The following is a 110,613-nucleotide window of genomic DNA, read 5'->3' on the forward strand; positions in this document are numbered from 1 at the left end:
AACCAAACGTTTGCTTGGTACTGTATCAGGCATGGCTCTCACCCTGGACCTGTCCGGCACGGTCGTGCTCGTGACCGGCGGCTCCCGCGGCATCGGTCGCGGCATCGCCTCCGCCTTCCTGGAGGCGGGCGCCACCGTGGTGACGTGCGGGCGATCGGAAGCCGAGCCGCGCGAGGGCGTACGCCACATCCTCTGCGACGTGCGCGACCCTGAGTCCGTCGAGGCGATGGTCGCGACGATCCTCGCCGAGTACGGCCGCCTCGACGTCCTGGTCAACAACGCCGGCGGCGCACCGTCGACGGATGCAGCCACCGCGTCGCCGCGATTCCACGACAAGATCATCGGCCTCAACCTCAACGCGCCGCTGCTGGTCGCACAGGTCGCCAACCGGGCCATGCGGGCCACCGGCGGCGGCTCGATCATCAACATCACCTCGATCAGCGCACATCGCCCGGCGCCGACGATTGCCGCGTACGCCGCCGCGAAGGCGGGTCTGGAGTCGCTCACCAAGTCGTTGGCGATGGAATGGGGCCCGGCAGTCCGGGTGAACTCGATCGAGGTCGGGTTGTGCCGGACCGAGCAGACCGACGACCACTACGGCTCGGACGAGCGCGTGGCGAGGATCGAAGCGACCATCCCGCTCGGTCGGATGGCTCGGCCGGACGAAGTCGGCAACGTGGCCGTGTTCCTCGCCAGCGACCTGGCTTCGTACGTCAGTGGTGCCAGCGTCGGCTGCCACGGCGGTGGCGAGCCCCCCGTGTTTCTGCACATCTCCTGAACCTGTTCCTGAAACCCCATCACTGAGGAGTACGCCGTTGTCCGGACTGTTGGAAGGCCGCATCGCCATCGTCACCGGCGCAGGCCGCGGCATCGGTCGCGCCCATGCGCTGGAACTCGCCCGGCAGGGCGCCAAGCTCGTCATCAACGATTTCGGCGTGACGAACAACGGCGAGAAGTCGGACTCCCCGGCCCACGACGTCGTCGCCGAGATCGAGGCGATGGGCGGCCAGGCCGTGGTCAACGGCGCCGACGTGGCCGACTTCGAGCAGGCCGGTGCGCTGATCCAGCAGGCCATCGACACCTTCGGCGGGCTGGACATCCTCGTCAACAACGCCGGGTTCGTACGCGACCGGATGCTCGTGAACGCGACTGAGGACGAGTGGGACGCCGTGATCCGGGTCCACCTCAAGGGCCACTTCGCAACGCTGCGGCACGCGGCGGCGTACTGGCGTGCGGAGTCCAAGGAGGGCCGCCAGCGGATCGCCCGGGTGATCAACACGACGTCCGGTGCCGGCCTGCAGGGCTCGATCGGGCAGGTCGCGTACTCGGCCGCCAAGGGCGGCATCGCGACGATGACCCTGGTCGCCGCCGCCGAGCTCGGCCGCGTCGGCGTCACCGTCAACGCCCTCGCGCCGGTCGCGAAGACCCGGATGACCGAAGGCGCGTTCGACACCTCCGAGATGGCACTGCCCGAGGACAACTCACCGATCGTCGCCTGGCTCGCCTCCGAGGCGGCCGGGCATGTGACAGGCCGGGTCTTCGAGAGCGACGGCGGCAAGCTCACCCTTGAGGACGGCTGGCGGCACGTGGCCTCGCGCGACAAGGGCTCCCGTTGGGAGACCGCAGAGCTGGGCCCGATTGTCGATGCCCTGATCGCCGAAGCGCCGGCGCCCGAGCCGGTCTACGGGGCCTGAGATGCCCATGGATCCGGCCCTGCGCGACGCCTTCGCGCTGTTCGTACTCGACGGCGATGTGTTGGTGCCGCAGGACATCGCGCGAAGCCTCTGGAAAGCCGATCAGATGCACGGCGTCGCGACCTGCGGAGCGTTGGGTCGGGCCGCCGAGCGAGCGATCGACGAGTTGGGGCGCGGCGATCTGCAGCCTGCCCGCTTCACGGTCGACCTGTTCCGGGCGCCGAGCATGAATCCGTGTACGACGAGGGTCGAGGTCTTGCGGGAAGGCTCCCGGATCGCGGTGCTGGAGGCGTTCCTCGAGCAGGACGGCGAGGACGTCGCCGCCGCACGGGTGCTGTTCCTCAAGCCTGGTGACAGCCCGAGTGGTGAGGTCTGGACCTCGCCGGAGATCCTGACCCCGCCGCCGCTCGAGATCGCACCGCCGACAGACGACCCGCGCCCACCCCACTTCTGCAGCGACACGGGTTGGTCCCAGGACTTCTCCGCCCACCAGAACGCCGGGCGCAAGCAGATGTGGCAGGTCGCGCTCCCGATCGTGGCGGGGGAGGAGACGTCGCCGTTCGCTGGCCTGGCTGGTGCCGCCGACACCACGAGCATGGTGATGAACTGGGGCTCCCAGGGCGTCGAGCACATCAACACCGACGTCACCCTGTCGATCAGTCGGCTCCCGGTCAGCGCGGAAGTAGGGATGGCGGCGCTCACCTGGCACACCAATGACGGCATCGCCACCGGAACGGCCGCCGTCTACGACCGCGAGGGCGTCTTCGGCACCAGTTCGGTGGTCTCGCTGGCGAACACCCGCCGGTCGGTCGACTTCACCTCTGACGCCGTGTTGGGCCACATCGAGTCCGCCTAGCGCCGAACTGTGAGGTTGCAGGCCCGAACCGTGAGGTTCGTACGCCTGCGCGCTAGTCCTTAGGGGCACATTGACGGCCCGAGGTGTGGACGTACGGGCCGCGCCGCCCTCGTACGCTCGAAGTGAGAGCGCGACTGGAGGGAGCCCAGCATGCGCACACGTCACGCCTTGGGCGCTGCCGCAGCAGTGCTTGCATTAGCGGGTGCCGGAGCGGCCAGCCCGACAGTCGCCAGCGCAGCCACCGCGCTCCCGGGCGTGGTGACGGTGATGTCGTCGACGGTGGACGCGTCGGTGGCGGCCAAGAAACTCAGCCACAAGCCGAAGAGCCACAAGCCGAAGCGAGCCAATCACGGGCGCAGCAAGCATGCGACGACGCACGCGGCTGTCCCACCGAAGACTCGTGCATCGACGAGCACGCCACACGCGTCACACGCCAGTGTGGTGGCCCCACGGAGAGTCGTCGGGAGTACGCCGACCACCACGTCGACCTCGCAGCGGATCGGCCCGAAACCGGTCCCGGACGTCCTTCAGCAGGTGGCCACCGCAGTGCAGGACGCGTTCAGCCTCTTCGGATGGAACCTGCTCGCGCTGATCCCGATCGCCGGCATCGCGATCGCCATCTCGCGTCAGATGAAGTCGCCGCGCGGGCCGGGTTCGAATCGATCCGGATCCCGGGTTTCCGCATCCCGGTGAACGAGAAGGGCCGAGACGGGAACGTGTCCCATCTCGGCCCTGCAAACCTCACGGTTCGGCCCTGCAAACCTCACGGTTCGGCGATCAGCGGATCCCGAACTTCCGCATCAGCTTGAGCGACAGAGTCGTCTGCTTCGCGTACGCGTCGTAGGTCTGGGTGCCCTGCGGCCCCATGACCTGCTTCTTCAGGACGGCGATGTTCTGCGCATCGGTGTACTTCAACAACCCCTGGTCACCGTGACGAGCACCGACGCCGGAGTTCTTCAGGCCACCCGACGGAGTCCCCTTCGAGGCGTACGCCGTGGCGAGGATGTCGTTGATGTTCACGTTGCCCGAGTCGATCCGGCGCGCGACTGACATGGCGTTGTCGACGTCCTGACCCCAGACGGAGGCGTTGAGGCCGTAGTCGGTGTCGTTGGCGAGCGCGATCGCCTCGTCGACGGTCGAGTACCGGTGCAGACCGACGACCGGACCGAACGTCTCGGTCTTGCCGGCGATCATCTCCGCGGTCACGCCCTCGAGGATCGTCGGCTCGTAGAACGCCGGGCCGAGGTCGGGGCGTGCGCGACCGCCGGTGAGCACAACAGCACCCTTGGCAACCGCGTCGTCGACGTGGGAGGCGACCCGATCCTTGTGATCGGGGGAGACCAACGACCCGATCTCCGGGCCGAAGTCGTACGTCGCATCGATCCGCAACGCCTTGGTGGCAGCCACGAACTTGTCGCGGAACTCCTCGTACACCGAGTCATGGATGTAGAGCCGCTCGATGTGCATGCAGATCTGGCCGGTGTTGCCGAAGGCGCCGAACAGGGCACCCTTGACGGCCTCGTCGATGTTGGCGTCCGGCAGGACGACCATCGGGTTCTTGCCGCCGAGCTCCAGGCAGCAACCGATCAGGTGCTGGCCGGCCAGTTCGCCGATGATCCGACCGGTCGCGGTGGATCCGGTGAACATGACGTAGTCGGCGCTCGCGAGGAACGTCGGACCGACGTCCGGGCCCTCGCCGCATACCATCTGGACCAGGCCGCGCGGGATGCCCGCCTGCTCCAGCAACTCGACACCGAAGAGCGGCGAGAGCGCGGTCTTGTTGTCCGGCTTCACCACGACACCGTTGCCGGCGATCAGCGCCGGGATCGTGTCCGAGATGCCGGTCGCGAACGGGAAGTTCCACGGCGCGATGATGCCGACGACACCTTTGGGCCGACGGACCTCGTTGGAGTACGACAGCACCGGGACGGGGCCAGGTCGCTTCTTGTCGCCCAGGACCTTCGGAGCGCGCTTGATGTAGTGCGAGGTGCCCATGGGGACGTCGCACGACTCCTCGAACGCCATCCGGCGGTTCTTGCCGCTCTCCGCCTGGATGATGTCGGTGATCAGCATCTGGTTCTCGAGGACCAGGGCGTGGAACTTCTTCAGCACCGCCAGCCGACGCTTGAGCGGCCACGAACCCCAGATCTTCTGAGCCTCCCGAGAGGCGTCGAAGGCACCTGCGATGTCCGTCGGTGAGGACTGCGGCAGTTCCGCCAGCACCTCGCCGGTGTAGACCTCGGTCAGCTTCCAGGTCCGGCCGTCGGTCCCCGGGACCCGGGCGACGAGTCGGTCCAGGAAGGCGGGGGTCAGGGTCGACGGGCGCTGGCTCATGCGAGCACCAGCTCTGCGGCCTTCTCGCCGATCATGACCGACGGTGCGTTGGTGTTGCCACCGATGATGCTCGGCATGATCGAGGCGTCGGCGACCCGGAGGCCCTCGATGCCGCGTACTCGCAGGTCCGGCCCGACGACCGCACGTTCGTCCACACCCATCCGGCAGGAGCCGACAGCGTGGTAGATCGACGTCGCGCGGTTGGTGACCTCGGATTTCATCTTCTCCGCGTCGAGCGCGACTCCGGGGTGGATCTCCGACTTGACCCGACCGCCGAGGAGCGGGTTCGTCATGATGTCGCGGATCATCGCCACGCCCTCGAGCAGCACCTTGTGGTCGTCCGGCTCGGAGAGGTAGTTGAAGTCGATCAGCGGGGCTGCCGTCGGGTCGGCCGAAGCCAACCGCAGGGTGCCACGGCTCTTCGGGTAGATCAGCGAGCTCATCACCGTCAGCGCCGCACGCTTGTCGACCTCGTGACGGATCGGTGCGTCCTGGTTGGGCGACGGGTACGCCCAGGGGAGCACGTGGAGCTGCAGGTCCGGGACGTTCGTCGCCAAGGACGTACGCACGAAGCCCACCGTCTCGAAGACGGTGTTTTCCAGGAACGATCCACCGCGAGTGACCTCGCGGAGCAGGCCGCGGGCGAAGTACGCCGGGGTGCCGTGGTGCTTCGCGGTCGGCATCTCCCACGTGGTCGGGACGAACATGTGGTCGTGGAGGTTGTCGCCGACCGGCAGGTCCTGCACGACCTGGATGCCGAGCGAGCCGAGGTGGCCGGCCGGGCCGATGCCCGAGAGCATCAAGAGCTGCGGCGAGCCGAACGATCCGGCGCTGAGGATGACCTCCGCGGTGGCGCGTACGACGCTGCGACGACCCTTCTTGTCGATCACCTCGACGCCGACGGCGCGGGTGCCCTCGAGGACGACGCGCGCGACCTGGTGCTCGGTGAGCACGCTCAGCGACGGCAGTTCCTGGTCGTGAAGGTACGCGCGTGAGGTCGAGTAGCGAAGACCACCGATCGCGCTCTGCTGGAAGGTGCTCATACCCTCCTGCTCGGCGCCGTTGTAGTCGTCGAGGACCTTGACGTTGAGGGTGTCAGCGGCGGCCTGCTTGAAGACCTGCGAAGCCTCGGTCGGCTGGGTGTGACGGGTGATCTTGACCGGACCGCCGGCGCCGCGGAAGTCGTTCGCGCCGTCCTCGAAGTCCTCGATCCGCTTGTACGTGGCGTTGACGCTGTCGGCGTCCCAGCCGGTGTTGCCCTCGGCCGCCCAGGAGTCGTAGTTGGCGCGGTTGCCGCGGACCCAGAGCAGCCCGTTGATCGAGCTGGAGCCGCCCAGGACTTTGCCGCGCGGCTGGGGCAGCTCACGATTGCGCGCGTTCTCCTGCGGCACCGTGTGGTAGCCCCAGTCGACCGTCTTCTTGAGCTTGGGCTCGGCGTGCATCGGGCCGATCATTCCCGGCTTGGTCACCAGGAAGTTCTTCTTGTCGTTCTTGCCGGCCTCGATGAGGATGACCGACTTGCCTGCCTGAGCCAGCCGTCCGGCGACCGCACAGCCGGCGCTGCCGCCGCCCACGACCACGTACTCGGCCTCGGTCAGGTTGTCATTGCGCGAGTTCACGTTTGTCCTCAGATCCGTTCGATGATCGTGGCGGTTGCCTGCGCGCCACCGGCGCACATGGAGATGAGCGCGGTGGAGCCGTCCGTACGCTCCAGTTCGTGCAGGGCGGTGGTCAGCAGGCGGGTGCCTGTCGAACCGACCGGGTGGCCGAGCGCGATCGCGCCGCCACTGACGTTGTACTTGTCCTCAGGGACGTTGTGCTGCTGTGCCCATGACATCACGACACCGGCGAAGGCCTCGTTGACCTCGAACACGTCGATGTCGGCGATGCTGCGACCGCTGTCGGCGAGCGCCTTGGCGGTCGCCTGGACCGGTCCGTCGAGGTGGTAGTACGGGTCGGCGCCGACCAGGCAGCTGGTGATGATCCGGGCCCGCGGGGTGAGCCCCAGCGAGCGAGCGAGGTCCTCGTCCATGAGGAGCAGGGCAGAGGCGCCGTCGGAGATCTGCGAGGCGGTGCCGGCGGTGTGCGTACCCCCCTCGAGCACGGGGGCGAGCGAGGCGAGCTTCTCAAGGGACGTCTCGCGAATGCCCTGATCTGAGTCCACCAGACGAGTCTCGCCGGTCGGGTTGCCTTCGTCATCCAGTACGGGCGCTTCGAGGGCGAAGATCTCGCGGCGGAACCGACCCTCGGCCTGAGCCGCGGCGGCACGCTGCTGTGAGCGGAGCCCGAAGGCGTCGACGTCCTCGCGGGTGAAGCCGCGGTCGCGGACGATCCGGTCGGCACCGAGGAACTGGTCCGGGAGGTCGATCGACCAGTCGGCCGGCCTGGGGGAGCCGAGTCCCTTCGGCACGTTGCCGCCCAGCGGCACCCGGCTCATCGACTCGACGCCGCACGCGACGCCGGCCTTGATCGCGCCACCGGCGATCATCGCGTTGATCAGGTGGGTTGCCTGCTGCGCGCTGGAGCACTGGGCGTCGATCACGGTCGAGCCGGTGTGGTTCGGCAGGCCTGCGTGCATCCACGCACGACGCACCATGTTGTTGGACTGCTCGCCGGCCTGCGTGACGCAACCGCCGATCACCTGGTCGATCAGATCGGCGTCGATACCGGAGCGCTTGAGCACCTCGGTCTGGGCGGCGCCGAGCAGGACGGCGGGGTGAATTCCGGACAACCAACCGCGGCGTTTGCCCTGTGGTGTGCGTACTGCTTCAACGATGACGGGGGTGCCCATGGAAAAAAAGTAGAACACGTTCTCATTTTGGGCAAGTATCCCCTTCCGAAACGGCGATCCGCATGGCACCATCAACTAGAACGTGTTACAGATTTCGGAGGCTTCCGTGACCGCAGTACCTACTTTGCCCGTCGGCTTCGACCCGACCGACCCCGAACTCAACGAGGCGGGCGTCCCGCTGAACGAGTTCCTCGAGATGCGACAGGCCGCACCGGTCTTCTGGGTGGAGCAGCCTGAGGAGTCGCGCGCCGGGATGGAGGGCGGCAGCGGCTACTGGGCTCTCTCGAGCCACGCCGACGTCGCCGCGGTCTCCAAGAACGACGCCGAGTTCGTCACCAGTGAGAACACGGCGATCATCCGGTTCGGTCCGGACATGACTCGTGATCAGCTTGAGCTCCAGCGCGTCATGCTGATCAACCAGGACGGCCAGGAGCACCACGCGACTCGGCGCATCATCAGCCGTGGCTTCACGCCGCGGTCGATCATGGACCTCGAGCCGCGTCTGATCGAGCGGGCGCACAAGATCGTCGACGACGCGCTGGCGAACGGCGAGGGTGACTTCGTCGAGCAGGTCGCCTCCGAGCTGCCGCTGCAGGCGATCGCCGAGCTCCTCGGTGTGCCCCAGGAGGACCGTCGCAAGCTCTTCCAGTGGTCGAACGAGATGCTCTCCTACGACGACCCCGAGTTCGACGCCGACCCCGAGGCAGCCTCGATCGAGATTCTCACGTACGCGATGGAACTCGCCGAGAAGCGCAAGGTCGACCCGCAGGACGACATCATGACCAAGCTGGTCACCGCCGGTGAGGACGGCGAGATGCTCAGCGCGGACCAGCTCGGCTACTTCGTCATCATGCTGGCTGTGGCCGGCAACGAGACCACCCGCAACGCCATCACCCACGGCATGAACGCCTTCTTCGACAACCCGGACCAGTGGGAGCTCTTCAAGAAGGAGCGCCCGAAGACCGCGGTCGACGAGATCATCCGTTGGGCCACCCCGGTGACGGTTTTCCAGCGCACTGCGACTCGCGACACACAGGTCGGCGGAGTGCCGGTCCAGAAGGGCCAGCGCGTCGGGCTCTTCTACGCTGCAGCGAACCACGACCCGGCGGTCTTCACGAACCCTGGTGAGTTCAACATCCTGCGCGACCCGAACCCGCACGTCGCGTTCGGTGGCCACGGTGCCCACTACTGCGTCGGCGCCAACCTGGCCCGGATGGAGGTCGAGATCATGTTCAACGTGATCGCCGACCGGATGCCGGAGATCCGCAAGCTCAAGGAGCCGCGTCGCCTGCGCAGCGGTTGGATCAACGGAATCAAGGAACTCCAGGTCGCGTACAAGTGACCTGACGCTCAGGTCGCTTGACTAGAGCCTTGGCAAACGGCGCCACCACGCCCGCCCGAACAGGCGGCGCGGGGTCGGCGCCGTTTGTCGTTGTGTGCGCTGCCACTCGGAGCGGCTCAGCAACCGACCGGCAGCACGCTCACGGGCGACGCACGCCGTGTGAGCGTGGCGACGCCGGTCCCGGTCGCCCTCGGGGAAGAGCAAGGTATTCGGGTTCATTGCCAGGAGTTGGCGATGGCAGATCGGGCAGACGTACGTCTTCGGCTGCCGTGACTGGGCCGGCCTGGTCTCGTACCAACGCGCCTGCCCCGTCATGGGGGCTCCCTACGCCAGCGCCTTCTCGATCTCGGCGCGCAGCTTCTCTGGTGTGGTCGTCGGGCCGTACCGGCCGATGACCTGACCGTCGCGGCCGATCAGGAACTTGGTGAAGTTCCACTTGATCGCGCCGCTGAGCAGGCCGCCCTTCTGCTTCTTCAGCCATTGGAAGATCGGGTGTGCGTCGGCCCCGTTGACGTCGATCTTGGCGAACATCGGGAACGTCACGCCGTAGTTCCTCGTGCAGAACGCGCCGATCGAGTCCTCGTCGCCCGGCTCCTGGTGACCGAACTGGTCGCAGGGGAATCCGAGGACCGCAAGGCCGCGGTCGGCGTACGCCTCGTGAAGAGTCTGCAAGCCCTCGTACTGCCCGGTGAAGGCGCATTTGGAGGCCGTGTTGACGACGAGGACGACCTGGTCGTCGAAGTCGGCGAGGTCGACCGGCTCGCCGGCGAGGGAGGTGGCTTTGAAATCCGAGAGTCCGGTCACCTTGCCAGTCTGACACTGTCCCGGAAACGACAGCGGGCCGGGCGGACTCACGCGTCTGAGATTCGGGCTTGACCTTGACGCTGCGTCAGGGTTCCACGCTTGTCCACATGAGCACACAGCATGCGATTGAGACGAGAGCCCTGCAGCACTCGTACGCGGAGAAGCCCATCCTGAGTGGCCTCGATCTCGTCGTCCCGACAGGATCGGTGTACGCCCTCCTCGGGCCGAACGGCGCCGGCAAGACGACCACGGTCCGCATCCTCGCGACCCTGTTGCGTCCGACCGGCGGCTCGGCGTTCGTCGGGGGCCACGACGTACGCCGCGACCCGGAGTCGGTCCGGCGGCTGATCGGCGTCACCGGTCAGTTCTCCGCGATCGATGATCTGATGACGGGCCGCCAGCAACTCGGTCTTGTCGCCGATCTGGTCCGGGTGGCGAGGGCCGATCGGCGGACCCGGGTCGATGACCTGGTCGACGTCTTCGGGCTGGGCGACGTCGTCGACGCCAAGGCCGCGACGTACTCGGGCGGTCAGAAGCGGAAGCTCGATCTGGCGATGACGCTGATCGCCTCGCCCGCCGTTGTCTTCCTCGACGAACCGACCACTGGCCTGGACCCACGGTCCCGGCGGGACCTGTGGCAGGTCGTACGCCAGCGGGTCTCTGCGGGCACGACGGTGCTTCTCACCACCCAGTACCTCGATGAGGCCGACGCACTCGCCGATCGGGTGGGCGTCCTGGACGGCGGCGTACTCGTCGCCGAAGGCACTCCCGCCGAACTGAAATCGGAGGTCGGCGGATCGCTCGACGACGTCTTCCTCCACCTCACCGACAAGCTCACTGACAGCGAGGACGCACGATGATGGCAAACACTGCGGTCCGCGACACCGCCATCCTGTTCCGACGTCGTTTGCTGCACCTCGCCGCGTACCCGTCGATGACGCTGATGCTGATCGGCATGCCGCTGATCTTCATGTTCCTGTTCGTGTACGTCTTCGGCGGCACGATGGGCGCGGGCATCGCAGGGATGCATCTCTCCGCAGCGACGAGTCGGTCGCAGTACTTGAGGTACATCTTCCCGGCGATCATCGTGATGACCGTTGCGGCGACGGCGCAGGGGACAGCCATCGGGATCTCGATGGACATGACCCGGGGGATCGTCGACCGCCTGCGTACGCTCCCCATCGCTCGGTCAGCCGTGCTCACTGCGCACGCTCTGGGCGCGCTCGTGCAGACCGTGATCAGCACGGTCGTCGTACTCGCGATCGCCCTGGTGCTGGGCTATCGGACCTCAGCCGGGTTGGGGTCGTGGGTCCTGATCGTCCTGGTGACGCTCGCCTTCTCGCTGGCGCTGACGTGGCTCACGATCGGCCTCGGGTTGGCGGCGCGGACGGTCGAGACGGCCAGCAACACCCCGATGTTCCTGACGCTGTTGCCGTTCCTCAGCAGTGGCTTCGTCCCCACTGACTCGATGGGACCGTTCCTGCGGTTCGTCGCGCAGAACCAGCCCTTCACGCCGATCGTCGACTCGCTGCGCGGGCTGCTGGATGGGCACACCCCGTCGACCTCGACGCTGGTGGCCGCCTTCGCCTGGTGTGCGGGGATCTGTCTGCTGAGCTTCCTGTGGTCGACACGCCTGTACGCCCGGCGCAGCGCCACGGTCGCCGCGTGAGTGACAGGCTGAGCTCGTGCTGACCATCTCGCAGGTCGCGAAGTTCGCCGGGGTGACGGTCCGCGCTGTGCGCCACTATCACCAGCGCGGCCTGCTCGCGGAGCCGCCACGGGACGCGTCGGGCTACCGACGGTACGACACCCAGGACGCGATCGATCTGGTGAAGATCCGGACCCTCAGCGAGGCAGGGGTGCCGTTGGCACGCGTACGCGAGTTGATGCATGCGGAGTCGGACGAGTTCGGTGACGCGATGCGGGAGATCGACGAGTCGTTGCGCGTACAGATCAAACGGCTGGAGGAGCACCGACGCCAGGTGCGTCGGTTGGCTGGGGGAGAGGATCTCGGGCTGCCCGATGTCGTCGTGGCGTTCATCGCCCGAATGCGCGAGGCGGGCATCGGCGAGGAGACGATCGCGGTGGAGCGGGATGCCTGGTTGATCGTCGCCGCCCACGAACCGGCACGAGCGGAGGAATGGGTGCGGCGCAAGGGCGCGATGTTCGACGACGACCCGGCGTTCATTGCGGTCTATCGAGCGCTGTCGGAGGCTGCCGGGTGGTCGGTGGATGATCCGCGGCTGCCGGCGCTGGCGGATCAGCTCCTGGGGTATGCGATGCACCAGGACGTCAAGGAGTCGGACGAGATCCTCGACCCGGCACTGTTGAAGATGTTGAACGACCGCACCGCCGAGGCGATCCCGACGTGGAAGGTGCTCAACGACTTGGTGTTGGAGCGGATGGTGGAGGGCGGTCCGGCGGCCGGTATCGGCTGAGATCGTTCTCGCTGGGAGTCGTTTGGCCGCCGGTTCTGTCGGTGGTCGTCTGTAAATTTATGGCAACAAGGAGGAGTTGCCATGGCCGACACGCACCACACCCATCCGGTGTTGGCGTGCGTACGCGGCCTCGACTCCGCCTTGGCAGACATTGCCGATCTGGATCCGCTGTTCATGCCGACGCCCGAGAAGGCGACGGCGCTGATGACCTTGTCGAGGGTGTTGACTGCTGCGGCAGCGCTGCACGCACGGTTGCTGGCCAGTGCCAGCGATGTTGCGTTCGAGCATGGAGCGCGTGATGCGGCGGGGTGGCTTGCTGCTGAGGAGTACGGCGACTACCGGTCGGTCCGCCGTTCTCTCGAGTTCGGTCGTTCGCTGCAGTCCGCCCCGTTGGCGTCCGCGGCTCTGGCCGACGGGCGGCTCGGAATGGACAAGGCGCTGGTCATCATCCGGGCCGTCGACGGGCTCCCCGCAGAAGTCAGTGACGAACTCCGTGACCGGGCGGAGGCGACGTTGGTGGAGCAGGCGGCGGAGTTGTCTCCGAAGGCGTTGGCTCGGGTGGCGCGGCATCTGGAGGCGGTGGTGGATCCGGAGGCTGTTGATGCGGCGGAGGCGAAGGCATTGCTGCGTGAGGAACGGTCGGCGTGGGAGAAGACGAGCCTGCGGATCCTGGATCGGTTCGACGGGACGGCACGGATCACCGGTGTCCTCCCTGCAGCGTCGGCACAGCGGTTGCGGACGTACTTGGAGGCGCATGCTCAACCCCGCAAGCATGACGGGGAACATGCACGGGCCGATCAGCTGGCGGGGCGGGCGTTCTGCGATTTGTTGGAGCGCATCAGTCCGGACGTGTTGCCGAAGCATGGTGGTGACGCGACCACCGTCATGGTGATGGTGCCGCTGGCCGATCTGCGTGCCGAGCTCGGTGGCGCCTCTATCGGCGGGCTGGACTCGGATCAGCGGATCAGCGCGGCGGAGGCACGCCGGTTGGCGTGCACGGCCGAGATCATCCCGGTGGTTTTGGGGTCGAAGTCACAGGTTCTGGACCTCGGTCGTGGTCAGCGTCTCTTCACGCCCGCGCAGCGCAAGGCCTTACGTACCCGACACTCCACGTGCCAGGTCGAAGGCTGTGATGTCCCCTCGACGTGGTGCGATGCCCACCACGAAGACCCGTGGTCCCGCGGGGGCCGCACCGATCTGCGGAACGCACTGTTGGTCTGCGGGCATCACCATCGAAGACTCCACGACGCCCGCTACCTCGCATCGCGGGCCGGCGATCGGATCCACGTGCAGCTGAGGAGGTGACAGGCAGTGCACTGGTCCCGCGCCGGACCCAGCAGAGGGCGGCCCCGGTGTACGGGACCGCCCTCCGAATCAGCGATTCAGTCGCCCTTGACGTTCACGATCTGTCGCAGTGTGTGCCGGATCTCGACCAGGTCGACGGCGTCCGCCATCACCTGATCGATGTCCTTGTACGCCGCCGGGATCTCGTCGATGAACGCGCTGGTGTCGCGGTACTCGATGCCCTGCATTGCCTCACGCAGGTCGTCCTGGGTGAATGCGCGCCGGGCAGCCGACCGGGAGTAGTTCCGGCCGGCACCGTGCGGTGCCGAGTTCAGCGAGAGCGCGTTGCCCAGACCAGAGACCACGTACGACGCCGTGCCCATCGATCCCGGGATCAGACCGGCTCGGCCGACCTCGGCGTTGATCGCGCCCTTGCGGGAGAGCCACACGTCCTTGCCGAAGTGGTGCTCCTGCTCGGTGTAGTTGTGGTGGCAGTTGATCTCCTCCAGCCGATCCACCTCCCCGCCGACCCACTCGGAGAACTGCCGGACCACCCGGTCCATCATCTCCTCGCGGTTGAGCAACGCGTACCGCTGCGCCCATCGCATCTCGCGGATGTACGCCCAGAACTCGTCGGTGCCCTCGACCAGGTACGCCAGGTCGCGGTCCGGCAACTGGATCCACCACTTCGCGCACAGGTCCTGCGCAACCTTGATGTGCTTCTGCGCGATCCGGTTGCCGACGCCACGGGATCCGGAGTGAAGGAACAGCCACACCTGGTCGGTCTCGTCGACGGTCACCTCGATGAAGTGATTGCCGGAACCGAGCGTGCCCAACTGGAGGTCCCACCGCTTCGCGTACGCACCGGGCTCGAACTCCGCCTGCTCGGCGAGTGTCGTCAGCTCGGCCAGGCGCTCCTCGGTGTGGGCGCGGCTGATCTTGTTGTTCGACGCGCCGGCCGAGAGCGGGACGGCCCGCTCGATCGCCTGCCGAAGCGGTCGACGATCAGACGGCAGATCGCGCGCTGCGTACTGCGTACGCACGGCGATCATGCCGCAGCCGATGTCGACTCCGACGGCGGCCGGGATGATCGCGCCGAGTGTCGGGATCACCGAACCAACGGTCGCGCCGAGGCCCAGGTGGGCGTCCGGCATCAAGGCCACGTGCGGGTGGATGAACGGCATCGTCGCCGTCGTCATGGCCTGCTCGCGGGTCTTGTCCTCCAGGATCGACGCCCAGTTCTTGAGCGTCTTCGTGACGTTCTCCATCGTCCTTTCCTCGTGTGTGCGTGGCCGCCTCGTGAGCGGCACCAGATGAGCGGCCCGGGATCGCCGGGCCGTCGACAAGGGTGTCGGAGTACGCGTCGCGGAGGCAACGGGTTTTCCCGGATCGGGCCGCCCGAGGGGCGCCGTTGCGGACGATCAGTCGGTTGAGCGCAGTCGCCGGTCGCCGTACGCGAAGACCCCACTGACGGCCGCCAGCAGCGCAATCACGAGGACGCCGTTGAGCGCAATGCGGCCGTACCCGAGCACATCAACATCGGTGAACGGGTACGGGTACCAGTGCACGGCCGCGCCGCGGATCAGCGTGTACGCGATCCACAGCACCGGAAAGGCCAAGGAGAGCAGCACGGTCCGGCGATCGATCCGCGGTCGCGGACCGAAGAGGAACCAGCCGATGACGATCATGATCGGCACCACGTAATGGACGATCGAGTTCACCAGGATCTCGGTGAAACCGTTCGGCTCGTGGATGTCGGCCAGGATCGCCGAGTAGACGATGCCGGTCACAGCGATTCCGAACAGCGCCGCCAGTCGTACTGCGCGCCAGATCGCTCCGTCGCGATGCGGGTTGAGCGCCAGTGTCAGAGCGGTGAAGCCGCACAGCAGGTTGCTCTGGATCGTGAAGAAGCTGAACACACGGACGATCCGTCCGAAGGCATGGGTGCCTCGGAGCAGCCCGGTGGTCACCTCAGGCGCAGGGCCGTTGGCCCGGATCGCGATGACCATCTGCAGGATGATCGCCACCAGGACCAGTACCGCAATTGAGCCGTGCCACAGACGAGCGACCATGGAGGCACAGTAGCGACACGCGGCTCACCCGCGCCGCAGGCGGAGCGGGCTATCGTGAAACCGTGAACGCCGAGGGCTGGTACGTCGATCCGTTCGGTACGCATGCCGACCGCTGGTTCTCCGACGGCACTCCGACGAAGCTGGTCAGGGACGGGACCGTCACGTCGTACGACGCGCCGCCCTCGACCGAGTACGACGGAACCTTGCAGCCGTCAGCGGACGCCGAGCCGACCGACGGCGCCGACCTCATCCGGGCCGACTCGCCCAACCCCACACCCGACTACGGCCGAGCGGCCATGGAGGTCTGGGACCAGACGGCCGGCCTCATCTGAGGCAGCCGGTCAGCGTGTGATCAGGCCGGGACTTCGGCCCCGACGACCCAGGTCGCGAAGAACTGCGAGCCGCCGCCGTACGCATGACCGAGTGCCTTGCGCGCACCATCGACCTGGTGTTCGCCGGCCATCCCGCGGACCTGCATCGCAGCCTCTGCGAACCGCAGCATGCCGGAGGCACCGATCGGGTTCGAGGACAGGACGCCGCCGGACATGTTGACCGGGATCCGTCCACCGATGGCGGTCTCGCCGGCCTCGGTGAGTTTCCACCCGGTGCCCTGATCGGCGAAGCCGAGGTTCTCCATCCACATCGGCTCGAACCACGAGAACGGGACGTAGATCTCCGCGCAGTCGATCTCGTCGATCGGCGAGGTGATCCCGGCCTGCTTCCACAGGGCTGCGGCGGCCGCCTGACCGGCGAGAGGGTTGACCTGGTCGCGACCCGACGCCGTGGTCGGCTCGGAACGCATCGCAGTCGCGTGGATCCACGCCGGGTTCGAGTACGCCTTCGCGGTGTCCTCGTCAGCGATCACCAGCGCGCAGGCGCCGTCCGAGGACGGGCAGGTCTCGTCGTACCGGATCGGGTCCCACAGCATCTGCGACGCCAGCACCGTCTCGACCGTCGTGCCCTCGTTGTGCAGGTGCGCGTACGGGTTCTTCAGTGCGTTCTGGCGGTCCTTCGCCGCCACCATCGCGCCGATGTGAGTGGGCGCTCCGGAGCGCCGGATGTAGGCGCGTACGTGCGGGGCGAAGTAGCCGCCGGCGCCGGCGTGCACCGGCATGATGAACGGGACCGGCACCGACAGTGCCCACATCGCATTCGACTCGGACTGCTTTTCGAACGCGACCGTCAGGACGCGCTTGTGTACGCCGGCCTGCACCAGCGAGGCAGCCACGATCGCCGTCGAACCGCCGACCGAACCGGCGGTGTGTACGCGCAGGAGCGGCTTGCCGACGGCGCCCAGCGCCTCCGCCATGTACAACTCGGGCATCATCACGCCCTCGAAGAGGTCGGGCGCCTTGCCGACCACGATCGCGTCGATGTCGTCGAAGGTCATGTTGGCGTCAAGAAGCGCCCGGTCGATCGCCTCGCGACACACACCGGCGATCGACAGGTCGTCGCGCTTGGCGCGGTGGTGGGTCTGGCCGATGCCGACCACTGCGGCACGCTGCTTGCTCATCGGTTGGCCTCCATGACGCAGACGAGGTTCTGTTGAAGGGCCGGTCCAGAGGTGGCGTGGCCGAGGGTGCGCTGCGCATCGCCCGACCAGATCTGCTTGGCGGCCTCGCCGATCCGGATCAGGCCGGCGCTGAACATCGGGTTGGCGGTCAGTGCGCCTCCCGAAGGGTTGATGCTGACTGAGTCGTCCAGACCGAGTTCCTTGCGGAGGATCAGTTCCTGGTGACTGAACGGCGCGTGCAGTTCGGCGACGTCGATCGGTGCGCCACCCACGTTGGCCGAGATGGCCGCACGGCGCGCCGAGGGCGACCCCGACAGGTCGCGCGAGCCCAGGTCGGCCTGATCGACCGAGTGCGCGAAACCGCTGATCCAGGCCGGCCGTTCGGCCGTCGTCGGGAGGTGGTCCTTGGCCGCGATGATGATCGCCGCAGCACCGTCCGTGACGGGGGAGCAGTCGTGCTTGTGCAGCGGGTCCGCGTACAGCGGCCGAGCGAGGAGTTCATCGACACCTTCCTTGCCGCTGCGGATCGCGTACGGGTTGTCGGCAGCGTCGGCCAGGGAGCGCTGCGCGACGGCTGCCAGATCCTTTTCGGTCCAGTGGCCGCCCTCAAGTCCGAGGCGCGCCTGGAGTGCGGCGATCGAGACCGTGTCCGGCCACAGCGGCGTCATCGTGTACGGGTCCAGCTGCAGCGCCAACGTGCGGCGCAGGACGCCAGCCGACGACTTGCCGAAGCCGTAGACGAGGGCCGTGTCGACCTCGCCCGTCTGGATCTTGAGCCAAGCCTCGTACAGCGCCCAGGCGGCGTCCATCTCGACATGGGACTCCGCGACGGGCGGGAAGGCGCCGATCGCGTCGACCGCACTGACGAACGAGAACGCCCGGCCGGCGAGGTAGTCGCTGGAGCCGGAGCACCAGAAGCCGATGTCCGACTTCGTCCACCCGGTCTGCTCGAAGAGTTCGGCGAAGATCGGCACCAGCAGTTCGACACAGGTCGGCGACCCCTCGAACTCCTTCATCTGTCGCTGGGCGAAGCCCACGACTGCTACATCACGCATTACAGGTGTCCCTCATAGGTCTCGTACGCCGCGTCGGGTTCACCGTTCGGCTGGAAGTGCAGGATGTTCTCGATGGTGGTGCCCCACTCCTCGCGGGGCTTCCACACGGCCTCCACGCGCATGCCCATCCGGACGTCGTGCGCGTCGATGCCCTGGATCAGGTGCAGGAACGCGATGTCGGCGCCGTCGAGCAGCACGTACGCGGAGACGTACGGCGGCGTGATGCGCTGGCCCAGGAAGGGGACGTTGACGATGCAGAAGGTCGTCACGGTGCCGCTTCCCGCGAGCTCGACCTCATCGGTCGTCGGCACCCCATCGACCGGGCAGGCGCCGCGCGGTGGGACGTAGACCTTGCGACAGACCGGGCAGCGCTGACCGAGGATCCGGCCCTCGGCCATGCCGCGGAAGAACGCGGACTCCTCGGGCGAGGCTGCGTACACGTAGTCCAGCGAGACGGGCGTGATGACGCCGGTGACGCCTTCGGCGGACCCCTCGTCGGCAGAGAACGACTCGCTGTGCTCAGCCGTGTCGGCGGGCTCGAAGCACGCGATGTCGGTGATCGCGCCGACGCGCTCAGCGGCCCACCGGATCCGGACGCGCATACCCGTGTGGATCGCGTCGTTCGACGCGACGTCGACCGCGTGCATGATCGCCGTGTCGGCGCCGTCGAGCTTCACGAGGGCCCAGGCGAACGGGTGGTCCAGGGGCTGGGCCTTGACCGGCTCCGGCACCCAGGTCCAGCTGACGACGGTGCCCTCGGAGGCGACGCCGACGAAGTCGGTGGTCGCTGCGTGGGTGACCGGGTCGAACTCAGGCGGGGGGACCCGCACGACACCGTCGGACGTACGTCCGCCAACGACGTGGCCGTCTCGAAGTCCGGTCAAAAAGTGTCCGATGACTGGTCCTGTGGAGCGCGTGTAATCGAAGGCGACTTCGATCGGCGCTTGCAATGTCCGGGTGCCCATGGCTCAAAAGTGAAACACGTTCTAGTCTTGGGTTCAAGCACTGAGGCGTCGAGTATGAGACGCGGTAATGACGGAGGCAGAACGTGAAGCTTGGCCTGCAACTCGGATACTGGGGCGCCCAGCCGCCGACCGGTGTCGCAGAACTCGTGGCGGCCGCGGAGGACAGCGGCTTCGACGCGATGTTCACCGCGGAGGCGTGGGGTTCTGACGCCTTCACGCCGTTGGCGTGGTGGGGCCGCGACACGAGTCGGATCAAGCTCGGGACGAGCATCGTCCAGATGTCCGGACGCGCGCCGACGAGCATTGCGATGCACGCGCTGACGCTGGACCACCTGACCAATGGCCGACTGATTCTCGGGCTCGGTGTGAGTGGGCCGCAGGTCGTCGAGGGTTGGTACGGCCAGCCGTTCGAGAAGCCGCTGGCCCGTACCCGCGAGGTCGTCGAGATCATCCGCAAGGTGCTGGCCCGCGAGGCGCCGGTCACCAACGACGGACCGCACTTCCCGCTGCCGTACAACGGTGCCAACGCGACGGGACTGGGCAAGCCACTGAAGCCGATCGTGCACCCGCTGCGTGCCGACATCCCGATCTGGCTCGGCGCCGAGGGGCCGAAGAACGTCGCCCAGACCGCCGAGATCGCAGACGGCTGGATCGCCATCTTCTACACGCCGAAGTCGGCATCGATGTACCAGCCGTGGCTCGACGAGGGTTTCGCCCGACCGGGCGCCCGGCGTACGCGGGAGACCTTCGACATCGCCGCGACCTGCCACCTGCAGATCACCACGAGCGAGGACGAGCGGCGTGCGGTCATCGATTACATGAAGCCGTGGGCAGCGCTCTACATGGGTGGCATGGGCGCCAAGGACCAGAACTTCCATAAGAACGTCTTCGAGCGGATGGGGTACGCCGAGCTCGCCGGCACGGTGCAGGAACTGTTCCTCGAGGGCAAGAAGGACGAGGCTGCCGGGCTGATCCCGGACGAGCTGATCACTGATCTGCACATCATCGGGGACGAGGTGTACGTGAAGGACAGGGTTGCGGAGTGGGAGGAATCAGGCGTGACGGAGTTGCTGTTGAGTTGCCGATCGGCCGACGAGGTCCGTCAGATCGCCGGGGTCCTGCTGTGAGCATCGTCCACCTGGGCCACCTGCTGACCTCCGGGCTCGATCGCTGTGCCGATCAGCCCGTCCTCGAACTCGGCGAGGCCGTCCTCACCGGCGCCGAGATGAAGGCCGAAGTCGCGCGTTACGTCGCGGCTCTCGAATCTCTCGGTGTCACCACGGGCAGCGCGGTCGGCGTCCTGTCGGCCAACCGGCCCGAGGTGCTGCTTGTGATCGGTGCCGGTCAGACGCAGGGCTACCGGCGTACGGCACTGCATCCTCTCGGCTCGCTCGACGACCACGCGTACGTCCTCGCGGATGCCGGCGTCACGACGTTGATCGTCGACACGGTTCCGGCGTTCCTGACCCGCGCAGCCGATCTGCTGGAGCGTGTGGAGTCGCTGACCCAGGTGCTGACCTTTGGGCCGGCCGACGTGGGCACCGACCTCGTGGCAACGGCCGCGACTGTGTCGCCCGGCGAGTTGGCCGTGGCCGATCTCGACCCCGACGCCGTGGTCTCGATCACCTACACCGGCGGCACCACCGGGCGCCCGAAGGGTGTCGTCGGAACGGCGTCGTCGATGGCGGCGATGACCCAGGTGCAGCTCGCGGAATGGGAGTGGCCGGCGGCACCGAAGTTCCTGATCGCTACGCCGCTGTCACACGCGGGCGCAGCATTCTTCGCCCCGACGGTGATGAAGGGCGGTTCGCTGTACGTCGTGCCGAAGTTCGACCCGGCCGAGGTGCTCCGCGTCATCGAGGAGCAGAAGATCACGGCCACCATGCTGGTGCCGTCGATGATCTACGCACTGCTCGATCACCCTGACAGTCACACCCGTGATCTCTCGAGCCTGGAGACCGTCTACTACGGGGCCTCATCGATCAGTCCGACCCGGTTGGCGGAGGCCATCGAGCGGTTCGGCCCGATCTTCGCCCAGTACTACGGCCAGTCCGAGTGCCCGATGGTGATCAGCTACCTGGCGAAGGCCGATCACGGCGGTCCGCGTCTCGCGTCGTGCGGTCGCCCCAGTGCCTGGCTGCGGGCGGAGCTGCGCCGCGAGGACGGCTCGGTAGCGGCTGTCGGGGAGCCCGGGGAGATCTGGGTCTCCGGTCAGGTCCTGGCGAACGGCTACTGGCACCTGCCTGAGCAGACGGCGGAGACTTTCGTCGACGGGTGGCTGCGTACGGGCGATGTCGCACGGGCGGACGAGGACGGTTTCTGGTACATCGTCGACCGCACCAAGGACATGATCGTGACCGGCGGGTTCAACGTGTTCCCGCGCGAGATCGAGGACGTGATCGCCACCGATCCGGCCGTGGCCCAGGTCGCGGTGATTGGCGTGCCCGACGAGAAGTGGGGCGAACTCGTCACCGCCGTCGTCGTACCCCGCCCTGGTGCGGCGATCGACGTCGAGGCGATCCAGCACCTGGTCAAGGACAAGAAGGGCTCGGTGCACGTACCCAAGCGGGTCCTCACCGTCGAGGCGATCCCCATGACCGCTCTCGGCAAGCCGGACAAGAAGGCCTTGCGCGCAACGTACGCCTGACAAGGGCTCGAGCAACGACGAAGGGCCGCACCTGACAGGTGCGGCCCTTCGTCGTGCGTTGGTCAGCTGCCGCTGAAGTTGGGCTTGCGGCGCTCGGCGAACGAACGCGGCCCTTCCTTGGCATCGTTGCTTGCGAACACTGCTGCGCCGACGGTGGCATCGTCCTTCCAGCACTCGTTCTCGTGCTTGCCCTCGGAGTCGCGGATTGTCTTCAGCACAGCCTGGACGGCCAGCGGGCCGTTCGCGGCGATCAGGTCGGCGACCTCGAGCGCGGCGGTCAACGCCTCGCCGTCGGGGACGATCCGGCCGATGAGGCCGATCTCCTTGGCCTCGGCAGCCAGGACGTGGCGCCCGGTCAGCAACAGTTCGGCAGCGATCGTGTACGGGATCTGCCGGGGCAGGCGTACGGCCGAACCGCCCAGCGGGTAGAGGCCCCACTTGACCTCGGATACGCCGAACTTGGCCGACTCGCCGGCGATCCGGATGTCAGTCGCCTGCAGGATCTCGGTGCCGCCCGCGATCGCCGGGCCCTCGACGGCAGCGATCAGCGGCTTGGTCAATCGGAAGCCCTTGAGCAGCGACTTGATGATCGACGGATCGAAGGCGCCGGAGGCGAACTTGTCGCCCGGTGCGTCCTTCGACATCGCCTTGAGGTCTGCGCCTGCGCAGAAGTAGCCGCCGGCGCCGGTCAGGATGACGACGCGTACCTCGGGGTCATTGTTGGCCCGTTCCCAGGCTTGCTCCATCAGCCCCAACATCTCGCCCGAGAGGGCGTTGCGGGACTCGGGACGGTTCATCGTGACGATGAGGGTGTGTCCGCGGAGTTCGGTCAGGAGATGCGGCTGGGTCGGCTCGTGCGACTCGCTCGTGGATGACTCGCTCATGGACGCAGTGTAGACACAAACGAGAACGTGTTCTAGTTTTGCCCACATGGCCCGCAACATTGCCGATCTGTTCGAGCACGCCGTTGACGCTGCACCTGACAAGCCTGCAGTGCAGGTCGGAGACCGTGGGGTCACCTTTGCCGAGCTCGAGGCGGAGTCCAACAAACTCGCCCATTTCCTGAGCAGTCGTGGCATCGGCGCCGGCGACCATGTCGGCCTGTACTCCAAGAACTCTGCCGAGCACGTGATCGCGCTGCTCGCGATCTTCAAGGTCCGCGCCGTCGCGATCAACATCAACTACCGCTACGTCGCCGGGGAACTCGAATACATCTTCGACAACGCCGATCTGGTCGGCCTCGTCCACGACGAGGTGTACGCCCCGCTCGTTGCCGAGGTCGCGCCGAAGTTCGCGAAGCTCAAGACGATCGTCGCGGTGCCCAGCCCGGTTGATGAGATCGGTGACGACGAGTTCGCGTTGATCCAGTCGTACGGCGGTGTCCTCCTGGCCGATGCGGCGGAGGGCCAGTCCGACGCCCGGGACTTCGGGCCGCGCAGCGCCGACGACATCCACATCATCTACACCGGCGGCACCACCGGATTCCCCAAGGGCGTCATGTGGCGCCACGAGGACTTCTGGCGCGTGCTGGGTGGCGGCATCGACTTCATGAGCGGCGACTACCTCGAGGAGTACGACCAGTCCGAGAAGGCGAAGCAGCCCGGGCTCGTCACGCTGCCGCTCAGCCCGCTGATGCACGGCGGCGCGCAGGCAGCCCTCCTGATGCACCTGTTCGCCGGCACCGTCACGATCCTGGAACCGCGATTCGACCCGGTGAAGACCTGGGAGATCATCGACAAGTACGGCGTCCACATGATGTTCATGACGGGCGATGCCATGGCTCGCCCGCTGATCGACGCGTACGAGGCGGGCCGCGCGGACGGTACGCCGTTCAGTGGCCAGACGCTCTTCGCGATCGCCTCGAGCGCGGCGATCTTCTCCAAGCCGGTCAAGGAGCGGTGGATGAAGGCATTCCCCAACGCGGTCTTCACCGATTCCGTGGGCTCGACGGAGACCGGTTTCCAGGGGACCGGCCTGCAGGACGCCAGCGCGCTGTCCACCGATGGCCCGGTCATCACCGCGGGTGCGCACACGGCGGTCCTCGATGAGGATGGCCGGCCGATCGACATCCACGACCCGAAGAACATCGGGTGTGTGGGCCTCACCGCACGCAAGGGTCACGTCCCCGTCGGCTACTACGGCGACCCCGAGAAGTCAGCCAAGACGTTCGTGGAGATCGACGGCGAGCGTCACTCCATCCCCGGGGACATGGCGCGGGTCGAGGGTGAAGGTCGCCTCACATTGCTGGGACGCGGCTCCAACTGCATCAACACCGGTGGGGAGAAGGTCTACCCGGAGGAGGTTGAGGCGGCGATCAAGTTCCACCCCGACATCTACGACACCCTCGTCGTCGGACTGCCTGATGAGACCTACGGCCAGACCGTCGCAGCCGTCGTGCAGCCCACGCCCGGCGCGACGATCGAGCTGGAGGAGTTGCGCACCTTCCTGCGTACGCACTTGTCGGGCTACAAGCTGCCGCGCGTCCTCGCGATCGTCGACGAGATTCCGCGCAACGCCGCCGGCAAGGCGCAGTACCCCCGGGCCAAGGAAATCGCTCTGGCCACCATCTCGACAGGAGCTTCTGCCTGATGCACACCGACCTCTGCGAGCGTTTCGGGATCCAGTACCCGATCTTCGCCTTCACTCCGTCCGAGCACGTGGCCGCCGCGGTGTCGCGTGCCGGTGGTCTGGGTGTGCTGGGCTGCGTACGCTTCAACGACCCGGCCGAACTCGACAAGACCCTCGACTGGCTGGACGCGAACACCGACGGCAAGCCGTACGGCGTCGACGTCGTGATGCCGATGAAGGTCCCGACCGAGGGCACCTCGACGGACCTCAAGTCCTACATCCCGGCTGATCACATCAGCTTCGTCGAGCGGACGCTGCAGCAGTTGGGTGTTCCGCCGCTTCCGGAGGGTGAGGGTCGCGAGGGCGTACTCGGCTGGCTGCACTCGGTCGCGCGTTCGCACGTCGACATCGCCCTGTCTCACCGGCCGGTGCTGATCGCGAATGCCCTCGGGTCGCCGCCGGTGGATGTCATCAACCAGGCTCACGAGGCCGGTGTCCTCGTCGCGGCGCTGGCGGGTGCTGCCAAGCACGCGCAGTCGCATGTGACCAACGGCGTCGACATCATCATCGCCCAGGGCTACGAGGCGGGCGGGCACACCGGCGAGATCGCCTCGATGGTGCTCACGCCGGAGATCGTCGACGCCGTCGGGCCGAATGTCCCTGTGCTCGGTGCCGGCGGGATCGGTCGCGGCCGTCAGGTCGCGGCGTCCCTCGCCCTGGGCGCCCAGGGCGTCTGGACCGGGTCGGTCTGGCTGACCACTGCCGAGTACCAGAACCTGAACACGAACAAGGGCATGACCGAGGCGTTCCTGCGTGCGACCAGCGCGGACACGGTGCGTACGAAGGTCTACACTGGCAAGCCAGCGCGGTTGCTCAAGACCAAGTGGACCGAGGCCTGGGCGGCCGAGGACGCACCGTCGCCGCTGCCGATGCCGCTGCAGAACCTGCTCGTGGCCGACGCGCACAACCGGATGAATGCCCACGGTGATCCGGACGTGATCTCGATGCCGGTGGGTCAGATCGTCGGCACGATGAACGAGGTACGACCGGTGGCCGACGTGATGGCTGACCTGGTCGCCGAGTTCGAGGCGACAGTCGATCGCCTGGACAAGATTCGCTGATGACCAGGGGCGTCTGGCGGCGGCTCGGGGTGCTGGTGGCAGCCCTCGGACTGCTGGCAGCGCCCGCTGCTCGGGCAGTGCCCGGCGGTGCGTCGATCGGATCGGCCGGAGTCTGGATGACGGATGCGGCCGGCCGGGTGGTGATCCTGCACGGACTGAATCAGGTCTACAAGGTGGCGCCGTACACGCCGTCCGCTGGCGGATTCAGCGACGACGACGCAGCCTTCCTGGCAGCCAACGGCTTCAACGCGATGCGCCTGGGAGTCATCTGGGCCGCCGTCGAACCTCGCCCAGGCGCGTACGACGACGCCTATCTGGCCTCGCTCTCCCAGACGGTCCAGACCCTCGCCCGCCACGGGATCGTCTCGCTGCTCGACTTCCACCAGGACCTCTACAACGAGGAGTTCCAAGGGGAAGGTGCGCCCGCCTGGGCCACCCAGGACGGCGGGCTGCTGAATCCGCCCCTGGGCTTCCCGGGCAACTACTTCGCCAACCTTGCGGAGAACCACGCCTGGGACGCCTTCTGGGGCAGTGCGCCGGCGCCTGACGGCCGCGGGCTCCAGGACCACTATGTCGGTGCCGTGGCGCACGTGGCGTCGTACTTCCGGGGCGTCCCATCGGTCGCCGGTTACGAGGTCATGAATGAGCCGTGGCCCGGTACGGCCTGGGCGTTGTGTCTGAATCCGCTGCTCGGTTGCCCGCTGTTCGACGCCACCCTGTCGGCCTTCAATGCCAAGGCCGTCAGTGCCGTACGCGCCGCCGACAGCGGACACCTGATCTGGACCGAACCGAATGTGCTGTTCAACCAGGGCATGCCGACCAACGTCACTGCGTTCGGGTCGGGCACTGGGTTCGCGTTCCACGACTACTGCGGAGTCCAGTCGCTCCTCGGCAACAACCTCAGCTGTCCGTTGCAGGATGCGTTGACGTTCCACAACGCCGCGACGTACTCCTCGAGCCGCCGGGTCCCGCCACTGCTGACCGAGTTCGGTGCCACGAACGACCTGTCGAATCTCACCGAGGTCGAGAACTACGCCGACCAGAACCGGATGAGCTGGCTCGAATGGGCCTACACCGGCAACGACAAGACGAGTTCGTCCTCGTCGGGGCAGGCGCTGGTCTATGACCCATCGCAGCCTCCGGTCGGGGCCAACGTGAACGCCGCGAAGCTCCAGGTGCTCGCTCGGCCGTACCCGCAGGCTGTCGCCGGTGTCCCAGGCGCATGGTCGTGGGCCAACGGTGTCTTCGCACTGACGTACTCGACCGCGCGTGCGGACGGCGTGGGTTCCTTCGGTGCCGGGTCCGAGACCGACATCTCGGCACCCGCAGTGGCCTTCCCGCACGGCTACACGGTGAGTGTCGCCGGCGCGCGGGTCACCTCCGCGCCGAACGCGGCCACGCTGCGCCTTGCGCTGCTGCCGGGAGCTTCAACCGTGACGGTGTCCGTACGCGCGAATTAGCATGAGGCGGTGACGCGTCTTCGGGTGCTGGCGGCCCTGCTTGCGAGTGCTGTCTACGCGGTCGTTCCGGCGTCGGCCCGGGCGTCGACCGCGTACGCGCCGGACGGGGTGTTGTTCTACCCGAGCCTGGCCGGGCTGCTGCCGGCGCTGGGCGGGCCGCACTTCTGCTCCGCCACGGTGGTCCATTCAGCCGGTCACGATCTGGTCATCACCGCAGCGCACTGCGTGTTCGGCGCCGGACCGGGGACGGAGTTCGTGCCCGGGTTCCGCGACGGCCGGGCCCCGTACGGCGTGTGGTCGGTGGCGAGCATCCACGTCGACCCGGGCTGGCAGTCAGGGCAGAATCCGACGCGCGATGTCGCAGTGCTGACCATCGCTCCTTTGAACGGCCGCCAGGTCGAGGACGTGGTGGGCGCACGGCCGCTGGGGCTGCCGGTGATCGGCGCGGCGACGACGGTACGCGGCTATCCGATGACGGCCGGCGTGCCGAGCGCGTGCACTAGCCGGCTGACCCTGACCGCAGGCTTTCCGACGGTCGCCTGCCCTGCCGGCGGGATGACCGACGGCGTCAGTGGTGGCGCCTTCGTCCAGAGCGGCCGGGTCGTCGGTGTGATCGGTGGACTGCAGCAGGGTGGCTGCACGGCGACCGTCAACTACTCCTCGCCGTTCGGCGCGTGGACGAGTCGGCTCCTCAACCGCGCGCAGGCGCACGCCGCCGGAGATCTGGCGCTGCCCGGCTTCCTCGCGAATGCCTGTCCATGAGTCGTGTCTCGGCGTGACGGATGCCGGGTCTCGGCGTCAGGCCGGCTCGGCCGCCAGCAGCCGACCGACGGCCAGCGCCGACGCAGTCGTACCTCCAGCGGTGAACTCGAACCGCTTCGCCGCCGTGTAATAGCGGTGTGCGGCTCCGTCGAGATCAATGCCGACGCCGCCGTGGATGTGGACGGTGGAGTGCGCGATCCGGTGGCTGATGTCCGCAGCCCACAGGGCTGCTTCGGCCACCTCGAGCGCAGAGTCGAGGCCCTCGGAGAGCCGCCAGACCGCTTGCCACAGTGTGAGTGAGCCGAACAGCAGGTCGATGTGTCCGTCGGCCAGCCGGTGAGCCACCGACTGGAACGTGGCGATCGGGCGCTCGAACTGCTCGCGCTCCTTGGCGTACGCGGTGGTGAGCGCAAGCGAGCCTTCGGCGATGCCGACCATCTCCGCCGAGGCGGCGATGGTGACGAGTTCAGCGAGCACGCGGGCGGCGTCTGCCGCACCGAGGATCTCGGCGGAGGCACCGGTGAGAGTGACCAGTCCGGCCACGTCGCCATCAGTCGTACGCTGCGCCTCGACCGAGACGCCGGTGGCCCCGGCCTGGACCACGAAGACGGCCGAGCCGTCGGTGGTGGAGGCAGTCACCAGGTACGCGGCCGCGCGAGTGCCAGCGCGTACGACGGTCTTGGTCCCGGTCAGGCTCCACCCGTCAGGTCCGCTCGTCGCGACAGTCGTCGGATGGACCGGCTGCGCGTCCAGGTCCTCCGCGAGTGCCGGGACGATGATCGAGGTGCCGTCTGCGATCCCGGGGAGCCAGCGGCTGCGCTGGTTGTCCGAGCCGTACGCACCGATCGCTGCCGTTGCTGCGTACACAGGGGCCAGCGGGATCGGTGCGACCGTACGCCCGGCTTCGACGAGGACCCGGCAGGCCTCGATCAGGCCGAGTCCGGCGCCGCCGTACTCCTCAGCGATCGGCAGCGAGATCAAGCCGGCGTCCGCGACCGCACGCCACAGGTCGGCGTCGAACCGGTCGCCGCCGGACTCGACGGCACGCTGGCGCTCGACCGTGGTGAGATCGCCGAAGATCTGGGCAGCCAGCGCGGCCGCCTCGTCCTGCTCGGAGGAGAAGGTGAAGTCCATGTCTATTACCTCTTCTGCTCAGCGCTTCGCTGCGGGGAGGCCGAGGCCGACGTACCCGATGATGTCGCGTTGGATCTCGTTGGTGCCGCCGCCGAAGGTCATCACCAGCGAGGAGCGGAAGTAGCGCTCGAGCCGCCCGGCCAGCACGGCACCGGGGGAGTCCGCGGCAACGCCGGCGCTCGGGCCCACGATCTCCATCAGGGACCGGTAGACCTCGACGGCGAGTTCGGAGCCGAACACCTTGGTGGCCGACGCATCAGCCGGGTTGAGGGTGTCGATCTCGGAAGCCAGCTTCCAGTTGACCAGCGTGAGCGCATCGGTACGCGCCTGCGCCCGACCGAGGAGCACCTGGACCCACTGCTGATCGATCACGCGGTCGCCGGTCGACGTCTTGGTCGACTGCGCCCAGTCACGGACGAGCTCAATCGAGTGCACCAGTGCGGCCGAGGAGGTCAGGGCCACTCGCTCGCGGTTGAGCTGATTGGTCATCAGCTTCCAGCCGCCGCCGCGCTCGCCGATGATGTTCTCCGCCGGGACGCGTACGTCCTCGTAGTAGGTCGCGCTGGTGTGCACGCTCGCAACTGTGTGTACCGGGGTGTAGCTGAAGCCGGCGGCCGAGGTCGGCACCAGGATCAGCGACAGTCCGCGGTGGCGCGGCTGGTCGGGTTCGGTGCGGCACGCCATCCAGAGCCAGTCGGCGTACTGGATCAACGAGGTCCACATCTTCTGCCCGTTGATGACCCATTCGCCGGTGCCCTCGTCGAGGACCGCGCGAGTCTTGAGCGAGGCGAGGTCGGTGCCCGATCCGGGCTCGGAGTAGCCGATCGAGAAGTGCAGCTCCCCGGCAAGGATCTTGGGGAGGAAGAAGTCCTTCTGCTCGTCCGACCCGAACTTCATGATCGTCGGGCCGACCGTGTTGAGCGTCAGGTGGGGGACCGGTACGCCGGCGACCCCGGCGACGTCGGTGAAGATCAGCTGATCGATCATCGACCGGTTCTGGCCGCCGTACTCCTCGGGCCAGCCGATGCCGAGCCAGCCGTCGGTGCCGAGCTGACGGATCACGCTCTTGTAGACGCTGGTGTCGCCGAACTCGCCGGTGGAGGCAGCCAGCCCCGCCCGGATCTCCGGCGTCACGAGCGCGGCAAAATACTCGCGAAGCTCGGAACGAAGCCGCTCTTGTTCTGGTGTCAGGGCTACCCGCATGTGATAAAACTAGAACATGTTCTCGTTTTGGTCCATCATTGGGTCAGGAACGAGCGTCGTGACCCAAGGAGTGAGGCATGTCTGAGACCCGTGCACTTGACGCTGGCACCGCGCCGGAGCGATTCGCGCGTGGATGGCACTGTCTCGGCCTCGAGCGGGACTTCGCCGATGGCAAGCCGCACGCGGTCGAGGCCTTCGGCGGCAAGCTCGTCGTCTGGGCCGACTCGAAGGGCGCCATCAACGTGCTCGACGGCTACTGCCGTCACATGGGTGGCGACCTGACCCAGGGCTTCGTCAAGGGTGACGAGGTCGCCTGCCCGTTCCATGACTGGCGATGGGGCGGCGACGGTCGCTGCAAGCAGATCCCGTACGCCCGTCGCGTCCCGCTCCGCGCGCGTACGCACCGCTACGACGTCGCGATCCGCAACGGTCAGGTGCTCATCTGGCACGACCCGGAGAACTCGGCCGCCGACCACGAGATCCTGCCGCCGGAACTGCCCGACGTGATGACCGACAAGTACACGGAATGGTCGTGGCACACGAAGGAGATCAACGGCTCGCACTGTCGTGAGTTGATCGACAACGTCGCCGACATGGCGCACTTCTATTACGTGCACTTCGCGTTCCCGACCAGCTTCCGCAACGTCTTCGAGGGCCACACCGCGACCCAGTTCATGGAGTCGCAGGGCCGCCCGGACCACCAGGACGGTGCGTACGGCGACGAGAACTCGTTCCTGAAGTCGGTGGCCACGTACTACGGACCGTCGTACATGATCAACTGGCTCGAGGTCGACTACAAGGGCTTCGTCACCGAGGTGATCCTGGTGAACTGCCACCTTCCCACGGGCCCCGACAGCTTCACACTGCAGTACGCGATCACCGTCAAGAAGCCCGAAGGCCTCGATGAGAAGACGGTCAACTACATCGCCGAGGCGTACACGAACTCCTTCGGCAGCGGCTTCCTCCAGGACGTGGCGATCTGGGAGAACAAGGTGCCGGTCCAGAACCCGCTGCTGTGCGAGGACGACGGCCCGGTCTACCAGTTGCGTCGTTGGTACGAGCAGTTCTACGTCGACGCCGCTGACGTCCAGCCGGAGATGAGCGAGCGGTTCGAGTTCGAGGTCGACACCACCAAGGCCAACGAGTTCTGGCACGCGGAGGTCGCCGAGAACCTGGCGCGCAGGGCTGCTGAAACTGAGCCCGCTCACGACGTGGCCACCGCCGACGTGTCATGACGTCCTTCCGTGTCGGCGACGCGACGCGCGCCGATCAAGAGCTCTACACCCATGCCCGGATGGTCGAGGTGTCCTGCGGGACCTGCGGCACGGTCGTCGGGGTGAAGAAGAACAGCGACCAGCACACGTCGATCCAGTGGGGTGAGGACGGCGTCAGCACGTGTCGGGAGTTCGCAGAGTCGGCGGCCCGGCCGGGTGGGCGAGCGGTGTACGCACCCTGCCCGCGGCTCGCGCTCAGCATCGACGCCGCGGTGGACGCCGGCCGGATTGAGATCGGAGCCATCGATGGCTACTGAATTCCCGAACAGTGACGTCGTCGAGCTCGCCGTGCGGGAGGTCGTCATCGAGACGGCCGACGCGCGCTCGATCGTCTTCGAGCCGTACGCAGGTTGGTTGGACTTCAAGCCGGGTCAGTTCCTGACGCTGGCGGTGCCCAGCGACCAGACCGGTGTGGCCGCCCGCTGCTACTCGTTGTCGAGTACGCCCGGCGAAGGCCTCAAGGTCACGGTCAAACGGACTGCTGACGGGTACGCCTCCAACTGGATCTGCGAGAACCTCGAGCCGGGCGACAGCCTGCGTGTCCTTCCGCCGAGCGGGATCTTCACGCCGGCCTCGCTCGACGCGGACTTCCTGCTCTTTGCCGGTGGCAGCGGTGTCACGCCGATCATGTCGATCGCGCGTACGGCCCTGCGCAACGGCAGTGGCCGGATCGTGGTGTTCTACGCCAACCGTGACGAGTCATCGGTGATCTTCGCGAAGCAGTGGGCCGAGCTCGCGGCCGCGTACCCGGACCGGCTGCAGGTCGTGCACTGGTTGGAGTCCGTCCAGGGCCTGCCGAGCCAGGATCAGCTGCGCGCCTTTGCGTCGCAGTACCTGTCGTACGACGCCTTCGTGTGTGGCCCGGCTCCGTTCATGGCCTCGACGGTCGCGGCGTTGCGCGAACTGGAGTTCCCGCGGGAGCGTCGTCACCAGGAGAAGTTCATCTCGCTCGGCGGCAACCCCTTCGGCGATGCCGAGGACGCGGCAGTCGCTGCGGAGGAGATCGAGGCAGCCGAATCGGACGGCCCCGGCGAGGTTGTACTCGATGACCCCTCTGCCGGCCCGTCCCGCCTGCAGGTCGAACTCGACGGCGTCGACCACGACTTCGACGACTGGGCGCCGGGTGTCACTCTGCTCGATCACCTCGAGTCCAAGGGCATCGCGGCGCCGTACTCGTGCCGCCTCGGCGAGTGCTCGGCCTGTGCCTGCCGGATCCTCGAGGGTGAGGTCAAGATGCTCAACAACGACGTCCTCGACGACGAGGACCTCGCCGACGGCATCCGGCTGGCCTGCCAGTCCGTTGCCGTCACCGACAAGGTCCGCGTCAGCTACTCCTGACCCTCTGCGAAGGGGCGTCCTTTCACCGTCGAAGGGTCGCAGATTCACGGTCGAAGGGTCGCAAATCAACCGTCCGACGGTCACCATCGACGGTTGTGGTGCGTCGCGGCGAGCAGATCACGCAGCTGGGTCAGCCAGACGCCCTCGCGACGGCCGCGGAAATCGGCCGACGTTACCACGATGAACTCCCAGCCGTCCTGTCGCATCAGATCGCGCCGCCGCCGGTCCCGGCGACGCTGTTCCTCGGTCGAGTCGTGGAATTCAGAACCGTCGTACTCCACCGCGATCCGCCGGTGTGGGTAGGCGAAGTCGACGCGAAACCATTCACCGCCAGGCAGGTCCACCCGATGCTGCGCCCGCGGAACGGGCAAGCCGGCATCCAGGATCGCGAGCAGTAGTCGTGACTCGCGCATCGACTCCACTTCAGGAGTGAGGTGGCCGATCAGTGCGCGGAGTTGGCATACGCCCCGGCGGCGCCGATGCCGCGGCAGTTCACGTACGAAGTCCGCTGCGGCCAGGTCGTACGCACCGGCGAGAGCATTCATGGCCGCAAAAGCCTGCCACCGCTTGAGTACGCACCCCAGGTCCATCGCCGTGCGCAGCGGTGTGGTGGTGGGAACCCCATGGATCCGGACCACCTCAACGGGGGCCAGGTCGCGTGAATGTGCCGCCAAGTCGGCCATCCGGCTCGCGCGTCGGTCGCCGATCACCGCCGTCTCGGGAACCAGTGGCTGGTCGCGCTCCAACCAGCTGTAGGTGTCGACGCCGAGGATCAGGGCCGCCGTCCGATCGACGGCCACGTGGCCGCGCGGGGCCATCTCGTCCAGGTACGCCGCCCATTCCGGCGGGATCGGAGATTCGTCTGCCACGCGCCGCATCGTGGATCAGAGGCCGTGCTCACCGACCGCAGGAGCGCGGACGCTGTGGACAACGGTGTGGCGACGGCGCCATGTGGACGCACAGTGGTTCGCGGCCGCCCCGTCGGCAGTGAAAGTGCGCCCCTTCGACGGCGACTCCGCGCCCCGTCGACGTCAGTTCAGCCGTTGACCTTGTCGATCACGTTCTCGGCGAACCACTCCAGGTGCTGGACCTTCTTCTCCAGCGGCTCGGTGTCCGGGCCCTTGATGTAGGGGAGTCGGAACCCGACGATGCAGTCGGTGACGCCGCGGTCCTCCATCCGCTTCGCGCCGTCGACGGTGAATGCGTCGTAGGAGATGACATGGGTCTCGAACGGCTTGTCCGCGAGGCCCTCCTCCTTCTTGATCTCGTCGAGTCGGTCGAGCAGGCGGGCGAGCTCCTCGCCGTCGCCGCCGGCGTGCATCCAGCCGTCACCCTTCAGCACCGCGCGTCGCAGGGCTGCGTCGCTGTGGCCGCCGATGAGGAGCGGGATCGGCTCCGTCGGCGCCGGGGTCATCTTGGTGGCGGCGATGTCGTAGAACTCGCCGTGGTACTCGAAGTACTCACCCGACGTCAGTCCACGCAGGATGTCGATCTGCTCGTCCATCCGCTTGCCACGCGCCGCCCACGGGACGCCCATGAGCTCGAAGTCCTCGGGCCAGGGGGAGAGGCCGATGCCGAGACCGAGTCGGTTGTCCGACAGGTACGCGATGGACATCGCCTGTTTGGCGACCAGCGCCGGAGGGCGTACGGCCAGCTTCAGCACGAACGGCAGGAACCGGATCTTCGTGGTCACGCTCGACATCGCGGCGGCCAGGGTGAAGGTCTCGATGAACGCCTTGTCCTCGAGGAACTCGCGGTCACCGGTGTCGGTGTACGGGTACTTCGAGTCCGACTCCTTGGGGTACGCGAGCGAGTCCGCCAGCGTGATGGAGTGATAGCCCGCGTTCTCGGCGGCCTGCGCCAGCGGGATGTAGAAACGGGGGTCGGTCAGCGCCTCGGCATAGGTGAATCGCACGGAAGCGACTCTAGAACACGTTCTAGTTTTGCGGTAGCCTCCTCTTCATGAGCGACACCGCCACCGACCAGATCGAGCTACCCGCGTACGTCGTCTGGAACGCGCCGAACGGCGATCATCCGGCCCGTCGTGCCTCTCAGCGTTCCTACTCCGCCGTGGGCACCGGTGTGCTCGCGGAGTGGTTGAAGGTGTACGCGGAGGACGCGGTCATCGAGGACCCGGTGGGCCCGTCCTGGTTCGACCCGGAGGGCAAGGGCCACCACGGCCACGCCGGGATCAGCGCGTTCTGGGACAAGGCGATCGCGCCGATCGAGTCGTTCATCTTCACCATCACCGACTCGCACGCGTGCGGGAACTCCTGCGCCAACATCGGAACGATCACCACCCGTTTCCCGGACGGCACTCTGGTCGACACCGACCTGGTGATGATCTACACCGTCAACGACGAGGGCCGGGTGGCCTCCATGCGCGCGTACTGGGAAGCCGAGCGCGCGATGACCACCATGCGGAAGGCGTGACATGAAGTTCCAGCACACCAACACCTACGCCGCCCCGATCGAGCGCGTACGCGCGATGCTCAACGACCCGGCGTTCCGCGAGCAGGTCGCGACCCGTGTGGGTGCGCTCTCGTGCTCGGCAGCGTTTGGCAACGGGAAGCTCGTCGTTCGCGAGGAGCAGCCTGTCCAGGGCGTACCGGCCTTTGCCAAGAAGTTCGCTGGTGGCGCCACCACCGTGATTCATACCGAAATCTGGGACGAGGCGGGCACCTCGGCGACGATCACCCTCGAGACCCCCGGCAAACCGATCACCCAGGCCGGCAGCGTGGCATTGACCGAGGCCGCCGGCGTGACGACCCACAGCTACACCCTTGAGGTGTCCGCGTCGGTCCCGCTGATCGGCGGCAAGCTCGAGAAGCTCGTCGCGGATCTGACCACCGCAGGGCTCGTCACCGAGGGCCAGGTCGGCGCCGAATGGCTCGCCTCGCACTCCTGACGTACCACTTTCACACTCGCTCGACTCCTGAAGGACCCCCATGTCTGAGGCCCTGATCTACGACGTTGTCCGCACACCACGGGGCAAGGGGAAGGTCGGTGGCGGGCTCAACACCGTGAAGCCGATCGACCTGGTCACCGGGCTGATCGACGCAGTCCGCGACCGCAACCCAGGGCTCGACCCCGAGGCGATCGACGACCTGATCGTCGGTGTGGTCAGCCCGTTCGGCGACCAGGGCGGTGTCCTGGCCAAGACCGCGGCGATCGCGGCCGGCCTGCCGGACACCACGTCGGGCGTGCAACTCAACCGGATGTGCGCCTCGGGCCTCGAGGCGGTCAATCAGGCTGCTGCGCGGGTGCGCGGCGGCTGGGAGGACCTGATCCTCGCCGGCGGCGTCGAGTCGATGTCGCGCGTACCGATGGGCACCGTCGGCAGCGCGTGGTCGCAGGACCCGGCCACCGCCTGGCAGACCGACTTCGTGCCCCAGGGCATCGGCGCCGACCTGATCGCCACGGTCGAGGGCTGGAGCCGTGAGGACGTCGACGCGTACGCGGTCCAGTCACAGGCCCGCGCCGCGAAGGCGCAAGCGAATGACTACTTCGCCAAGTCGCTCATCCCGGTCCGCGACATCAATGGCCACGTCGTGCTCGATCGCGACGAGTTCGTACGTCCCGGCACGACGCTGGAGAGCCTTTCCCCGCTGAAGCCGTCGTTCGCCGCGATGGGGGCGCAGGGCGGGTACGACTTCGTGGCCCTGGAGAAGTACCACTGGCTGCCGGGGATCAACCACGTCCACCACTCCGGCAACTCCTCAGGCATCGTCGACGGAGCCGCGTTGGTGCTGATCGGCAGCGAGAAGGCCGGGTCCGACATGGGCCTGACCCCGCGTGGCCGGATCGTGTCCGCAGCGGTCTCGGGCGCCGACCCGACGATCATGCTGACCGGCCCCGCGCCGGCGAGCCGCAAGGCGCTGGCGAAGGCAGGGCTGACGGTCGACGACATCGACCTGTTCGAGATCAACGAGGCGTTCGCCTCGGTCGCGATGCGGTTCATGCGCGACCTCGACCTCGACCCGGAGATCGTCAACGTCAACGGCGGAGCGATCGCGATGGGTCACCCGCTGGGTGCCACCGGCGCGATGATCCTGGGCACCGTGCTGGACGAGTTGGAGCGCCGCGACCTGCGTCGTGGGCTGGTGACGTTGTGCATCGGCGCCGGCATGGGCATCGCGACCATCGTGGAACGGATCTGAACGACATGAACGACACCGCTATGACCTCCGTCGTCCGCTACGACGTGGGCGCCGACAAGATCGCCACCATCACCTTCGACGACCCGTCGTCGGCTGCCAACACGATGAGTGCCCGCTTCAAGCAGGACTTCGCGGACGTACTCGACCGCCTTGCCGCTGACGTGGCCGACGGCTCGGTCCTCGGAGCTATCGTCGCGAGCGCGAAGGACTCGTTCTTCGCCGGCGGCAACGTGAAGGCGCTGCTCGAGGTCGGACCTGCCGACGCCGAGCGGCTCTACAACGACTCGCTCGCCCTCAAGGCGACCCTGCGCAGGATGGAGACCATCGGTGTCCCGGTGGTCTCAGCGATCAACGGTGCGGCGCTCGGTGGCGGTTATGAGCTCTGCCTCGCGACCCACCACCGGATCGCGGTCGAGGACCGCAAGGTCCAGATCGGGCTGCCGGAGGTGACCCTCGGCCTGCTCGCGGGTGCGGGCGGAGTGGTGCGTACGGTCCGGAAGTTCGGCGTCTTCAAGGCGATCAACGAGATCCTCACGACCGGCACCCGATTCACTGTCGCGGCAGCCCTCGATAAGGGGCTCATCGACGAGGTCGTCGGCTCGCAGGACGACCTGCTCCCCGCGGCGAGGGCATGGCTGCTCGCGCACGCTGGCGACGCCGACGCGTCGGTGCAGCCATGGGATCGCCCGGGCTACAGGATCCCGGGTGGAGCCGCGACCGATCGCGCGATCTCGAGCATGCTCCCCGGCGTACCGGGCAACGTGCGCAAGGCTGCCAAGGGCGTTCCGTACCCGGCTCCGCGGGCGATCATCTCGGCCGCGGTCGAGGGCGCTCAGGTCGACTTCGCCGGAGCGGAGCAGATCGAGGCCCGCTACTTCGTCAACCTCGCGACCGGCCAGGTCGCGAAGGCGATGATCCAGGCGTTCTTCTTCGACATGCAGCGGGCCAGTGGCGGCGGGGATCGACCGGCTGGGTACGAGACGCGCCCCGTGACGAAGCTCGCCGTCCTTGGCGCTGGAATGATGGGTGCCGGGATCGCGTACGCCTCGGCGTCGGCCGGCATCGAGGTCGTGCTCAAGGACGTGACGCTGGAGGCTGCTGAGCGCGGCAAGGCGTACTCGGAGAAGCTGCTCGCCAAAGCTCAGGAGCGCGGCAAGATCACCGCCGAGAAGGCGGCCCAGGTCCTCGGACGGATCACGCCGACTGCCGATGTGGATGCGCTGGTCGGGTGCGACGGTGTGGTCGAGGCGGTGTTCGAGGACGCCGAGCTGAAGAAGAAGCTCTTCGCCGAGATCGAGGGCGTCGTCGCACCGGACGCGTTGCTGGGCTCGAACACCTCGACGCTCCCGATCACCGATCTGGCCGAGGGCGTGAGTCGTCAGTCGGACTTCATCGGGATGCACTTCTTCTCGCCGGCCGACAAGATGCCGATCGTCGAGGTGATCCGCGGAGCGAAGACCACCGACGAGACGCTGGCGCGCACGATCGACTTCGTGCTGCAGATCCGGAAGATTCCGATCGTCGTCAACGACAGTCGTGGGTTCTACACCAGCCGGATCATCGGCGTACGCATCAACGAGGGTCTGGCGATGATCGCCGAAGGTGTCGCTCCCTGGACCGTCGAGCGGGCGACGCTTCAGGCGGGTTACCCGGTCGGCGCGCTGCAGTTGTGCGACGAACTCAACCTCGAGCTGATGGCGAAGGTCGCCGCTGCCAACAAGGCCGGCGCCGAGGCGGAGGGACGCGCATGGGTGGAGAAGCCCGGCGCTGCCGTCGTCCCGGCCATGGTGGCCGCCGGTCGCGCAGGACGTCTCCGTGGGGCTGGCTTCTACGACTACGACGACGCGGGCGTACGCCAGGGGATCTGGGTCGGTCTCAGCGACCTGTTCCCGGTTGCTGCTGCGCAGGTCTCGTTCAGGGACGCCCAGGATCGGCTGCTCTTCGCCGAGGCTCTCGAAGCGGCGAAGTGCTTCGAGGAGGGCGTGATCGAGTCCGCGGCCGCGGCCAACATCGGGGCGATCATGGCGATCGGCTTCCCCGGCATCACCGGCGGACCGGCGACGTTCATGACCAACTACGAGGGCGGCCTGGCCGGCTTCGTGGCGCGCGCAGACCTGCTGGCGGACGCGTACGGTGAGCGGTTCCGCGCGTCGGACTGGCTGCGCGCCAAGGCTGCGTCTGGCGAGGGCTTCCCCGCCTAGCCCGAAGCCGGACGGCGAGTCTGCTGCGCTGCGCGCAGCACTCCCTCGTTCGGCTGCAGCGCTCGCGCGAGCGCGGCGCTCCGCCTCACTCCGGTCGTCTCGGCATGGCAGACGTCGGGTTTCGGCCTCACTCCGGTCGTTTCGGCGTTGATCAGCCCCAGCTGGCCGGTTCGTCGGCCGCGCCCTTGGCGCGTACCCAGCGGGGGAGGATGAAGATACCGGTCGCCTCGGCGGTCTCCTGACCGCTCGCATCACGCAGGACGCCGCGTACGAACGTCTTGGTCTCGGCGATCTCGGTGACCCACGCCTCGGCCGAGCAGTCGCCGAGCACCGTCGGGTGCTGGTAGCGGATCGTCAGCGTGCCGGTCATGCCGGGCCCGCCGCCGTCCGCTGCGCACTCGCCGAGCATCTGATCCAGGATCAGCGCGACGACGCCGCCGTGCACGAGTCCCGGCGGGCCTTCGTACAGGGCGTTGAGGTGGAAGTCGGCCCACGTGTGCCCGTCGCCGCCGCGATGGACGTGGACCGGTGGAGCGATCGGGTTGCGCAAGCCGACGACGGCGTTGCCGTAGTTCAGCGCCAGCCCCTCGGGAGTCAGCGCCACCCCGTACGCGCCGTCGATCTGATGGGTCCGCAGCCGCGCGGTCAGTGCCTCGACCGATCCGGTGATCTCGCGGATCTCATCCTCGCCGACAAGAGTCTGCAGACTGGCTTCACCGAGGTCGCGCAGGGCATCTGCAAGGCTGCCGTACACATCACGTTCATGGCTCAGTTCCTCAGGGCTGACCTCAAGAATCTGGTACCGATAGGGCGCGCGCATTTGCTCAGACTAGAACACGTTCTAGTATTGGTGAAGCACAAGTACTGTGCGGCTCACATGCATGTCGTACAGAGAGGAGTGGCGGATGGGCGTCAACCAACGCGGCCAGGTGACGATGTCGGATGAGGAGATCGCCGACTTCATCCCCACACGACGCACCGCCATCCTGTCGAGCATCGGTGCCGACGGGCAGCCGCACGTGGTCGCGATGTGGTTCGCCTGGCTGGACGGTGAGATCTGGTTCGAGACCAAGGCGAAGTCGCAGAAGGCGGTCAACCTCCGCCGCGATGGCCGCATCACTGTGCTGATCGAGGACGGCCTCACGTACGACACCCTGCGCGGCGTGTCGATCGAGGGCGTCGCCGAGATCGTCGACGGTGCCGATGCGTTGTGGCGAGTCGGTGTCGATGTCTGGGAGCGTTATACCGGTCCGTACACCGACGAGATGAAGCCGCTGGTCGAGATGATGTTGCACAACCGGATTGCGATCCGGCTCAAGGCTGATCGGGTGCGGTCCTGGGACCACCGCAAGCTCGGCCTGCCCGCCATGGAGATCGGCGGTACGACCGCCCCGACCTATGCCCCGAAGGGGAGCGAATCATGAGCAAGCACCTGCGCGTCGCCGTCGTCGGTGCCGGACCTGCCGGCATCTATGCCTCCGACATCCTGGTCAAGTCCGAGTTGCCCGAGGGGTACGACTCGGTCAGCGTCGACATCCTCGAGGCGGACCCGACTCCCTTCGGGCTGATCCGGTACGGCGTGGCACCTGACCACCCCCGGATCAAGGAGATCGTCAAGGCGCTGCACCGCGTGATGTCCCAGGACAACGTCCACTTCTACGGCAACGTCGTGTTCGGCAAGGACCTCGATCTCGCGGACCTGCACGGGCTCTACGACGCCGTCGTGTTCGCAACCGGCGCCCGGCGTGACCGCGAGCTGGAGATCCCTGGCATCGACCTCGAGGGGTCGTTCGGCGCCGCGGACTTCGTGTCCTGGTACGACGGCCACCCGGAGGCGCCACGCGAGTGGACCTTCGACCCGACGGCCGAGTCGGTTGCTGTCCTGGGTGTCGGCAACGTGGCTCTCGACGTCGCACGCATCCTGGCCAAGACGGCCGACGAACTGCTGACCACCGACATCCCGGACAACGTCTACCGCGGTCTGCGTACCAATGCGACCAAGGACGTGCACGTCTTCGCACGCCGTGGTCCGGCGCAGGCGAAGTTCAGCCCGATGGAGCTGCGCGAACTCAACCACTCACCGAACATCGATGTGATCGTGCACGGCGAGGGTTTCGAGTTCGACGAGGGCTCCGAGCAGGCGCTCCGCGACCACAAGGCGCAGAAGCTCGTCGTCGACGTGTTGTTCCGCTACCTCGATGACTACATGGAGGACAAGCTCAAGGGCGCGGCGCACCGCATCCACATCCACTTCCTGCAGAACCCGGTCGAGGTCCTCGGTGAGGACGGCAAGGTCGTCGCGCTGCGTACCGAGATCACAGAGTTCGACGGCACCGGCAACGTACGCGGTACCGGCGAGTTCGTGGACACGCCGGTTCAGGCGGTCTACCGCGCCGTCGGCTACTACTCCGACCCGCTCCTGGGTCTGCCGTTCAACGAGGCGGCCGGCGTGGTCCCGAACGACGGCGGGCGCGTCCTGCTCGACGGAGACCCCGTCCCGCGGACGTACGTCACCGGCTGGATCAAGCGTGGCCCGGTGGGCCTGATCGGCCACACCAAGTCGGACGCCCAGGAGACCGTACGCCGCCTTCTGGAGGATGCTGCGGCGTCGGCCGAGATGGGTGCGCTGGGCGGCGAGGTCACGCGCTTCCTCGACGAACGCGACGTCGCGTACACGACCTGGGACGGCTGGCTCGCTCTGGACCACCACGAACGCCACCTCGGTGGCGCTGCCCGCGAACGGGTCAAGGTCGTCGCTCGCGACGAGATGGTCAGGATCGCCCGCGCCCTGTGATCGCCTCGTGCGCATGAGCGGGGCCTGGAGCACCCGCTCATGCGCACAAGCCGATCAGGCGAGGCGGTCGCGTACCTGTGTCTCGGTGAGGCCGTAGTCCGCCAGGTCGTAGCGGTGGGAGGACTTCCGGGCGCCGGTCCGCGATTCGGCGTCCGCGGCCGTGACCGCCTGGTCCACGGCCGGACTCCAGTCGAGGTCGAAGGCCTCGTAGATCCCACGGGTCGTGCCGACCGGATCGGCAATGAAACTGTCGTAGTCGACATCAAGGAAGTGGCTCGCGTCGTGACGTGCGCGATCGCGTTCGTACGCACGCACTTCGCGGTCGAGCAGATCCAGTTGGGTCTCGCCGATCCGTGCGCCGACGAAGGTGGTCGACCAGCCGTCCGTGGCAGCCGCTGAGAGCGAGCAGGCCGACGCGACCGATGCGACCACGTCGCGGGTCGTACGCACGATGCAGGCGTCCGGATAGACCGACAGGATCGCGTCGATGCCCACGAGGTGCGACGGGTTCTTCAGGACCCAGCGCTTGTCCTGGTCATGGAGGCCGATGAGCTGGAGGTTCTGCTTGTGGCGTGCGTACGCCGGCGTCCAGTCCTGCTGTTCCAGCCAGGCCGCGTACCGCGGGATGTCCGCCAGCGACTCGAAGCCGACGGACAGTCCGGACTGGCGCAGCAGTCGCCAACACTCCTCGACGGTCGCCGCATCGCTGTAGTGGATGCCGCTGAAGTCGGGGTTGGCTTCGTGGTGGGCCTTGTACGCCGCGTCGAGGGCCTGGTAGATCGGGTCGGTCGCCCAGGACTCGCGAGGCGGCCTCGGCTGCGGCACCTCGGTCAGCCAGAGCTCGAGTCCCTGGTGCGACGGATCGGCGGTCAGGAGTCGGTGCAGGGCGGTTGTGCCGGTGCGGGGGAGACCGGTGACGAAGATCGGCCGCTCGATGCGTACGTCGGCGTGCTCGGGGTTCGCGGTGAATCCCTGCTGCGACAGCAGCCGACTGACCAGGGTCGCCTTCACCATCTGGCGCTGCTGGTAGTTCCCCAGTGGAGTCAGACCGGCGTTCTCGGCGAGGTCGTCGACCAGGATCCGCAGGCCCTCCTCGTGCTCGGTGCCGCCGAAGTCGGTGAGACCAGTCGTACCAACGGCCGCGGCCGAGATCTCCTCGTACGTGCCGAGGTCGGGGCGAGTGCGTGCGGAGGTGTCGGTCATCGGATTTTCTCCCGTTCGGTCAGTTGTTGATCATGCCGGCGCCGACGGTGATGCCGGTGGCTTCGTCGATGAGGATGAAGGAGCCGGTGGTGCGGTTTTGGGCGTAGACGTCGGCGAGTAGGGGGGTGGTGGTGCGGAGGTGGATGCGGCCGATTTCGTTGAGGCCCAGGGTGGTGGCGTCGGGGTCGCGGTGCAGGGTGTTGACGTCGAGGCGGTATTGGATGTCTTTGACCAGGGCCCGGGCTGACCGGGTGGTGTGTTTGATGGCCAGTTTCTGGCGTGGTTGTAGGGGGGTGGTGGACATCCAGCAGATCATCGCGTCGATGTCTTGTTTGGGGACGGGGGCGTTGTGGATCCGGGCGATCATGTCGCCGCGGGAGACATCCACGTCGTCCTTGAGCCGTACCGTCACCGACATCGGTGGGTACGCGGCGTCGAGTTCCTGACCGAAGAGGTCGATGGCCTCGATGGTGGTGGTCATCCCCGAGGGCAGGACCACGATTTCGTCGCCGGGTTTCAGGACGCCGCCGGCGACGGTGCCGCCGTAGCCGCGGTAGTCGTGGTGTTGGTCGGATTTGGGGCGGATGACGTATTGGACGGGGAACCGGACGTCGCGGTAGTCGCGATCACTCGCCACGTGGACGTGTTCGAGGTGGTGCATCAGGGTGGGGCCTTTGTACCAGTCCATGTTGACTGACCGGTCCACGACGTTGTCGCCTTGGAGTGCGGAGATGGGGATGATTTCGAGGTCGGGGACGTCGAGTTTGGTGGCGAAGGTGGTGAATTCTTCGAGGATGGTGCGGTAGACGTCTTCGGAGTAGTCGACGAGGTCCATTTTGTTGATTGCCAGGACGAAGTGGGGGACTCGGAGCAGGGACAGCAGGACGGCGTGGCGGCGGGATTGTTCGGTGAGGCCGTGGCGGGCGTCGACGAGGATCAAACCCAGATCTGCGGTGGAGGCGCCGGTGACCATGTTGCGGGTGTACTGCACGTGGCCGGGGGTGTCGGCGATGATGAATTTGCGGTTGGGGGTGGCGAAGTAGCGGTAGGCCACGTCGATGGTGATGCCTTGTTCGCGTTCGCTGCGGAGTCCGTCGGTGAGCAGGGACAGGTCGACGTAGCCGTGGCCTTTGGCTTCGGAGGTCCGTTCCACGGCGTCCAACTGGTCTTCGAAGATTGCTTTGCTGTCGTAGAGCAGGCGACCGATCAGGGTCGACTTCCCGTCATCCACCGAACCAGCGGTCGCGAATCGCAGCAGGTCCATGTGGCGCCTGCCAGTCGTGTTGTCGGGCATCAGAAGTAGCCTTCCTTCTTGCGGTCTTCCATGGCTGCTTCGCTGAAGCGGTCGTCGCCGCGGGTGGCACCACGTTCGGTGACGCGGGCGGTGGCGACTTCGGTGATGATCTCGTCCACAGTGCTGGCCCCGGATTCCACACATCCGGTCAACGTGATGTCACCCACGGTGCGGAACCGGACGGTCCGTTCGGTGACGGTTTCCCCTTCGCGCAGGGTGTTCCATTCGGATTCCGACAGCAGCATCCCGTCGCGTTCGAACACGCGGCGTTGGTGGGAGCAGTAGATCGAGGGGATCTCGATGCCTTCGCGACCGATGTAGTCCCAGATGTCGAGTTCGGTCCAGTTCGAGATCGGGAACACCCGCATGTGCTCACCCTGGTGCAGTCGCCCATTGTAGAGGTTCCACAGTTCGGGGCGCTGGTTCTTGGGGTCCCATTGGCCGAACTCGTCACGGTGGGAGTAGACCCGTTCCTTCGCGCGGGCCTTTTCCTCGTCACGTCGACCGCCTCCGAAGGCGGCGGTGAACCCGTTGTCCTCGATCGCATGGAGCAGGGTCGCGATCTGCATCCGGTTGCGGCTGGTCTTGCCGTCCTCGACCACGATCCCGTCCCGGATCGCGTCATCGACACTGGCGATGACGAGTTTGACTCCGAGTCGGTTGACCCAGTTGTCGCGGGTGGAGAGCACTTCAGGGAAGTCGCGTCCGGTGTCGACCTGGAGGACCGGGAAGGGGATCTTGGCGGGGTGGAACGCTTTCTCGGCCAGACGCAGCATCACGATGCTGTCCTTGCCGCCGGAGAACATCAGTACCGGCCGCTCGAACTCGGCAGCGGATTCACGGAAGATGTGGATCGACTCGGCCTCCAGCTGATCCAACTGGGAAAGGCGATAGTCGAGGACGGTCACGGGATCCCCTTCGTTTCGCGTTCTTCTGGAGTCGGACGGTGCCCAACTAGAACGTGTTCTAGAACGATAGGGGTTGACATGACAGTTGGCAAGACGAATGTCATGTGGAACGTCGTCGACTCGGGTAACGTTGCCCGCGATGACGCACGCATCCACTGAAGAGCTCGCACTCGACACCCGGACTCGTCTGCTCCACGGAGCTCTCGATTGCATCCGCCGGGGTGCCCGGGTGTCGTTCGCCGACGTCGCCAGAAGTTCCGGCGTCGCACGACAGACGATCTATGCGTACTTTCCGGACCGCGACTCGCTCACGAATGCCGCTGTGGATTTCGCCGCGATTCAGGTGACTCGAGACGTCATCGCGAGGACCGAGTCCTGCGACTCTGCGGCAGATGCGCTCGTTGAGGCGCTCGTCGCCTTCTACCTGGCCGCCAAGACTGATCCGGCGGTGGGGCAGGTCGTGGCCATGACGCTGCACCCCCGCACCGCCGACCGAGGAACCATTCCCTCCGAGGCGATGCGCCTCGTACGGTCGTTCGTCCGCCCCCGACTGGTCATCGGGCGCTCGGATGCGGAACTCGACGAGGTGGCTGAGGTGTTCCTCCGCTATCTGCTCTCGGTGCTCGCCTACAGCTCGACCAACACCGAGACGGTGGAGTCGTTGCGTACGTTCCTGCAACGGCGGATGGTCCCAGCCCTCGGGCTCGACTGATCCGTCGCGCCCGAGGGTGGGGTGGCCTCAGTTGTCGTGGAACTCGCCGCAGTCCACGTTGAGCATCGTCCCGGTGACAGCGCTGGCCAGGTCACTGATCAGGAAGAGCGCCGCGCGCGCGACCTCCTCGGCCGTCGCGAGTCGCTTGAGATCCGTCGGCTCAGCCTTCTGGCGGTAGATCTCCTCGTGTGTCGTTCCGGCCTCGCTCGCGAGCCAGTCGAAGTAGGCCTTGTTGACGTCCTCGTAGATGTAGGACGGCGCGATGCTGTTGACCCGGATGCCGCGGGGGCCGAGTTCGGTCGCCAGCGAGGAAGCCAGGTGTGCGAGGGTGCCCTTGGACAGCTTGTAGCCGCCGAATTCCGGCTGTGACGCGTGGATGACGGCGGAGTTGATCATCACGACGGAGCCCTGGGAGGCGGCGAGTGCGTCCGCGAAGGCTGCCGTGAGGCGCAGTGGGGCGAACACGTTCGTCTCCTGCGCCGCCCGCAGACCGTCCAGCGTGAGCGTGGTGAGCGGGTCCATCGGCGGGATACCGAACGCGTTGTGGATCAGTCCGTCGACGTGCCCGAACTCGGCCAGCGCGGCCTCGACGAGGTGTGCGTGGGCGCCTTCGTCGGTGATGTCGGTGGGTACGACCAGGGCTCGCCGGCCGGTGGCGCGTACGGCCTCGGCCATCTTCTCCAGACGGCGTTCGGTTCGGCTGACCAGGACGAGGTCGGCGCCCATCGCTGCGGCTTCCAGGCCGAGCGAGCGACCGAGTCCCGGTCCGACGCCCGACAGGACGATGACTTTGCCTTCAAGCAGTGTGTTCAACGGATCATCCTCAACTAATCATGCGGCGTGCGACGCCGACCTGTCGGTCGGCGATCCGGGCTGCGTACTCCTTCGGAGTGACGCTCTGGTCGTGGGGAAGTCGGAGGTCGGCGAGCTTGATCAACTCGACGTTCGGGCCGTCGGCTCCAGTGAGTGCCCGGTCGAGCCGTTGCCAGCGCAGCATCATCACGCCGTGGGGGTGGCCGCAGAGTTCGAGCCAGTTGGCGACGCCCGGGTCGCGTTCTGAGATCACGTAGCGGATCAGGCCGTCGGGGTCGACAACCGACTGCGCGCGGGTCAGCGAGGTCTGGTGGTGCTCGTAGTCGGTGGAGGCGTACCAGCGCGAGCCGATCTGGATGGCCTGGTACGCGCACTCCGCGGCCGGCACGGTGACGACGAGCGCCTCGTCCTCGGCGAGCTCGTAGTGGCCGATCGAGCTGAACTGCGAGGTCAGACCGCCGGGGGTCGACTTCGGCGTGGTGAGGGTGTTGACCGGCTCCTTGTAGGTGAACCAGTCGGGGAATGCGTACCAGGTCTGGATCCGGCCGATCAGCATCTTCGCGGCGACGTCGTACCGCTTGTCGACACTGGCCTCCGTGGGTGCCTTGCGAGGCACACCGGCGGTGTCGAGTCGCTGCAGCCTCAGGGTGCCGCGGTCCTCGCTGCCCCAGTCAGAGAAGACCTCGCGAATGATGAGCGTTGAGCCCTTGCGCAGCCCGAGGGTGGCACCGAATCGCCACCGGAACGTGCCGTCGGCGGCGATGTCGAGTTCGCGGTCGTCGAACGCGGCAAGGGTGCCCGGGCTGCCGTCGGCGCTGTAGGTGCCGTCCATGATCTGGAAGGACAAGTCGGCGCTGGTGCCACGGCGGCCGGTGAGTTCGTACTCGGCGCCCTCGGTGAGGAAGGCGGTGAAGTAGATCGCGTCCGGATTGTCGAGGCCCTGTCGGGCGTACTGGTGCGTGGGGTTGATCAGGATCGGATGGTCGATGTCGTAGTCGAAGGCCATCTGGATCGAGGAGCGAATGCTGCCGGCCAGATATTCACGGCCCTCGGCGCGCTCGACGTCTGTCGCCTCGAAGGGCGGATTCTCAATCATGCGGCCGGCTTCGGCGATCGCGTCGCGGAAACGGTCGAGCGCGGTTGTCGTCACGAGTCCTCACAGGTACTAGAACGTGTTCTAGTTGGACCATACACTCAGGACATGGACCTGGAAACGGTGGAAGCCATTCGCTCGCTGAAGTACCGCTATCTGCGCACGCTCGACCTCAAGTTGTGGGACGACTTCGCCGACACGTTGTGTGAGGACGTGGTCGGCGACTACGGCTCGCCGTCGGGCGGGCAACCGCTGCACTTCGAGGGTCGCGACGCGCTCGCCGGGCACATGCGTACGGCGCTGGCCGGACCGATCGCGACCCAGCACGTCGCCTCGCACCCGGAGATCACCGTCGACGGGGACACGGCTGTGGGGAGTTGGGCGATGCAGGACACGGTGATCGCGTCGGAGTTCGGGGTGGTGATCCGTGGAGGCGCCTATTACACCGACACCTACCGCCGTGAGGATGGCGTGTGGCGGATTGCCTCGACGGCGTACGAGCGGATCTACGAGACCATGGAGACCTTGACCGGCAGCGAGACGACGCTCACCGCGTTCATGTGGAGCTAGGCCTGGAAATCGATCCCGGTCAGTTCGGCCGATCTGTCCCACAGCGCTCGCGAGGCGGCGGTGTCGAGTGAGGCCGGCGTACGCGACGCCGGACCCGGCCAGCCGTACAACTCGAACATGCCGGTCGGGCCGATGTAACTGTTGCCCGGGACGTCCTCGGTCGCTGCGTACAGCGAGGGAAGTGCGCCCTTCCACGGCGGCATGCCGGTGAGTTGGTGACCCCAGCCGCCGACCGCCTTGCGGAGACGACTGGTGGAGTGCGCGGTGATGTTGGTCCCCGTCGTGCCCGGATGCGCACCGGTGGCCCGCACCGGGCTCGGCGCCTCGCGAAGTCGGCGGTCGAGTTCGGTGAGGAACTGCAGGTTCGCCAGTTTTGAAGCGGCGTACGCGGCGTACGCCTTGTAACCCCGACGCGCCCAGTCGAGGTCGTCGAGTTGCAGGTCGCCGGTCTTGTGTGAGGCCGATGCGACGACGACCACGCGCTCGCGGATCCTCGGCAGCAACAGGTTGGTCAGGCTGTAGTGACCCAGATGGTTGGTCGCGAAATGCATCTCGACGCCTTCGGGCGTCAGTTCGTACGGCACCCCGAGCACGCCTGCGTTGTTGATCAACACATCGATCTCGCCGACCGTCGCGGCGAAGGTGCGTACCGATGTCTGGTCTGCGAGATCGACGACGCCGATCTCGACCGAACCGCCGTTCGCCGGGGAGATGGTGGCTGCTGCTTCCTCGCCCTTGACCCGGTTGCGGACCGCCATGATCACGCGCGCACCCGCCTGCGCAAGGGCATCGGCGGTGGCCAGCCCGACGCCGCTGCTTGCGCCGGTGACGAGGAACGTCCGGCTGGGCTGGGGTGGGACCTGTTTCCAGCGGCTCATGGAGATGAGGTTAGGCCAGCAGCTCCTTGACCAGTGGGACGACCTTCGTTCCGTACAGCCCGATCGAGCTGAGCAGTTGGTCGTGACTGACCCGCTGGTCGTACTTCAGATCGAACCGGTTCACGCCGAGCGTCTTGACCGTCGCGGCGACCTTGCGGGCCACCGTCTCGGGTGAGCCGACGTACAGCGCGCCACCCTCGATCTCGCGTTCGAAGTCCCCGGGCCGCGGCGGCGCCCAACCACGCTCCGCACCGATCTTGGTACGCATCGCCAACCACCCGTCGTACACAGCGGCCCGCGCCTGCTCGTCTGTCTCGGCAACGAATCCGGGGGAGTGGACGGCCACCGGTTGCCGGGGAGCGCCGAACTGGTCCTGCGCCCGCTCGAAGAGATCGATGTACGGCAGGAAGCGGTCCGCGGGACCGCCGATGATGGCCAGGAAGAGTCCGAATCCATGGCTCGCGGCGCGTACGACCGACTCCGGCGTGCCGCCGACTCCCACCCAGGCCCGGATGCCGTTCTCGGTCTTCGGGAAGACCTCCTGGTCGGTCAGCGGCGCGCGGGTCGTGCCGGACCACGTCACCGGCTTCTCGGTCAGCAGGTCCTTGAGCAGTGCGAGCCGCTCCTCGAAGAGGATGTTGTAGTCGGCGGTGTCGAAGCCGAACAGGCTGAAGGACTCGATGAAGGAGCCCCGACCGGCCACGATCTCGGCGCGCCCGTTCGAGACCGCATCCAGGGTCGCGAACCGCTCGAAGACCCGCACCGGATCGTCGGAACTCAGGACGGTCACCGCTGACCCGAGGCGGATGTGGTCGGTCTTCGAGGCGACCGCAGCCAGGACCATCTCCGGGCTGGACACCGCGAAGTCGGGGCGGTGGTGCTCGCCCACGCCGAAGAAGTCCAGGCCCACCTGATCGGCGAGTACGCCCTCCGCCACGATGTCGCGGATCACCTGGGCGTGGTGCTGCGGCAACCCGTCGGGGCCGACAGTCACGCCGCCGAAGGTGTCGAGTCCGAACTCCACCTCAGTCATGGTGGTTGAACATGCAACTGAACCAGGGCATTCCCTTGGAGGTCTACGGGGCGAGGACAGCCTTCGCGATCGAGTTGCCGGCAGCGATCTTGCCGCAGGACGACGGAGCGGTCTTGCCGGCGAAGCGATCCAGGATCCAGCCGTACGCCTGCGGCAACCAGAGAGCGGTGGAGCCGATGTGCGACAGCGGGTACTCGACGTACTGGGTCCGGATGCCGCGAGCACAGTACGTGCGGGCCAGGGTGCGGACGTCGCCGGCGATCATGACACCGTCACCGGCGCCGTACTTGGCGGACGGGAGCGTGCCCTCCTGGTAGCCGCCATTGCCCTGGCCGATGAACAGAGGCGCCGACGGGGTGCCGCCAGTGCTCATGATCAGCTTGTTGATCGTGTTGACGAAGGCTGGGATCCGGTACGGATTCTGGTACGCCGGCAACGCCATCTTCTGCCAGGTCAGGCCCGGGTAGTGGCCCAGCGCATCGGCGATCGCGGCCTTCTGCAGGGCTGCGACGACCGTGCGGCCGTACGCGTTGAGGTACTGGGTGAGATTGATGTGGTACGACCGGCTGATCCCGATGATGGCCATCGGAATGACGCCGGACCAGACCAGCGAACCGCCGACGTACGTCAGGTTGTGAGCCGGGTCGACCAGCACACCACCGACGGCCGTGCCGACGATCCGCGGGGCGACGTCAGGTGCGTACGTCTTCGCCTGCTCGGCGGCCCACTCGCTCCCGATCGCGCCACCGGAGTACCCGATCAGGGCCACCTTCGCGGTGTTCGGGATCTGGGTCGCGGACGTCCGGCTGATCGCGCGGATCGAGTCCAGCGTGACCCTGCCGTACTCCGGGCCGGCAGCGAAGTCGGCCGACTGGCCCTCGGTGTCCGGGATGTTGATGGCCTTGCCGGAGAGGAGCAAAGGTGCGAAGAGGAGCGTCTCCACGTTGGCGATCCCCTCGCCGGCCCCGCTGCCGCCAGCGATGGCCACGGACGGCTCGTCGGCAGGGTTCAGGGAGTCGTAGAACGACTGGTAGGAGACCACCTGCTTGATCGGACCGCTGGCGCCGAGCGGGCGTACGACGGTGGTCACGCCGACCGCCGCGGCGCCGAGAGCGTTCGTGGTCCGGAAGAGGATCTGGATCGCCTTCAGCGGAAGTGCCAGGCCCTGGATGGAGTAGTTGACCGTCCGGGTCCGGAGCACGGCGCCGGGCGCGTACTGGCTCAGCGGCTTGGTGCCGGTGTAGCGGTAGAACGGGTCGGTCGGGGACACGGCCTGGGCCGGGGCCAGGAGCGAGGCCATGGCCGCGATGACGGCGATGAGGGCGATGAGCACTTTGCGCATGGGGACAGCTCCTGGACGGGGGAGGGGGCGCAGTGACTCTACGTGAAGGCTGCGAGCACGGTGGGCAGTCGCTCTGGTTGGCCAAATTGTCGGCGGTCGTTGGGACATTGAAGCCATGCTCGAAGTACCTGTCCTGCCAGCCATGGTGATGCCGTCGGCGCCGCTGGTCGACGACCTTGGTGCCGAGCGCCTGGTGGTCGCTCAGACTGAGACGTGGCTTGCGACTCAGACGCAGTCCCAGGAAGCAGTCCTGTGGTGGCCCCACTGGCGACGGACAGACCCCGTTGAGGTCCAGGGTCCGGTCCATCTGCGCGCCCTGATCACCGCTCTACTGAGCGACGATTTCGCCGGTCTCACGCTGGGGCTGGAGAGCGACGGTCCGTGGGCTCAGGTTCACGGCGACTCGTCGATCGACGTGGAGATCGAACTGCACCCGCACCGTCACGAGGGACGTTCGGGCGGGATGTATTTCGAAAGGGTTCAGCCTGTCGCGCCTGCTGGAGCGGCTGCGCTCGGTTGGGCATGGGTACGCCGCCGGCCGCTGCCGGAGGGATTCCGACTCGATCCGCGGGTCATTCCGCAGGGATCCGGCTGGGATGTCGCGTTGTGAGAGTCCCTTTGGCTGCCGAAATTGTCGGAAGCCTCCGATACGAATGTCCTAAGGGAAATCAGGGGCGCTCAGCGCCGGGGGAGAGTGGTACCGATGACGTTGACGACTGCGCAACTCGACCGGGCGTGCGGAGCACTGCTCGGCACCGCGATCGGCGACGCTCTGGGAGCCGGTTACGAGTTCGGGTCCGCACCGCTCGGGCCGGAGGGTCCGGCCATGATCGGCGGCGGCCTCGGCAACTTCGCGCCAGGGGAGTGGACTGACGACACCACGATGATGTGGTGCATCGCGGACGTCGCTGCCCGCGGCATCGACCTGCGCTCCGATGAGGGGCTCAGCGCGATCGCCCGCAACTTCCGGGACTGGTACGAGACACGTCCGCGGGACATCGGCATCCAGACGTCGCAGATCCTCGGACGGGTGGGGTCGGATCCGACCGCAGCCGGCATGACAGAGGCGGCGGCTGAGTTGCACCGGCGCGCCGGGCGTAGCGGTGGCAACGGTTCGCTCATGCGTACCGCGCCGATCGCCTTGCCTTATCTCGATGATGCGGACGCCGTCGCTTCGGCGGCTCGCGCGGTGAGCGCGCTGACCCACTACGAGGACGATGCGCAGGACGCGTGTGTCCTGTGGTCGCTCGCCATCCGGCACGCAATCCTCATGGGGGAGTTCGACGCACGAGTCGGGCTGAGGTTTCTGACGCCTGCTCAGGCTGCCCGCTGGGAGGGCCTGATCACCGAGGCGGAGACACGCGAACCTGGAGCGTTCACTCCCAACGGTTGGGTGGTCGCCGCGTTCCAGGCGGCTTGGTCGGCCATCGTCCACACGCTGGTGCCGGATGTGGATCCGTGCCGGCACTAGGGCGATGCCTTGGTGACGGCGATCAACGTCGGCGACGACACCGACACGGTCGCAGCGATCGCTGGCGCACTCCTGGGTGCCCGGTGGGGTGCCTCGGCGATCCCGGCGGACTGGCGGCGGGTCTCGCACGGCTACCCGGGACTCAAGGGCGACCGACTCGTCGAGCTGGCCACCCTCGCGGCCAACGGCGGTCCGATCATCTACGACTGGCCCCTGACTCCGAAGATCGGCTACGAGAAGTTCGCGCCGCGCGGCGTCTGCGTGCAGCACCCGTACGACGGGCGGTTGATGATCGGCGACGTACGGGCGCTTGGCGCGCTGCCAGGCCACATCGACGCGGTCGTCAGCCTCTGTCTGGTCGGCACCGAGCAGGTGCCGTCGGATCGGGAGTCGGTGGTGTTCCGGCTGATCGACAACGACGACCCGGACGAAAACGTCAACCTCGACTTCGTCCTGGCCGACGCCGTGCAGACGATCGCGAAGCTGCGCGGCGAAGGGAAGTCGGTCTTTCTCCACTGCGTGGCAGCGCAGAGTCGTACGCCCACCGTGGCCATCGCGTATGCGATGTCGCTCGGGGCTGAGCTGAGCGTGGCCAGGCAGCGAGTGCTCAACGTGCTTCCGGGCGCGGCGCCCAACCGCGCCTTCGAGGGTGCCCTGCGCCGTTTGGTGCAGGGCACCATTGCGGCGCCGGCCCGATCGGACTTCGCGCCCGAACGCGGGTACGCTCCGGCCCGCCTGCTGCGTGAGGCTCCGCGCTACCCGCTCCCTGCTGACGGGCCCGTCACCGTGTGGACGATGCGCACTCCGAACAAGGAGATCATCGGCACGATCACGTTCAACGACGCAGGCGCAGACTTCGAGATCGTGACGCCGACGCCCTCGATGAACGCGCAGGAGTACGGGCTGGAACTCATCGGATTCCTCAGCGACCTCTCTGCCAACGAGACTCCGATCAAGGACGCGCTGGCTGAGATCAGCAGCGCCTACGCGGGCGACTACTCCGAAACACAGGGCACGTGGAGGGCTTCGCCGTCCGCACCGCCAGCAGCGGAGTAGCCCGAATCGGCAGCCGCGCCGGCGTAGCCCTTCGGTCGACGCTTGCCGTCGGCCGAAGGGTGATGCGGACGGGCTGACCTGTAAGCCGGGTTCTGTACGCAGCACGCTGCGCAGCGATCATCCATCTACGAACGCCGTTGCCGGCGCCCTCCAGCGCTCTACCCGGACGCTTGGGCGGGCAGCCCTCAGCGCGTCCTGTCTGAACTTGCTCCAGGTGGGGTTTGCCGAGCCCCCTCGGTCACCCGAGGGGCTGGTGAGCTCTTACCTCACCGTTTCACCCTTACCTCGTTGCCGAGGCGGTCTCTTTTCTGTGGCACTTTCCCGCGGGTCACCCCGGATGGCTGTTAACCATCACCCTGCCCTGTGGAGCCCGGACTTTCCTCGCCTCCCGCTTGAGAAAACTCAGCGCAAGCCGCGATCGCCCGGTCAGCCCATCCGCAGACGTGCAGCGTACGGCCGCGCAGCCCGCGTACGCCAGACGTCGCCGCTCAGGCGACGGCCTTGTAGATCTCGTCGACGTACTTGGCTGCGGTCGCTTGGTCGGTGGCGGTGACCTTGACGGTGAGCGCACCGCTCGTGCGCGTGCAGATCGCCTCGGAGCCGCTGGTCGAGGTGCTGGAGGAGCAGATCGCGTCACCGACCTTGGCGTACGTCATGCCTGCGGTGAGTGTTGCGCCGCCGCCGATACGGGTCGCCTCGACGAGCACCTGCTTGGTGCCGCTCGCGTAGAGGGCCATGTCGGTCCCAGCGCCGAGCGTCGTCTGAGCCGAGGTGAGGGAGGGCTTGATCTGCGTGTCGACGGTCGTGTTGCGGGTGAACCCGCCGGACAACGTGCCGGGCAGCGTCAGGGCCGCGCTCGAACTCGTGGCCGGCGACGAGTCGCCAATCTGGGCGAGCCCGAAGCCTGCGCCGCCACCGACCAGCAGGCTGATGACGCCCACTCCCACAGCCAACTGAATCGGCTTCGAGGGCAGAGAGGGCTTCGGTCGGCTGGCCTTGACAGGCTCGGTCGCCTCAATGATGTCGGCGTTCGGCTGCGGGTCGGTGGTCATGGAGTGCCCTTCAGAGATGCATGGCGTCCCTGATCGGGCGCCGTGGGGACCCTAGCCGTCGCTGATGTGAATGCGCTGGCAGGTCCCTGTGGAACATGCGCTCCCGCGCGGTTGTTACGGCGCCATGGGAGAGGCGGGTCATGTCCGAGTTCGAGTTCACAGCGCCCAGGGCGATCTTCATGCCGCAGCGTGGGTACGAGGACGCCTACCGCACGGCGTACGACCTGCTGGTCCGGCGGTTCCCGGCTGAAGCGTTGTCGCTGATCGAGCCTGCCCTGGCCGAAGACTCGGACCACCGCGGGCTGTTGACCCTGCGGGCCTGGGCGTACATGCTCCGCGCACAACTCGGTCGAGCAGAGGCTGATCTGCGCGCGCTCGTCGAGCGTGACCCCTCGGATGCGTGGGCTTTGCACGGGCTGGGTCGCGTCCTTGAGCGGCAGTTCCGTCCGGCCGAGGCGCTGGGCTACCTTCGTCTGGCGGCGGTGATGAGCGACGACTACGACCATCAGGCTGCGGTGTACCGAGTGGAGCAGCAACTCGCCCGCGAATCGTGACGGCTCGCTAGGGTCTGCCCATGCGGAGAGTGACCCCTTGGGGATTCATCGGGATCGGCGGGCTGGCGTGCGACCTGTTCCTGTACGGGGCGTCGGCCACGTTCGCACCGCTGTGGGTGGTCGCCCTGATGGTCGTGATCTGGCTGCCGCTGATGGGGCTGGGCATGAAGTGGTTCAACGACCGAGCGCTGTGGACCTTCTGGGTCTCCGTCGTGGGCGCCGTGCTCTGGCTGGGCGAGATCGCCCTGGTCGCTGCGACGAAGTAGCCGAATTCCGGGTCTCGGTGTGACGGATGTCGGGTTTCGACCTGACAGAGGTCGGGTTTCGGCATCAGTCGGGGAGGACCAACCAGCCGTTGGTGTCGGCCACGGCAGCGGCTTCGTCGCGGTTCTTCGCCCCGAGACGGCCGGTCGCGGCCGCAAGATGATTGCGGACCGTTGCTCCCGACAGATACAGGGTGCTGGCGATCTGCGCCACGGTCTGGCCGGCGCGTACGCCGATGAGGACCTCGGTCTCGCGGGCGGACAGGGGAGAGGTGCTCACGTCTCCACGCTACCGGTTGGGACCGACGAGTTGGTTGAGTGAATTCGCCGGAGGGGTCACAGCCAGCCGTTGGACTCGGCGAGCCGTACGGCCTCGGCGCGATTGGTGGCCCCGGTCTTCCCGATCGCGGCGGACAGATGGTTGCGGACCGTGCCCTCGGACAGGAACAAGCGGCCTGCGATGGCCGCGGCGGATGAGCCGTCGCGCGCAGCCTGGAGTACCTCTGTCTCCCTCGGCGACAGTGGTGAGTCACCGGTCATCAACGAGTCGGTGGCGAGCTCCGGGTCCACCACGCGCAGACCTTGGGCGACGCGGCGTACGGCCTCGGCCAACTGCGCCGCGGGCGTGTCCTTGACGACGAACCCGCTTGCGCCGGCCTGAAGTGCGCGCCGCAGATAGCCCGGACGCCCGAACGTGGTCACGATCAGAACGCGGACGTCGGGCAGTGCCTCGCGCAGAGCGGCGGTCGCCGCGATCCCGTCCATCCCGGGCATCTCGATGTCGAGCATGGCGACATCGGGGGAGGACGACCGGGCCGCGGCCACCACATCGAGGCCGCTGCCCACCTCGGCGACCACCTCGATGTCGGGTTCGAGGTTGAGCAGTGCTGAGAGTGCGCCGCGTACGAGCGCCTGGTCGTCGGCCAACAGGAGTCGAATCATCGGACGGCCACCTCAACGACGAAACCGGGAGTGAGGTTGCGCGTGGTGACCGTCGCCGCGTTGGCACGCGCCCGTTCGCGCAGCCCGGTCAGGCCGCTGCCGACCGTGTCGCAGTCGCAACCGCGCCCGTTGTCACGCACCTCGACGTTCCGGTCCGACAGCACGATCTCACACTGCGTCGCGTGCGAGTGGCGGAGGACGTTGGTGATCCCTTCGCGGACTGTCCATGCGAACAGCTCACGCAACTCGGTCGGGACTGCGTCCGTCGATTGCGGGAGGACCGGCTCGATACCTGCTGCGTTGAGCGCCTGCCTGGCGCGGGCCAACTCGTTGGGAAGAGTCAGTTCGCGATAACCGCGCACGGCCCGGCGTACGTCCGCGAGAGCGTCACGGGAGAGCCGCTCGAGGTCGGCCAGCTCCTCGCGTGCCCGGACCGGGTCGACGTCGAAGAGTCGTTGTGCGAGCTCGGCCTTGACGGTGATGACAGTGAGGGAGTGGCCGAGGATGTCGTGCAGGTCGCGGGCGAACCGGGTGCGCTCGTTCTCGACCGCGAGGTCCGCGTTCTCCTGGTGTGCCTCGATCAGCTGGAAGTTGCGGGTGATGACCGTACGGATGCCGAAGACGGCGATCGAAGCGGCGATCACGCCTAGCCCGACACCACCGGCTGCGCTGTCCCAACCGTGCCGGAACGCCATTGAGAGCACCGCGACCAGATCGAGGACAGCGACCGCGATGCCGAAACGGGGTGGCAGCAGCATGATCGCCAGCACCGCGATGTAGACCGACGCCGCGAGACCCTTCGGCCCGATCAACGCGACCATCAGGACACCGAACCCGATCAGTACGCCCAGACTGACCAGTGCCTGCGGCCAGGTGGCACGCAGCGGAGTGATCCGGCGATGCAGGAGTTGGCGAGCCCAGATCCAGACACCGACGTACCAGATCCCGAAGGCGACGGTCGCGCCCGCGCCGATCCACTTGTGCTGCTGGATCGCGTAGATCAGTGGATCGAGCAGGTAGAGCAACCAGATGGAGGCGAACCACGGCCCCAACCAACGCGGCTGGTTGGTGGGGGCCATGATGTCGACGCTACTGGTCATCAGACGCGAGCCGTGTCCTTGCTCATGCGCCACGCGGCGCCGGCCACGAAGAGGCCGAACCAGACGACCGCGTTGACCACGGCGTACCAGGGGAGCTCGCTCGTGAGTGGGGATCGAGCGATCTCCGCGACGCCGTACATCGGGGTCCAGTAGGCGATGTCGCGAACGACGGGGGAGTACACGCTCAGCGGGATGAAGACGCCGCCGAGGAAGGACAGTGCGGCCAGCCCCGGGCCGAGGATCTGCATTGCGTTCTCGCCGGGCACGATGTAACCGACGAAGACGCCGAGAGCCGCGAAGGTCACCGTGCAGACGAGGGCCAGCAGCGCGCCGAAGATCCAGACGTGGGTCGGCATCACGGCCTTGCCCTCGACGGCGCCGACGATATTGACCACAACGATTGCAATGCCGCCCATGATCAGCGCCATCGTCACCTTCACCAGGATGTACGCGACTGGCTTGAGCGGGGTCAGCCGGAGCTGACGGGACCAACCAGTAGCCCGCTCCAGCGCCACCATGGCACCCGTCGCGGCTGCCGTGAGCGCCGCGGCGTACAGCGCGATCGAGATCAGGATGTACGCAGCGACGTTGCCCGATCCTGCAGCGCTGCCGGCATCTTGACGGTTCGTGAAGATGAGGGCGAACGCTGCCGGCATCAGCAGGGTGAAGACGATGGTCCGACGGTTGCGGAGCATCCGGGTGAGCTCGATCCGCAGCAGGGTGAGGCTGAACCCGCCCAGGGGCGGGACCCGCCGCGCGGTCACGTCACTGAAGTCGTTCACGGCGCTGCTCATTCGTTGTCTCCCGTCAGGGCGAGGAACGCGTCCTCGAGGTTCTTGCTGGTGATCTCCAGGTCGCGTGCCCCGGTCTCGGTGAGCAGATAGCGGGCGACCGCGTCGCTGTCCTTGGTGTGCACGATCACCTGGTCGCCGCGGAGGTCGAGGCCGTCGACGCCGCCGAGACTGCGGATCCGGTTCTCGATGTCCGTGCTCAGGTCGTCGACGGTGGCGCGTACGGTGCGGCCCGCGGCCAGTGCCCGGATCTCCGAACCTGACCCGTCGGCCACGATCCGGCCCTTGCTGATCAGGATGATCCGGTCGGCGTACTGGTCAGCCTCCTCGAGGTAATGAGTGGCGAAGAGGACCGTACGTCCCCGCTCGGCGTCCGTGCGGATGGCGTTCCAGAACGTACGTCGTCCCTCCACGTCCATGCCGGTCGTCGGCTCGTCGAGCAGCAGCAGGGCGGGGTCGGGGAGCAGCGCCATTGCGAAGCGGAGACGCTGCTGTTCCCCACCCGAGGCCTTGCCAACCTTGCGGTCCGCGACGTGCTCGATACCGGCTTTCCGGATCGCCTCATCCACCGGCATCGTGTCGGCGAACAGGCTCGCGGTGTACTGGACCGTCTCCCGGACCGTGAGGTCCTTGAGGAGCCCGCCGGTCTGCATCACTGCGCTGACGAGTCCGCGCGAGATCGCCTCGCGGGGCTTGAGACCGAGGACGTCGACGGTGCCGCTGGTCGGGTGCGAGAGGCCCAGAATCATGTCGATCGTGGTCGTCTTGCCGGCGCCGTTCGGGCCGAGGAAGGCCACCACCTCACCGTGGTTGAGGGTCAGATCAATCCCTTGGACTGCCTGGACCGAGCCGAAGCTCTTGGTCACGCCGTCGAGGCGTACTGCTGTGGTCATGTCTCGACGATGTCACCTGAGGCCCGCCGGTGCCCATGGTGCGCAGCACGACCTCACCGTGACATCCGTCATCACCCGCCCCGCCGAGACCCCACATCCGTCACGCCGAGACCCGACGTTTGTCAGTCGAGACCCGACGTTTGTCAGTCGAGACCCGACGTTTGTCAGTCCGAGATCGATTGGCCGCAGGCGTACAGCCACCGGCTTCCGACGGGCCGCCGCGAGCGCGGCCAGATGCCGGGTCTCGGGCTGACGGATGCCGGGTCTCGGCGTGACGGATGTCGGGTTTCGGCCTAGAAGGTGTGGTCCGCGCCGGGGAAGGCCTGGGACTTCACGTCAGCGACGTACGCGCGGGCGCCGTCGCTGAGGGCGGTGGCCACGTCGGCGTACTTCTTGACGAAGCGCGGCACCCGACCCTGATTGAGGCCGAAGGCGTCCTGCCACACCAGCACTTGACCGTCGGTCTGGTTGCCGGCGCCGATGCCGATCGTCGGGATCTCGACCTTCCTGGTGACCTCGGTGGCGACCGGGCCCGGCACCATCTCGAGCACGACCGCGAACGCACCGGCCTCCTGGACCGCGTACGCGTCGCGCAGGATGTGCTCGGCCGCGTCCTCGCCGCGGCCCTGGACGCGGTAGCCGCCCAGCGCATGCTCCGACTGCGGGGTGAAGCCGATGTGTGCGCAGACCGGGATCCCGCCTCGTGCGAGCCGTTCGATCTGCGGCACCATCTCGACGCCGCCTTCGAGCTTGATCGCGGCGACCCCGGCTTCCTTCATGAAGCGCACCGAGGTGGCGTACGCCTGCTCCGGCGAACCCTGGTAGGACCCGAACGGCAGGTCACCGATGACGAGCGCGCGTGACGCGCCGCGTACGACCGCCCGGGCCAGCGGGATCAACTCGTCGACCGACACCGGGAGGGAGGTCGGGTAGCCGTAGACGACGTTCGCGGCCGAGTCGCCGACCAGCAGTGTGTCGACCCCGGCCTCGTCGAAGATGCGGGCGGTGGCGACGTCGTACGTCGTCAGCATGGTGAACTTCTCGCCGGCCTGCTTCCAGTCACGCAGGTGGTGCGTACGCACCTTCTTGACAGCTGCTGCACCGGTGGGGGTGCCCCCGTAGGGCGCTACCTCTGCCTCAGCAGACATGGGCATTGCCTCGTTGGACATGAGGTGCCTTTCATGGACATCTCGCGGCTCCCTGATGGAGTCCACGGACCATCGTCCAGCCTAGTGACCGGGCGCGGAAGAGTCGCTGTGGGGTGAATCACTCGCGCCGTACTCACGGGTCACCGTCGCCACCCGGACGCGGTAGTCCGAGTACCAGACGTCGCGACCGCGACGTTGGGCGATGGTGTGCTCGGCGACCTGCTTCCACGCGGCGGCGTCAGCCTCGGTCCGCCAGTACGACACCGTGATCCCGAGGCCCTCGCGGGCCGACTCGATCCCGAGGAATCCCGGCTGGGCGGACGCCAACTCCACCATCCTTGCCGACATGACCGCGTAGCCCTGGTCGCCGGCGGTGCGCAGCGACGTGAAGATGACCGCGGTGTAGGGCGGTTCGGGGGTAGGCGCAATGCTCACGCCTCAACCTTCCCGCATCGGCCGCCCTTTGGGCGGCGACCTCCCTCGCTCGGCGCGGGAGCGTGTGTGCACGCTCCCGACCTCGCTCAGTCGGTCTCTAGACTGACCGCGTGGACTTTGCCAACGCGTACGCACATGGCTTCGCCCGGGTCGCGGCGGTCACTCTGCCGGTGACCCCGGCAGATCCGGCCGCGAACGCGCGTGCAGTGATCGAGCAGGCCCGGGCTTGCCACGACGATTCCGTGGCCGTCGCCGTCTTCCCGGAGCTCTGCCTCAGCGGCTACTCGATCGATGACCTGTTGCTCCAGCAGACCCTCCTCGAGGCCGTCGAGCAGGCGATTGCAGACGTGGTCGCCGCCAGCGCGGATCTGAGTACGGTGCTGGTCGTCGGTGCTCCGGTCATCCATCAGAACCGGGTGCTCAATGCGGCCGTCGTCATCCACCGGGGATCCGTACTCGGCGTCAGTGCCAAGTCGTACCTGCCGACCTACCGCGAGTTCTACGAACGTCGCTGGTTCGGGTCCGGGGTGGACATCGAGGACGAGATCACGGTCGCGGGCCAGGACGAGGTGCCGCTGTCGACTCGCTTGATCTACCGGGCGACCGACATTCCCGGCCTGACGTTCCATGCCGAGATCTGCGAGGACATGTGGGTCCCGGTCCCGCCGAGCGCGATCGCGGCGCTGGCTGGAGCCACGGTCCTGCTCAACCTGAGCGCGAGCCCGGTGACAGTGGGTCGGGCCGAAAGCCGCCGACTGCTGGTCGCCAGTGCGAGCGCCCGGTGCAGCGCGGCGTACGTCTACACCGCGGCAGGCGCGGGGGAGTCGACGACGGATCTCGCCTGGGACGGCCACGCGATGATCTACGAGCTGGGAAGCCTGCTCAAGGAGAGCGAGCGCTTCAACGCCGAAGCCCATCGCACGGTCGCGGACGTCGATCTCGAGCAGATTCGCGCCGAGCGGATCCGTCAGGGGACGTTCGACGACAACGCCCGCGCGGAGACTGCGGCGGAGGTGTTCCGCGTCGTGGATTTTCAGTTGGGGCCGAGGCAGGCCTTGGATCTGAAGCGGCCGCTGGATCGATTCCCCTTCGTTCCTGACGATCCCGAGCGGCTCGCGCAGGACTGTTACGAGGCGTACAACATCCAGGTCTCTGGACTCGTCACGAGACTGAAGGCCCTCCCGCCGGGGACGAAGGCAGTCATCGGCATCAGTGGCGGACTCGACTCGACCCACGCGCTCATCGTTGCTGCCGACGCGATGGATCGGCTCGGGCGGCCGCGCAGCGACATCCTGGCGTTCACGATGCCCGGCTTCGCGACGACCGACCAGACCAAGGGCAACGCGCTCAAACTCATGGAGGCGATCGGCGCCATCTCGGAGACGCTCGACATCACCACGACCGCCACGCAGATGATGAAGGACCTCGGCCAGTCCGCGACGAACTACGACGTGACGTTCGAGAACATCCAGGCCGGGCTGCGCACCGACTACCTGTTCCGGATCGCCAATCAGCGCCACGGCATCGTGATCGGCACCGGTGACCTGAGTGAACTCGCGCTCGGGTGGTGCACGTACGGGGTCGGCGACCAGATGTCGCACTACAACGTCAACTCCGGCGTCCCGAAGACGCTGATCCAGCACCTGATCCGCTGGGTCATCTCGACCGACACATTCACCGCGGACACCAACGCCGTGCTACAGGTGGTCGTCGACCAGGAGATCAGCCCGGAGCTCATTCCCGGCAGCATGCAGTCCACCGAGGCCACCGTCGGACCGTACGCACTCCAGGACTTCACCCTGTTCCATGTCGTACGGCACGGGTTCCGGCCGTCGAAGATCGCCTTCCTCGCCCTGCATGCGTGGGGGGATGTCGCCGCGGGCGGATGGCCTGTCGGCTATCCGGAGGACCAGCGCAGGGCGTACGACCTCGGTGAGATCACCGGCTGGATGCAGGTGTTCATCACCCGGTTCTTCGCCAGTCAGTTCAAGCGCTCGGCGCTGCCGAACGGACCGAAGGTGAGCAACGGCGGCACGATGAGTCCGCGCGGAGACTGGCGGATGCCGTCCGATGTCGCACCGACTGCGTGGCTGGCCGATCTCGACACCGTCGGGACGGGCTGACTCGAGCCCAATCGCACAACAATTCAGGACATGGCGGCAGCCGAGGGCATATGACCCTCGGACCCCCTGCTCATCCTGAATTGTTGCGTGAGGTGTCCCGATCGACCTGACGATCGGTCTCAGCCGAGAGTGATCCAGAGCCCCACGATCATCGGGATCAGACCGAGCAACAGCCACGGGGTGAGCGGAGACTTCTTGTGGATCACGAATCCGACCGCGACCGCAACCAGCCCGAACATGCCGGCGATCACGTTCAGCCCGATCCGCGGGGTGTTCGACTGACCGACGACGATCAAGGAGGCGATCACCAGCCCGATCGACAGGTGGGCGATGGTGAAGACGGCGAGCACCGAGACGACCCAGCGTTGGACATGGGTCAGCGCCTTGTTGTTGACCGGACGGACCGGGTTGTTCGGATCCATCAGGTGGCGGGGGCGGCGCACCGGGGTCTCGGACATGACCACCAGAGTACGGTCGATCCAGGTCGGTCCTCGCATCGGTGGAAGAGGCCGACACGGCTGTGGGTGCGTTTGTTGACACGTGCGTCGGCCGTACGTAACAACGCTGTCACGGGCAGGGCCTAGGTTCGCGAGCATGGACGTGTTCGAGGGATACAAGGCGACGAGCACGGCGTACGACGAGATGTTCGGCGACTGGGGTGTCCGGCCCGGGTACCGGTCGCTGCACCAGGCGCTGGCCGCGCTCGCACCCGGTGAACTCAGGGCGCGCGTCGATGCCCTCAGGTCGAGCTATCTCGATCAGGGCGTCACGTTCGACATCGGCGGCGAGGAGCGGGCATTCCCGCTCGACGTGCTGCCACGGATCATCTCCCCGAGCGAGTGGGAGCCGATCGAGCAGGGCGTACGCCAGCGGGTACGCGCGTTGGAGGCGTTCCTGGCCGACGTGTACGGCGCCGGCCGGGTGTTCAAGGATCGGGTGATCCCGCGTGCGGTGATCACTTCCTCCTCACACTTCCATCGCTCGGTGAGCGGGGTGGTGCCGCCGAACGGCGCACGCGTCCAGGTGTCCGGGATCGACCTGATCCGCGACGACGCGGGGGAGTTCCGGGTCCTGGAGGACAACGTACGAGTTCCGTCCGGGGTGTCGTACGTGATGACGAACCGACGTGCGCTCGGCGCGACCCTCCCGGAGCCGTTCACCGATCACCGGATCCGCCAGGTGGCCGGATACCCGCAGAAGCTCCTGCGCGCATTGCGCGCCTCTGCCCCGGCCGGTGTGGCCGACCCGACCGTCGTGGTGCTGACACCCGGTGTCTACAACGGCGCGTACTTCGAGCACGCGTTGCTGGCGCGCACCATGGGTGTGGAGTTGGTCGAGGGCCGTGACCTGGAGTGTCGCCAGGGCCATGTGGTGATGCGTACGACCACCGGCCCGCGGCCGGTGCACGTGATCTATCGCCGGGTCGATGACGAGTTCCTCGATCCTGTGCATTTCCGGGCCGACTCGATGCTGGGCTGCGCGGGCCTGATCAATGCCGCGCGAGCCGGCAATGTGACCATCGCGAACGCGGTCGGCAACGGCGTCGCGGACGACAAACTCGTCTACACCTACCTGCCGGACCTGATCCGGTACTACCTGAACGAGGAGCCGGTCCTGCGCAACGTCGACACGTGGCGACTGGACGAACCCGAAGCGCTTGCCGAGGTCCTCGACCGGCTGGACGAGCTCGTCCTCAAGCCCGTCGACGGCTCGGGCGGCAAGGGCATCGTGATCGGTCCGGCCGCGACCCGGGCCGAAATCGACACGCTCAGGGCTCGGCTGCTGGAGGATCCGCGTGGCTGGATCGCGCAGCCCGTCGTCCAACTCTCGACTGTCCCGACGTACATCGACGGAGCCATGCGTCCGCGGCACGTCGACCTGCGACCGTTCGCGGTCAACGACGGCGAGGACGTGTGGGTACTTCCGGGTGGACTCACCCGGGTCGCGCTCCCGGAAGGGGAGCTGATCGTGAACTCCTCCCGAGGAGGCGGCTCCAAGGACACCTGGGTGCTCGCCGACGACGGCCCGGTCACACCTGAACCCGAACCGGTCCACGAGCCGATGGTCCTCCAGCGAAGCCCAGTGCCGGTCGGGAACCGCCCCGAGGCCCAACCCAGTCAGCAGGAGCAGCAGCAACAGCAGGGCCGGGAGGCGTCATGTTGAGTCGCATCGCCGAGTCCCTCTTCTGGATCGGCCGCTATGTCGAACGTGCCGAGGGCACGGCCCGGATCCTCGACGTCCAGACGCAGCTGATCCTGGAGGACCCCACCGTCGACGAGGCCCTGACCTGCGCCGGCGTACTGGCGGTCATGGGGATCCCGGCCGAGCCGGGCGAGCTCGTGGACGTACGCGAGATGCTGCGCCGGCTGGTCTACGACGCGTCCTGCGACACGTCGATCGCGGCCTGCCTGATCGCGGCCCGAGAGAGTGCCCGACGAGCCCGCGAGACGCTGTCGACGTCGCTGTGGGAGGTCATCAACACGACCTATCGCGAGATCCCGCTCGGGACGTTCGCAGCCAACCCGCGGCTGTTCTCCTGGGTGCGTGACCGCGCCGCCCTGATCAACGGCACCGCCGACTCGACGATGATGCGTGACGAACCGTGGCGGTTCCTCGTACTCGGTCGTTCGATCGAACGCGCCGACATGACCGCCCGTCTGGTGGCCTCGGCCGCGGTGGCCAGCGGGGATGCGTGGACGACCACGTTGCGCGCCTGCGGTGGCCATGAGGCCTTCCTGCGTACGCACGCCGGCGTGGTCACCGACCAGGGTGCGGCCGAGTTCCTGCTGCGCGGAAGCCTCTTCCCGCGGTCGGTGGTGGCGGCGCTCAACCGGGCCGAGCAGGAGCTCGCGTACCTGGAAGCGCTCGGCGGTCACGTCGGCGTACGCGGTGAAGCCGAGCGGCTGCTCGGCAAGATCCGCGCCGACCTCGAGTACCGGACACCCGAGGACCTGCTCAACAACCTGCCGCTGGAGATGGAGTTGCTGCAACGCTCCTGCGTCGCGGGGACGAATGCGATCACTGGCCGCTACTTCGCCGGCGCCGAGGCGCGTCACTGGCGTGGCGGCGGCATGGCCGAAGGAGATCAGTGATGCATCTGAAGATCGTGCACACCACCGGGTACGAGTACGGCGAGCCGGTCACGGCGTCGTACAACGAGGCCCGGCTGACGGCGCAGACCCAACCGAGTCAGTTCGTCACCCAGGTCCGACTCGACGTCACCCCGAAGCCGTGGGCCTACAGCTACCGGGACCACTGGGGCTCCCAGGTCACCTCGTTCGAGGTCCAGGAAGCGCACTCCTCGCTCAACGTCGTGGCGACCACAGTGGTCCACACCAACCCGCCGTATCCCTTCGTCGATGCGCTGAGTTGGTCCGATCTGGCGCGAGTCTCCGACGAGTACGCCGAGTACCTGATGGTCCTCGAACGGGCTCGGCCGCCAGCCGATCTGCTCAAGCTGCTGCAGCCGATCCGGGAGACTGCGCCGACGCCGACGGCGGCCGTACGCGAGGTCTGCGCGCTGATCCATCGCGAGGTCGAGTACGTCCCCGGATCGACGCATGTGCACGCGCATGCGGCGGACGCCTGGGACCAGCGCAAGGGCGTCTGTCAGGACATCGCGCACCTGGCGATCGGTTGCCTGCGGTCGCTGGGCATCCCCACCCGGTACGTCTCGGGCTACCTGCACCCCAACCGCGAGCCCGAGGTCGACAAGACGGTCGAGGGCGAGTCGCATGCCTGGATCGAGTGGTGGGACGGTGGCTGGCGTGGCTTCGACCCGACCAACGAGACCGTGCCCGGCGAGCGCTACGTGGTGGTGGCGACCGGTCGCAACTACGACGACGTACGCCCGCTGGCCGGTGTGTATACCGGTGGTGGTGCAGAGTCGCACATGTACGTCACCGTCGAGATCACCCGACTTCCGTAGCCCGACCTTCCTGAGGAGCCCGACGCCGTGACCATCAGGGTGGCAGTCCAGCACCGCACCACATACACGTTCGCCGAGCCGGTGAAGGTGTACCCGCACGAGGTACGCCTGCGGCCCGCGCCGCACTGTCGGACGCCGATCACCTCGTACTCGCTCACCGTGGGTCCCAGCGACCACTTCGTGAACTGGCAGCAGGATCCGTTCGGCAACTTCCTGGCTCGGTTGGTGTTCCCCACGCCCGTCCGGGAACTCGACATCACGGTCGACCTCGTGGCAGACCTGACGGTGATCAACCCGTTCGACTTCTTCGTCGAGGAGTACGCCGAGACGTACCCGTTCGCGTACGCCGACCCGCTCCGGGCCGACCTGGACCCGTACCTGCGACCGGTCATCGAGGCCGGCTCGGTCGGTCCGGGACCGGCCGTGACCGAGTGGCTGCGCTCGAACGGTCTCGCCGAGGTCGGACCGACCCGGATCGTCGACTTCCTGGTGGAGGTCAATCGGCTCGTGCGTGATGCGGTCGACTACTCGGTCCGGATGGAGGCGGGCGTCCAGTCGCCCGATGAGACGCTGCAACGCGCGATCGGGTCGTGCCGGGACTCGGCGTGGCTGCTGGTCAGTGTGCTCCGGCAGCTGGGTCTGGCTGCGCGTTTCGTGTCCGGCTATCTGGTCCAACTGGTCACCGATGACGTGCTCTCCGGCGAGGGTTTCCTGGACGGTCCGTCGGGCCCGCCGGCTGACTTCACCGACCTGCACGCGTGGGCCGAGGTATACGTACCCGGTGCCGGGTGGATCGGCCTCGACGCGACCTCCGGCCTCTTCGCCGGCGAGGGCCACATCCCGCTGTCGGCCACCCCGGACCCGGCCACGAGTGCCCCGATCAGCGGGGCCACCGGCCCCGTCGGCGTGCAGTTCTCGTTCTCGAACTCGGTGACTCGGATCCACGAGGATGCCCGCGTCACGTTGCCGTACACCGACGACCAGTGGGCCGGGGTCGATCGCCTCGGCGTCCACGTCGACGACCTGCTGCAGGCGGGGGACGTCCGGTTGTCGATGGGAGGCGAACCGACCTTTGTCTCCGTCGACGACTCGAGTACGCCGGAGTGGAACACTGCCGCCGACGGCCCGGTCAAACGGACGCTCGCGCGGGAGTTGACCGAGCGGTTGAAGGAACGCTGGGCACCGACCGGGATCGTCCAGCACCCGCAGGGGAAGTGGTACCCGGGCGAGCCGCTGCCGCGCTGGCAGGCAAGTCTGGTGTGGCGTACAGACGGCGTCGCGCTGTGGCAGGACCAGTCCTTGCTGGACCACCCGTGGTCTCCGGGGACCGACGTTCGTCCGGAGGTTCCGGCCCGCTTCGCGCGTACGCTCGCCGCGTTGCTCGGAGTCCCAGACGAGCACGTCCTGCCGGCCTTCGAGGACGCGTACTCCGCCCGGTGGTCGCAGGCGCGGCTGCCCTTCGGCGACCCCGAGGGCGCCGAGGCCCCGACGGTCGCGGATGTCGACGCGGGCATCGACGACGAAACCGCCTGGGTGATCCCGGTCTTCGAGCGCATCGAGGAGCGTGGCTGGGCCACGACCCAGTGGCGGCTGCGACGGGAGCGACTCTTCCTGACTCCGGGCACGTCTCCGGCAGGGTTGCGGCTGCCACTCGACTCGATCGGGTGGGTCGCCCCGCCCGAGACCCCGGACGCCTCGCCGTTCGCTGACCGGCCACCGCTGGGCCGCGTGAAGAACGCGTGGCAGCCGGCGAAGGTCGTACCGGTGGAGCAGGCGCCCCGGTTCGCGGTTGTCGTGGAGGAGCGGGAGGGTCACCTGTTTGTGTTCCTGCCGCCGATCTACGACGTGGAGCACGCAGTCGAACTCATCGCGATGGTCGAGGAGGCCGCCACGCAGGTGGGCACGCCGGTCGTCCTGGAGGGCTACCCGATCCCCGGTGACGCACGGACTCGGACCCTGTCGGTGACCCCCGATCCGGGCGTGATCGAGGTCAATGTCCAGCCGACGTCGACGTGGTCACAACTGCGGGACCTGACCACGTCGTTGTACGCCGATGCCCGGGCGACCCGCCTGACCACCGAGAAGTTCGACGTCGACGGGACCCACACGGGGACCGGTGGCGGCAACCACTTCACCCTCGGTGGCCTGACCCCGGCGGACTCACCACTGTTGCGTCGCCCCGACCTCCTCCGGTCGCTGCTCACCTACTGGCAGCACCACCCCGCGCTGTCGTACGTGTTCTCGGGCCGGTTCATCGGGCCGACCTCCCAGGCGCCGCGGGTGGACGAGGGTCGTGCGGAGACGTTGTACGAACTCGAGATCGCCTTCGCCGAGCTCGACCGCGTGGCCGGCGGCGAGGAGGAGACGTCGCCATGGGTGATCGATCGGGCGCTGCGGCACCTGCTCACCGACCTCACCGGCAACACCCACCGGGCCGAGTTCTGCATCGACAAGCTCTACAGCCCCGACAGCGATCGCGGCCGACTCGGCCTGCTTGAGCTTCGCGGCTTCGAGATGCCGCCGCACGCTCGGATGGCACTGGTGCAGGCGCTGCTCATCCGCGCGCTGGTCGCACGCTTCTGGGACGAGCCGTACGCAGGCTCGCTGGTGCGCTGGGGGACTCGGTTGCACGACCGGTTCCTGTTGCCGCACTTCGCTCGCCAGGACCTGCTCGACGTCGTCGAGGACGTCAACCGGTGGCTGGTCCGGCACGATCCCGACGCACCCACCTTCGATGCGGCCTGGTTCGAACCCTTCCTCGAGTTCCGCTTCCCGCGGATCGGCGAGGTCGATGTCGCCGGCGTGCACATCGAGGCTCGCTGGGCGATCGAGCCCTGGGCCGTACTCGGTGAGGAGGTCGGCAGCGGCGGCACCGCGAGGTACGTCGACTCGTCGGTCGAGCGACTCCAGCTCCTGGTGCGCGGCCTCGCCGAGGGCCGTCAGGTCCTGGCCGTCAATGGTGTCCCAGTCCCGCTGACCCCGACCGGGGTGCCGGGCGAGTTCGTCGCCGGCGTCCGCTACCGAGCCTGGGCGCCGTACTCCGCGCTCCACCCGACCATCGGCGTGCACTCGCCGCTGGTCGTCGACGTGGTCGAACTCGGCGCCTCGCGCAGCATCGGCGGGTTCACCTACCACGTCGTCCACCCGGGCGGGCGTGCGTACGAGGACCGGCCGGTGAACGCGATGAGTGCCGAAGCCCGCCGCGCGGGTCGGTTCCAGGTTGGTGGCCACACGTCGGGACTGATCGATCTCGACAGCTCGACGCCTCCGGCAGGGCGTGCGGACCCGTTGGCGGGCGCCGAGTACCCGACGACGTTGGACCTCCGGCGATTCAGACCCAGTGACAGTTAGGGTTCCCGGGTGAGCGGGGTCGAACTGGTCGGTGCTGCGGCGCCGGGAGACGTCGACCGCTACCGCGCTGTCCAGGCGCCGCTCGCTGCGTACGACGAGCTTCTTGCCGGTGCCCCGGGTGCCGCCAGTGGTCTCGCGGCCGCCATTGACGCGATGGGTCGCGGCGGCTTGGTGTCGGCCCGTCAGGAAGTACGCCGGCTGGTCGATGACGACGGCATCCAGTACGGGTTCCCTGCAACCGATGACGACCCACAAACACGGCGGCCATGGCACCTCGACCCGCTGCCGCTGGTCATCGCAGCGCAGGAGTGGGCTGGACTCGAACGCGCGATCCAGCAGCGCGCGCACCTCCTCGGCCTGATCCTCGACGACTTCTACAGCGACCGACTGCTCCTGCGTCGCGGCGTGATCCCGGCCGAGGTCGTGCTCGGGCATCCCGGGTTCATCCGCCAGGCCGACGGCATTCGTGGGACGCGACTGACGATCGGCGCCCACGACCTGGGACGGGATGCAGCCGGTTCGTGGCGGGTACTCGCCGACCGTACGTCTGCTCCCTCCGGCGCCGGGTACGCGATGGCGAACCGCCGGATCGTCTCGCAGGTGATGGCTCAACTGCACCGCGAGACCGATCTCGTCCGTCTCCGCGGCTTCTTCCACACCATGCGCGCGGCCATCATGGATGCCGCTCCAGGTCGGGCCGAGAGTCCGCGGGCTGTGTTGCTGTCGCCGGGCGCCTACAGCGAGACCGCGTACGACCAGAGCTTCCTGGCGAGCCTGCTCGGGTTCCCCCTGGTCGAGTCCGACGACCTGGCGCTGCGCGATGGCCAGGTGTGGATGCGTTCGGGCGGCCGACTGGCTCGCGTGGACGCGATCATCCGGCGAGTCGACTCGGACTTCTGTGATCCGCTCGAACTGCGTGCGGATTCCCAACTCGGACTTCCCGGACTGATCGAGGCCACCCGACGTGGCACGGTCTCGGTGCTCAACCCATTCGGTGCCGGCGTCCTGGAGAACGCTGGCCTCGCGCCCTACCTTGCCCGCGCCTGTCATGAACTCCTCGGTGAGGACCTGCTGCTGGAGAACGCCCCGACCTGGTGGTGCGGCGACGCCGACGCGCGGACGTACGTGCTCGCGCACCTCGAGCAACTGATCGTCCGGCGGCTCGACGCGGTCGACGGGCAGCCCCCGCAGGACGGCTGGGCGCTGAGCAGTACGAACCTCGCCTCGCTTCGCGCGGCGATCGCTGCGGAGCCGTGGGCCTGGGTCGCCCAGGAACCACTCCCGTTGTCGACCGCCCCGGTGGTCGAGGGCGACCACCTCACGCCCGGCCGGGTCGTCCTGCGTACGTTCTGGGCCGCCGACGAGACGGGCCCGACCGTCATGAAGGGTGGTCTGGGCCGGATCGGACCGGCCCCGTCGTCGCAGCGGATCTCCTCGAGTGCGGGAGCGGTCGCCAAGGACGTCTGGGTGCTGTCCGGCGGGGAGGAGACCCGGTGGGTCGACCGCACCGATCAGCTGCCGATCCTCGTCGGTCTGCGGGAACCGTCCGCGGTGTCCCCGCGAGTGGCGGACAACCTGTTCTGGATCGGTCGATACGTCGCCCGGGCAGAAGGCACGACCCGACTGCTGCGCGTCGTGGACGACCTCACCGAGGACTACGCATCCCACGTCGGTACGCCGGGTGCCTCGACGATGCAGGCGATGATCGAGGCCGCGGCTGACCTGACCCGGATCCGTTTCGACGGCGAGACCGACCCGCATGGCCATGTCCGGGCGATGCTGGCGGACACGGCGTTCTCCGGCTCGGTGGCGTACTCCGTTCGCCGTCTCGTCGATGCCTCGCAGAACGTCCGCGACTCGCTGTCGTACGACGTCTGGCACGTGTTGAGTCGGTTGGTGCGCGCACTGGCCCGGACGCCGAAGAGTTCCCAACAACTGCGGCCGACGCTCCTGCGGGTCATCGAGTCGTTGCTGGCGGTGAGCGGCATCGTCGCCGAGTCGATGGTGCGCGACGAGTCATGGGGTTACCTCGACGGCGGGATCCGGCTGGAGCGAGGCCTGATGACCGCCGAACTGTTGCGTTCCACGCTCGGGGTGGCCCGTCCCCCGGTCGTGGAGGGCCAGGTGACCGAGGCCGTCCTGGAGGTCGGCGAGAGCATCATCACCCACCGCCGGCGGACGGTCGCCGGTGTCGGGCCGGCCTGGCCGGTGCACTCGGCAGTGGCGTTGCTGCTGGCCGATACCGGCAACCCTCGATCGGTGGCCTTCCAGGTCGAGCGGCTCCACGAGGACTTCGTGTTGGTGGGCGACACCGCGATGGCGGCGCGTACGCGCACGCTGGCGGAGGAGATCGCAGCCTTTGACATCGTCGCTGCGTGCGCTGACGGCCGCGCCGGGTTGGCATCCGGGCTGCAGGAGTTCGCCGATGCTCTGCGCGGGATCGACCAGGAGCTGGAGCAGCGTACGTTCGCCCGTCGGCAGATGCAGCGGGTGCTGCCCGCGCCGTGGACCGGTGGGAGGAAGTTGTCATGAGCCAGACCGCCGACGACTTCCTGCCCCGGCGCTACCAAGTGCGGCATCGGACCACGTACACCTACGAGGGCGCGGTCGACACGTGCTACGAGCGTGGTTTCCTGGCGCCGCGGGACACGCCGTCGCAGCTGGTGCTCTCCAACCGGATCGACATCGACCCGGAGCCCGACCTGATCACCGAGCACCTCGACCACTTCGGGAACCGGAGCTTCTATGTCGAGGTGCACTCCTCGCACTCCCAACTGCAGGTGACCAAGACGAGCGTGCTCGACGTGGCGTGGTCGCAGCCGAATCTTGATCGCTTGAACCAGTGGACCGTGGCGACCGCCGCGGCCCAGATCGTGGCCCACGCGGACCCGGTGGAACGCGCCGAGTACGAGATGTCGTCGCCTTTGGTACGCCTGTCGCCGGTGGTCTCGGAATTCGCTGCCAGCCTCATCAATCCGGCCATGCCGCTGGGCGAAGCGATCCGCGCACTGACGCACGGCATCTTCTCCGGCTTCGCGTACGAGCCCGGCGCGACGACCATCAACACCACCTTGCCGGACTTGCTGCAGTTGCGTGCGGGGGTGTGTCAGGACTTCACCCATCTCGCCGTGGGTGCGCTGAGGTCCGTCGGTCTGCCTGCCCGCTATGTCTCGGGCTATCTCGAGACCTCACCGCCACCAGGCAAGGCGAAGCTCGAAGGGTCTGACGCGTCCCATGCGTGGGCGTCGGTGATGCTTCCGGACGGGTCGTGGCTCGACTTCGACCCGACGAACGACCACTTCTGTGACAGCCGCTATGTCGTCACCGCGTGGGGCCGCGACTTCCGCGACGTCTCCCCGCTCAAGGGCGTGATCTTCGCCGATGCCGCGAGTTCGTCGATGTCGGTCGCCGTCGACGTGACCCGAGTGCCGACCTGATCTGGCGAAGCCATGCTCTGCGCCGGCGTCGTCCTTCAGGGTTGAATCTGCTGACTAGTCCGGACTAGCAGTTGGCGCTTTTCGGTTCATCTTCGCCCCTGGACCACTCATTCTGTTGACCGCTCGCTGGATCCGAAGGAATCCTCATGTCCGGCCCCCCGATTTCTGGTCCAAAACTTGTGAGAATCCATCCATGAGTGAGAGGACCGGTGTCAGTGATGGCTGCCGCTAAGAGGTTGTCGCCTGAGCAGATCGTGGCGAAGTTGCGGGATGCGGAGAAGCTTCAGGGGCAGGGCGCGACGATCCCGCAGGTGTGCAAACGGCTCGGGGTGTCTGAGCAGACGTTCTATCGCTGGCGTCAGAAGTACGGGGCGTTGAAGGAAGACGAGGCGATCCGGCTCAAAACCCTGGAGCAGGAGAACGCTCGGTTGAAACGGATCGTGGCTGAGCAGGCGCTCGACATCTCGATGTTGAAGGACCTTGCGAAGGGAAACTTCTGAGCCCGTCCCGTCGACGCGACGCGGTGGCGATGCTGACCAGGAAGCACAAGGTCAGCGAACGTCGCGCGTGCCGGCTGGTCGGGCAGAACCGATCCTCGAACCGCTACGTCGCGGTGCCTTCGGATTTCGAAGTCAAGCTCGTAGCGCGGATGACGAAGTTAGCTGCGCGGCATCCGAAGTGGGGTTACCGGATGATCCATCTGATTCTGGTTGAGGAGGGCTGGGAGGTGAACCGCAAACGGATCGAGCGGTTGTGGCGCCAAGAAGGCCTGCAAGTGCCCCCGTCGAGGGCTAAAGACGCAGGTCAGAAGGCGTTGGGGGCCGATGAGAACAGTTTGTGGAAGCTGCCACCGCTGCGTCGTAATCACATCTGGTCCTATGACTTCGTGACCCGCAGGACCGATGACGGGCGGGCGGTGCGGGTGCTGAACGTCATCGATGAGTTCACTCGGGTCGCGTTGGGGTCGTGGGTGGCGCGGTCGATCGGGGCGATGCACGTCCAGGAACACCTTGAAGCGCTGTTCGAGGTCCACGGGAAGCCGTCGCTGATCCGGGCCGACAACGGTCGGGAGTTCGTGGCTGATTCGCTGCGTGAATGGCTCACCGAGCAGGGCGTCCGGGCAGTGTTCGTGGCGAAGGCGTCGCCGCAGCAGAACGGGTACATCGAACGGTTCAACGGCTCGATGTCACGCGAGGTGTTCGGGCACGAGATCTACCACTCGGTGCTCGAGGTTCGACACGTGGTGAACGAGTGGACCGAGGTGTACAACACCCGCCGGCCTCATCGAGGACTTGGTGGCAAGACCCCGGCGGCGTACGCGAAGATGCATCCAGACACAGAAGATCCGGAAGAGGATGGTGGTTGCCCGTGAGAGGGACTACCACCACTGCGCGTGGACCAGTCCGCCCACGGGCCCGGATCGGATGTTCTGCCCGGAACTCTCACACCGGGCGGACCAGTTTCTTGGGGCCGGACATGCCTTACGTGCCGGCCAGCAGCGGTTCGCAACGGATCCTCGACACCCACGCCGGGACCGGGACCTGCACCCCGTCCTGCGCAACGCTGACCGACGGCACACCCGAATACGTCAAGGCCACCGGTACCGCGGTCCCGGCTGATGCCACCGCGGTGGTGTTGTCGGCCACCGTCACCACTCCCAGCGCAGGTGGCTCGCTCAGCATCTGGCCCCAAGGACAACTCGGATCAGCGAATACCAGCCTCAACTACCTGTCCGGGATGACCACGACCGGCACCGTCCTCACCAGCCTCGGTGGCGGGACGATCGGCACTGAGCTTCACGGCGCCACCGCCGACCTCGCCCTCGACGTCCAGGGGTACTACCTCGCCGCACCCGTCACCACCACGTACACCTACAACGGCGACAACCAACTCACCGACACCACCACCAGCAGCGCCACTACCAACCCGCACTACACCTACGACCCCCACACCGGGCTCGCCCAGCGGATCAACGACCACACCAGCGACTACATCTACGGACCCGACGGTGCGCTGCTGGAGACCACAGCCGACACGGCCAACGCACCCGGCACCGTCACCAACTACTACCTCACTGACACGCTGACGTCCGTCCGAGCCCAAATCTCCACCGACGGCACCCTCAACACCACCAACACCTACACACCCTGGGGAACCGGCGGTCCCGCCTACGCAGGCGGATACACCGACCCAACCACTGGCTACAACTACCTCCTCAACCGCTACCAAGACCCCACTACCGGCCAATTCGCCACCGTCGACCCGCTGGTCGGTCTCACTGCGCAGCCATACGGATATGCAGACGGAAACCCCACAGGCGAAACTGACCCGACCGGGCTGTCATGCAGTCTCAATCCGTTTTCTGGCGACAATTGCATTGGAGCTGCGTTCGTAGCCGTCGGCGGAGTCGTAGACAACACGCTCGGATGGGCCGCTGACCACCCGGTACAAGCCGTCGGCATCGGATTGGGAGCCGTGTCGCTTGCTACTGGCGTTGGTGAGCTCGCCGGCGCCACCCTAGTACTGGGAGATCTGGTTATTGGGCCGACCGCGCTCGGGGTCGTATCGTTCGGAACTGGTGTGGTGGGCACGGTCCTTGACGCCAAAGACTGTCACAATGAGGGGGGCGCGGCCTGTGCTGGCCTTGCGCTCAGCCTTCCGGGTGCGATCAGTGGTATCGGGGGCCTTCTTCCCGCTGGGCTGTTGCCCGAGAGCCTTCTCTCTCTGCTGGACTACATCGGATTTGGGACCGGTGCGCTTGGTTTTGGTTGGGACACCGGAGCAATTCTGTTCGGCACCGATGCCAGTTCGTCGGAAGGATGTAGGTAGCTATGCCGCGCGAAACCTTTGATGAAATTTGGCTACCTCGCGTCGGTGCGTCCGCGGCTGCCCAACTTCGAAAGAGCGGGTACTGCGCCATGGTCGCTGGCCCGGTCTGTCTTGGCCTTGCGGTGGCTTGCAGTTTCGCGTTCGGCTCCGGATCTATAGAAGGTACGGTCATCGGTCTCTGTTGCGGTGTGGTAATCCTCGTTGTATTCGGGTTTTGGGTACGAAGCTTGGTGATACTCGCTAGGGAACTGTCGACGCAGTTCGGTACCACCATTCGCTGGTCCGAGATGCCCCGCATGCAACCGACACAGTTCGACGAATGGTGCCGCAAGCGGGGTCTCCCGACACCGCCCACAACGTAGCCCCCAGAAGACATTCGCAACCCGCACACAAGAGTTGGGAATGCTGCACGAATGGGTGACAGGTCTCTTCACGCGGTCCGAGTGCCGTGTGGTCGTGATGGTCTCGTACGATCTGCAACTGGCTTCCACGACGCGTGAGATGAGGCGCCGATCACCTAGCTGAAGGCGACGGCCAGGACGCCGTCGTCGTGGGGCAGCACATCGGCGCGGGCGTCGACGGTCATCGAGACCAGCTCGATCTGACCCCGGATCGCGTCCAGGAACGCGATGTCTGCCGCGTCCCGGCCGGCTGCGATCCGGACCATGCTGCCGCGCGGCGCCAGACCGGTGCCGTCGACGATCCACCAGATGCCGTCGATGAGCACCTCGGAGACCGCGTGGAAGTCCATCGGCACCAGCCCCGGCGCGTACACGGCGGCCACCCGTGCCGGGATCCCCATGGCCCGGGCGAACGCCGTGAGCAGGTGCGCGGTGTCTCGGCAGACCCCGCGCCGCGACAGGAAGACTTCGGTGGCGCCGTCGAGGTGATCGGTGGTGCCGGGGGCGTACTGGATGGATTCGAGCGTCCAGCGTCGGATCGCGCCGACGGTGTCCCGCGCAGGGGCGGACTCGGCGAACAGCGATTGGGCGACGTTCACGAGGCGATCGGAGTCGCAGTAGCGGCTCGGGCGCAGGTAGGTGAGGTCGTCGCCGGGTTGCGGACCGGCGGTCCGGTGAGCGGTCACGGTCGCGGCGTACGCCACGGTCAGGCGCCCGAGCCCGGCCTGGAAGCAGTGCCGGCGAGTGCCGAACGTGTCGACGCGTTCGATCACGTCCACGGGTTGGCCGTCGAGGCGTACGTCCAGCCGTTCGGACACCTCGTACGCCGTGTGCGGGGCGACCGTGAGCACGAGGTCGGCTGATCGATGGACCACGACGTCGAGCTGGCAGGAGACCTCACGCATGTCCGGAGCGTACTCCGGGTATGTCGGTCTGGCTCGCGCGGAAGGCGCGCGGAGTGGTGCGGTACCAGCGCCGGAAGGAGCGGTTGAACGTGCTCTGCTCGGTGTATCCGAGGAGAGCCGCGATCTGTCGTAGTTGCAGTCCCGGGTTTGCGAGCATCCGGGCTGCCTGCTCGGAACGTTCGCGCTCCACGAGCGCCGCGAAAGAGGTCCCTTCCTCAGCCAGCCGGCGTTGCAGCGTTCGAGCGTGCAGGCCGAGGTGGTGGGCGACGGCGTCGGCCTGACACGTCCCGGTTGGCAGGAGCCTGCGGATCAGGTCGGCAACGGGGGCCGAGAGGTCAGCGCCGGGATGGAACGACGCCTCCAGGTACTGCGTGGCGATCCGCAGCGTTGCCGGGTCGGCATTGTCGATCGGCGTCGCGGCGTACACCTCGCTGATGGAGAAGCCGCACCAGTCCTGCTCGAACTCCACTGAGGGGCCGAGGACCTCGGCATAGGTCGACCAGGGGCCGACTTGGGCATGCCGGAACGCCAATGACCCGTGCGGCACCTCCGGGCCCGAGAGCATGCGGAGGATCTGCATCCCGTTCCCGAGGCTGAGTTCGTACGTCTGTGGGAGGTACGGCAGCCCGGGCTCCTCGATCGAGTAGTTGAACGCGATCAACCCCTGCTGGTGGCCGGGGTCGTACGGGCCGACGGGGCTGAGGTGCAGGACCGGGGAGTGAGCGTGCAGGTAGCGTCCGATCGCGACGAACGCCTCCAGGATGGTCTCGGTGTTGCGGGCCACCACCGCGATCGGGCCGAGGATTCCGAGCCCCTGCCAAGCGCTGAGTCGCAACCCGAAATCCGGACAGTCCAGTTCGTCCGCGGTCGTCTGGAGCATCCAGGCCATCGGGGCGTACGGGACGAACGACTCGTCGGTCGTCTGGTCCTCGCGCGGGAGGCCGAATCGGCGCCGCAGCGATCGCGGATCCCCACCGAGTTCGCGGACGAGCGCGTCGTATCCACGAATGTTGGTCGCCCGGATCAGTCCGCCCACGCTCGCCTCCATCTGTCGCCTAAAGCAAAAAATGTGTCGTGAAATGACAATACTTGGGACATCGGCTGGCGCGACAGTGGACGCATGACCACACAGCACGCCGAAGTTCTCATCATCGGTGCCGGGATCTCCGGAATCGGCATCGCGTCCCGTCTGCGCCGGGAGTTCCCGGAGCGCGACATCGCCATCCTGGAGCGTCGCCGGAACATCGGGGGGACCTGGGACCTCTTCCGGTACCCGGGCATCCGCTCGGACTCGGACATGTTCACCTTCGGGTACGAGTTCAAGCCGTGGGACGAGACCAAGGTGCTCGCAGACGGACCCGCGATCCGCAACTACGTCACCACGACCGCCCGGGAGAACGGCGTCGACCAACTGATCCACCACGGGCTCAAGGTCATCGATTCCGACTGGTCATCGGCTGACCAACGGTGGACCGTCACGGCACTCCGCGAGGAGACCGGCGACATCGAGACCTGGACGTGCACCTACCTCGTGATCGCGACGGGGTACTACAACTACGACGCGGGCCACACCCCGGAATTCGCCGGCATCGAGGACTTCGCCGGGTCCGTGATCCACCCGCAGCACTGGCCCGAGGACTTCGACCACACCGGCAAGAAGGTCGTGGTGATCGGCAGCGGTGCGACGGCCGTCACCCTCGTGCCGTCGATGGCGGACACGGTCGAGCACATCACCATGCTGCAGCGTTCGCCCTCGTACATCCTCCCCGTCCCGTCGGTCGACAAGATCACCGCGGCGCAGCGGCGGTTCCTTCCTCGCGCGGTTTCGCACCGGATGACGCGCACCCGCAACATAGCCATGTGGCGGGCCATGTACGGCGGCTCGCGCAAGTACCCCAAGCAGGTGCGCGCGATGATCGCCGCGATCACCCGGCGTCAGTTGGGTGAGGACTTCGACATGTCTCATTTCACGCCGAAGTACGACCCGTGGGACCAGCGTCTGTGTGCGGTTCCGGACGGCGACCTCTTCAAGGCGCTCAGGTCCGGGAAGGCCTCGATCGTCACCGACCGCATCGAGCGGTTCACTGAGAACGGCATTCTGCTGACGTCCGGTCGTGAACTGGAAGCCGACGTCATCATCACGGCCACCGGGCTCGAGTTGCAGATGTTGGGCGGCGCCACCCTCCGGGTCGACGGGAAGGTCCACGACATCGCTGACGGCTGTGTCTACAAGGGCGTCATGCTGCAGGACGTACCGAACCTGCTCTGGGTCCTCGGCTACACGAACATCTCCTGGACGCTCAAGGTCGACATCGCCGGAGCCTGGCTCGTCCGCCTGCTCCAGCACATGGATGCGACGGGTCACGCGGTCGCGGTCCCGGTGGATCGGAGCGGTCTCGGCACCGCGGGTGCAGCGATCGACGAGATGTCGTCGGGCTACATCCAGCGCGGGCTCGGGATGGTGCCGCGGCAGGGCAAGGACTTCCCGTGGCGGTTGGTGATGGACTACAAGCACGACCGCCAGGTGCTGCTCAACGACCCGATCGAGGACGGGGTGCTCAGCCTCCAGCCGGTACGCCAGCCGGTCGCGCAGGCGGTGCACCCATGAGCCCGGCGTTGGAGCTCCGCGGGCCTGGTCGTGGGGCAGCCCCGGACAAGCCGACGCTGCTCTTCGTCCCGGGCCTGGGCCATGAGGCCGGCTGCTGGGACAACTGGCGGGCGTCCGCCGAGGCCGTCGGCCACCCCGCGTACGCGATGTCACTGCGCGGTCACGGCACCAGTGCCGGCCGCCTGCGGACCGCCCGGCTCGGCAACTATCGCGACGACGTGGTCCGAGTGGCGCGATCCCTGCCCGAGGCGCCGGTACTGATCGGACACTCGATGGGCGGGCTCGTCAGCGCGATGGCCGCAGCCCGCCAGCCGGTGCGCGCGGTCGTGCTGGTCGCAGCGGTGGCGGCTCACCCGGGCATCGGCTCCTTCCTCTCGGTGGCGCGCCAGCACCCGGGCGACGCCCTGGGGATGATGATCGGCCGTACGCTGACGCTGCGCCCGGAATACATGTATGAGCGACTCGATCCGGTCACTGCCGAGCGGTACATCTCGCAGGTCGGCAAGGAGTCCCCGATCGCCCAGCAGCAGTTGATCTTCCATCGGCCTCCGCCGGCGCCGCTGGGTGGTGCACCGGTCCTGGTGGTCGGGGCGACTGCCGACAGGCTGGTGCCGATCACGGACGTACGCGCCAACGCGCGGCGCTACGGCGCCGAGCTGATCGAGTTCGACGGGATCGGGCACAACCTGATGCAGGACGTCGGCTGGGAGCAGCCGTGGGCGGCGATCGAGGACTGGATCTCGCGCAGGGTCCTCACGGCCGAGCGTCCACGATCGGCGGCCCGGTCAGCGACCTGAGCTGCTCGATCGTGACGTCGGGTGCCAGCTCGATCAAGTGCAGTGCGCCGTCGACCAGATCGATCACACCCAGGTCGGTGATGATCCGATCCACCACGCCGGCGCCGGTCAGCGGGAGGTCGCAGCTCTCGACGATCTTGTGGCTGCCGTCCTTGGCCACGTGCTCCATCAGCACGACGACCCGGCGGGCACCGTGGACCAGATCCATGGCGCCGCCCATGCCCTTGACCATGCGGCCGGGGATCATCCAGTTGGCGATGTCACCGTTGGGGGAGACCTGCAACGCTCCGAGGATCGCCGCATCGATCTTGCCGCCACGGATCATCCCGAAGGACGTCGCCGAGTCGAAGAAGCTCGCCCCCGGGCGGATTGTCACGGTCTCCTTGCCGGCATTGATCAGATCCGGGTCGACGTCCTCGTCGTACGGGTACGGCCCCGTGCCGAGGATCCCGTTCTCGCTCTGCAGCACGATCTCGACGTCGACGGGGACGTAGTTCGGCACGAGCGTCGGGAGGCCGATCCCGAGGTTCACGTACTGCCCGTCCTCCAGCTCCTGCGCCGCTCGCGCCGCCATCTGTTCGTGTGTCCAGCTCATCGGACGTCCTCCGGGTGCGCGTTGACGGTCCGGCGTTCGATCCGTTTCGTACGCGCCTGCTCGGGCGTCAGTGGCACGACGCGTTGGACGAAGGCGCCGGGCGTATGGATCAGGTCCGGGTCGAGTTCGCCCGGCTCGACGAGATGCTCGACCTCGGCGATCGTGACCCGTCCGGCCATCGCGGCCAATGGGTTGAAGTTCCGTGCGGCCCGCCGGTAGACGAGGTTCCCGTGCCGGTCGCCCTTCCAGGCGCGTACGAGGCCGAAGTCGGCAACGATCGCGGTCTCCAGGATGAACTCGCCGGGCCCATCCACCGTCTCGAAGACCTGGGACTGTTTGGGAGGGCTGGAGAGCACGACGTTGCCGTCGGAGTCGTACCTCCACGGCAGACCGCCCTCGGCGACCTGGGTCCCGACTCCGGTCCGGGTGAAGAAGCCGGCAAGGCCGGAGCCGCCGGCTCGCAACCGCTCGGCGAGCGTGCCCTGTGGAGTCAGTTCGACCTCGAGTTCCCCGGCCAGGTACTGCCGGGCGAACTCCTTGTTCTCCCCGACATAGGAGGCCACGATCCGCCGTAGGCGACCGGCGGTGAGGAGGAGACCGAGACCCCAGTCGTCGACCCCGGCATTGTTGGACACCGCCTCTATGTCCTTGACCCCGGATCGCAGCAGCGCGTCGATCAGAGTGGACGGGATCCCGCAGAGACCGAAGCCGCCGAACGCGATCGTTGCGCCGTCACCGATGGTTGCGACGGCGTCATCGGCGCTGGCCCAGACCTTGTCCATCAGTGCGCCGCCCGTGCGATTCGGTACGCCGGCGCGCGCGGCGGTGTCGAGGCCGTCCCGGTCGCGAGCAGCGGGAGCGTCCGCGGGGGAATGAGGACCGACAGCACCATGACGCTCGTCGACCGGGCGACGGGGACCGATCGGTCGATCTGGATGAGCGTCTCCTGCAATTCGGGATGCGATCGGGTCGCGACGCGGCAGAGCACGTCGAAGTTCCCGGTGGTGCCGTACGCCTCCAGCACCTGGGGGATGGCGGTGAGGTCGCGTACCACCTCGTCCAGGGCACCCTGGGCGATCTCGAGGGTCACGTACGCCTGCACCTCGAAGCCTGCTGAGGCCACATCGAGGGTGGGGGTCCAGTCGGCGATGACGCCTGCCTCGGTGAGGCGACGAAGGCGGCTCTGCACGGTCGCTCGAGCCACCTTGACCTGCCGCGAGAGCTCAAGGTCACCTGCGCGGGGCGACTCGCTGAGTGCGGTCAGGAGCGCGATGTCGATCTCGTCCAGTGTGGTTGGGGTCACACCTCATTGCTTAGCATATTGAGTAGATCAAGCGCCAGATTGCTGGACATATTGCGCAGACATGCCAGCGTGTCATGCACAGGTTGTCCACCACTGTGCACAGTAGTTGACTCGGCTCATGGCACTTGCGGAGACCCTGACGAGCGAGGAGCGACTCGCCGAGCTCGACCTCGACACGCTCAAGCAACTCGTCGGCCTCGTCGAGTACGACGACGACGCCGACCCGTTCCCCGTGACCGGGTGGGACGCCGTCGTCTGGGTCGTCGGCAACGCCACCCAGACCGCCCACTTCTTCATCTCCGCGTTCGGGATGAATCTCGTCGCCTACGCGGGCCCCGAGACCGGCAACCGCGACCACCTGGCGTACGTGCTCACCAGCGGTGGGGTGCGTTTCGTGATCAAGGGCGGCGTCGATCCGCACAGCCCGTTGCTCGATCACCACCGCCGGCACGGCGACGGTGTCATCGACATCGCCCTCGCGGTGCCCGACGTGGATCGCTGCATCACCCATGCCCGATCGGTCGGCGCCACGATCCTCGAGGAACCCCACGACCTGACCGACGAGCACGGGACCGTACGCATCGCGGCGATCGCCACATACGGAGACACCCGGCACACACTCGTCGACCGGAGTCGGTACGACGGCCCGTACCTGCCCGGCTATGTCGCCCGCACGAGCGCGTACGTACGCCCCCCGCGTGCGCCGAAGCGGCTGTTCCAGGCGCTCGACCACGTCGTCGGCAACGTCGAGCTCGGACGGATGGACGAGTGGGTCGACTTCTATCGGCGGGTCATGGGCTTCACGAACATGGCGGAGTTCATCGGTGATGACATTGCCACCGACTACTCCGCACTGATGTCCAAGGTCGTGGCGAGCGGCAACCACCGGGTGAAGTTCCCGTTGAACGAGCCGGCACCGGCGAGGAAGAAGTCGCAGATCGACGAGTACCTGGAGTTCTACGGCGGGCCCGGCGCACAACATCTGGCGTTGGCGACCGGCGACATCCTCGGCACGGTCGACGAGCTCCGGAGGCAGGGGATCGAGTTCCTGAACACGCCGGACAGCTACTACGAGGACCCCGAGCTCCGGGCCCGGATCGGCGAGGTCCGGGTGCCCGTCGAGGAACTGCAGCAGCGGGGGATCCTGGTCGACCGCGACGAGGACGGGTATCTCCTGCAGATCTTCACCAAGCCGATCGGAGATCGGCCGACCGTCTTCTTCGAGTTCATCGAGCGGCACGGGTCGCTCGGCTTCGGCAAGGGCAACTTCAAGGCGCTGTTCGAGGCGATCGAACGTGAGCAGGAGCGACGGGGGAACTTCTGACCATGGCGCACTACCAGCGGATCGGATCCGTGCCGCCGAAGCGGCACACCCAGCATCGGGACCCCGACGGACAGCTCTACTACGAGGAGTTGATGGGGGAGGAGGGCTTCTCATCCGACTCCTCGCTGCTCTATCACCGCCACATCCCGTCGGCGATCCTCGAGGCGCGTACGTGGGAGCTGCCGGATCAGTCCACGACGCCCAACCACCCGCTGATCCCGCGGCACCTGAAGCTGCACGACCTCTGGAGCGGGGAGGACTGGCGCACGACCGACGCCGTGACCGGTCGTCGACTCGTGCTCGGCAACGGCGACGTGCGAATCAGTTATGCCGTGTGCGGAACGCCGTCGCCGTACTACCGCAATGGCATCGGCGACGAGTGCGTGTACGTCGAGTCCGGCACGGCCACGGTCGAGACTGTCTTCGGTGCGCTTGAGGTCGCGGGCGGCGACTACGTGATCCTGCCGCGTGCCACCACCCACCGCTGGGTGCCCATCGGGGACGAGCCCCTCCGCATCTACGCGATCGAGGGCAACAGCCACATCGCGCCGCCGAAGCGCTACCTCTCCCGGTACGGGCAACTGCTCGAGCATGCGCCGTACTGCGAACGCGACCTGCGGGTGCCGGCGGCGCCCCTGCTGGTGGACGGCGGCCCGACCGAGGTCTTCATCAAGCATCGTGGCAACGGGCCGGGCGGCCTCGCGGGGACCATCCACGTGACGCCGCACCACCCGTTCGACGTCGTCGGCTGGGACGGCTGTCTCTACCCGTACGCCTTCAACTGGCGTGACTTCGAACCGATCACCGGACGAGTGCACCAACCGCCGCCGGTGCACCAGGTGTTCGAGGGCAACAACTTCGTCATCTGCAACTTCGTGCCGCGGAAGGTCGACTACCACCCACTGTCGATCCCGGTGCCGTACTACCACTCGAACGTCGACTCCGATGAGGTGATGTTCTACTGCGGCGGCGACTACGAGGCGCGCCGGGGATCGGGCATCGGGCAGGGCTCGATCAGCCTGCACCCGGGCGGGCACAGTCACGGACCGCAACCAGGGGCGTACGAGCGGTCGATCGGCGTGCACTTCTTCGATGAGCTCGCCGTCATGGTCGACACGTTCCGGCCGCTGGAACTCGGGGAGGCCGGTCGTGCTGTGGATGACGGTGTGTACGTGACGTCGTGGATCCGGGGGGAGGAATGACCTTCCCGCTGATCTTCGACGATGCCGCGATCTACCCGCCGGGCAACCTGCCGTTGACCGACGCGATCGTGGCCCATCGGGGGCACCTCGCGGCCGCGTACTCCCGCCTGGTGGGGCCGCTCGTCGTGGGTCTCGCGGATCTGCCCGCGCTTGCTGGAGAGGGGCCGCTCCAGATCGCGGTGGTGGTGCCGGATGCATCGGGTGCCGCTGAGGCGATCGCGCGCGTACGCGATCTCGACGGAATCTGCCTGGTCGCGCTCGAGGTCAGGGACGCAGGCATCGAGGAACTGGCCGAGGCGATCGGCGAGCCCGACGGCGTGGCGGTGTACATCGAGGTGCCGCGCGACGCCCGGAGCGCGGGGCTGATCAGCGAGCTGGCCAGCACGGCGTACCGCGCGAAGTTGCGAACGGGGGGACTCGAGCAGGCGATGTATCCCGACGAGGCCGAACTCGCCTCTGCACTCGTGGCGCTGACCGCTGCGAAGGTGCCGTTCAAGGCCACTGCCGGACTGCACCATGCCCTGCGCAACACCGATCCCGAGACCGGGTTGGAGCAGCACGGTTTCGTCAACATCCTCGCAGCCACCGAGCGGGCTCGACTGGGTGCCGACGTCGATGAGGTCGCGGCCGTCCTGGCCATACGTGATGCGAGCCAACTGCCACCGCTCCCCGAGAGCTCGCCGTTGCTGTCGATCGGCACGTGCGTGATCGCGGAGCCCGTCGAGGAGATCGCGGCACTCGGGTTGGTGACGCTGTGATGGACGATGATCTCTTCGGCCTGACCAACCTCCCGTACGGCGTCTATTCGGTGGCCGGATCGACGCCGCGGGTCGGCACCCGGCTCGGTGGTCAGGTGATCGATCTCGCGACCCTGCTGGGTGACACGGTCTTCGCCGCGCCGACGCTCAACCCGTTCATGGCCCAGGGCCGCGAACGGTGGGATGCCGTCCGAGCGGCGATGATCGCGGCGTTGACCGACGGTGTGCCGCATCGTGGGGCGTACCCGCTCGCGGATGTCGCGCTGCACCTGCCGTTCGAGGTCGCCGACTACGTCGACTTCTACGCCTCGGAACAGCACGCCTCGAACCTCGGCAGGTTGTTCCGACCGGACAACCCCGACCCGCTGATGCCGAACTGGAAACACCTGCCGGTGAGCTACACCGGCCGCGCAGGCTCGATCGTCGTGTCGGGCACCGACATCGTCCGCCCACGCGGCCAACGCCTGCCCGTGGGTGGGACCACGCCGGAGTACGGACCGGCGCTGCGCCTCGACATCGAGGCCGAGATCGGCTTCGTCGTCGGTGTCGGCAACCCGATGGGCTCCTCGATCTCCGCTGCCGACGTGGCCGATCACATCTTCGGACTCATGCTCTTCAACGACTGGTCCGCACGCGACATCCAGGCCTGGGAGTACGCACCCCTCGGCCCTCACCTGGGCAAGTCGTTCGCCTCGACCGTCTCGCCGTGGGTGGTGCCGTTGGCCGCGCTGGACGCGGCCCGGATCCCGACGCCGGAGCAGAAGCCGGAACCGATCGCGTACCTCCACATGGACGAGCCATGGGGCCTCGACATCGATCTCGAGATCGAGTGGAACGGCGATGCGATCAGCCGGCCTCCGTACGCCTCGACCTATTGGTCTCCGGCGCAGATGCTGGCGCACCTGACCGCGAACGGCGCGCCCACGCGTACCGGCGACCTGTTCGCCTCCGGCACGGTTTCCGGACCGACGAAGGACCAGGTCGGATCGCTGATCGAGCGCGGCGAAGGCTTCCTGGCGGACGGCGACGAGATCGTCATCCGCGCGACCGCGCCAGGAGCCGATGGCACCCGGATCGGTTTTGGCGAAGCACGCGGACGCATCGCCCCGAGTCCGATCGGAGCACGACCATGACCACCACCACAGAACGGACCCCGATGAAGACACTGCTCCACCGGTTCGAGGACACCGCTCCGGAGATCGTGTTCGAGTGGCACGACACCGAGACCGAGGCCAGGGGCTGGGCGGTGATCAACTCCTTGCGCGGCGGAGCGGCCGGCGGTGGCACCCGGATGCGCAGCGGTCTGGATCGCCGTGAGGTCGAGTCGCTCGCGAAGACGATGGAGGTCAAGTTCACCGTCTCCGGTCCGGCGATCGGTGGCGCCAAGTCCGGCATCGACTTCGACCCGGCAGACCCACGCCGCGACGAGGTCCTGGCGCGCTGGTTCAAGGCGGTGACGCCGCTGCTGAAGGCGTACTACGGCACCGGCGGCGACCTCAATGTGGACGAGTTGCACGACGTCATCCCGCTGACCGAGCGCTATGGCCTCTGGCACCCGCAGCAGGGCATCGTCAACGGACACTTCGCACCCGACGAGCGCGAGTTGATCCGGCGCGTCGGCATGTTGCGCCTCGGTGTCTCAAAGGTCGTGGAGGACCCGCGCTACACCCCGTCGGTGCAGCGGAAGTACACGATCGCCGATCTCGTCACAGGCTGGGGCGTCGCGGAGTCGGTCATCGGCTTCTACGACGTGTACGGCTCCGGCGAGAACGTCGCAGGCAAGCGTGTGATCGTCCAGGGCTGGGGCAACGTCGGGGCGGCCGCCGCGTACTACCTCGCCCATGCCGGGGCTCGCGTCGTCGGGATCATCGACCGCGACGGCGGGCTGATCAACGCCGAGGGGTTCAGCGTCGAGGAGATCGACGCGTTGTTCCTCGGGAAGGCAGGCAACGGCCTGGCTGCTGAGGGACTGCTCAGTTTCGAGGAGGTCAGCGAGCACATCTGGGATCTGGAGGCCGAGATCTTCCTGCCGTGCGCCGCTTCGCGACTCGTCACCACCGACCAGGTGAAGCGGCTCAGCGTCGCCGGCCTCGAGGTGATCTCCGCCGGCGCGAACGTACCCTTCGCCGACCTCGAGATCTTCTACGGGCCGACGTACGAACTCGCGGACCAGACGGTCGCCGTGATCCCGGACTTCATCGCCAACTGTGGGATGGCCCGCGCCTTCACGCTCCTGATGGAGGGCTCGGGGGTGGTCACGGACGAAGCGATTCTCGGGGATGTGTCCCGCACGATCCGCGCCGCACTGGAGCGCTGCCATGACCGGTCGTCCGCGCGTACGGGCATCGCCGCCACCGCGCTGGAGTTGGCGCTGGATCAGTTGGTGGCGACGCCGGATCACGTCACGGAGAGGAGCTGACATGTTTGACGAGGGCCAGTGCTTCGCGCCGATCGTCGAGGACGCGCACGGCAACGTGAGTGTCCAGTTGGGCAGCGAGCATCCCGGGTTCGCCGACGCCGAGTACCGGAGTCGCCGCGACCGGCTCGCCAGTCTGGCGAGCAGTTGGGAGCCGGGTGGCCCCTGCCCGATCGCGGACTACACGGCCGAGGAGGACGAGGTCTGGCGAGTGGTCTGCGAAGCACTCGAGACCAGGCACCGTGCGTACGCGAGCGGGGTGTTCCTCGAGGGGAAGGAGATGCTCCACCTCCCGGTCGATCGCGTGCCGCAGCTCGACGAGGTCAGCGACCTCCTCGCCCCGCTGACCGGCTTCCGGTATCAACCCGCCGCCGGTCTGGTGCCACTGCGCGAGTTCTATGGCGCGCTGGCCGACAAGCACTTCTGGGGTACGCAGTACATCCGCCACCACAGTGTGCCGCTCTACACGCCCGAGCCCGACGTGCTGCACGAGGTCGTCGGGCATGGCAACACGCTCGCCCATCCGCGATACGCGGCGCTCTACGAATCCGCCGGCCGGGCGGCGCGCCGGGTGGAGTCGGAGGAGGCGCTCGAGTTCGTCAGCAAGGTCTTCTGGTTCACCCTCGAGTTCGGCGTGCACCACGAAGGTGGTGAACTCCGTGCCTACGGAGCCGGCATCCTCTCAAGTCCGGGCGAGATCGAGGAGTTCCGCGGGATGGAGATCCGGCCGTTGGATCTGATCGACATGGGGACCCACGATTACGACATCACCAAGTACCAGGACGTCCTGTATGCCGGAGACTCGTTCGCGCACGTCGAGGACGTCGTCGGTGCATTCTGGGACTCGTGCGACGACGACTCGATCGGGAAGTTGAAGGAAACGGCATGACCAAACCACTCACTCCGCAGGAGATCGAGGTCGCCGTCGCGACGCTGACCGGATGGTCGAAAGTCGACGGGATGCTGACGCGTACGCGCACCCTCGACACCTTCCCCGCGGCTCTCGACTGGGTGCAGATGGTCGGCGGGATCGCCGAGGAACTCAACCATCATCCGGACATCGACATCCGCTGGTGCACCGTGACGTTGCGGATCTGCACGCACGATGCGGGCAATCAGATCACGGCGAAGGATGTGGAGTTCGCGGCCCTGGTGGATCGGATCGGCGTCGACGCTGAGGCGAGGTCAGACGGCCGCGCAGAATAGTGCGGATGCTTCCTATTCTGCCGATGTCAGGGCGATGGGCGACACACGAAAGTGGCACGCATATGTGCCACTTTCTGAGTAAACGGGCCGCGACCGTGCCACTTGCTGGCGTTCGTGCGATCAATGATCGGATCTGCCGCTCTCAGATCCAGTGGACAAGGATCGTCGCGGCAAGAGCGAGCGGAAGGGCCAGACCAAGCCACCGCGCCACGCGGATTCGTCGGTAGCGACGTGAGCCAGGTTCCGGCTTGCGTCCGGTGAACATCTCGACCGTCGACTCGCCCCAGGGGACAGTTAGAAACCACGAAGCCAGACCGAACACGACGGCTACTCCCAGCCCGAGCAAGGCGTGGCGGGTGTTCACGTCGCAAGGATGTCAGACGTCGTTGGCCGTTCCGGTTCTGCCGCGAGTCGACCGCATCCCTCAGAGGGTGGCCCAAGAGCCAACTGACGGGACTCCTGCCGCGTCACACAAGCGCCCCAGATCGGTGACACCGACCTCCTCGCCGCGAAACACAAAGAGTGGCTCAGCGCACGACGACCCCGACGACGTCGGCGATCGGTACGAACACTAGGTCAGAGCATTGCGCCTGTACCGCCCGACTGGGCGCGCACATGTGGAACGCCGAGTCGGCACTGGTCGAGCGGTTGTCTCCCATCACGAAGAGTTCCCCGGCGGGCACGGTCACTTTCCAGCCCTCTGAACACGCCTTCGGGCTATCCCCGTAAGCCTCTGGACCATCACAGAACGTGGGGAGCACAGCCGCGTCCGGAACGCCTGCGCGCGGGGCAAGGAAGGGCTCGGGCATCGCGGTTCCGTTGATGATCAGTTCACCAGTGGACTTGTCGCAGCACACGATCGTCTCGCCAGGCATCCCGATGACACGCTTCATGAGTTGGCCGGAGTCCGAGCTGTAACTCCAGCCGCTGGGAGTATTGAATACCACGATGTCCAGGCGCTTCGGCGAGTACGAAAAATGGTCGCCGTTGACACGCTCGACCCAGAAGTGTTCACCGGGCTTGATCGTCGGATACATCGATACCCCCGGCAGGTGCATCCGGTGGAAGGTCCACAAGATGCCACCGAGGCCAAGCACCACCACCGCACCGACGGCACCAATCCCGAGCAACCACCTCTTCCGAGTCATGGCGCGGACGGTACTCCGATATCCGAGGTCGAACGGCGAGAAGCAGTGAATGCGCGCCCACCTGCAACGTCCACAGACCAAGCCGCACTTCGCGAAGTGCACTGTTCTGGCTCCCTTCTGTGTCAAGAGGCGGCTGGATGGTGCCTCTGTTCGACGGCGCCAGCGGGGCGTAGCGTGGTGGGCACGGGTCCGGGAAGTGGCTGATCCGAAGTGTCGATGTGCGGGGGCAGGTCGACCGCGCTGGATATGTCAGACGCCCCGCAGTGCCCTCCCGGACCCGCTTCACGTGCGTCGGCCACGAGTTGGCGATAGATCACATCCGAGATGCGTCGCTTCAAACACCGCAGTGCTTCCATCGGGGTCTTCCCGGCCGCGAGTTTGCGTCGGTAGTAGGCCCGGCCTTCGGTGTCACGCCGGATCTGGACGATCGCGGCGATGTGGATGACGTGGTTCATCCGCCGGTTCCCGGCCCGCGATAACCGGTGTCGGATCTGCTCACCAGATGAGGCATCCAACGGTGCGGTGCCGGTCCAGGAGGCGAACCTGTTCCGGTCAGCGAACCGGACAACATCGCCGACATCGGCCAAGATCCTGGCTGCGCCCGCTGGGCCGATGCCGTGAATGTCCATCAGGTGCGATCCGCGTTCGAGGACTGCAACTTTCAGCTCGGTGTTGATCTTCTTCAACTTCCGGTCCAGGACGACAAGGTCGGCGATCTCCTCAGCGGTGATCCGGCGACGCATCCTCCCAGCCAGATCCCGGGGCTTCACTGTCGCGAGCAGGGCCTTGGCTTGATCGGCTGACAGGTCACGTTTGCGCTGGCCAGGCAGCAATTCACTGAGCAGGCGTTGGATCCGGTTCACGGTCTGAACCCGCAGATGCGAAAGCTCATCACGACGATCGGCGAGCATCCGGATCACCTCCAGTCCCTCATCGACCGCCAGCACACGTAGACCTTTGGTGTGGACTGCGACCGCGGCGATCGAATGCGCATCGGTCGCGTCGGTCTTCCGGTTGTGGCCGGTATCGAACAACCTCACCCGGGCGGCGAGCTTGGCCGGAACATCGACCACGGACTCGCCAGCGGCGAGCAACCGTTGGGCCAGCGGTCGGCCGGCACCGTTGGCACCCTCAACCGCCCACACCCGATCAGGCCACTGCGCCACGTACTTCCGCATCAGCCGGTACCCGTCGGTGTCGGTGGCATATCGGCCGCCGCCAAGTCGGTGACCGTGGTGGTCGACGACCTCGATCGTGGCCGAGAGTTTGTGGGGATCGACCCCAATGTTCACTGCATCCATCACGTTTCCTCGCTTCGATTCGATTGAACTGAAACGGCGAGGTGGGCAGTGCTACTACGAGCTGGGCAGTCCCTTCTTGAGCCACGCCTCGTCAACGGTGACCCGGCGGGCAGCAGACCAGAAGAGAGCCACACCCTCTGGTGGGCAGCCGCAAAGAGAGCCGTCCCGCCGGGCACCTAGACCGAGTCTGGCCAGACACCGATCCTGACCGGAAGTCTCTTAGTAGCCGCTAATCGGTCGGACTCAGGCGGGCCCCGCCGACGCGACTGCCCGTACCGCGGTTAGTCGCCAAAGGTCTGGCCCGGAGCCGCCACCGCGCGGCGTCTCGGAATCACCCCGAGCAAGAGGGCACACGCCACAAGGCTGACCACTGCAACCGATGCCGACCACGCGGAGCCACCGATCGCATGCCAATCCACGTCCCACGGGGCGGGCGGCTCGTAGTCCGAGCCGAACAGCCCATTACCCGCGAACGCGAGAACCGGGGCGCCGATGCCCACCACGCCAAATGCGACTGCACGCCAAACCTTGTGAAAGCGCATCGACACATACACGATGCCGATGATCACGCCGACGAATGCAACGTTCGCCGTCAGGGTCCACAGCGACATGACGATGATGCTCATCTTGATCCCGTCCGGGAGCGCGTCGTAGTTGATCGACCCGTCGCTATTGATCGGATCACGCGGCGCTGTCGTTGTCGTTGGGATCGAGGTCAGGTCAGCGCGGTTGGAGAACGCGTGGACGATCCCGTCGACTCCGACATAGAGCGTCATCGTCACCCACATGCCGATCCCGATGAGGCTGAGAACCCACAGGGCCTTGGGTGCCTGAAAGGTCTGTGCCATGGCCGCAATCTACGACCAACAACCCGGGAATTCTGCGGCAGCACCGCCGGCCGCGAGGAGCCACCTGCTCTCCAGCCGCGGGTGAACGCCCTGATCTGCCGCAGTGCGCCGGTCCGTTCCCGCCAGTCTGGGATCATGGATTCGTGGCGATGACGACGGGCCGGTACGCCGCGAGACCTCTAGGCCCCGGCGGTGGCGGATATGTGATTGCCGTTGCCGTCAGCCTCGTTGTGTTCAGCACGCTGGTGACTGCGTCATTGGCCAACAGCGACGGCCTCGCGTGGGGTGGAACGTTCCTTTTCGTCCTGATTGTCGGGGTTATCCCGGCTACAGCAATTGGCTTCCTTGGGGTTGGTGTTCTCGAACTGGTGACCGGTCGCTTTCGTCATCAGTGGCCGGCCGTAGTACTGGCCTGCGTCGTGGGGGCCGCGGAGGGAGCCGCGCTCCTTCCCCATAGCCTCGTCTTCGCCACGTACCTCGGGGTGTCCGCGGGAGTTGGTCGCCTCTCCGTCGTTCCCCTGGTCGCGCGGCGACGGATAGCGCTGCGAGACCGAAGGACAGACGTTTTCCACCACCGGCGTGGGCTTGGGCCAACCCGCAGGAGTCAGTTCACGGATGCCACGTCAGTGTTTCGTCTTCGCGTCGATGGCGTCTTCGAAGCCCGAAGGCGCGGGACCGTCGTCGTTGGCGAGATAGTCACAGGCGAGATCAGTGTCGGGGACTTCGTAGCAGTGGAGAACCGGGACATCGCGCCGACGAAGGTCGTTGGTATCGATCCAGCACCGCGCATACCTGACGCCGCCGGACAGTCGTTTCAACGCGTGGGTCTCTTGGTTCCGGGCTGGAGCAAGACCGACGTCACCCTCGGCGACATCCTCGTACACGCGACCAATCAACCGCACTGATTTGCTGCGACGCGAAAGAGCGTTTGCGAATACGCTCGACCAATGGCGCACTCCCAGATTCTTGATATTGCCAGCGAGCACTCGCTGACGTTCTACTGCGGTGACCTGCCGGCAGACCCCGCGGTCGTCGCCGCTCAGCACGAGCCGAACGGATACTTCTGGGAAGGCGTCGCAACCTTTGTTGCCCCCGAGATCGCGGACCGCCTCGACCTCGACTCCGAAGCCGGCATGTTCAGTGCATCAGGTTCGAAGACGGACTGCCAGGCGCTCCAAGCCGTTCTGGAGCCACTGATCGGTTCCTCCGAGGCAATCAGCGGCGTCATCACACGAGCCAACGAGGCCGGATTCGAGTTCGACGACTAACGCACTGATCTGCCGCGCTGAGCGACCCGCACATGGCAAAGTTCAGGCATGAGTTACGACCTTGCAGTCTGGGAAGGCGAACAGCCAATCTCTGATGCGGCTGCTCTTGACTGCTACCTGAAGCTCATGGACCGCATGGAGTCGGGCGACCACGAGCCGACCCCGACGCCGGCAATTATGGCCTTCGTCGAGGCCTTGACGGCTAGGTGGCCTGACACGGATGAAGCATGGGACGACGACGAGACGCCATGGGCCGACGCCCCCATCATCAACAACGCCTTCGGCGACGCCATCTACTTCGCAATGACCTACAGCGGCGCCGAACGTGCGGTTCCGTTCGCAGCACAATGCGCTTCAGAGCTCGGGCTTGTCTGCTTTGATCCGCAGGCTGAATCACTCGTTTCGGCCCGATGACGGCCAGCCAAGCATCCTGATCTGCCGCAGACAAGGCGTTCAAGATTGGCCTAGTTCGACGATCTCTGGACGCATCCGCATCAGGGCATGGAGATCCTCAGCGCTGTGGTCCTCCGACTGCCGGATGAAGCGTCCGACCACCACGAACCGGCTGCCGATGGCGCGCAAGTGGACCGGAATCGTCTCCGTCTCGAGATCCCACGTCACTTCGCCACCCGCGATGCCGACTCCGCGGAAGCGCTCGAGCTCGACCTTGGTCATGCTCCCTGGCAGATGCATGAGGACTGTTGCGATCTCGCGGTAGTCGCCCGACACGATGGACACCCGGCCAGTCTCGCGCGGCGACGGGAGATCCACACTGTTTTGCCGCGACACTGCCGATATGAGTGCGTACTCCGACCTCAGAGAGACGGCGCACTAGTAGCGGAATACGTTGACCCGCTGCTGATCCTCTGCAAACTTGTCGCTGTGAGGACTCTGCCGCGGTTGATTCTCGTTCTCCCGGCACTGACCGCTTGCGGATCTGCGCCCGCTGCGCCTGCGTCTCAGACGCTGCCTCCTGGGGTAACTCAGGCGTGCTTCGCCGCAGTCCGCGCTTGGTCGCATGAGGCCTACAAGCTCTCTGACGAGATGGACGAAGCCGTGCCGGAAATCCTGGCTCACGCTCCAGACTTCACTCGCCTTCAAGCTCTGGCGGCTGGAGCACAGGGTTGGTGCCCGGCGGATGTCGTCGCATCCATCAGCAGCCCCGTGAGCATTGTCAGGGATCTCGATGGGCTCGTCGGAGGGTGCCGGAAACACATGTCGGCCAAGTGCGCTCCAGACGTTCTCGGGGCTCTTGCCAGCAGCGGGGCCGAGCTGATTCGGTACGCAGTGACGGATACCGACATCAGAGCCGGCGTTCCCCCGAGGCCACCCACGCCCTGAAACCCGATCTGCCGTTCTGGATGGTTCCGTCTGAGCGAGAGGTTGCACTGCGTTCGCCTCGGGTGCTCGATTTTCGCCGGCCGATCACAGGGCACTCCGTGCGAAACTGATTTGCCGTGACTCTGTCGAGAATCGAGAGCGCATTGGCGACCCACCTGACACGCTTAGGCGATGAACAGGCATCCGGCGCCTCGATACCCATTCAGACCGGTGTCCTGGGCTTACATCGACGACAGGTTCGCCAAGTTCGCCGACGATCATCCCGAGTTCGCTCATATGTCGGCCATCGTGAAGAGCGTGCGTGCAGTAGGCGCTGACGCTGATCTCGCCGCGTGCACCTCAATGCATGACTTGATAGTCGTCGCCGAACCCATCCCGGAGCCGCCCTATGACGTCGTAGCCATCCGTGCTCCAAGTTCCCTGGCGCACCCGTCAAACGGCTCCGTACTCATTGAGCACCTATCCATCACGGGTCGAGACGATCGGCTTGAGCGCCCAGTCGACGAAGCCGTTCTGCTGTTTTGGCGTTTCATGATCGAGAAGTTCGGCGTCGACCCATCCAATTACTCCCATCCGCAATGATCTACTGCGGGTCTTGGGCGACTACTCGTTCAAGGCTGTCGACCCAGGCAATATGCGGCCTGGTTCACAGCGACGCTGAGCTCGATCTGCCGGAGGGCCGCGCGAACCTTCGGATCAGTCGCCTTACTCAGCTTGAAGCTGCTGGGCGCCCCGTCGGGAGTCGCGTCACTCACCTCATACATTGGTGACCCGTCGGCCCCGGCCACGAAATCGAAGTAGGCCCCGTTGGTTCCCCACGTACCCCGGGTGTCGATCGCCAGCGCGACGTACTGACGCAACCCAACTGACGCATACGACCCCGGAAGGTCATAGAGCGCGGCATGAGTTCCAATCACGGGCTCCCCTCCGTTGTCGGTCACACCGCTTGTTCGAGCTGCCATGAGCCTCGCGACCAGCGAGGCCGGCACCGCGTGACACCGGCGAGCGTCAAACCCGATGGACTGCGCGTACTTCGTATCTGCTGTCTTCGCCTTGGCCGCATCGTCAGCGTCTCCCCGCGCTTCGAGTCCACTGCCAAGAGCGACGAACACGATGCCCAAGCTTCCAATCAGCAGCGCCGGAACCAGTGTGCGACGCGGCATCGTTCGCAGCGCCCGCCTAGCGCCGCCCACGCACACCGCGATCAGGAAACCCAGACAAGCCGCCGCAAGCCACGCCACCCCGAAAAAGCCAACAGCGCCACCCACGATGGCGACCTCTGAGCCGCCCGAGTCATTGAACGCACTCACGAACAGGAAACCGACGAAGGTTAGCCCCGCTGCGATCATGGTGACGATCCCAAATGTCAACCAGAACGGCAGCCAGAATCGTCCGGCACGTATGGTCGGATCGATCGGTTGACTCATGCAGACATGTTGGCCGCTGCACAGCCCATTGCGCACTCGTTTGCCGCTGATCGCGCGCGACCCTGTTGAGATGAGTACGTCTCGTCGGGCCGAACGATGCACAGATCAGCCTTTCCGCAACGCCTTGTGGCGGTCCGACACTGGGTTCTAAGGTGGCGCCGTCAGGCATGGTGCACTTGTCCACCCGCAAGAAGGACTTCGCATGATCACACCTATGAAGAGCATCGCGCTGTTAGGCGCCGCCGCCGCGGTTCTGGCTCTCTCCGCCGCTCCCTCCTCGGCCGACACTGTCTCGGATCTTCAGGGCCAACTCGCAACACTTCAGGGTCAACTTGCGTACCAGCAGTGCCAACTGCAGAACACGCTGATTCTTGAGGGGATGCGCGTCCCGTATCTCTTTTATCTTCTCCCGAAGGGACACATCTGCATCCCGCCCGGATAGTCGGAGTCCTGACCGGCCGGCGGGGGTTCACCTGCCGCAACCGGACATATTCGACGCCGTCTGCCGCCGTCAGTTGTGCCGCTCGATACGGGCCAGGACGTGTTCGCGCAGCGGCGCATGCCCATGTTCAGCCTCAACGTGTCCGATCAACAGATCTGCAAGCGAATCAGCTTCCTCCCCAGAGAAGGAGGCCTTGCAACGCGGGCATTGAAGCGACAGTTCGGCCATGCGCCGAGTCTGTTACCCATACCCAAGGGGCGACATCCGAGGACGCCCAGTTCTGCCGCCAACCGTGCGCGGGTTTGTCGAGTTCAAGGGGTCCGGATTGGAACCTTTGCTGACGAACCTGGCGTCATACTTCTGGAGACAGAGGGTTGGAGGTGCCGTGCGCTGGAGCACCGTTCTCGCCGTTGCCGCGCTCATTGCCACTATGACCGGCTGCAGTTCCTCTGACAATGGCGAGGAACCTCACGCGACACCGACCTCGTCGCCGTTCTCCCTCTACACCCACTGCGGCATTAGCCGCGCTCGCATCAATGGCCAGTACTACGAAGCAGAAACGCACCTCAGCGACGGGAACGACAATCCGCCAAAGGGATGGGGCAATCCGTACCAGCACGGGACCATCACGCTGACGTCACCTTCAACAGCGATCTTTCGCGACGACCGCGGGCACGAAGTCGTCTTCCGCGCCGCCACGGCGAATCCAAATCACTTCCTCTGCAGTTGAGACGAGAGGTTTGGGCGGCGCACACCGGACGCCCTCATCTGCCGCGACGAGTCTTCTGAGAATCCGGTCGGCAACTAATGTCTCCGTATGCGCGAACAAGACCCGCGGGTACCGGCCGACGTCGAGCAGTACCTAATCGAACTGTTCGCACGTGCCGGCCAACTCGGTGGATCGATCGGGGGCGGAGTGGGCGCTGGCGGAGCCGGGGCACTCGGTGGCGGTCGCGGCGGAGCCAAGGGCGGGGCCCGGGGCGCGATGCGACTCCGGACCGTCGTAGAGGATCGCGGCACAGTTGCGCCCCTGACACGTGACGAAGCACTTCAGAAGCTCACGAGCGCATTCCCGAAGCTCATACCGTTGCCGACCGCCGATGCGGCGGTCCGTGTGGCGATTCCGCTTGGATTGACCGGGCTTCAGCAAGTTGTTGTGGACATCCTCGTCCCGGCCTCTTCCGACGGTCAGCAACTGCCCCTCGTGCGCACATATTGCAAAGAGGGACTGCTCAGCCGGAAACCCGCCGCCCGGATCGCAGATCAGGTCGCTAACGCCCTTCAAAACCAGTAGTCGCGCGCCAGCGACGGCGAGGACATCTAGGTCGGTAGCGACCGCCCTGAACGCGCTGATCTGGCTCCCTTCTGTGTCAAGAGGCGGCTGGATGGTGCCTCTGTTCGACGGCGCCAGCGGGGCGTAGCGTGGTGGGCACGGGTCCGGGAAGTGGCTGATCCGAAGTGTCGATGTGCGGGGGCAGGTCGACCGCGCTGGATATGTCAGACGCCCCGCAGTGCCCTCCCGGACCCGCTTCACGTGCGTCGGCCACGAGTTGGCGATAGATCACATCCGAGATGCGTCGCTTCAAACACCGCAGTGCTTCCATCGGGGTCTTCCCGGCCGCGAGTTTGCGTCGGTAGTAGGCCCGGCCTTCGGTGTCACGCCGGATCTGGACGATCGCGGCGATGTGGATGACGTGGTTCATCCGCCGGTTCCCGGCCCGCGATAACCGGTGTCGGATCTGCTCACCAGATGAGGCATCCAACGGTGCGGTGCCGGTCCAGGAGGCGAACCTGTTCCGGTCAGCGAACCGGACAACATCGCCGACATCGGCCAAGATCCTGGCTGCGCCCGCTGGGCCGATGCCGTGAATGTCCATCAGGTGCGATCCGCGTTCGAGGACTGCAACTTTCAGCTCGGTGTTGATCTTCTTCAACTTCCGGTCCAGGACGACAAGGTCGGCGATCTCCTCAGCGGTGATCCGGCGACGCATCCTCCCAGCCAGATCCCGGGGCTTCACTGTCGCGAGCAGGGCCTTGGCTTGATCGGCTGACAGGTCACGTTTGCGCTGGCCAGGCAGCAATTCACTGAGCAGGCGTTGGATCCGGTTCACGGTCTGAACCCGCAGATGCGAAAGCTCATCACGACGATCGGCGAGCATCCGGATCACCTCCAGTCCCTCATCGACCGCCAGCACACGTAGACCTTTGGTGTGGACTGCGACCGCGGCGATCGAATGCGCATCGGTCGCGTCGGTCTTCCGGTTGTGGCCGGTATCGAACAACCTCACCCGGGCGGCGAGCTTGGCCGGAACATCGACCACGGACTCGCCAGCGGCGAGCAACCGTTGGGCCAGCGGTCGGCCGGCACCGTTGGCACCCTCAACCGCCCACACCCGATCAGGCCACTGCGCCACGTACTTCCGCATCAGCCGGTACCCGTCGGTGTCGGTGGCATATCGGCCGCCGCCAAGTCGGTGACCGTGGTGGTCGACGACCTCGATCGTGGCCGAGAGTTTGTGGGGATCGACCCCAATGTTCACTGCATCCATCACGTTTCCTCGCTTCGATTCGATTGAACTGAAACGGCGAGGTGGGCAGTGCTACTACGAGCTGGGCAGTCCCTTCTTGAGCCACGCCTCGTCAACGGTGACCCGGCGGGCAGCAGACCAGAAGAGAGCCACACCCTCTGGTGGGCAGCCGCAAAGAGAGCCGTCCCGCCGGGCACCTAGACCGAGTCTGGCCAGACACCGATCCTGACCGGAAGTCTCTTAGTAGCCGCAAACCGTTCTGCTGCAATGCCAAGGCAGAGGACCAGTGCCGGGATGTCGCGCTGCTTCTTTGTCGCAAGTCAATCGCTGCGGCGTGGAACCTGCGCCACGGCGTCGGCGTCATACTCGGCATCCCCTGGTTCGAAGGAGTTCACATGTGTGTGGAAGTCGTTCGCGCGGCCTTCGTGAGTGCGTTGACAGTTGCCTGCCTGACGGGATGCGGATCTATAGGCACCGCGGCCAATCCGAGCGCCTCTGCAAGCCTGGCTACGTCGCATCCGGCCGCGCCCATGCCGCCGCACGGCTACCTCGGCAACTGGACAGTCGAGTCGGTGAGCACGATGGGTGCCGACGGGCCGATGATCCCAGTTCCGGGTTCCGCGACTCTTCAGTTCTTGGACAATGGCACCGTGACCGGATTTGATGGCGTGAACCCTTGGAGTGGTCGCTTCGTTGCCGCGGACGCACCGGTCGCCCAGATCCGGATTCGTGACGTCCATTCGGGGCTGGTCGGCCTTACCGCCGCGGCGCCGACATGGCAGAGGGCGCTCACGAGCTCGTTCGCGGTGATTGAGTCTGGCGCCCCAATGAGGGTTACGGGCAACAGAGATCGGCTCACCATTCACGTTGGCGAAGCTGTACTCGTCATCGGCCGCTTAGTTGGCTAATCGGCGGCTTAGGGCTGCCAACAACGACGCACTCATCTGCCGCGATCAGTCCCGCACGAAATCCGTGAGGCCAGCCCGCCGAACCGCATCACTCGTCGCCTGACGCACACCGAAGGGAGCGGATTCGGTGCGGAAGGGCTGACCAAGAATCGAAGGGTCGTTGAAGCCTGTAAGGCATTCGAGGCACTCAACGACCACCGCGCCAGTGTCTTCTCGGATGGCGAATACGAGGTCCCCATTCGCGCAAACCGTGCACTGATCCAATCGCCTGACAGACACCCACTGAGTATGGGCACGCCTCATGCGAACCGCACTCTTTTGCCGCTGTGCGCGTCTCAACACCGATCGCGTCTGCGGCGATCAGTCCCACGTAGGTGAGGTCCTTCAACTCAGATTCAGCTGACGTGAGGGCGTCGCGTCTCATCCGCGGGGCCGTGGTCAGACCCTCCAGGCTGACCACACCCACGACGGCACCTGCGATCCCAACGAAGATGCCTGGCAGGCACGCAGGAGGGTCCGTCCGATGTCAGGGCTGACCAGATCCGTACGCCTCAATCGGTGTCTTCAACGGCCGGCGGCCCGTAACTCCGCTTCAACGTTTGAGAGGTACCTGTCCACCTCGCCCATCGCATAGCCGGGACGGATCCGAACGGGAGTGAATCGCGCATTCTGGATCTCGCTGCTCGTAGCCGTACCAGCCTCGATTTTCGCCACGAGCGCGTCGACGTCCTCGACGGCATATCCCTCCCGCCAACGAACCAACCTGAACCGAGCTGGAGCGATCGGTTGTTCGCCATTGAAGGACATCTGAGTCATGAGGACACGGTACGACGCTCGGCCGTCACTGCTGCTGATGCGAGACTTGCCCGGTGACCGAGACAGCCGACGGGCAACATTCGCCGGACGGGATCTGGTGGTGGACGGGCGAGGAGTGGATCTCGGCGTGGAGCCCGGACTTTCGCTACTGGTTCGACGGTTCGACGTGGATACCGCAGTCATCAGCTCGCCGAGGTCAGTCGGCGTTCCTCCGTCGATCAGACTGGGTACTCGGGGGAATCTGGATCACCGGGGCGATCCTCGCAACCGGATTCGGGATGCAGGCGGCCAGCCACAACGACCATCCGGAACTGGAGCCGACATGGGCGCTGTGGTCGTGGGGCGGCGTCGCAGCGACTCTTGTCCTGATGATGCCCGTCATGGGATACCTGACGTGCCGGGCACCCGGCCGAATCGCGCGCATGGCCCTCGCCACAGCCTTGGTCTGGGGCTCGCTGCTCGCGGCGTATGTGCTGGCAATGGCAACGTCCTCAGACCCCAACAGCGACAATGCCGCCGGGGCCGGCCTCGTCGTCCTGGGTATCCCTGCCGGGTTGGCAGCCGCCGCCCTGGTCGGGTTCGGCGGGCTGCTGCGGTTGGCAGTCGATCGGCTTCGAGCCCGACTCACGTCGGGACCACGTACGCCCTGATCTGCCGCAACTCACGTAGCCAAGAGCGTGGCTGCATGTCCGCACACGGCGTCCCTCGGAGCGCTACTTACTGATTCAAGTGCGTCGAATGCAGCACCCGGATCTGGCCCCCTAGCGTCCCGAGCAACCAAAGTATCCGAATCTTGACTCAAACTAGAACCGGTTCTAGTTTCAGGCCATGACTGCGAGCCGCGAAGCGATTCTTGAGACCGTCAGTGCCTATGTCCGGCTCGTGGCCGACGGGACCACCGATGAACTCATGGACCTGTTCGCCGAAGGCGCCACCGTCGAGGACCCAATCGGCAGCGAGGTGCGTACCACCCGTGCGGCAATCCGCGAGTTCTACGCAACGCTTGAGGGGCTGGAACAGACCGCCGAGCTCAGTGTCGTCAAGATCGCAGACGGACAGGCGGCGTTCTTGTTCGAGCTCGTCACTCACATCGGAGAAACCGCCTATACGATCGCCCCGATCGACGTGATGACGTTCAATGAGGACGGCAAGATCACCTCAATGCGCGCGTTCTGGTCCGACGCGGACGCTCACATTGGTTCCAAGTCGGCATAGATCTGGCGCCGCACCGACACGCGGCTGGCGCCTCCAGAAGCCCTGATGTGCAACACCCGGAGGGATCCTCCCGGTCACCCGCGTTGACTTACTGCAGATCCGCTCAGTTCGAGCAGTGCTGTGCCGTCGGAGTCGGTGATGTCGATCGCCTGGATCTGGCTGATCGGCAGCGCAGTCCCCGCGCTGAAGGCGATCGATCGGCCGTCGTTGAGCTGCCAGCTGCCCAGCTGGCTGGTCGCACCGGTGGTGCTCCGTACGGACAGCGCGTAGCGGTAGCCCGCGGGGATCGCGACCCCGTGGGTGTATCCGCAGTTCACGGTGATCTCCGTCCCCCACGGGGTCTGACGGAGCGAGGCGGTCGCGTTCACGGCGGTCGGGTGCACGGCCACCATCGCCTGTGCCGGCGGACTGGTCTGATGCTGGGTCGCCAGCACCACCGCCAGCACCACCGCCAGCACCACCGCCAGCACCACCGCCAGCACCGACGCCGCGACTGCTCCGAGCGCAAAGCTGGCCGTACGCATCCGGCGCGAGGCCCGACGGGACTCGGCGAGCAGGCGTGGCAGGATCGTGTCCGGGAGCGGAGGGTACGTCTCGTCGAGATCGGCCTCCTCGCTGGCGATCAGGTACGGGAAGACGCTGCGGCCGGCGTCCACGCGCGCTCGGCACGCCTCGCAGCCCTGCAGATGTGCCTCGAAGGCGAGACGCTCGTCCGGGCTGAGCGCGCCCAGCAGATAGGCGGCGTCGACGAGTTCGTACGGGTCCGTGCTCATTCGGCACCTCCTAGTTCCTGCAGTGCGGCCCGGAGAGCCCGGATCGCGTAGTGGGTTCGGGACTTCACGGTCCCCGGCGAGATCGAGAGTGCCTCCGCGGCTTCGGCCACCGACCGTCCGCGGTAGTAGCACTGGCGCAGCACCTCACGATGCTCCGGCGTCAGTCGGCTGAGCGCCTGGCGGAGCACCTCGCGGTCGACGATCTGGTCGACAGCGTCCTCAGTGCGGGGTTCGGGCACGTGATCCGTCACTGACTCGTGCCGACGTCGGGCGGAGCGATGGTCGTCGATCACGATCCGTCGCGCCACTGTGTAGAGCCACGCCCGGGCGGACCCGCGTTCCGGTTCGAACGCATTCGGGTTGCGCCACGCTCGCAGCAGCGTCTCCTGCACGACGTCCTGCGCCTGGGCTGCGTCGCCACCGGTCAGGCTGAGGGCGTACCTCCACAGCGCAGCGCCGTGCTCGTCATGCAACGTACGCAGCAGGCGGTCGCCGTCCGATGCCGGACCCAGGGGCATGCCCACCAGTCTGCTCCCGAATGGACTCATGGCGCTTCTCTCGCGGCCGACGGGTCAGTAGTTTCCGCCGCCGTACGCGCCGCTGTTGCTGCTGGAGGCAGCTCCGGTGATCGGGGCGCCGGTGGGGGAGACCAGCCACCACTTCGCGCCGAATCCATTGTTGCCCTGGCCGTTGGTCGAGCCCGCCCCGGAGTCGCCCGCGAAGTAGTAGAGCGGGTGTCCCTTGTACGTGACCTGGGTGCCGCCGTCCGAGCGCTTCACCGTGCCCAGATCGGGGGTCATGGCTGAGCCGGAGGCCTTGGGGGCGCCGGTGGTCAGCACCGGGGGCCAGGCGCTGGCACACGCGCTGGAACAGTTGGAGGTGCTCCCGGAGTCGCCCGCCCACAGATAGACGGCCCGACCCTCGTCAGCGGTGAGGTACGTGCCGTACTCACCCTTCGCCGTGGCGATCTGCTCTGCCCCGGAGCCGCTGGCCGACATCGACGGGCTCGTTGTGGTGGACGGATGGCCGTAACCGCCGGTGCTGTAGGTCGAGGAGCCGCATGCGGAGAGCAGGATCCCGGCGACCGCTGCGGGCGCGATGAGTACGGCGCGGCGATGGCGCCGTGTCATGAAGTCGATCATGGCTGTACGTCCTTCCGTTCGACCTGGCGGTTGATCCGCCCTCACCAAGGACACGGAACAGCCCTACGGATGGTTCACCTCGACTCCGGTGAAAGTCCGTTGAACCGAATCCCACGCACCCTCGTGTTCCAGATACCGATCACGAGAGGCGGTGTGCCATGGAGCTCCTGCGACGTGGATGGATCGAGTGGACGCTCATCCTGATCACGGTGGCCGGTCTGGCAATCGATGCGTACGTCCACTTGCACATCGCATCGAGTTACCACCTCGTGCGTACGTCCGCTCTCAGCCAGACGGACCTGTTCCGGATCGAGTCGGCGATGGCGATCGTCGCCGCGATCTGGCTGGTGCTCCGTCCGAATCTCCTCTCGGCGGCCGCCGCATGCCTCGTCGGCGCGGCCGGAGTGGCGGCCGTGACCTTCTACTACTACGTCGATCCCGGGCAGCTCGGCCCGATCCCCGACATGTACGAGCCGGTCTGGTCCGCCGACAAGACCCGGAGCTTCGACGGCGAAGCCCTGGCCGCCGTCGCCGCGTTCGTACTCGCTCTCATCTATCTGCGTAGAACCCCGCGAAAGGCCCGCTCATGACCAAGACCCGCCTGTACGTCCGCGCAGCTCTGGTGGCGGTGGTCACCTGTGTCACTGCCATGTTCGGTTCCCTCGTCCTTCTGCAGGAAGCGAGCAGCGCAGCCGGCGCGAGTGTGGCCATCCAGAACTTCGCGTACTCACCGCAGGTTGTCACCATCACGGTCGGATCGACCGTGACCTGGACCAACGACGACGGCACGGATCACACCGTCACCTCGCTCAGCGGACCGGGAGCCTTCGACTCCGGGCAGATCGCGTCGGGCGGGACGTACTCGCACCGCTTCACCGTCGTCGGTACGTACACGTATCACTGTGCCGACCACTCGATGATGCCGACCGCAACGGTCAGGGTGGTGCCGGCGACCACGCCGTCTCCGCATCCGACCACGCACCCGACCGTCCGGTCTTCGCCACATGTGACGCCGAGCCCACCGCACCCGGCTCCCATCCCGTTCGCGACGCACGCCGCCAGCCCCTCGATGACACCGATGGTGACCCCGACCAAACACGTCTCGGCCTCGACCACGGCGTCGGCGAAGCCGCACGTCAGTACATCGGCGTCTGTGGGTCCGACGGCCGGATCACCGGCAACAGGTGGAGGCAACGGGAGTCCGCACGCTGCGCTCTGGTGGATCGGCGGAGCTGTCCTGATGGTCGGAGGTGGGACGGCCATCTTCCTGCGCCGGAGCCGCCGATCCTGACCGTGAACCCGATCAAGGCCCATGATGGTGGGGTGACCAGTCTGCAGCCGCGCGCGTACGTGAGCCGTGCCGGGAGGTACGCCTCGGCCGGTGCGGCGATCGCCGGCTTCATCGGTGCCCTCGCCGGCCTTGTGATCGGCCTGGACACGTATGCACCGACCGCGTGGTTCGCAGTGTTTGAGATCGGCATTCCCGCAGCGATGGTCGGCGGGCTTCTCGGCCTGCTGGTCGCCGGCGCTGTCCATGGGTGGAGGCATTCTGTCGGTGGCCGGTGACAGGATGGATGCATGCCCGAGGACACCACGGAGGAGTTCGCCGGCCAGCCGGTGATCTCCTTCCTCACCGTGCCCGACTGCGAGGCCTGGTTCGTCGAGCACCACGCCGACGTCCGCGGCTTCTGGCTCAAGATCGGGAAGGCCGGCGCGGCTGCGACTGTCACCTACGCCGAAGCGCTCGACATCGCCCTCTGCCACGGCTGGATCGACGGGCAGAAGCGGGGCTACGACGAGGCGTACTGGCTGCAGCGCTTCACTCCGCGCGGCCCGCGCAGCAAGTGGTCGCAGGTCAATCGGGACAAGGTGGAGGCTCTGATCTCGGCGGGTCGGATGCGCCCGTCCGGGCAGGCTCAGATCGACGCGGCCAAGGCGGACGGACGGTGGGCTGCGGCGTACGCCGGTCAGAAGACGGCCACGGTCCCGGATGACCTGGCTGCCGCGTTTGCCGCCGACCCGCAGGCAGAGGCGTTCTTCGAGACCCTCACAGGTGCCAACCGCTACGCCATCCTCTACCGGGTGCAGGATGCGAAGAAGGCGGAGACCCGGGCTGCACGGATCGCGAAGTTCGTCGAGATGTGCCACAACGGCGAGACCATCCACTGACGGGGACGTGGCACGCCCTATCTGGGGACGGTGCGTCCTCTCCGAGCCTGGACGACGGTGACCAGCACGATCACCGCGATGGTGACGAGCGTGGAGTAGTGGTCGATCCGATGGATGACATCCACGGCCGGTTTGCCGAGGGCGTACCCGAGACCGACGGCCGGGCCGACCCACAGCAGCGAGCCGAGCACGTCCAAGGCCAGGAAGGTGCGTAGTCGCATCCCGGCCAGCCCGGAGGCCGCGTAGATCAGGATGTTCGGCACCGGCAGGTAGTACGCGAGCACAATGGCCGCGGGACCGAACCGCTCGGCCGTTCGCTCGAGTCGGGCCAGACGTGCCTCTCGACGGGCCAGCGCTCCCGGCGAGGAAGCGCGGCCCAGGAGCAGGTGCAGTGCGCGGTCACCCCACCGACGCCCCGCCCACCAGAAGACCCAGTCGAAGATCATCGTCCCGGGCACGCCGGCCAGAACGGCGAACCAGATCGGCAGTTCGCCGAGTCGACTGTGCGCTCCGACCGTGACCTCGGCCAGGGTCGACCCACTGATGATCTCCAACAGCAGCGGATGCGAACCGATCAGCGCCGGCACCAGCGGCCACAAGGCAATCCAGTACGCCATGCACAGCCCGAGCAGCACCGCGATGACTTTGTCGGGGCGAGCGGCAGTCCCGCTCCAGGGTGCTGGTGCCCGGTGCGGCCTGGGGATCTCAGGGTCGTGGGTCGCGGGCGTCATCACGCCGAGTGTCCCACTCTCCGTAAGACTCTTGCGTAGTCCCCGGGTACTACGCATCGTCCTCGGTCCGGACACACCTTCGTGGCGCCCACGCTCACGGTGGGGTCGTGCCGAGAAGTCGCTGGTCAGAACCCCTTGCGGGGACGCCTCGGATGCCTACGATTTCAGATCGTGCGGATGCGCACTCGGGGCTGTCTGCCCTGGTGTCCTGGGGAGGAAAATCATGTCGAAGTTGAAGATCCGGATCGCGGCCGTCGGGCTCGCGGTCGTGGGGATGGTGGGCTCCGCCGCCGCCGTGGCCGAGGCCGCCACGGACGGACCGTCGTCGTTGGGCACGCCGGGCCTGTACGCATACACGGCTTCCAGCCCGCAGTACACCACGATGCAGTTCTATACGACCGTCACCAACGACCCCGGCGACGGCGCCAACGTGTTCTGGTCCCACCAGTTCTCGACTGCCGACAACAGCGGTTACATCGGGTTCCAGGCGACCTCTGGCAACGGCACCGGAAGGCCCGTGCTCTTCAGCGTGTGGGGCGCGACTGACTGCCGGACCGGCGAGGCTGCGCTCGGTGCCTACTGCACCAGCGGCACCGAGACCACGGACTTCAAGTCCGCGCGGATCTACTACCCGTGGAAAGCCGGGGTGAAGTACCGGCTCACCGTGGCGCAGGCACCTGCGCAAGGCGCTGGCTGGTGGACGGCCTACCTCTACGACCCGACTACGAACGTGAACCACCGGATCGGCTACCTGAAGTTCGGTGGCGCGACCGGTGGGACCGTGAGCCCCGAGGTGTCCTGGGTCGAGTACTTCAACTGGAACGACCCGAACGCGATCTGCGGGAACCAGATCAACTCGAGTGCGGTGTTCTCGCCGATCACGGGTTCAGTCAACGGCAAGACCGTCGCCGCCGTGCCCTACACGAGCACCACGCACAGCAGCACTTGCACGTACGCCGACCAGAGCTCGATCAGCGGCAGTTCGGCGAACCTGGTGGTGACATCGCAGACCGGGGCGTACGCGCCTCCGACGGCGACCAGCCTCACCGCCTCGACGCAGTCGGTCTCCAACGGCTCCACCGTCACGTTCGCGTACGCCACTCCGGCAGGTACCGCCAGCTCGTCGAACTGGATCGGTGTCTACAAGCAGGGCACTTCGCCCGGCAACGGATACTCCACCGACTGGCAGACGGCCAGCGGTGAGCGTGGGAGCAAGACGTTCACGTTCAACTACGGGCCGGGGACCTATCAGGTCTACTACCTCTACAACGACGGCTACCAGGTCCTCTCCGGGCCGATCACGGTCACGGTGCAGTAGAGCTGAACCCTCATCACCCCTCCCTCGCGAGCTCACGGGCTCGGGGGGAGGGGTGATGTCATTTCCAGCACTCGGCGGAAACTGAAACGTGTTCTACCATGGGATCGAGGGGTGGTTGTATCGGCGACGCATGCGCGTCGTGGGGGTATCGCTGTGAGATCTGAAGGGGAGCGGATCGCGGAGCAGGAGCTGCTGGCTGCTGCGCGGGCGGGCGACGATGAGGCGTTCGCAGCGCTCTATCGGCAGCACTACGAGAGCGCGCTCACGTACGCGCTCACGCTGACGAATCCGGTGCGTGCGCACGATCTGGTTTCTGAGGCGACCGTGAAGGTATATCGGCTGACGCGCGCCGGAAAAGGCCCGGAGACGGCGTTCCGTGCCTATCTCTGCGCGACGATCCAGAGCGTCAATGTCGACTCGCTGCGGCGGGTCGGGCGAGAGGTCCCATTCGATGACGTGAGCCTCGTCGCTGAGCATGCGGCGCCGGATGCGGCCGAGACGGTCGTTGAGTGTGATGCCATCAGCCGGGCCTTCCGAGGGTTGCCCGACCGCTGGCAGACGGTGTTGTGGGCCACGGTGGTCCAGGGACGTACGCCGCACGACGTCGGACAGCAGTACGGGCTCTCGGCGAACTCGGTGTCGGTCCTGGCGATGCGAGCGCGCGAGGGGCTCAAACAGGCCTATCTGTCGCAGC

Annotated in this window: 115 protein-coding genes, 1 other RNA gene and 1 pseudogene (1 of these 117 cut by a window edge); 66 read left to right on the forward strand and 51 right to left on the reverse strand. The window is 66.8% G+C overall.

What is annotated here, in order from left to right; all coding sequences use genetic code 11:
• Positions 1-31: 31 nt before the first annotated feature.
• From KCTC_RS13720 to KCTC_RS13735, 4 genes are all read left to right on the forward strand, one after another.
• Positions 32-778: an SDR family oxidoreductase gene (locus KCTC_RS13720; RefSeq protein WP_125569775.1), complete on the forward strand. Its 747-nt coding sequence runs from the start codon at positions 32-34 to the stop codon at positions 776-778.
• 37 nt (positions 779-815) lie between these two features.
• Entirely contained in the window at positions 816-1,694 is an 879-nt protein-coding gene (locus KCTC_RS13725) for an SDR family oxidoreductase (RefSeq protein WP_125569776.1), read from the forward strand.
• A gap of 1 nt (position 1,695) precedes the next feature.
• Positions 1,696-2,550, forward strand: coding sequence for a thioesterase family protein (locus KCTC_RS13730; protein WP_231998755.1), 855 nt, complete (start codon positions 1,696-1,698; stop codon positions 2,548-2,550).
• A gap of 150 nt (positions 2,551-2,700) precedes the next feature.
• Positions 2,701-3,243 carry a hypothetical protein gene (locus KCTC_RS13735; RefSeq protein WP_125569777.1) on the forward strand — a complete coding sequence of 181 codons (543 nt, stop codon included), beginning with the start codon at positions 2,701-2,703 and terminating at the stop codon, positions 3,241-3,243.
• Between the two features lie 84 nt (positions 3,244-3,327).
• Here the strand turns inward: KCTC_RS13735 and KCTC_RS13740 are convergent, their stop codons facing one another.
• From KCTC_RS13740 to KCTC_RS13750, 3 genes are read right to left on the reverse strand one after another with little or no spacing between them, the layout of a single operon-like run.
• Positions 3,328-4,884, reverse strand: a complete 1,557-nt coding sequence (locus tag KCTC_RS13740) for a succinic semialdehyde dehydrogenase (RefSeq protein WP_125569778.1) — start codon at positions 4,882-4,884, stop codon at positions 3,328-3,330.
• Positions 4,881-6,503 carry a GMC family oxidoreductase gene (locus KCTC_RS13745; protein ID WP_125569779.1) on the reverse strand — a complete coding sequence of 541 codons (1,623 nt, stop codon included), beginning with the start codon at positions 6,501-6,503 and terminating at the stop codon, positions 4,881-4,883. Before KCTC_RS13745 ends, KCTC_RS13740 begins: the two co-directional genes overlap by 4 nt.
• 8 nt (positions 6,504-6,511) lie before the next feature.
• Positions 6,512-7,675, reverse strand: a complete 1,164-nt coding sequence (locus KCTC_RS13750; RefSeq protein ID WP_125569780.1) for a steroid 3-ketoacyl-CoA thiolase — start codon at positions 7,673-7,675, stop codon at positions 6,512-6,514.
• A 106-nt stretch (positions 7,676-7,781) separates the two neighbouring features.
• On the opposite strand from KCTC_RS13750, the gene KCTC_RS13755 reads away from it, so the two are divergent.
• A complete protein-coding gene (locus tag KCTC_RS13755; RefSeq protein ID WP_231998756.1) occupies positions 7,782-9,017 on the forward strand; it encodes a cytochrome P450 in 1,236 nt (411 codons plus the stop codon).
• A 324-nt stretch (positions 9,018-9,341) separates the two neighbouring features.
• On the opposite strand, the gene KCTC_RS13760 is transcribed toward KCTC_RS13755, so the two are convergent.
• Positions 9,342-9,821: a glutathione peroxidase gene (locus KCTC_RS13760; protein ID WP_125569781.1), complete on the reverse strand. Its 480-nt coding sequence runs from the start codon at positions 9,819-9,821 to the stop codon at positions 9,342-9,344.
• Positions 9,822-9,928: 107 nt separating this feature from the next.
• On the opposite strand from KCTC_RS13760, the gene KCTC_RS13765 reads away from it, so the two are divergent.
• The 4 genes from KCTC_RS13765 (at position 9,929) to KCTC_RS13780 (ending at position 13,564) form a co-directional block, all read left to right on the forward strand.
• Positions 9,929-10,681, forward strand: a complete 753-nt coding sequence (locus KCTC_RS13765) for an ABC transporter ATP-binding protein (protein WP_125569782.1) — start codon at positions 9,929-9,931, stop codon at positions 10,679-10,681.
• Positions 10,681-11,490, forward strand: a complete 810-nt coding sequence (locus tag KCTC_RS13770; RefSeq protein ID WP_125569783.1) for an ABC transporter permease — start codon at positions 10,681-10,683, stop codon at positions 11,488-11,490. The genes KCTC_RS13765 and KCTC_RS13770 overlap by 1 nt, the downstream gene beginning before the upstream one ends.
• Before the next feature lie 16 nt (positions 11,491-11,506).
• Positions 11,507-12,259, forward strand: coding sequence for a MerR family transcriptional regulator (locus tag KCTC_RS13775; RefSeq protein ID WP_125569784.1), 753 nt, complete (start codon positions 11,507-11,509; stop codon positions 12,257-12,259).
• A gap of 81 nt (positions 12,260-12,340) precedes the next feature.
• Positions 12,341-13,564: an HNH endonuclease signature motif containing protein gene (locus tag KCTC_RS13780; RefSeq protein ID WP_125569785.1), complete on the forward strand. Its 1,224-nt coding sequence runs from the start codon at positions 12,341-12,343 to the stop codon at positions 13,562-13,564.
• A 77-nt stretch (positions 13,565-13,641) separates the two neighbouring features.
• Here KCTC_RS13780 and KCTC_RS13785 read toward each other — a convergent pair whose 3' ends face one another.
• Together KCTC_RS13785 and KCTC_RS13790 are read right to left on the reverse strand one after the other, a co-directional pair.
• The gene (locus KCTC_RS13785; RefSeq protein ID WP_125569786.1) at positions 13,642-14,811 is read right to left on the reverse strand and encodes an RtcB family protein; all 1,170 of its coding nucleotides are present in this window, start codon (positions 14,809-14,811) and stop codon (positions 13,642-13,644) included.
• Between the two features lie 153 nt (positions 14,812-14,964).
• Positions 14,965-15,615: a Pr6Pr family membrane protein gene (locus KCTC_RS13790; protein WP_125569787.1), complete on the reverse strand. Its 651-nt coding sequence runs from the start codon at positions 15,613-15,615 to the stop codon at positions 14,965-14,967.
• Between the two features lie 62 nt (positions 15,616-15,677).
• On the opposite strand from KCTC_RS13790, the gene KCTC_RS13795 reads away from it, so the two are divergent.
• Positions 15,678-15,947 (forward strand): hypothetical protein, encoded by a 270-nt coding sequence (locus KCTC_RS13795; RefSeq protein WP_125569788.1) that lies wholly within the window; start codon positions 15,678-15,680, stop codon positions 15,945-15,947.
• A 20-nt stretch (positions 15,948-15,967) separates the two neighbouring features.
• On the opposite strand, the gene KCTC_RS13800 is transcribed toward KCTC_RS13795, so the two are convergent.
• Genes KCTC_RS13800 through KCTC_RS13810 form a run of 3 tightly spaced genes read right to left on the reverse strand, consistent with a single transcriptional unit; the run spans position 15,968 to position 19,067 of the window.
• Positions 15,968-17,128 (reverse strand): thiolase domain-containing protein, encoded by a 1,161-nt coding sequence (locus tag KCTC_RS13800; RefSeq protein ID WP_125569789.1) that lies wholly within the window; start codon positions 17,126-17,128, stop codon positions 15,968-15,970.
• On the reverse strand, positions 17,125-18,183 hold the full coding sequence (locus KCTC_RS13805) for a thiolase domain-containing protein (RefSeq protein ID WP_125569790.1): 1,059 nt from the start codon (positions 18,181-18,183) through the stop codon (positions 17,125-17,127). The genes KCTC_RS13800 and KCTC_RS13805 overlap by 4 nt, the downstream gene beginning before the upstream one ends.
• Positions 18,183-19,067, reverse strand: a complete 885-nt coding sequence (locus KCTC_RS13810; RefSeq protein ID WP_231998757.1) for a Zn-ribbon domain-containing OB-fold protein — start codon at positions 19,065-19,067, stop codon at positions 18,183-18,185. Before KCTC_RS13810 ends, KCTC_RS13805 begins: the two co-directional genes overlap by 1 nt.
• A gap of 164 nt (positions 19,068-19,231) precedes the next feature.
• Here KCTC_RS13810 and KCTC_RS13815 point away from each other — a divergent pair, with 164 nt between their 5' ends.
• Together KCTC_RS13815 and KCTC_RS13820 are read left to right on the forward strand one after the other, a co-directional pair.
• Positions 19,232-20,275 (forward strand): LLM class F420-dependent oxidoreductase, encoded by a 1,044-nt coding sequence (locus KCTC_RS13815; RefSeq protein WP_125569792.1) that lies wholly within the window; start codon positions 19,232-19,234, stop codon positions 20,273-20,275.
• On the forward strand, positions 20,272-21,795 hold the full coding sequence (locus KCTC_RS13820) for an AMP-binding protein (RefSeq protein ID WP_174233053.1): 1,524 nt from the start codon (positions 20,272-20,274) through the stop codon (positions 21,793-21,795). Before KCTC_RS13815 ends, KCTC_RS13820 begins: the two co-directional genes overlap by 4 nt.
• Positions 21,796-21,857: 62 nt before the next feature.
• On the opposite strand, the gene KCTC_RS13825 is transcribed toward KCTC_RS13820, so the two are convergent.
• Positions 21,858-22,679, reverse strand: coding sequence for a crotonase/enoyl-CoA hydratase family protein (locus KCTC_RS13825; protein WP_125569793.1), 822 nt, complete (start codon positions 22,677-22,679; stop codon positions 21,858-21,860).
• A gap of 46 nt (positions 22,680-22,725) precedes the next feature.
• Here KCTC_RS13825 and KCTC_RS13830 point away from each other — a divergent pair, with 46 nt between their 5' ends.
• The 4 genes from KCTC_RS13830 to KCTC_RS13845 are packed head-to-tail and all read left to right on the forward strand — an operon-like array spanning position 22,726 to position 27,706.
• Complete coding sequence (locus KCTC_RS13830; protein ID WP_125569794.1) at positions 22,726-24,384, forward strand: acyl-CoA synthetase; 1,659 nt, start codon at positions 22,726-22,728, stop codon at positions 24,382-24,384.
• A complete protein-coding gene (locus tag KCTC_RS13835; RefSeq protein WP_125569795.1) occupies positions 24,384-25,484 on the forward strand; it encodes an NAD(P)H-dependent flavin oxidoreductase in 1,101 nt (366 codons plus the stop codon). Before KCTC_RS13830 ends, KCTC_RS13835 begins: the two co-directional genes overlap by 1 nt.
• Positions 25,484-26,944, forward strand: a complete 1,461-nt coding sequence (locus KCTC_RS13840; RefSeq protein ID WP_125569796.1) for a cellulase family glycosylhydrolase — start codon at positions 25,484-25,486, stop codon at positions 26,942-26,944. The genes KCTC_RS13835 and KCTC_RS13840 overlap by 1 nt, the downstream gene beginning before the upstream one ends.
• A gap of 9 nt (positions 26,945-26,953) precedes the next feature.
• The gene (locus tag KCTC_RS13845) at positions 26,954-27,706 is read left to right on the forward strand and encodes a trypsin-like serine peptidase (RefSeq protein WP_125569797.1); all 753 of its coding nucleotides are present in this window, start codon (positions 26,954-26,956) and stop codon (positions 27,704-27,706) included.
• A gap of 36 nt (positions 27,707-27,742) precedes the next feature.
• Here the strand turns inward: KCTC_RS13845 and KCTC_RS13850 are convergent, their stop codons facing one another.
• Together KCTC_RS13850 and KCTC_RS13855 are read right to left on the reverse strand one after the other, a co-directional pair.
• Positions 27,743-28,840, reverse strand: a complete 1,098-nt coding sequence (locus KCTC_RS13850; protein ID WP_125569798.1) for an acyl-CoA dehydrogenase family protein — start codon at positions 28,838-28,840, stop codon at positions 27,743-27,745.
• Positions 28,841-28,858: 18 nt separating this feature from the next.
• Entirely contained in the window at positions 28,859-30,043 is a 1,185-nt protein-coding gene (locus KCTC_RS13855; RefSeq protein WP_125569799.1) for an acyl-CoA dehydrogenase family protein, read from the reverse strand.
• 77 nt (positions 30,044-30,120) lie between these two features.
• Here KCTC_RS13855 and KCTC_RS13860 point away from each other — a divergent pair, with 77 nt between their 5' ends.
• The 3 genes from KCTC_RS13860 to KCTC_RS13870 are packed head-to-tail and all read left to right on the forward strand — an operon-like array spanning position 30,121 to position 32,655.
• A complete protein-coding gene (locus tag KCTC_RS13860; protein ID WP_125569800.1) occupies positions 30,121-31,278 on the forward strand; it encodes a Rieske 2Fe-2S domain-containing protein in 1,158 nt (385 codons plus the stop codon).
• On the forward strand, positions 31,275-31,574 hold the full coding sequence (locus KCTC_RS13865; RefSeq protein ID WP_125569801.1) for a hypothetical protein: 300 nt from the start codon (positions 31,275-31,277) through the stop codon (positions 31,572-31,574). The genes KCTC_RS13860 and KCTC_RS13865 overlap by 4 nt, the downstream gene beginning before the upstream one ends.
• A complete protein-coding gene (locus tag KCTC_RS13870) occupies positions 31,564-32,655 on the forward strand; it encodes a ferredoxin--NADP reductase (protein ID WP_125569802.1) in 1,092 nt (363 codons plus the stop codon). Before KCTC_RS13865 ends, KCTC_RS13870 begins: the two co-directional genes overlap by 11 nt.
• Positions 32,656-32,735: 80 nt before the next feature.
• Here KCTC_RS13870 and KCTC_RS13875 read toward each other — a convergent pair whose 3' ends face one another.
• Complete coding sequence (locus KCTC_RS13875) at positions 32,736-33,524, reverse strand: hypothetical protein (RefSeq protein WP_125569803.1); 789 nt, start codon at positions 33,522-33,524, stop codon at positions 32,736-32,738.
• Positions 33,525-33,691: 167 nt separating this feature from the next.
• Positions 33,692-34,570, reverse strand: a complete 879-nt coding sequence (locus KCTC_RS13880; protein WP_125569804.1) for a TIGR03619 family F420-dependent LLM class oxidoreductase — start codon at positions 34,568-34,570, stop codon at positions 33,692-33,694.
• A 47-nt stretch (positions 34,571-34,617) separates the two neighbouring features.
• On the opposite strand from KCTC_RS13880, the gene KCTC_RS13885 reads away from it, so the two are divergent.
• From KCTC_RS13885 to KCTC_RS13900, 4 genes are read left to right on the forward strand one after another with little or no spacing between them, the layout of a single operon-like run.
• Positions 34,618-35,088: a nuclear transport factor 2 family protein gene (locus KCTC_RS13885; protein ID WP_125569805.1), complete on the forward strand. Its 471-nt coding sequence runs from the start codon at positions 34,618-34,620 to the stop codon at positions 35,086-35,088.
• Position 35,089: 1 nt separating this feature from the next.
• Complete coding sequence (locus tag KCTC_RS13890; protein ID WP_125569806.1) at positions 35,090-35,563, forward strand: DUF2505 domain-containing protein; 474 nt, start codon at positions 35,090-35,092, stop codon at positions 35,561-35,563.
• Positions 35,564-35,603: 40 nt separating this feature from the next.
• Positions 35,604-36,815, forward strand: coding sequence for an acetyl-CoA C-acetyltransferase (locus KCTC_RS13895; RefSeq protein WP_125569807.1), 1,212 nt, complete (start codon positions 35,604-35,606; stop codon positions 36,813-36,815).
• 5 nt (positions 36,816-36,820) lie between these two features.
• Positions 36,821-39,016 carry a 3-hydroxyacyl-CoA dehydrogenase NAD-binding domain-containing protein gene (locus tag KCTC_RS13900; RefSeq protein ID WP_231998758.1) on the forward strand — a complete coding sequence of 732 codons (2,196 nt, stop codon included), beginning with the start codon at positions 36,821-36,823 and terminating at the stop codon, positions 39,014-39,016.
• Positions 39,017-39,167: 151 nt separating this feature from the next.
• Here KCTC_RS13900 and KCTC_RS13905 read toward each other — a convergent pair whose 3' ends face one another.
• On the reverse strand, positions 39,168-39,836 hold the full coding sequence (locus tag KCTC_RS13905; RefSeq protein ID WP_125569808.1) for a PaaI family thioesterase: 669 nt from the start codon (positions 39,834-39,836) through the stop codon (positions 39,168-39,170).
• An 85-nt stretch (positions 39,837-39,921) separates the two neighbouring features.
• Between KCTC_RS13905 and KCTC_RS13910 the strand changes: the two genes are divergently transcribed.
• Positions 39,922-40,440 (forward strand): pyridoxamine 5'-phosphate oxidase family protein, encoded by a 519-nt coding sequence (locus KCTC_RS13910; RefSeq protein ID WP_125569809.1) that lies wholly within the window; start codon positions 39,922-39,924, stop codon positions 40,438-40,440.
• Positions 40,437-41,810: an FAD-dependent oxidoreductase gene (locus tag KCTC_RS13915; RefSeq protein WP_125569810.1), complete on the forward strand. Its 1,374-nt coding sequence runs from the start codon at positions 40,437-40,439 to the stop codon at positions 41,808-41,810. Before KCTC_RS13910 ends, KCTC_RS13915 begins: the two co-directional genes overlap by 4 nt.
• Before the next feature lie 54 nt (positions 41,811-41,864).
• On the opposite strand, the gene KCTC_RS13920 is transcribed toward KCTC_RS13915, so the two are convergent.
• From KCTC_RS13920 to cysD, 3 genes are read right to left on the reverse strand one after another with little or no spacing between them, the layout of a single operon-like run.
• A complete protein-coding gene (locus KCTC_RS13920) occupies positions 41,865-43,013 on the reverse strand; it encodes a sulfotransferase family protein (RefSeq protein WP_125569811.1) in 1,149 nt (382 codons plus the stop codon).
• Positions 43,014-43,032: 19 nt separating this feature from the next.
• On the reverse strand, positions 43,033-44,307 hold the full coding sequence (locus KCTC_RS13925; protein ID WP_125569812.1) for a sulfate adenylyltransferase subunit 1: 1,275 nt from the start codon (positions 44,305-44,307) through the stop codon (positions 43,033-43,035).
• The gene (cysD, locus tag KCTC_RS13930; RefSeq protein WP_125569813.1) at positions 44,307-45,215 is read right to left on the reverse strand and encodes a sulfate adenylyltransferase subunit CysD; all 909 of its coding nucleotides are present in this window, start codon (positions 45,213-45,215) and stop codon (positions 44,307-44,309) included. Before cysD ends, KCTC_RS13925 begins: the two co-directional genes overlap by 1 nt.
• A gap of 139 nt (positions 45,216-45,354) precedes the next feature.
• On the opposite strand from cysD, the gene KCTC_RS13935 reads away from it, so the two are divergent.
• Positions 45,355-45,927, forward strand: a complete 573-nt coding sequence (locus tag KCTC_RS13935) for a TetR/AcrR family transcriptional regulator (RefSeq protein ID WP_164512603.1) — start codon at positions 45,355-45,357, stop codon at positions 45,925-45,927.
• Between the two features lie 27 nt (positions 45,928-45,954).
• Here KCTC_RS13935 and KCTC_RS13940 read toward each other — a convergent pair whose 3' ends face one another.
• Positions 45,955-46,740, reverse strand: coding sequence for an SDR family oxidoreductase (locus KCTC_RS13940; RefSeq protein ID WP_174233054.1), 786 nt, complete (start codon positions 46,738-46,740; stop codon positions 45,955-45,957).
• A gap of 10 nt (positions 46,741-46,750) precedes the next feature.
• Positions 46,751-47,836 (reverse strand): hypothetical protein, encoded by a 1,086-nt coding sequence (locus KCTC_RS13945; protein WP_125569815.1) that lies wholly within the window; start codon positions 47,834-47,836, stop codon positions 46,751-46,753.
• 105 nt (positions 47,837-47,941) lie between these two features.
• On the opposite strand from KCTC_RS13945, the gene KCTC_RS13950 reads away from it, so the two are divergent.
• Positions 47,942-48,403, forward strand: coding sequence for a nuclear transport factor 2 family protein (locus KCTC_RS13950; RefSeq protein WP_125569816.1), 462 nt, complete (start codon positions 47,942-47,944; stop codon positions 48,401-48,403).
• On the opposite strand, the gene KCTC_RS13955 is transcribed toward KCTC_RS13950, so the two are convergent.
• The 3 genes from KCTC_RS13955 to KCTC_RS13965 are packed head-to-tail and all read right to left on the reverse strand — an operon-like array spanning position 48,400 to position 51,656.
• Entirely contained in the window at positions 48,400-49,281 is an 882-nt protein-coding gene (locus KCTC_RS13955; protein ID WP_125569817.1) for an SDR family NAD(P)-dependent oxidoreductase, read from the reverse strand. The genes KCTC_RS13950 and KCTC_RS13955 overlap by 4 nt on opposite strands.
• A 10-nt stretch (positions 49,282-49,291) precedes the next feature.
• A complete protein-coding gene (locus KCTC_RS13960; RefSeq protein WP_125569818.1) occupies positions 49,292-50,314 on the reverse strand; it encodes an LLM class flavin-dependent oxidoreductase in 1,023 nt (340 codons plus the stop codon).
• Positions 50,315-50,357: 43 nt separating this feature from the next.
• Positions 50,358-51,656, reverse strand: coding sequence for a lipase family protein (locus KCTC_RS13965; RefSeq protein WP_125569819.1), 1,299 nt, complete (start codon positions 51,654-51,656; stop codon positions 50,358-50,360).
• Between the two features lie 115 nt (positions 51,657-51,771).
• Between KCTC_RS13965 and KCTC_RS13970 the strand changes: the two genes are divergently transcribed.
• Together KCTC_RS13970 and KCTC_RS15220 are read left to right on the forward strand one after the other, a co-directional pair.
• Entirely contained in the window at positions 51,772-52,266 is a 495-nt protein-coding gene (locus KCTC_RS13970; RefSeq protein WP_125569820.1) for a hypothetical protein, read from the forward strand.
• A 93-nt stretch (positions 52,267-52,359) separates the two neighbouring features.
• Positions 52,360-54,183, forward strand: a pseudogene (locus KCTC_RS15220) (ADP-ribosylglycohydrolase family protein).
• 65 nt (positions 54,184-54,248) lie between these two features.
• Here the strand turns inward: KCTC_RS15220 and rnpB are convergent.
• Positions 54,249-54,617, reverse strand: an RNA gene (gene rnpB, locus KCTC_RS13980) — RNase P RNA component class A.
• A gap of 54 nt (positions 54,618-54,671) precedes the next feature.
• Positions 54,672-55,235, reverse strand: coding sequence for a hypothetical protein (locus KCTC_RS13985; RefSeq protein WP_125569821.1), 564 nt, complete (start codon positions 55,233-55,235; stop codon positions 54,672-54,674).
• Between the two features lie 140 nt (positions 55,236-55,375).
• Here KCTC_RS13985 and KCTC_RS13990 point away from each other — a divergent pair, with 140 nt between their 5' ends.
• Together KCTC_RS13990 and KCTC_RS13995 are read left to right on the forward strand one after the other, a co-directional pair.
• A complete protein-coding gene (locus KCTC_RS13990) occupies positions 55,376-55,789 on the forward strand; it encodes a tetratricopeptide repeat protein (protein ID WP_197715206.1) in 414 nt (137 codons plus the stop codon).
• A gap of 20 nt (positions 55,790-55,809) precedes the next feature.
• A complete protein-coding gene (locus tag KCTC_RS13995; protein WP_125569822.1) occupies positions 55,810-56,055 on the forward strand; it encodes a hypothetical protein in 246 nt (81 codons plus the stop codon).
• A gap of 64 nt (positions 56,056-56,119) precedes the next feature.
• On the opposite strand, the gene KCTC_RS14000 is transcribed toward KCTC_RS13995, so the two are convergent.
• The 7 genes from KCTC_RS14000 to KCTC_RS14030 form a co-directional block, all read right to left on the reverse strand.
• A complete protein-coding gene (locus tag KCTC_RS14000; protein WP_125569823.1) occupies positions 56,120-56,332 on the reverse strand; it encodes a response regulator transcription factor in 213 nt (70 codons plus the stop codon).
• A 56-nt stretch (positions 56,333-56,388) separates the two neighbouring features.
• Positions 56,389-56,994 carry a response regulator transcription factor gene (locus tag KCTC_RS14005; RefSeq protein ID WP_125569824.1) on the reverse strand — a complete coding sequence of 202 codons (606 nt, stop codon included), beginning with the start codon at positions 56,992-56,994 and terminating at the stop codon, positions 56,389-56,391.
• Positions 56,991-58,073 carry a sensor histidine kinase gene (locus KCTC_RS14010; RefSeq protein ID WP_231998761.1) on the reverse strand — a complete coding sequence of 361 codons (1,083 nt, stop codon included), beginning with the start codon at positions 58,071-58,073 and terminating at the stop codon, positions 56,991-56,993. Before KCTC_RS14010 ends, KCTC_RS14005 begins: the two co-directional genes overlap by 4 nt.
• A 20-nt stretch (positions 58,074-58,093) precedes the next feature.
• Positions 58,094-58,876 (reverse strand): ABC transporter permease, encoded by a 783-nt coding sequence (locus KCTC_RS14015; RefSeq protein WP_231998762.1) that lies wholly within the window; start codon positions 58,874-58,876, stop codon positions 58,094-58,096.
• Positions 58,877-58,884: 8 nt separating this feature from the next.
• Positions 58,885-59,778, reverse strand: coding sequence for an ABC transporter ATP-binding protein (locus tag KCTC_RS14020; RefSeq protein ID WP_125569827.1), 894 nt, complete (start codon positions 59,776-59,778; stop codon positions 58,885-58,887).
• Between the two features lie 293 nt (positions 59,779-60,071).
• A complete protein-coding gene (panB, locus tag KCTC_RS14025; protein ID WP_125569828.1) occupies positions 60,072-60,926 on the reverse strand; it encodes a 3-methyl-2-oxobutanoate hydroxymethyltransferase in 855 nt (284 codons plus the stop codon).
• A gap of 81 nt (positions 60,927-61,007) precedes the next feature.
• A complete protein-coding gene (locus tag KCTC_RS14030) occupies positions 61,008-61,361 on the reverse strand; it encodes an antibiotic biosynthesis monooxygenase family protein (protein WP_125569829.1) in 354 nt (117 codons plus the stop codon).
• Positions 61,362-61,471: 110 nt separating this feature from the next.
• On the opposite strand from KCTC_RS14030, the gene KCTC_RS14035 reads away from it, so the two are divergent.
• Positions 61,472-63,484: an NAD(+) synthase gene (locus KCTC_RS14035; protein ID WP_125569830.1), complete on the forward strand. Its 2,013-nt coding sequence runs from the start codon at positions 61,472-61,474 to the stop codon at positions 63,482-63,484.
• Positions 63,485-63,603: 119 nt separating this feature from the next.
• Here the strand turns inward: KCTC_RS14035 and KCTC_RS14040 are convergent, their stop codons facing one another.
• Positions 63,604-63,942 carry a hypothetical protein gene (locus KCTC_RS14040; RefSeq protein WP_125569831.1) on the reverse strand — a complete coding sequence of 113 codons (339 nt, stop codon included), beginning with the start codon at positions 63,940-63,942 and terminating at the stop codon, positions 63,604-63,606.
• A 136-nt stretch (positions 63,943-64,078) separates the two neighbouring features.
• Here KCTC_RS14040 and KCTC_RS14045 point away from each other — a divergent pair, with 136 nt between their 5' ends.
• The 9 genes from KCTC_RS14045 (at position 64,079) to KCTC_RS14085 (ending at position 77,029) form a co-directional block, all read left to right on the forward strand.
• Positions 64,079-65,647, forward strand: coding sequence for a circularly permuted type 2 ATP-grasp protein (locus KCTC_RS14045; RefSeq protein ID WP_125569832.1), 1,569 nt, complete (start codon positions 64,079-64,081; stop codon positions 65,645-65,647).
• Positions 65,641-66,576: an alpha-E domain-containing protein gene (locus tag KCTC_RS14050; protein WP_125569833.1), complete on the forward strand. Its 936-nt coding sequence runs from the start codon at positions 65,641-65,643 to the stop codon at positions 66,574-66,576. Before KCTC_RS14045 ends, KCTC_RS14050 begins: the two co-directional genes overlap by 7 nt.
• A complete protein-coding gene (locus KCTC_RS14055; protein WP_125569834.1) occupies positions 66,576-67,412 on the forward strand; it encodes a transglutaminase family protein in 837 nt (278 codons plus the stop codon). Before KCTC_RS14050 ends, KCTC_RS14055 begins: the two co-directional genes overlap by 1 nt.
• Positions 67,413-67,439: 27 nt before the next feature.
• Positions 67,440-70,763, forward strand: a complete 3,324-nt coding sequence (locus KCTC_RS14060; protein ID WP_125569835.1) for a transglutaminase family protein — start codon at positions 67,440-67,442, stop codon at positions 70,761-70,763.
• Positions 70,764-70,772: 9 nt separating this feature from the next.
• The gene (locus tag KCTC_RS14065; RefSeq protein ID WP_125569836.1) at positions 70,773-73,295 is read left to right on the forward strand and encodes a circularly permuted type 2 ATP-grasp protein; all 2,523 of its coding nucleotides are present in this window, start codon (positions 70,773-70,775) and stop codon (positions 73,293-73,295) included.
• Positions 73,292-74,200: a transglutaminase family protein gene (locus tag KCTC_RS14070; protein ID WP_125569837.1), complete on the forward strand. Its 909-nt coding sequence runs from the start codon at positions 73,292-73,294 to the stop codon at positions 74,198-74,200. Before KCTC_RS14065 ends, KCTC_RS14070 begins: the two co-directional genes overlap by 4 nt.
• A gap of 218 nt (positions 74,201-74,418) precedes the next feature.
• Positions 74,419-74,700, forward strand: coding sequence for a transposase (locus tag KCTC_RS14075; RefSeq protein WP_125568569.1), 282 nt, complete (start codon positions 74,419-74,421; stop codon positions 74,698-74,700).
• 29 nt (positions 74,701-74,729) lie between these two features.
• Positions 74,730-75,572, forward strand: a complete 843-nt coding sequence (locus tag KCTC_RS14080; RefSeq protein WP_125568571.1) for an IS3 family transposase — start codon at positions 74,730-74,732, stop codon at positions 75,570-75,572.
• 104 nt (positions 75,573-75,676) lie between these two features.
• Complete coding sequence (locus KCTC_RS14085) at positions 75,677-77,029, forward strand: RHS repeat-associated core domain-containing protein (protein ID WP_125569838.1); 1,353 nt, start codon at positions 75,677-75,679, stop codon at positions 77,027-77,029.
• A gap of 517 nt (positions 77,030-77,546) precedes the next feature.
• On the opposite strand, the gene KCTC_RS14090 is transcribed toward KCTC_RS14085, so the two are convergent.
• Positions 77,547-78,335 (reverse strand): transglutaminase-like domain-containing protein, encoded by a 789-nt coding sequence (locus tag KCTC_RS14090; protein WP_125569839.1) that lies wholly within the window; start codon positions 78,333-78,335, stop codon positions 77,547-77,549.
• A complete protein-coding gene (locus tag KCTC_RS14095; protein ID WP_197715208.1) occupies positions 78,328-79,371 on the reverse strand; it encodes an AraC family transcriptional regulator in 1,044 nt (347 codons plus the stop codon). The genes KCTC_RS14090 and KCTC_RS14095 overlap by 8 nt, the downstream gene beginning before the upstream one ends.
• An 84-nt stretch (positions 79,372-79,455) precedes the next feature.
• Here KCTC_RS14095 and KCTC_RS14100 point away from each other — a divergent pair, with 84 nt between their 5' ends.
• Together KCTC_RS14100 and KCTC_RS14105 are read left to right on the forward strand one after the other, a co-directional pair.
• Positions 79,456-80,943, forward strand: a complete 1,488-nt coding sequence (locus KCTC_RS14100; protein ID WP_125569841.1) for a flavin-containing monooxygenase — start codon at positions 79,456-79,458, stop codon at positions 80,941-80,943.
• A complete protein-coding gene (locus KCTC_RS14105; protein ID WP_125569842.1) occupies positions 80,940-81,740 on the forward strand; it encodes an alpha/beta hydrolase in 801 nt (266 codons plus the stop codon). Before KCTC_RS14100 ends, KCTC_RS14105 begins: the two co-directional genes overlap by 4 nt.
• Here the strand turns inward: KCTC_RS14105 and KCTC_RS14110 are convergent.
• From KCTC_RS14110 to KCTC_RS14120, 3 genes are read right to left on the reverse strand one after another with little or no spacing between them, the layout of a single operon-like run.
• Positions 81,697-82,335 (reverse strand): CoA transferase subunit B, encoded by a 639-nt coding sequence (locus tag KCTC_RS14110; RefSeq protein ID WP_125569843.1) that lies wholly within the window; start codon positions 82,333-82,335, stop codon positions 81,697-81,699. The two genes, KCTC_RS14105 and KCTC_RS14110, sit on opposite strands and share 44 nt — an antisense overlap.
• Positions 82,332-83,117 carry a CoA transferase subunit A gene (locus KCTC_RS14115; RefSeq protein WP_125569844.1) on the reverse strand — a complete coding sequence of 262 codons (786 nt, stop codon included), beginning with the start codon at positions 83,115-83,117 and terminating at the stop codon, positions 82,332-82,334. The genes KCTC_RS14110 and KCTC_RS14115 overlap by 4 nt, the downstream gene beginning before the upstream one ends.
• Positions 83,117-83,638 carry an Lrp/AsnC family transcriptional regulator gene (locus KCTC_RS14120; RefSeq protein WP_125569845.1) on the reverse strand — a complete coding sequence of 174 codons (522 nt, stop codon included), beginning with the start codon at positions 83,636-83,638 and terminating at the stop codon, positions 83,117-83,119. The genes KCTC_RS14115 and KCTC_RS14120 overlap by 1 nt, the downstream gene beginning before the upstream one ends.
• A 118-nt stretch (positions 83,639-83,756) precedes the next feature.
• Between KCTC_RS14120 and hppD the strand changes: the two genes are divergently transcribed.
• From hppD to KCTC_RS14155, 7 genes are read left to right on the forward strand one after another with little or no spacing between them, the layout of a single operon-like run.
• Positions 83,757-84,962, forward strand: coding sequence for a 4-hydroxyphenylpyruvate dioxygenase (gene hppD, locus KCTC_RS14125; protein ID WP_125569846.1), 1,206 nt, complete (start codon positions 83,757-83,759; stop codon positions 84,960-84,962).
• Between the two features lie 2 nt (positions 84,963-84,964).
• Positions 84,965-86,164, forward strand: coding sequence for a homogentisate 1,2-dioxygenase (locus KCTC_RS14130; RefSeq protein WP_125569847.1), 1,200 nt, complete (start codon positions 84,965-84,967; stop codon positions 86,162-86,164).
• Entirely contained in the window at positions 86,161-86,922 is a 762-nt protein-coding gene (locus tag KCTC_RS14135; protein ID WP_125569848.1) for a hypothetical protein, read from the forward strand. Before KCTC_RS14130 ends, KCTC_RS14135 begins: the two co-directional genes overlap by 4 nt.
• Positions 86,922-88,055 carry a fumarylacetoacetate hydrolase family protein gene (locus KCTC_RS14140; RefSeq protein WP_125569849.1) on the forward strand — a complete coding sequence of 378 codons (1,134 nt, stop codon included), beginning with the start codon at positions 86,922-86,924 and terminating at the stop codon, positions 88,053-88,055. Before KCTC_RS14135 ends, KCTC_RS14140 begins: the two co-directional genes overlap by 1 nt.
• Entirely contained in the window at positions 88,052-89,341 is a 1,290-nt protein-coding gene (locus KCTC_RS14145; RefSeq protein ID WP_197715209.1) for a Glu/Leu/Phe/Val dehydrogenase dimerization domain-containing protein, read from the forward strand. The genes KCTC_RS14140 and KCTC_RS14145 overlap by 4 nt, the downstream gene beginning before the upstream one ends.
• A gap of 1 nt (position 89,342) precedes the next feature.
• A complete protein-coding gene (locus tag KCTC_RS14150; protein ID WP_125569850.1) occupies positions 89,343-90,227 on the forward strand; it encodes a phenylalanine 4-monooxygenase in 885 nt (294 codons plus the stop codon).
• Positions 90,224-90,544 (forward strand): 4a-hydroxytetrahydrobiopterin dehydratase, encoded by a 321-nt coding sequence (locus KCTC_RS14155; RefSeq protein ID WP_125569851.1) that lies wholly within the window; start codon positions 90,224-90,226, stop codon positions 90,542-90,544. The genes KCTC_RS14150 and KCTC_RS14155 overlap by 4 nt, the downstream gene beginning before the upstream one ends.
• Positions 90,545-90,686: 142 nt before the next feature.
• Here the strand turns inward: KCTC_RS14155 and KCTC_RS14160 are convergent, their stop codons facing one another.
• The 4 genes from KCTC_RS14160 to KCTC_RS14175 form a co-directional block, all read right to left on the reverse strand.
• The gene (locus tag KCTC_RS14160; protein ID WP_125569852.1) at positions 90,687-90,908 is read right to left on the reverse strand and encodes a hypothetical protein; all 222 of its coding nucleotides are present in this window, start codon (positions 90,906-90,908) and stop codon (positions 90,687-90,689) included.
• A gap of 163 nt (positions 90,909-91,071) precedes the next feature.
• Entirely contained in the window at positions 91,072-91,692 is a 621-nt protein-coding gene (gene lepB, locus KCTC_RS14165; protein ID WP_125569853.1) for a signal peptidase I, read from the reverse strand.
• A 122-nt stretch (positions 91,693-91,814) separates the two neighbouring features.
• Positions 91,815-92,993: an IS110 family RNA-guided transposase gene (locus KCTC_RS14170; RefSeq protein ID WP_125569854.1), complete on the reverse strand. Its 1,179-nt coding sequence runs from the start codon at positions 92,991-92,993 to the stop codon at positions 91,815-91,817.
• Positions 92,994-93,274: 281 nt separating this feature from the next.
• On the reverse strand, positions 93,275-93,841 hold the full coding sequence (locus KCTC_RS14175; protein ID WP_125569855.1) for a hypothetical protein: 567 nt from the start codon (positions 93,839-93,841) through the stop codon (positions 93,275-93,277).
• A gap of 143 nt (positions 93,842-93,984) precedes the next feature.
• Between KCTC_RS14175 and KCTC_RS14180 the strand changes: the two genes are divergently transcribed.
• The 3 genes from KCTC_RS14180 to KCTC_RS14190 are packed head-to-tail and all read left to right on the forward strand — an operon-like array spanning position 93,985 to position 95,523.
• Positions 93,985-94,746, forward strand: a complete 762-nt coding sequence (locus tag KCTC_RS14180; protein WP_125569856.1) for a hypothetical protein — start codon at positions 93,985-93,987, stop codon at positions 94,744-94,746.
• Between the two features lie 42 nt (positions 94,747-94,788).
• Positions 94,789-95,109: an Imm51 family immunity protein gene (locus tag KCTC_RS14185; protein WP_125569857.1), complete on the forward strand. Its 321-nt coding sequence runs from the start codon at positions 94,789-94,791 to the stop codon at positions 95,107-95,109.
• 48 nt (positions 95,110-95,157) lie between these two features.
• Positions 95,158-95,523 (forward strand): hypothetical protein, encoded by a 366-nt coding sequence (locus tag KCTC_RS14190; RefSeq protein WP_125569858.1) that lies wholly within the window; start codon positions 95,158-95,160, stop codon positions 95,521-95,523.
• Between the two features lie 39 nt (positions 95,524-95,562).
• On the opposite strand, the gene KCTC_RS14195 is transcribed toward KCTC_RS14190, so the two are convergent.
• Positions 95,563-95,847 carry a hypothetical protein gene (locus KCTC_RS14195; RefSeq protein ID WP_125569859.1) on the reverse strand — a complete coding sequence of 95 codons (285 nt, stop codon included), beginning with the start codon at positions 95,845-95,847 and terminating at the stop codon, positions 95,563-95,565.
• 774 nt (positions 95,848-96,621) lie between these two features.
• Between KCTC_RS14195 and KCTC_RS14200 the strand changes: the two genes are divergently transcribed.
• Positions 96,622-97,032: a hypothetical protein gene (locus tag KCTC_RS14200; protein ID WP_125569860.1), complete on the forward strand. Its 411-nt coding sequence runs from the start codon at positions 96,622-96,624 to the stop codon at positions 97,030-97,032.
• A gap of 29 nt (positions 97,033-97,061) precedes the next feature.
• Here the strand turns inward: KCTC_RS14200 and KCTC_RS14205 are convergent, their stop codons facing one another.
• On the reverse strand, positions 97,062-97,877 hold the full coding sequence (locus KCTC_RS14205; protein ID WP_125569861.1) for a hypothetical protein: 816 nt from the start codon (positions 97,875-97,877) through the stop codon (positions 97,062-97,064).
• Positions 97,878-98,091: 214 nt separating this feature from the next.
• On the opposite strand from KCTC_RS14205, the gene KCTC_RS14210 reads away from it, so the two are divergent.
• Positions 98,092-98,319 carry a hypothetical protein gene (locus tag KCTC_RS14210; protein ID WP_125569862.1) on the forward strand — a complete coding sequence of 76 codons (228 nt, stop codon included), beginning with the start codon at positions 98,092-98,094 and terminating at the stop codon, positions 98,317-98,319.
• Positions 98,320-98,388: 69 nt separating this feature from the next.
• Here KCTC_RS14210 and KCTC_RS14785 read toward each other — a convergent pair whose 3' ends face one another.
• A complete protein-coding gene (locus KCTC_RS14785) occupies positions 98,389-98,547 on the reverse strand; it encodes a hypothetical protein (protein WP_164512604.1) in 159 nt (52 codons plus the stop codon).
• Positions 98,548-98,704: 157 nt separating this feature from the next.
• Here KCTC_RS14785 and KCTC_RS14215 point away from each other — a divergent pair, with 157 nt between their 5' ends.
• Both KCTC_RS14215 and KCTC_RS14220 read left to right on the forward strand, forming a co-directional pair.
• A complete protein-coding gene (locus KCTC_RS14215) occupies positions 98,705-99,049 on the forward strand; it encodes a hypothetical protein (protein WP_197715210.1) in 345 nt (114 codons plus the stop codon).
• An 87-nt stretch (positions 99,050-99,136) separates the two neighbouring features.
• Positions 99,137-99,613: a hypothetical protein gene (locus KCTC_RS14220; protein WP_125569863.1), complete on the forward strand. Its 477-nt coding sequence runs from the start codon at positions 99,137-99,139 to the stop codon at positions 99,611-99,613.
• A gap of 76 nt (positions 99,614-99,689) precedes the next feature.
• Here KCTC_RS14220 and KCTC_RS14225 read toward each other — a convergent pair whose 3' ends face one another.
• On the reverse strand, positions 99,690-100,868 hold the full coding sequence (locus tag KCTC_RS14225; RefSeq protein ID WP_125569854.1) for an IS110 family RNA-guided transposase: 1,179 nt from the start codon (positions 100,866-100,868) through the stop codon (positions 99,690-99,692).
• A gap of 140 nt (positions 100,869-101,008) precedes the next feature.
• Here KCTC_RS14225 and KCTC_RS14230 point away from each other — a divergent pair, with 140 nt between their 5' ends.
• Complete coding sequence (locus KCTC_RS14230) at positions 101,009-101,755, forward strand: META domain-containing protein (RefSeq protein ID WP_125569864.1); 747 nt, start codon at positions 101,009-101,011, stop codon at positions 101,753-101,755.
• 564 nt (positions 101,756-102,319) lie between these two features.
• On the opposite strand, the gene KCTC_RS14790 is transcribed toward KCTC_RS14230, so the two are convergent.
• Positions 102,320-102,571 (reverse strand): DivIVA domain-containing protein, encoded by a 252-nt coding sequence (locus KCTC_RS14790; RefSeq protein WP_164512605.1) that lies wholly within the window; start codon positions 102,569-102,571, stop codon positions 102,320-102,322.
• Positions 102,572-102,624: 53 nt separating this feature from the next.
• On the opposite strand from KCTC_RS14790, the gene KCTC_RS14795 reads away from it, so the two are divergent.
• Positions 102,625-103,221 (forward strand): hypothetical protein, encoded by a 597-nt coding sequence (locus KCTC_RS14795; RefSeq protein WP_164512606.1) that lies wholly within the window; start codon positions 102,625-102,627, stop codon positions 103,219-103,221.
• 178 nt (positions 103,222-103,399) lie between these two features.
• Positions 103,400-103,786, forward strand: coding sequence for a nuclear transport factor 2 family protein (locus KCTC_RS14245; RefSeq protein ID WP_125569867.1), 387 nt, complete (start codon positions 103,400-103,402; stop codon positions 103,784-103,786).
• A gap of 74 nt (positions 103,787-103,860) precedes the next feature.
• On the opposite strand, the gene KCTC_RS14250 is transcribed toward KCTC_RS14245, so the two are convergent.
• Genes KCTC_RS14250 through KCTC_RS14260 form a run of 3 tightly spaced genes read right to left on the reverse strand, consistent with a single transcriptional unit; the run spans position 103,861 to position 105,701 of the window.
• Positions 103,861-104,559: an anti-sigma factor family protein gene (locus KCTC_RS14250; RefSeq protein WP_125569868.1), complete on the reverse strand. Its 699-nt coding sequence runs from the start codon at positions 104,557-104,559 to the stop codon at positions 103,861-103,863.
• On the reverse strand, positions 104,556-105,077 hold the full coding sequence (locus KCTC_RS14255) for a sigma-70 family RNA polymerase sigma factor (RefSeq protein WP_125569869.1): 522 nt from the start codon (positions 105,075-105,077) through the stop codon (positions 104,556-104,558). The genes KCTC_RS14250 and KCTC_RS14255 overlap by 4 nt, the downstream gene beginning before the upstream one ends.
• A gap of 54 nt (positions 105,078-105,131) precedes the next feature.
• Complete coding sequence (locus tag KCTC_RS14260) at positions 105,132-105,701, reverse strand: COG4315 family predicted lipoprotein (protein ID WP_197715211.1); 570 nt, start codon at positions 105,699-105,701, stop codon at positions 105,132-105,134.
• Between the two features lie 158 nt (positions 105,702-105,859).
• Between KCTC_RS14260 and KCTC_RS14265 the strand changes: the two genes are divergently transcribed.
• The 4 genes from KCTC_RS14265 to KCTC_RS14280 are packed head-to-tail and all read left to right on the forward strand — an operon-like array spanning position 105,860 to position 107,870.
• Positions 105,860-106,291 carry a hypothetical protein gene (locus tag KCTC_RS14265; RefSeq protein WP_125569870.1) on the forward strand — a complete coding sequence of 144 codons (432 nt, stop codon included), beginning with the start codon at positions 105,860-105,862 and terminating at the stop codon, positions 106,289-106,291.
• On the forward strand, positions 106,288-106,992 hold the full coding sequence (locus KCTC_RS14270; RefSeq protein ID WP_125569871.1) for a plastocyanin/azurin family copper-binding protein: 705 nt from the start codon (positions 106,288-106,290) through the stop codon (positions 106,990-106,992). The genes KCTC_RS14265 and KCTC_RS14270 overlap by 4 nt, the downstream gene beginning before the upstream one ends.
• Before the next feature lie 32 nt (positions 106,993-107,024).
• Positions 107,025-107,267 carry a hypothetical protein gene (locus KCTC_RS14275; protein ID WP_125569872.1) on the forward strand — a complete coding sequence of 81 codons (243 nt, stop codon included), beginning with the start codon at positions 107,025-107,027 and terminating at the stop codon, positions 107,265-107,267.
• A 12-nt stretch (positions 107,268-107,279) separates the two neighbouring features.
• On the forward strand, positions 107,280-107,870 hold the full coding sequence (locus KCTC_RS14280; protein ID WP_125569873.1) for a YdeI/OmpD-associated family protein: 591 nt from the start codon (positions 107,280-107,282) through the stop codon (positions 107,868-107,870).
• A 17-nt stretch (positions 107,871-107,887) separates the two neighbouring features.
• Here the strand turns inward: KCTC_RS14280 and KCTC_RS14285 are convergent, their stop codons facing one another.
• Positions 107,888-108,601 carry a DedA family protein gene (locus KCTC_RS14285; protein ID WP_164512607.1) on the reverse strand — a complete coding sequence of 238 codons (714 nt, stop codon included), beginning with the start codon at positions 108,599-108,601 and terminating at the stop codon, positions 107,888-107,890.
• Positions 108,602-108,824: 223 nt separating this feature from the next.
• On the opposite strand from KCTC_RS14285, the gene KCTC_RS14290 reads away from it, so the two are divergent.
• Together KCTC_RS14290 and KCTC_RS14295 are read left to right on the forward strand one after the other, a co-directional pair.
• Positions 108,825-109,919 (forward strand): DUF3472 domain-containing protein, encoded by a 1,095-nt coding sequence (locus KCTC_RS14290; protein ID WP_164512608.1) that lies wholly within the window; start codon positions 108,825-108,827, stop codon positions 109,917-109,919.
• Between the two features lie 153 nt (positions 109,920-110,072).
• On the forward strand, positions 110,073-110,613 hold the 5' portion of the coding sequence (locus tag KCTC_RS14295) for a sigma-70 family RNA polymerase sigma factor (protein WP_164512609.1). 992 nt of this gene lie beyond the right edge of the window; 541 of the gene's 1,533 nt are visible here — the first part of the coding sequence; its start codon is at positions 110,073-110,075; its stop codon lies beyond the right edge, outside the window.

Origin of the sequence: Nocardioides baekrokdamisoli (genome assembly GCF_003945325.1) — a bacterium.
GTDB lineage: Bacteria > Actinomycetota > Actinomycetes > Propionibacteriales > Nocardioidaceae > Nocardioides > Nocardioides baekrokdamisoli.

Excerpts from the sequence above, each read along its gene's own strand:
- KCTC_RS13840 (WP_125569796.1), top strand. The coding sequence starts at position 25,484 with ATGACCAGGGGCGTCTGGCGGCGGCTCGGGGTGCTGGTGGCAGCCCTC.
- KCTC_RS14185 (WP_125569857.1), top strand. The coding sequence starts at position 94,789 with ATGGCGCACTCCCAGATTCTTGATATTGCCAGCGAGCACTCGCTGACG.
- KCTC_RS13770 (WP_125569783.1), top strand. The coding sequence starts at position 10,681 with ATGGCAAACACTGCGGTCCGCGACACCGCCATCCTGTTCCGACGTCGT.
- KCTC_RS13915 (WP_125569810.1), top strand. The coding sequence starts at position 40,437 with ATGAGCAAGCACCTGCGCGTCGCCGTCGTCGGTGCCGGACCTGCCGGC.
- KCTC_RS14045 (WP_125569832.1), top strand. The coding sequence starts at position 64,079 with ATGGACGTGTTCGAGGGATACAAGGCGACGAGCACGGCGTACGACGAG.
- KCTC_RS14070 (WP_125569837.1), top strand. The coding sequence starts at position 73,292 with ATGAGCCAGACCGCCGACGACTTCCTGCCCCGGCGCTACCAAGTGCGG.
- KCTC_RS14225 (WP_125569854.1), bottom strand. The coding sequence starts at position 100,868 with ATGGATGCAGTGAACATTGGGGTCGATCCCCACAAACTCTCGGCCACG.
- KCTC_RS14075 (WP_125568569.1), top strand. The coding sequence starts at position 74,419 with ATGGCTGCCGCTAAGAGGTTGTCGCCTGAGCAGATCGTGGCGAAGTTG.
- KCTC_RS13950 (WP_125569816.1), top strand. The coding sequence starts at position 47,942 with ATGGACCTGGAAACGGTGGAAGCCATTCGCTCGCTGAAGTACCGCTAT.
- KCTC_RS14290 (WP_164512608.1), top strand. The coding sequence starts at position 108,825 with ATGTCGAAGTTGAAGATCCGGATCGCGGCCGTCGGGCTCGCGGTCGTG.
- KCTC_RS13905 (WP_125569808.1), bottom strand. The coding sequence starts at position 39,836 with ATGCGCGCGCCCTATCGGTACCAGATTCTTGAGGTCAGCCCTGAGGAA.
- KCTC_RS13910 (WP_125569809.1), top strand. The coding sequence starts at position 39,922 with ATGGGCGTCAACCAACGCGGCCAGGTGACGATGTCGGATGAGGAGATC.
- KCTC_RS14255 (WP_125569869.1), bottom strand. The coding sequence starts at position 105,077 with ATGCCCCTGGGTCCGGCATCGGACGGCGACCGCCTGCTGCGTACGTTG.
- KCTC_RS13925 (WP_125569812.1), bottom strand. The coding sequence starts at position 44,307 with ATGCCCGACAACACGACTGGCAGGCGCCACATGGACCTGCTGCGATTC.
- KCTC_RS14145 (WP_197715209.1), top strand. The coding sequence starts at position 88,052 with ATGACCACCACCACAGAACGGACCCCGATGAAGACACTGCTCCACCGG.
- KCTC_RS13985 (WP_125569821.1), bottom strand. The coding sequence starts at position 55,235 with ATGACCACCGACCCGCAGCCGAACGCCGACATCATTGAGGCGACCGAG.
- KCTC_RS13955 (WP_125569817.1), bottom strand. The coding sequence starts at position 49,281 with ATGAGCCGCTGGAAACAGGTCCCACCCCAGCCCAGCCGGACGTTCCTC.
- KCTC_RS13790 (WP_125569787.1), bottom strand. The coding sequence starts at position 15,615 with ATGGTCGCTCGTCTGTGGCACGGCTCAATTGCGGTACTGGTCCTGGTG.
- KCTC_RS13720 (WP_125569775.1), top strand. The coding sequence starts at position 32 with ATGGCTCTCACCCTGGACCTGTCCGGCACGGTCGTGCTCGTGACCGGC.
- KCTC_RS13750 (WP_125569780.1), bottom strand. The coding sequence starts at position 7,675 with ATGGGCACCCCCGTCATCGTTGAAGCAGTACGCACACCACAGGGCAAA.
- hppD (WP_125569846.1), top strand. The coding sequence starts at position 83,757 with ATGGCACTTGCGGAGACCCTGACGAGCGAGGAGCGACTCGCCGAGCTC.
- KCTC_RS14205 (WP_125569861.1), bottom strand. The coding sequence starts at position 97,877 with ATGAGTCAACCGATCGATCCGACCATACGTGCCGGACGATTCTGGCTG.
- KCTC_RS14220 (WP_125569863.1), top strand. The coding sequence starts at position 99,137 with ATGCGCGAACAAGACCCGCGGGTACCGGCCGACGTCGAGCAGTACCTA.
- KCTC_RS14260 (WP_197715211.1), bottom strand. The coding sequence starts at position 105,701 with ATGATCGACTTCATGACACGGCGCCATCGCCGCGCCGTACTCATCGCG.
- KCTC_RS13825 (WP_125569793.1), bottom strand. The coding sequence starts at position 22,679 with ATGAGCGAGTCATCCACGAGCGAGTCGCACGAGCCGACCCAGCCGCAT.
- KCTC_RS13765 (WP_125569782.1), top strand. The coding sequence starts at position 9,929 with ATGAGCACACAGCATGCGATTGAGACGAGAGCCCTGCAGCACTCGTAC.
- KCTC_RS13895 (WP_125569807.1), top strand. The coding sequence starts at position 35,604 with ATGTCTGAGGCCCTGATCTACGACGTTGTCCGCACACCACGGGGCAAG.
- KCTC_RS14100 (WP_125569841.1), top strand. The coding sequence starts at position 79,456 with ATGACCACACAGCACGCCGAAGTTCTCATCATCGGTGCCGGGATCTCC.
- KCTC_RS13730 (WP_231998755.1), top strand. The coding sequence starts at position 1,696 with ATGCCCATGGATCCGGCCCTGCGCGACGCCTTCGCGCTGTTCGTACTC.
- KCTC_RS13805 (WP_125569790.1), bottom strand. The coding sequence starts at position 18,183 with ATGCGTGATGTAGCAGTCGTGGGCTTCGCCCAGCGACAGATGAAGGAG.
- KCTC_RS14140 (WP_125569849.1), top strand. The coding sequence starts at position 86,922 with ATGGACGATGATCTCTTCGGCCTGACCAACCTCCCGTACGGCGTCTAT.
- KCTC_RS14005 (WP_125569824.1), bottom strand. The coding sequence starts at position 56,994 with ATGATTCGACTCCTGTTGGCCGACGACCAGGCGCTCGTACGCGGCGCA.
- KCTC_RS14085 (WP_125569838.1), top strand. The coding sequence starts at position 75,677 with ATGCCTTACGTGCCGGCCAGCAGCGGTTCGCAACGGATCCTCGACACC.
- KCTC_RS14250 (WP_125569868.1), bottom strand. The coding sequence starts at position 104,559 with ATGAGCACGGACCCGTACGAACTCGTCGACGCCGCCTATCTGCTGGGC.
- KCTC_RS13960 (WP_125569818.1), bottom strand. The coding sequence starts at position 50,314 with ATGACTGAGGTGGAGTTCGGACTCGACACCTTCGGCGGCGTGACTGTC.
- KCTC_RS13780 (WP_125569785.1), top strand. The coding sequence starts at position 12,341 with ATGGCCGACACGCACCACACCCATCCGGTGTTGGCGTGCGTACGCGGC.
- KCTC_RS13830 (WP_125569794.1), top strand. The coding sequence starts at position 22,726 with ATGGCCCGCAACATTGCCGATCTGTTCGAGCACGCCGTTGACGCTGCA.
- KCTC_RS13885 (WP_125569805.1), top strand. The coding sequence starts at position 34,618 with ATGAGCGACACCGCCACCGACCAGATCGAGCTACCCGCGTACGTCGTC.
- KCTC_RS14135 (WP_125569848.1), top strand. The coding sequence starts at position 86,161 with ATGACCTTCCCGCTGATCTTCGACGATGCCGCGATCTACCCGCCGGGC.
- KCTC_RS14010 (WP_231998761.1), bottom strand. The coding sequence starts at position 58,073 with ATGGCCCCCACCAACCAGCCGCGTTGGTTGGGGCCGTGGTTCGCCTCC.
- lepB (WP_125569853.1), bottom strand. The coding sequence starts at position 91,692 with ATGACTCGGAAGAGGTGGTTGCTCGGGATTGGTGCCGTCGGTGCGGTG.
- KCTC_RS13970 (WP_125569820.1), top strand. The coding sequence starts at position 51,772 with ATGCTCGAAGTACCTGTCCTGCCAGCCATGGTGATGCCGTCGGCGCCG.
- KCTC_RS13850 (WP_125569798.1), bottom strand. The coding sequence starts at position 28,840 with ATGGACTTCACCTTCTCCTCCGAGCAGGACGAGGCGGCCGCGCTGGCT.
- KCTC_RS13785 (WP_125569786.1), bottom strand. The coding sequence starts at position 14,811 with ATGGAGAACGTCACGAAGACGCTCAAGAACTGGGCGTCGATCCTGGAG.
- KCTC_RS14175 (WP_125569855.1), bottom strand. The coding sequence starts at position 93,841 with ATGGCACAGACCTTTCAGGCACCCAAGGCCCTGTGGGTTCTCAGCCTC.
- KCTC_RS13740 (WP_125569778.1), bottom strand. The coding sequence starts at position 4,884 with ATGAGCCAGCGCCCGTCGACCCTGACCCCCGCCTTCCTGGACCGACTC.
- KCTC_RS14285 (WP_164512607.1), bottom strand. The coding sequence starts at position 108,601 with ATGACGCCCGCGACCCACGACCCTGAGATCCCCAGGCCGCACCGGGCA.
- KCTC_RS13855 (WP_125569799.1), bottom strand. The coding sequence starts at position 30,043 with ATGCGGGTAGCCCTGACACCAGAACAAGAGCGGCTTCGTTCCGAGCTT.
- KCTC_RS13860 (WP_125569800.1), top strand. The coding sequence starts at position 30,121 with ATGTCTGAGACCCGTGCACTTGACGCTGGCACCGCGCCGGAGCGATTC.
- KCTC_RS14020 (WP_125569827.1), bottom strand. The coding sequence starts at position 59,778 with ATGACCACAGCAGTACGCCTCGACGGCGTGACCAAGAGCTTCGGCTCG.
- KCTC_RS13900 (WP_231998758.1), top strand. The coding sequence starts at position 36,821 with ATGAACGACACCGCTATGACCTCCGTCGTCCGCTACGACGTGGGCGCC.
- panB (WP_125569828.1), bottom strand. The coding sequence starts at position 60,926 with ATGTCTGCTGAGGCAGAGGTAGCGCCCTACGGGGGCACCCCCACCGGT.
- KCTC_RS13990 (WP_197715206.1), top strand. The coding sequence starts at position 55,376 with ATGTCCGAGTTCGAGTTCACAGCGCCCAGGGCGATCTTCATGCCGCAG.
- KCTC_RS13835 (WP_125569795.1), top strand. The coding sequence starts at position 24,384 with ATGCACACCGACCTCTGCGAGCGTTTCGGGATCCAGTACCCGATCTTC.
- KCTC_RS14210 (WP_125569862.1), top strand. The coding sequence starts at position 98,092 with ATGAAGAGCATCGCGCTGTTAGGCGCCGCCGCCGCGGTTCTGGCTCTC.
- KCTC_RS14785 (WP_164512604.1), bottom strand. The coding sequence starts at position 98,547 with ATGGCCGAACTGTCGCTTCAATGCCCGCGTTGCAAGGCCTCCTTCTCT.
- KCTC_RS14105 (WP_125569842.1), top strand. The coding sequence starts at position 80,940 with ATGAGCCCGGCGTTGGAGCTCCGCGGGCCTGGTCGTGGGGCAGCCCCG.
- KCTC_RS13800 (WP_125569789.1), bottom strand. The coding sequence starts at position 17,128 with ATGAGCAAGCAGCGTGCCGCAGTGGTCGGCATCGGCCAGACCCACCAC.
- KCTC_RS14270 (WP_125569871.1), top strand. The coding sequence starts at position 106,288 with ATGACCAAGACCCGCCTGTACGTCCGCGCAGCTCTGGTGGCGGTGGTC.
- KCTC_RS14110 (WP_125569843.1), bottom strand. The coding sequence starts at position 82,335 with ATGAGCTGGACACACGAACAGATGGCGGCGCGAGCGGCGCAGGAGCTG.
- KCTC_RS13890 (WP_125569806.1), top strand. The coding sequence starts at position 35,090 with ATGAAGTTCCAGCACACCAACACCTACGCCGCCCCGATCGAGCGCGTA.
- KCTC_RS14115 (WP_125569844.1), bottom strand. The coding sequence starts at position 83,117 with ATGGACAAGGTCTGGGCCAGCGCCGATGACGCCGTCGCAACCATCGGT.
- KCTC_RS13995 (WP_125569822.1), top strand. The coding sequence starts at position 55,810 with ATGCGGAGAGTGACCCCTTGGGGATTCATCGGGATCGGCGGGCTGGCG.
- KCTC_RS14050 (WP_125569833.1), top strand. The coding sequence starts at position 65,641 with ATGTTGAGTCGCATCGCCGAGTCCCTCTTCTGGATCGGCCGCTATGTC.
- KCTC_RS14040 (WP_125569831.1), bottom strand. The coding sequence starts at position 63,942 with ATGTCCGAGACCCCGGTGCGCCGCCCCCGCCACCTGATGGATCCGAAC.
- KCTC_RS14170 (WP_125569854.1), bottom strand. The coding sequence starts at position 92,993 with ATGGATGCAGTGAACATTGGGGTCGATCCCCACAAACTCTCGGCCACG.
- KCTC_RS14055 (WP_125569834.1), top strand. The coding sequence starts at position 66,576 with ATGCATCTGAAGATCGTGCACACCACCGGGTACGAGTACGGCGAGCCG.
- KCTC_RS14200 (WP_125569860.1), top strand. The coding sequence starts at position 96,622 with ATGAACAGGCATCCGGCGCCTCGATACCCATTCAGACCGGTGTCCTGG.
- KCTC_RS13735 (WP_125569777.1), top strand. The coding sequence starts at position 2,701 with ATGCGCACACGTCACGCCTTGGGCGCTGCCGCAGCAGTGCTTGCATTA.
- KCTC_RS13865 (WP_125569801.1), top strand. The coding sequence starts at position 31,275 with ATGACGTCCTTCCGTGTCGGCGACGCGACGCGCGCCGATCAAGAGCTC.
- KCTC_RS13965 (WP_125569819.1), bottom strand. The coding sequence starts at position 51,656 with ATGCGCAAAGTGCTCATCGCCCTCATCGCCGTCATCGCGGCCATGGCC.
- KCTC_RS14090 (WP_125569839.1), bottom strand. The coding sequence starts at position 78,335 with ATGCGTGAGGTCTCCTGCCAGCTCGACGTCGTGGTCCATCGATCAGCC.
- KCTC_RS13935 (WP_164512603.1), top strand. The coding sequence starts at position 45,355 with ATGACGCACGCATCCACTGAAGAGCTCGCACTCGACACCCGGACTCGT.
- KCTC_RS14080 (WP_125568571.1), top strand. The coding sequence starts at position 74,730 with ATGCTGACCAGGAAGCACAAGGTCAGCGAACGTCGCGCGTGCCGGCTG.
- KCTC_RS14130 (WP_125569847.1), top strand. The coding sequence starts at position 84,965 with ATGGCGCACTACCAGCGGATCGGATCCGTGCCGCCGAAGCGGCACACC.
- KCTC_RS14155 (WP_125569851.1), top strand. The coding sequence starts at position 90,224 with ATGACCAAACCACTCACTCCGCAGGAGATCGAGGTCGCCGTCGCGACG.
- KCTC_RS14245 (WP_125569867.1), top strand. The coding sequence starts at position 103,400 with ATGACTGCGAGCCGCGAAGCGATTCTTGAGACCGTCAGTGCCTATGTC.
- KCTC_RS14265 (WP_125569870.1), top strand. The coding sequence starts at position 105,860 with ATGGAGCTCCTGCGACGTGGATGGATCGAGTGGACGCTCATCCTGATC.
- KCTC_RS14280 (WP_125569873.1), top strand. The coding sequence starts at position 107,280 with ATGCCCGAGGACACCACGGAGGAGTTCGCCGGCCAGCCGGTGATCTCC.
- KCTC_RS13945 (WP_125569815.1), bottom strand. The coding sequence starts at position 47,836 with ATGATTGAGAATCCGCCCTTCGAGGCGACAGACGTCGAGCGCGCCGAG.
- KCTC_RS14790 (WP_164512605.1), bottom strand. The coding sequence starts at position 102,571 with ATGACTCAGATGTCCTTCAATGGCGAACAACCGATCGCTCCAGCTCGG.
- KCTC_RS13920 (WP_125569811.1), bottom strand. The coding sequence starts at position 43,013 with ATGACCGACACCTCCGCACGCACTCGCCCCGACCTCGGCACGTACGAG.
- KCTC_RS14150 (WP_125569850.1), top strand. The coding sequence starts at position 89,343 with ATGTTTGACGAGGGCCAGTGCTTCGCGCCGATCGTCGAGGACGCGCAC.
- KCTC_RS13870 (WP_125569802.1), top strand. The coding sequence starts at position 31,564 with ATGGCTACTGAATTCCCGAACAGTGACGTCGTCGAGCTCGCCGTGCGG.
- KCTC_RS14190 (WP_125569858.1), top strand. The coding sequence starts at position 95,158 with ATGAGTTACGACCTTGCAGTCTGGGAAGGCGAACAGCCAATCTCTGAT.